This window comes from Coleofasciculus sp. FACHB-542, assembly GCF_014695825.1.
Lineage (GTDB): Bacteria > Cyanobacteriota > Cyanobacteriia > Cyanobacteriales > FACHB-T130 > FACHB-T130.
Map to the genome: position 1 here is coordinate 57,672 of NZ_JACJPB010000050.1, position 115,252 is coordinate 172,923.

A 115,252-nucleotide genomic window follows, 5' to 3' on the forward strand; every position below is an offset into this window, starting at 1 on the left:
GAAGTGGGCACTCACTGGCACCATTAACCAATCTGGCTCGTCAAATTCAGGGATATCCGGCGGCTGACAGGTGGTGGCGAGGGCGCGATCGCCAGGGAAGATCCAGATAAGATTATATTTTTCTTGCACTGGATAACTGCGGGCTTGGGCGCGAGGAAGTTTTTGGGTGTCGGGAAGATAGGGAATGCTGACACAATGACCTTCACCGTCAAATTCCCAGCCATGATAAGCACAAGCCAGGTTACACCCTTGGACGGTGCCCTTGTGCAGTGCGATGCCTTTGTGAGGGCAAGCATCCTCTAAGGCATGGAGATTCCCTTGAGTATCGCGAAAAATTGCGATCGCTTGCTGCCAAATGACGACAGGCATGATATCACCGGGCTTCAGTTGGTCTGCCCAACCCACCGGATACCAGTGATTCCCATTGATGCCCACCTCTCGAACAGCATTCTGAACGGTCTGGCTGGTTAGCGTTGTAGCCAGTTCCATGAATTGTGCCTCTGTTGCCTGTTTCTGTGACAATATTTAGCTTCCTAGTCGCCGATAAGTCAATATCAATTTGTTTTGTCTTTTGGGATTTTTCAAATGATGAATCACCCATCACCCAGAACAGCCCAAAATAAGTTGATTTCCACCTATCTAGGTTATGATGACCAAAAATTGCAGGTTTCTGGCTTATGTTGGGCGATCGCAGACTGTTAGTGCTGCTGGCAGCAGGCTCCCTGACTACCATGACGGGGGGAGTCATTGCGCCAATTTTGCCAGAAATGGTACAACAACTTCACCTCGATCCTGCATTTGCCGGTAATTTGGTGAGCCTTCATTGCCTGACGATTGCCCTATTCAGCCCACTGCTAGGGATTTTGGCAGATCGAGTTGGTCGGTTACAGGTGCTAATTCCTTCCCTAATTCTCTACGCAGTGTTAGGCACGGCAGGAGCTTTCATGCAAACGCTGACGCCGCTGTTAGTGATGCGGGGGTTGCTGGGTATCGCGAGTGGGGGGATTGCCGCGGCGAGTCTGGGCTTGCTGGGGAATCTGTATGAAGGCGAAGCGCGATCGCAAGCTTTAGGTTACGCGACCAGTACCCTAACCCTGACTGGTATTGCTTTTCCACTTTTAGGGGGCTGGGTTGGTGCCACTCACTGGCAATATGCTTTTTATCTGTATGGGCTGGGGTTGCCGTTGGCATTTTTGGTGGCTTTAATTTTGAAAGAAAAGACACCGAAGTTTCGGGTTAAAGAACGCGCCACCGATTCCAACCAAAAGCTGGGTAAAATCCTCGGACAGCCCCATGCCTTGCAGTTGTTACTCACCCTTTGCTTAGCCTCAGTGGCGATGTATGCCGTTGTTATTTACGCACCTCTTTACCTCAAGGCAACGATAGGGGCAGGGGCATCTCTGAATGGGATTGTCTTGGCATCGCGGGCAGTTGGGGCAGCGGCTGTCTCCGCTTTTGCTGCGAAGGGACTCGCCAAGCGACTCGGTTTAAATCGAGCCACCGCAACCGGATTTGCACTGATGGCATTAACCTTAGCAACCATCCCACTGCTATCCCAACTCCTCTGGATTTTGATAACAGCAGTACTCTTCGGCGTGGGATTTGGGATTGCGCTACCCAACCTATATAGCGCTTTAGCCGATCTTGCCCCTTCTCAACTTCGGTCTAGCGTGCTGGCAGCCGGAACGGGTGCCGGTTTTCTCGGACAGTTTCTCTCCCCGATTCTCCTGGGACCCACAATCAATTATGGCGGCTTGCCAGGGGTCTTTTATGGGGCAGCGAGTGTCTCAATGGTGGCAGGATTGCTGCTTTTATTGGGCAGCAAAGACAAATTTAATCGCGATCCTCTGGAAGTCTAACCTCTTGCTCCACTTCCAGCCCAGCCAAAAAATTCCGATCTTCGCTAATATGGGGAAATTTTAGTTGAGAATCCGGAATTCCCCTTTCTACTTGACGTTGGCGAACTTTGGCAAAGCTGCCAGGAGCCAGAATTCGCAGTCGGGGAGGAGGCACCTGATCCTTGCGTTTGGATTGATAGTAAACGTTAGTTTCCTTGAGTTTACGGTCAAAGCTGGCTAAAAAAGCAAGGCGATCGCTCAGGTTATGACCGTCAACGAGTTCAATGTTCACTAGATAATGGGCGGGAAACTCATTTTCGGACAAAGTGATACAAAAATCCTCTAATGGCAAGCTAAATTCTTGTTGCAAGCTTTGCATCACTTGAGTGGCATGAAATTCGGTCGTCTTCTCCGTCGTGGAAGACAAAATCCCGCCTCGACGGTGACGGAATACAATCAGAGGAACCTGCTCGTAAAAGCCCAGGACCTCTACAACATCCCCAATATCGTAACGGTAGAAGCCGCTATAGTTGGTCATCAGAATCCGGTAAAGTTCTCCCGCCTTCACTTCCGTGGCAAGTAAGGTTTTGGGATGCTCTACTTCCCACTGGTCTTGCGGGATAAATTCAAAAAAGCCTGCTTCAATGGCTAAGATGCTGCCATCGTTGTTGAGGTCGTGGTAAATACTAAAGGTGCCTTCAGCGGAGGCGAAAACAGCCCCAAAGCTAGGGATGTCGTCAAAGTAGCTGGGAAATCGCTCAAAGTAAAAATCTGAGGTTCCTCCCCGCGCGGTGGCGGTAAAAGATAGCTCAGGCCATGCTAGTTTCGGGGTAAGCCGTCCCTCTGATTTTAGGATTTCCCGCAATTGAGCAGCGCGACCTGGATTTGCTGACCATTGCCGTTCCAATTTGGCTCGAAGTTCGGGTTCGAGTGTTAACCAACTGGCAATGGTTCCGGTTTCGATGTCTCGGATCAAATCTTCCGCGTAGCGTTCTAAATAGTTGCAGATTCGCAGGATGAGCATGGGAAAATTGGCTCCGATTCCGCGCATCGAGCGATCGCGCAGGGCAAATAAGAAGCAAAGATAATGGCGGGTGATACTATCCGCTGCTTGTAGGGTTTCGTAAGGATGGGCAAAGAGTTGTTCGTAGAGAAATTTGCCCATGCGGAGGACGCCTGTACCTCCCGGCCCATACTCAATCCCGCCACTGGTGCGTCCCGTTATTTGGGCGGTGTTGGTGACTAACAGTTTGCCAAATTTTCGATTTTGGGAACGCAGCGCCTCACCTAAAAAGCCGATGCAAGTCAGATTCGCCCATCCCAACGAGTTCTGAAATCGCTGAGTCACCGGGATTAATTTCTGATTTCCCGTCGAGCCACTGGTCGTATTGAGATAAACGACCGGATCTGGCGTTAAAATATTTTTTTCACCTTGGGCAATGCGTTCAGTATAGGGTTCGTAGCTGCTGTAAGGCAGAATCGGAATCTGTTGTTGAAATTGCTCGATTGTTTTGATATCTCTCAGCCCATATTTGCGACCTAATTCGGTATCTTTATGAGTCTGCAATAGCTCCTTTAATAACTGCTCCTGCACAGCAGAAGTCCGACGAGTTTTTTTCACAAAATTCGCCCTGGCACGTTCAGCAATTGTTGTCAAAACTGGTAGCAATAGATTTGCCATTAGTGCATTAGATCCATTAGCAAGAATAACTAGATGTCGATTAAAGCAGATTTTTTCTTTTTCTCCAAACTAAATGCTAAACTTCGCTAGTAGTTATTATTCATAATGTCTTTATTAATGACTAATGAGCGATGAAAACGAAGCTTTTTTGGGGACAGTTATAGCAGTTCTATAGGAGTTGTAAATTTTATGAACCGCGTTGGCGTTAGCCTCGCGTTAGCGATAGCGCTTAGACGCCAAGAGCGCTAAGGAAGAGAAAAAAGAGATATCTAAGCTTTCATAAATGAATTATGATTATATATCCAACTATTATTGACTCAAAATAGGTGAGGAGATGGGTATGGAAACCAAATCGGAAAATGTCATAAAATTAGACTTAGAAAAGCGGGTCAAGCCAATCGAACGAGTGGATATTTCATCGATAACACCAGAACTATTTTTTGAAAAATATCAAAAAACCGGAACTCCTGTTATCATTACGGGCTTATTGGAAAGTGAAGGTGACTGGAATTTAGACTATTTATGTGAAAAGTTTGGCAGCCAAGAGTTAATCTTCCGAAATCCAGGGCGGGAAAGGGAAAAGCAGGAAAAGCGCAAATGGAAAAGCATCGGCAGTGGCGTAAATCTGCAAAGTATGCCATTCACAGAATATGCAGAGATGTTGCGTAACTATAAGGCTCATGAAAATGACATTAACCTAGGAAAATGTCCCCTCAAAAATACCCCGCTTGCTGATACCCAGTCTTTAAAAATCATTGGCTCTCGGTTAGGTTTAACGGAACCTGCGAGCGAACTGAACATTTATGTAGCTCCGGGAGGTCATCGCTCAGGCTTACATTATGACTCAGTGGACGGCACGTTGATGCAACTGCATGGTGCAAAAAAAATAGTGTTTTTTCCACCCTCAGAGACATACAATCTCTATCCATTTCCGGTGTATATTCATTTGCGCCACGGATTGAAATTGCGTTCTTGGTTTAGTCAGGTGGATCTGGAAAACCCTGACTTTAAAACAATGCCAAAATTCAAGCAGGCACTCCAGCATAAATGCGAAGTAATCCTTGAGCAAGGTGAAACACTTTATATTCCTGCCGGTTGGTGGCATGAAGTCATCGGATTGGGCGATGAAATGGTGTGTGCAGTCAATCGTTTCTGGAGGATATATCCTACATCACGAGCCGTGTTCTCTTGGAGTCGATGGCGTGCAGCTTGTGGAATTATATTTGCCTTACCCTATACTTTTTTGAATTTCGCGATCGCTCTCGGCAGCAGCAATAGAAAACAAAAAATTAGTAAGATTTCCCATAGGATATAACCGTCCTAGCTAATCAAATCGAATAAACAAGGCTTCAGGTGTGTTGATATACAGAAAAAGTGTGAGGAATGGGAGTTTATGACCTTATTAGCAAAACTTTCTGTAGGAATGGCTTTTTTTTGTGTGGCGTTTGTCTTGGCAAGTCTGGTGGAATATTGGCTACATCGCTTGATGCACGTCTCGCCTCGGATTGGCGAACGTCATCGAGATCATCACCGTCGTAACGAAGGACAGGGGGTGTTGTGGGAGTTTCGAGACTATGTTAGAGGCAGTTTGCTAGTAATGTGTTTGATGTTTTTCTACTCGTGGGAGGCTGGAATCGGTTGGTTCCTTGGTGGCTTATTCTATGCTGCATTTTCAGCCTATGCCCATCAGCTACAGCACGAAAACCCAACCAAGTGCTTCTGGATGAAGATGCCAGTTCACTACGTGCATCACAAATATGGAATGTGGCATCACAATTTTGGTTTGGGGGTGGATTGGTGGGATCGGGTTTTTGGCACTTACAAGCCTGTAGAATGGCTGGGCGAAGAGGAACTGAGTCAATCACGGGGTTATTTGCAACTCCGGTGGCGGTAGGCGTGTCCTAGAGGGAATGGGATTGACGCAGGTAGCCGGGAAATAAATTTCCGGCTTAAAGCTAAAGTAAGCTAAAGCTTACTGGGGTAAGCCATTGAACCCGTTTGAGCGGGTTTTAGCTTTAAGCCCAAACTTTAGTTTAGGGCTGACTTAATGACATTCTCCTCGCTGCCATCCCAAGGGTAAAATGTCCAAACTGGGTTAAAGCAACCTAAAAAAATTCTAATTTCTCTCCCTTTCGCAAGAGACTTAGTGATATCGTTCCTACAACGCTTTGAGTTTGACAAATTCGGGTTTCAACCGCAGGAGAATTACTTTGAGCTACTTCCAGGAGGCTAAAGCCCACTTTGTTGCGAGTCATCAGCATCCCATCAACCAGTTTCTGCACCACTTGACTAATGTGCTAGCGATCGCCGCTGTGGGTTTTCTGTTTTATGATTGGCGGTTAACGCTTGTGTGTTTAGTCCTCACCCAAGTATTCGCTTTGGGCGGTCATGCTGTCTTCGAGAAGAATCACCCGGCTTTTGTCAAGTACCCCGGCATTACCATCCTGGTTTCCCTCATGTGGTCTTTTGAGAACTGGTTTGGACTGCGCCAAGTTTGGACATACTTGCATCGCAAGCAGAAAGCGTTGAATTAAATTTCAGCCGCAAGGCGAGTATTCAATTAAAAACATTGTGTCTTCATCGGGGCAGGCTTCTATCCGACGCCCTGAAAACCTGGAATTTATTTGCAGGTAACGATTGAGCAAATTATTAAGGAGTGTTCATGTATCAAGGTCTACTGGTAATTGATGCAGATGCCCATAAAATAGAAAATCCTTTAGTAATGCGGGATTATCTAGAGCCAGAGTATCGCGATCGCATCGGTTTAGCGATTGATAGTCTGGGCGACCAACGGGCGAGAATCGTAGACTTTAATCCGGCAACAGGTAAAAACGACTTTATGCGGATGTTTCCGCAGCCTCAAGGACTGGGGAAAGGTGGCTTTCGCAACCTGCATCCAGATACAACCTTGGGGGCAATGTTCAATCGCGTGCGGATTGAACACATGGATAAAGAAGGCATTGATATCCAGGTAATTTACGGCACGCTCAACTTAGTCTTTTCTAGCTTATTGGATAAAGACTTTGCGATCGCGCTGTGCCGTGCCTACAACAACTACATTGCCGACGACTGCCGGGGTTACGATAACCGGCTCAAACCGATTGGTGTATTGCCTCTACAGGATGTAGATGCAGCGGTTGCTGAAATGCACCGTTGCATCAACGAACTGGGCATGATTAGCGTCGCGGTTGCCCCAAACCTACCGATTCCCCATCCGAAAGCGCCCCAAGCTTTCCCCGATATCCGTACCTGTAAAGCGATTAGCCATCCTGACTTCCGCCCGATCCTGCAAGCAGCAGCCGATTTGAATATTGGTCTGGGCATTCACGGAGGGCCGGGATCGTACATGGTGGGGGGGATTTCCGATCATGTGGAAACCTTTGTCCTGACGCACATTTTTGTGCAGCGGAACCAGCAACAATTGGCTTTAGCCAGAATGGTTTTTGATGGGGCGTTTGAGCAATTCCCCTCCCTGCGGGTTGGCTTTTTAGAAGGCGGTTGTGGTTGGGTGCCGGATCTTGCCCATGCTTTCCACGAGCATTGGGAAAAACGCATCCGTGACTTTGACCCCAAGCATCCCTATCGTCCTTCCCTGATGGAATTCACCAAGCTGATGATTCAGGAAAGAGGCACTCACAACAATATCAATCTGATTAGTCAGGCAAAAAATCTCTTCGATCTCCTGTGGAATGCTCAGCATGACCCATCTCAGATTGAGGATGCAAGTCTTTATGAGCATTACGATCTCCGCCATCGAGATCCGTTGGAATACTTTGAGCGGGGTCAAATCTTTACTTCCTTTGAATCAGACGATCCAGGCCCTGCTTATCTTCACATTGCGATGGGAGAAATTGGCAAACATCTGGCTTGCTTCTCTGGGGATTATGGGCACTGGGATGGGGTACTCCATGACTGTGTCAAGGATGCTGCAACTGTTGCCGATTATGACCGGGAGCATTTAGAACTATTGCTTAGCGGCAATGCACTGGCTCTGTATGGCGATCGCTTACGCCAATCTGCGGCTACAATCGCTGATGCACCCATCAACACTACGGTTAATTAGCCCTTTTGGTTAGAGGCAAATCTGGAAACCTCACCAGATAAGGATTCTGTTTTTTCTGGCAGTTAAGACAGAATCCTTATATTGCCGTTCTCAATTCATTGAGAAATATCGCAATTCTCAGTTGTATAGATAACACTCTCCGGGGCATGGTAATGCCGTGTCCCGGAGAGGATTTGTATTGCACGCTCATCGAGAACCTCCTCAGAGCGCTCAAAAAGGATTAGGGGCAAAACAAAGTTTCGCGGGTTTCGCGCCCAGTAGTGGGATTGGTACCGGACGCTATTTTACACAACTGTTGTTGCACATCCCGACGAAGCAGCACATCTGTAAAATCAGCTCCATCAATAATCGCACCTTCAAACTTAGTGTTAAAGGCAAACGCCCCTTCCAAAACCGCGTTCTTTAAGTTCGCTTTGGTCAAGCGGGCTGTGTCCAGAGTTGCGTTTCTGAGATCGGCTCCTTCTAAATTGACGCTTTCCAGATTAGCCCCAAAAAAACTGACACCCCGCAAATTCGTATGACTCAGGTTACTACTGCGGAGATTGGCTTTAGTAAAGCTGGAGTCGGTCAGCTCTTTGCCGGAGAAATCTACACCAATCAAAAATTCTTTGTTGTAGTCGTTCGCCCAGGCGGGAGATGCGATCGCGCCAAAAGAGGCAATGGCGATCGCCACAAGCAATAAACCGAGTAAAATTGTCGAAATCCGATTATCTAGCCTACACTTCATGCTGGTTCCATTTGATGGAAAACCGTCGTCTATCTCATTATCCCGATATCGGTGTTTTAGGAGAAGACCTAGTTGCTCAATGGTTGATTTCCCAAGCCTGGGAAATTCTTGAGCGCCGGTGGCGTTGCCGCTGGGGAGAAATTGATATAATTGCGCGACAACGCCCAGATGAAGGTAAGGGAGGGGGAGACAGAAAGACAGGAAGACAGCGGGAGGAAGAGTTTCCCACTACCCATTACCCATCACCCGTTCCCCATTGCCCCATTACCCTGTCCTCTTGCTTAATCTTTGTCGAGGTCAAAACTCGCAGCCGGGGAAATTGGGATGCGGATGGAATGCTAGCGATTACACCGCAAAAGCAAGCTAAACTCTGGCGCACAGCAGAGCTTTTTTTGGCAGAGCGCCCAGATTTAGTAAATCTTCCTTGCCGGTTTGATGTCGCTTTGGTCAGATGTCAACGTCCTAAGACCAATACTGTTCTGCTACCAGAACCTGAAAAGCTCCCTTTGATTTCTTTACCAGAACCTAGAAATTTAGCTGTGGGAGAATATCAGTTGAGTCTACAAGACTATATTCAGTCCGCTTTCGATGAGCCGTTAAGTTAATTAAGCTAGAGTTTCCGGGCAATATCCCAGCCCTTTTGTGAACTGCTGGCGAAAGGCTTCAATATCGCTCCGATCGGGACTACCATGAGAAACCACAGCGACTTGGTAGCGACGCATCACATCGATGGGGGACTGTCCAGTTTCCAGACTCCAAAGCGCCATCTGGAGGCGAATAGCCGGTTCGTAGGGAATACCCAGTTCGTTCATGAACGCCCGGAAGTCACCATCTTGCTGCGCGTTTAGATGGTTACTCATTTTGACCTTGATCACCCAGCCATCAATCTGATGAATCACCGTCATTAAACGAACGGGCAACTGGGGCATTGTGTGTAAATACTCAACCACCCGTAGTGTCAGGCTGGCATTGGCCAGAAAGTAGACGTATTCCATGAGAAGTTCTTAGTGTCTAGGTCGTGCTGGTTCTATAACTCTCATTCTCCATGAGTAAGATAGTCTGCGATAGGGGAGAAGCCCCCGTTCTTATCTGGGGGTATTTACCCAATCTGCAAAGTTAAATTGATCGATTCCTTATCAGTAAACTAACGGCATGACAGAATTTAACGAAGACAGTCACATCAGCGATCCCCGGTTGGGAGAGTCAAAAGCCGTTAGTGGGGCAAGAAGATTAAAGATAGACAGCCCCGAATCCTTACGGTTTCAAGCTGAAGCACCCAGCCGGGATGATATAGATATCGATCGGTTAATCGCCAGTTATGACTATGAACTCCCGGCAGAACTGATTGCCCAGAATCCATCTGTGCCAAGGGATAGTGCGCGTTTGCTGGTGGTATCCCCAGATCATCCCAGCCACGCCATTTTTCGGGATTTACCCGACTTCCTCCAGTCCGGAGATTTACTGGTATTAAATAATACTCGTGTCATCCCTGCCCGCCTCCGGGGTCGTAAATCTACGGGTGCCCCCGTGGAGGTGTTGCTGCTGGAGGAACAGCAGAACAACTGCTGGCTAGCTTTGGTGAAACCAGGGCGACGTCTGCAACCGGGGGCACAGATATTCTTTGAACCACAGAAACTAGGGGCTGAGGAAAAATTGAACCCAGCCTCAAGCCCGAATCAATTGAGTGCGACGATTTTGTCTAGGGATGAGGCGACGGGGGGGCGGGTGTTGCAGTTTGATGTTCCAGCCGGGAGTCGGTTTGAAGATTTGTTGGAGAAATACGGTCAAGTGCCGCTACCTCCTTACATTACAGATTCCCAATCCCAGGCGGAACAGTACCAAACTGTGTATGCCCAGGCTCAAGGAGCGATCGCTGCTCCCACGGCTGGGCTACACTTTACCCCAGAGTTACTCCAGCGCTTGCAAGAACGAGGCATTCAGCAGGCTTCGGTGACGCTGCACGTCGGGGTCGGGACGTTTCGCCCAGTGGAAGTAGAGGATATTACCACCCACAAAATGCATGGGGAGTGGGTAGAAGTCCCCCAGTCTACGGTGGAACAAATTCGGGAAACCAAGGCGAGGGGGGGTCGGATTATTGCCGTGGGGACAACGGTGGTGCGATCGCTTGAGTCAGCTGCTATGAATGGGGAATTACACCCCTTTAGGGGCAAGACGGAGTTATTTATCTATCCCGGCTACCAGTGGCGGGTAGTGGAGGGGTTAATTACCAATTTCCACTTACCCCGTTCGAGTTTGCTGATGTTAGTGGGTGCTTTAATCGGGCGTCAGCGGTTGCTGGAATTGTACCAAGTGGCGACAAAGCATCGGTATCGCTTCTATTCTTTTGGGGACGCGATGCTAATCTTGCCGGAAGCGACAATCAGATGACGATGGGACAAGTTAAGGTAATGAGGAATGTCAATCATCGCTGGTCAGTGGTAAATTGCAACTGACAACTAATTACCTTCCCAATTACCTTTTTCCTAAATAGCGAGTGGTGCGGGGTTCTAGATATGCTTAAAAACCACAAACGAATTTATCTCCTTGCGGCTGCTTTGATCGGTCTTGGTTTGACGACTGCCAGTACTGCCTTTGCCGGTGAATCGCGGACTGGGCGACAAAAGACAACCTCTTTTGAGTCGCCCGTACTCACTAAGCAGATGGTCGAAGGTCTATACACTCAAGATTTTGAGGCAGCGACTTACTTCCAACAAGGAGTGACGCGGTATAATCGCGGAGACTATCGGGGGGCAGAGCTAGCTCTTCGCAAAGCGCTTGAATTCGATTCCAGCATTGCGATGGCTTATTATCTGTTGGGGAATTCTCTAGCCGAGCAAGGACAGCTTGAGAAGGCAACGAATGAGTACCTGCAAGCGCTTCGTCTCGACCCCAATTTGGGAGAAGCTTACTACAATTTGGGAGTTGCTTTATATAAGCAAGGGCAACCCGACGCCGCACTGACTGCGTATGAACGAGCGCTAAGTTTAAATCCCAAGTTGGCAGATGCTTACTATAATGTGGGCTTGGCGATGGAGGCAAAAGGTCAAACACAAGAAGCGATCGCTGCCTATCAGCAGGCGATTCAGAATGACCCGAAATATGCAGTCGCTTACTATAATCTGGGACTGCTGTTAGTCAACCAAAATCAAAATGAAGCCGCGATGGCTCAGTTTCAAAAAGCAGTTGAACTTGACCCAACGCTTGCCGATGCTCAATATCAACTGGGGTTACTTTACGCGCAGCAAAATCAGCCGACACAAGCAATTAACGCCCTGAATGCAGCGGCTTCTAAGAATCCGAACTTGGCAGAGGCTCAGTACCAGATGGGTTTAATTTTTGTCCAGCAAGGTAACTCCAAAGCGGCAGCCAATCGATTCAAGCAGGCGGTGCGTCTTAATCCCAATGATGGCGACGCTTATCAACAATTGGGAGCAATGCTGTTAAAGGAGAACCAGGTCAAAGATGCAGCTGCGGCATTGAGGGAAGCCAAGCGCCTCAACCCAAATGATGCCGTGACTCTTTATAATCTGGGCGTGGCTCTGCAACGGCAAGGTCTGCTGGCGGAAGCGATCGCGAATTACCAAGAAGCGATTGTCCTCAATTCCACTCTGGCAGATGCCTTTTTTAACTTGGGAGTAACGCTGCAACAAACTGGACGACGCGAAGAAGCAATTCCCTTTCTTTTCCAAGCTAAAACGCTATTCAATCAGCAGGGGAATGCAGACAAAATTGACCAGATTAACCAGTTTCTACAGCAGTTAGGGGCTTCTTGAATTAAAAATTAAAAATTAAAAATTAAAAATTAAAAATTAAAAAAATATCTTGATTAATTTTTAATTTTTAATTTCTTAAATGGGTAGGCGATTAATGTCTTTGTTGGAACCAATCACAACCATTGCGGCTCCCTTATAGAGTCGATGGTTGGGATTGGGATTAATTTCAAACTTGCCATTGTGACTGACTGCTAGCAGATTTAAACCATAGCGGCTGCGAAGTTGTAGTTCAGAGATGGTTTTGCCGTGAAAATCGTCTGGAATAATAATTTCTACAATACTGTTATCAACGTCCAGATCGAATCGATCTAAAATAGCTGGTTTAGTCAGCGATCGCGCTAACGTACACCCCATTTCATGCTCTGGAAATACCACATGATCTGCCCCGACTTTTGTCAGGAGTTTCATATGGATTTCCGAGGATGCTTTTGCTACCACATGAGTCACCCCGCCTTCCTTCAGATTCAGGGTCGTTACCACGCTAGCTTCGAGATAATTCCCAATTGCCACAATGACCGTATCAAAATCAAAAATTCCTCCCTCTTTAAGCGCAGCGGGTTCAGTCGAGTCCAGCTGCAAGGCATGGGAAGCGATTTGATCGGTCAAAACTTGGGCGACTCTCTTTTCCTCGGCGTCAATACCTAGCACTTCGTAGCCCAGATGGTGTAAGGTCGAGCAGACGCCACGACCAAAACGACCTAACCCAATGACTGCGAATTGATTCTTGGTATTAGTGCTGAGACTGCGAAAAAAGTTTAAAGATGATAAGTTCACAAATAAACTCCGAACTGACTCATTGAGTTAGGGATCATTCGTCGAAAACAATTGTCGGTTTAAACCGACCTTTTAACTTTCAACCTTTTAATCTACAAGCTGCAATTGGGTCACAAACAACTGACAAAAAGCTTAAAGATTACTCAGGTTCTAGCTTATCAAGCATCGGGAATGCGATCGCTATCCGACCAACAAATTCTCCTCCGGATAGCGGATAATGCTGGGACTGGGATTTCCCAGAATCGCTGACATCAGGAGTAAAACTCCCACCCGACCGATGTACATGGTGGCAATCAATACCAGTTTGGCGAAAACTGAAATGCTCGCTGTAATCCCAGTAGAAAGTCCAACAGTAGCGAAGGCTGAAACAACCTCCAATAAAATTTGGATAAACGCCAATTGTGGATCGCTTATCGCAATTAAAGTGGTGGAACCAATGACCACCAGAAGCGAACCAACTGTCACCCCAGTCGCTTTCACAATTAGCGCCTTCGGGATTTGGCGCTGGTAAGAAACTACTTCTTCCTTCCCTTGTAATGCTGAAAAAGTAGAACTCAGTAAAACCCTTGTCGTCGTGGTTTTAATTCCGCCGCCGGTACTGCCAGGATTTGTCCCAATAAACATTAAGGCAACGGTAATAAAAAGAGACGCTTCGGTCAATTTCCCGATATCAATGGTATTAAAACCAGCCGTTCGAGGTGTTACCGATTGAAACCAAGCCGCCATAAGCTTCTCAGGGAAACTAAGTGGGCCAAAGGTTTGTGGATTGTTGAATTCTGTAAACAAAAAGAGAATTGTTCCCAGGATGAGGAGAAAGAGAGTGGTCGTGGTAGCAATCTTAAAGTTGAGAGAAAAGACTACACAAGCTTGACTTTTGGATAAGCGATCGCGCGTCCATAAATACGCTTCCATAATCACTTCATAGCCAATCCCACCCAAAATAATCAAGGCAGTGACAATCAGGTTGAGCAAAGGCGATCGCACATATTGCATCAAATTATCTGAAAACAAGCCAAAGCCTGCATTATTAAAAGCATTCACACTATGAAAAATCGATAGCCAAAGACCGCGATCCAACCCGTAGTCGGGTACAAACACCAGCATCAGTAAAAAGATGCCAGTAATTTCAATAATCAGCGTTGTGGCAATGATTGAGCGTACCAAGTCCACCACACCAGCTAATCCTGGCTTGTCGAGCGATTGTTGAATCGCTATCTTGTCTCGTAGTCCAAACTTGCGTCCTAGCAACAGCAACAGGCACGTCGTTGCCGTCATGTAGCCCAATCCGCCTACCTGAACCAGCAAGACAAGGAACAATTGTCCCCAAAACGAATAAAATTTCCCCACATCGACCACCGATAAACCAGTTACGCAGACCGCAGACGTGGCAGTAAATAGCGCGATTATCGGATTGCTCCAACTGCCGTCACTGGTTGAAAACGGCAGCATCAGTAAAATCGTTCCCAAAGTGACGAGGGCAAGAAATCCCAAGCAAATAGTTCGGGCAACAGTCATGGTCTAGGGGTCTATCAGGAAAAGTCTTTTTAGAGCTTACTGCTTTCCGAGTTCTGGTAGGCTAATTTTCAGCAACACCGCCTGAAAATTTCATGACTTCAACTCTTTATCAGCAAATTCAGCAGTTCTACGACGCTTCATCCGGTCTGTGGGAACGGATTTGGGGCGAACATATGCACCACGGATACTATGGTGCTGATGGTACTCTGAAAAAAGACCGGCGGCAAGCGCAAATTGACTTAATTGAAGAATTGCTCAAGTGGGCTGAAGTGCCGCTAGAGGGGGGTTTAAAACCCTCCCCCGCCAATATCCTCGATGTCGGCTGCGGGATTGGCGGCAGTTCTCTTTACTTGGCGCAAAAATTTAACGCAGCAGCAACGGGAATCACCCTGAGTCCCGTCCAGGCGACTAGAGCCAAAGAACGGGCAGCCATTGCTGGATTAAGCGATCGCACATCGTTCCAGGTGGCAGACGCCCTGAATATGCCCTTCGCTGACGATTCCTTTGACTTTGTATGGTCGCTCGAAAGTGGCGAACATATGCCCAATAAGCAGAAGTTCTTGCAGGAGTGCTACCGGGTGCTAAAGCCGGGGGGAACTTTTCTCATGGCAACGTGGTGTCATCGTCCTGTCGGGGGCGCAGATGGACAGCTGACAGATGATGAGCGGAAACATCTGGCGGAAATCTACCGCGTGTATGCTTTGCCTTACGTGATTTCACTGCCAGAATATGAAACGCTGGCTCGCAAAGTTTCCTTCGAGAATATTCGCACGGCAGATTGGTCAAAAGCTGTCGCCCCATTTTGGGATATCGTGATTGATTCGACGCTCGATCCCAGAGCGGTTCTGGGTTTGCTTTTCTCCGGCTGGACAACGATTCAAGCGGCGCTTTCACTCGGATTAATGAGCCGGGGCTATGAGCAAGGACTGATTCGATTCGGATTGCTCTGTGCGACTAAGAAATAACGTTTGGGAACAAAAATTGCTTAAAATCAAGCCTGAGTATTCATTCAGGCACGCATGAGCCAGATTTCTCCTGAAAAGTCTTCCCTTCCCAAAACCAGTCCTTCTGAGTCCCACCCGGTGCGGCGTACTGGTTCCTGGCTCTACGCCTTATGGAAGTTCTCCCGCCCTCATACGATTATTGGCACCAGCCTGAGCGTGATGGCGTTGTACGCGATCGCGCTTGCAACAGCTTCCGGGGGCGTCACCAGCGTCGAACAGTTTTTGGGTGCATGGATTGCCTGTCTGGGCGGAAATGTCTACATTGTCGGGCTAAATCAGCTCGAAGATGTGGAAATTGACAAAATTAATAAACCCCATTTACCCATCGCTGCTGGTGAATTTTCTAGGGCGCAAGCTCAAATTATTGTCGCCATTAGTGGAAGTGTGGCGCTGCTGTTGGCGCTTCTTCTAGGACGATATTTACTGTTCACCGTGGGGGTTAGCTTAGCCATTGGTACAGCCTATTCTCTGCCACCGATTCGGTTAAAACGATTTCCTTTTTGGGCAGCGCTGTGCATTTTCACCGTGCGCGGAGTCATTGTCAATTTAGGGCTGTTTTTGCACTTCAATTGGGTATTGCAAAAAAGTCAAGCGATTCCGGCATCAGTCTGGGCGCTGACGGTGTTTGTGTTGGTATTTACGTTTGCGATCGCTATCTTTAAAGATATCCCCGACATGGAGGGCGATAAGCAATACAACATCAACACGTTTACGATCCAACTTGGTAAGCCAGCCGTCTTTAATCTCTCTCTTTGGGTGATTACGGTCTGCTACCTGGGCATGATTATGGCTGGAATATTGTCCCTAAGTGCGGTTAATTCCACATTTTTGATAATTACTCATGTATTCGCACTCTTGTTGCTGTGGTGGCGAAGTAGAAGTGTAGATTTGCAGGATAAGAGCGCGATCGCATCTTTTTACCAATTTATTTGGAAACTCTTTTTCTTAGAATATCTAATTTTCCCCGCCGCCTGTCTTTTAGCGTAAGAAAGGTTAAAACAATCGTCAGGGTAAGCTTAAGCAAAATAGAACCGCTAGAAGTGCCGGAGGGCTACCAAGGGTGGAAACGGAAACATCTCAACTAACTTATTTTCTGGCTGTCGCTGTCGTCGGGATTAGTCTAACTCTCCTGGGTTTTTTCTTGGGGAAGACATTCGTCGCTTCAAACTTTTTTAAAAAAGGAGTGAAACTTTATAAAGACAAAGATTATGCGGGTGCAGAGACAGCTTTTCGCCAGGTGATTGAGCGACACCGCACCAATGACATGGCTCGATTGCTGTTGGGAAATGCGCTGATGGCGCAAGATAAGATTGACGAGGCAACACCCATATTCCGGGAATTGATTGAGCGATCGCCCAAAAATGTCGATGCTTATTTGAGGTTGGGAGACACGCTGATTAAACAAGACAAAATCGAGGAAGCGATCGCAATTCTTCAAAAAGCTAGAAACTTATATAAAGCGGGTACAACCGAGCAACAACAACTCGATCAACTCATCCAAGAAATGGACATCCCGAAATAAGCTTCAAATTCATTTGAGCGCAGCCAAATCATGACTGAGCGTACCGGAAAAGTATATCTGGTGGGGGCGGGACCGGGAGATGTTGCTTACCTCACCGTCAAGGCACAACATCTGCTGGTTGAGGCAGAGGTGTTAGTCTACGACGCCCTCGTAGATGCCCAGTTGTTGGAGTTGGTGCCTGAAAGTTGCCTGAAGTTGGATGTGGGCAAACGCGGTGGACAACCCAGCACACCGCAAGCTGAAATTAACCAACTGCTGGTAGAACACTGTCAGCAGGGAAAGCAAGTCGTGCGGCTAAAAAGTGGCGATCCGTTTATTTTCGGGCGTTCTACTTCGGAAATTCAGGCATTAATTGCCGCTGGGTGCCCTTTTGAAGTCGTACCGGGGATTTCTTCAGCACTGGCAGCACCGTTGCTGGCGGGGATTCCGCTAACAGATCCGGTGATGAGCCGAGGTTTCACGGTGATTACTGCCCATGAGCCAGATGTTTTGGACTGGGAAGCGCTGGCGCGGATGGAAACGCTGGTAATCTTGATGGGTGGGCGCAATCTCGGTGAAATTGTCTATCAGTTGCATCGATATGGGCGATCGCTTTCTACTCCCGTCGCCGCGATTCGTTGGGCGGGAACGCCTCAACAACAAGTCTGGACAGCTACGCTGGGCACTATCGTTGAGCAAACTAGGGGTGAATCTCTCTCTCCCAGCGTCATTACCATCGGGGAAGTCGTCGGTTTGAGAGAATACTTGCGATCGCCAGATGCACCAGTCGTCTCAGATCGACGCCTAAATCCGCCCGTACAATCATCAGAATCTTCAACCCAATCCGCAGGGGTGAGTTTATCAGACATACCTATGGGAAGCCACAGTTCTCAGAAAACCTCGTCTCTAACGACTCAAAACTCTTCCCAACCGCTAGCTGGGAAAACTATCCTGGTGACACGCGCCGCAGGACAATCGGGTGAGTTTTGCTTGCGCCTCCAAGAAGAAGGCGCGACGGTGATTGAGATGCCGACGCTGGAAATTACTCCTCCTTCCAGTTGGGAAGAATTGGATCGTGCGATCGCGCACTTATCGGATTTCGACTGGTTAATTCTCACTTCCAGCAACGGGGTTGATTACTTTTTTGAACGGTTGGAAGCGGGAAATCAAGATGCCCGTGCCTTAGCCGGGGTCAAAATTGCCGTTGTCGGGAAGAAAACTGCTCAAAGTCTCAAGCAGCAAGGCTTACAACCCGATTTTATTCCCCCAGATTTTGTTGCAGATTCGCTGGTTGAATACTTTCCAGAACTGTTAGAAGGCAAGAAAATTCTGTTTCCCAGAGTGGAAACGGGTGGAAGAGAAGTCTTGGTGAAGGAATTAACCGCCCAAGGAGCAGAAGTAATCGAAGTGGCGGCTTATCAATCTCAGTGTCCGAAAGCGATCGCACCCGCCGCCTTAGATGCCCTCCAGCGACAAGCAGTGGATGTGATTACTTTTGCAAGTTCTAAAACCGTGCAATTTTTTGGTCAATTAGTCGGTGAAATCGATAAATTGCCTTTACAAGGTGTCTGTATTGCCTCGATTGGCCCTCAAACTTCTAACACCTGTCTTTCTCTGCTGGGGCGAGTGGATGTCGAAGCCCCAGAATACACTCTAGACGGCTTAACCCAAGCGATCGTCCAGTGGGCGACATCTGAGGCGAATGTCCGCGATCGCTTGGCTCACAACTCAAATATAGATTGCTAGATAGCTATTCTCGATTGGATGCCGTACATTTTAACCCCACCCCTGCCCCTCCCCGTAAACGAGGAGGGGTTTAATATTCCCGATTCTCCTCGCTGCCTGCCCCGCCTTGCTGCCGCTAGTGTCGCGCCGTCAACGAAGAGGGGTTTAATATTCTCCCCTCTCCGTTCACGGAGAGGGGCTGGGGGTGAGGTTCCATATTCTCCTCCCCATAAACGAGGAGGGGTTCCCTGTTCTCCCCTCTCCGTGAACGGAGAGGGGTTGGGGGTGAGGTTCAAAGTATTACACGCAACTGAAAACCGCGATCATCTCTCTCGAAAGCTTTTCCACCTTTCGTCGTGCCCTTATGGGATAGACGGTTCTAAGATTCTTCCGGATGACAGAGCCGCTACTAAGTATTTTTAGCTATCATCTATTATTATTAAGATTGTTAACAGTAACTTGCATTTTGGCAGGCTTACCACTCTAACCAAGGTGGTACGTCAGCTAAGTGCCAGATAGCTGACCCGATATAGTGGCGCTCAACTGTACCCAGATCGGGTGTCACTAGAAACCGCGACTTGCACAACCGTTCATCAGATTGCTTGCATAAAGGTCAAATAAAAGGGTGATAAGTCCCATAGCTACCAAGCAAAAATTGACGCTTGCAAGAACTTTATTTTCAATTCATATGAGGACTGGTACTGGTGACAACACTAAGACAACTTGCCCAAACCAATGAAGAATCTTTAATTGCAGCGTTTTTTCAGGAATCAGAGGGCAAATGGCACTCTGAAAGACGCTACTATACGCTGCCGGATGGAGAAACCAAGGAGATGGTGAGTCTGATTACCGTCCGGTTTCTGGAACAGGGAAGCTCGGAATTGCTACATTTGGCAGAGTTACACCAGCTGGAAGATCCAGCAGCGCTGATTTGTGGTTCCTATGTAGAATGGAACAGCACAAATTCAGTCACAAACCGCAAAGAGTCCAAAGGTTCGACACTATTTGGCGCATTAGGAACCACACTCTATCGCGATCGCGGCTTTGCCACTCCGAAACCCGTCACGGCTGAGTATTATTTCCCCAATCCCAAAACTTTGTGCTTGCGGACAGAGTACAGAGACTCTTCATTTGAAGAAGAATTAAAACTGATTGGTCGAAGCTACCGCACCCGGCAAACGATCATCTCCCGTGCCGGAGAACAGCAAATGATCGGTCAATATCTAGAAAAGCGCCTTAGCTAGACTTAACCTGCACACCCAGCCAGAAGTGCCACCGCCGCCACTAAATCATCAGGCTCGACGGGCTTAGACTGATACATTTGAAACCCTGCCTTCAGGGCGCGGTTTTTATCTTCCTCCCTAGCGTAGGCGGTCAGCGCTAGGGCTGGAATTTGTTTTCCGGTTTTTTCTTCCAGATTTCTCATCTTGCCGATGAGGGCGTAGCCATCTTCCTCTGGCATTCCAATATCACTCACCAGCAAATCGGGCTGCCAGTTACGAAGGACTTCTAACGCCTCGGCTACGGATGCGATCGCTTTCACTTTCGCCCCAGACTCTTCAAGCACGAGGGCGATCAATTCGCGTGTATCCGTATCATCATCCACAACTAGAACCTGCAATCCGCTCAGGAGTTGAGGTGCTTGTGCTACCTTCTCCTTAGCTTCCCCGCTCCCCGGCTCCTCTGCCCCCTGGCGCTCCTGCCCCTCGGTTTCTCGACTTTTATCAAAAAGTGGTAGAAGCACTGTAAACGTTGCTCCCTGCCCGATTCCGAGACTGGCAGCACGAACGGTGCCACCGTGCAATTCCACCAAGTGACGCACAATCGCTAATCCGAGTCCTAATCCTCCATGCGATCGCGTGATACTCGCATCAGCTTGACGAAAGCGGTCAAACGCATAGGGCAGAAAGTCGGGGCTAATGCCCATGCCTGTATCGCTAATTTGGATTTGGGCAAAGAAAGTTGAAGGTTGCGGGTTATTAGGTGGAGAGTTCGTGGGTTGCACTTCAACTTTTTCTTGAAGTTTTCCTTCAACCCTCTCCAGCCGCACCTCAATTTGCCCGCCTTCTGATGTGAACTTGATGGCGTTGGAGAGTAGATTCCAAACGACTTGCTGCAAGCGATCTGGATCGGCAGCGACCAAGCCGACTGAGCGGTCTAGTACCGCCTTGACTCGAATCCCCTTGGCATCCGCTGCCGGACGCAAGATATTAATCGCTTCATCAATGATAGGTCTCAGCTCGATCGAGCGAATATTCAGGTGCAGCTTGCCCCGAATAATCCGCGAGACATCTAAAATTTCATCGGTGAGTTTTACCTGCGCCTTGGCGTTGCGCTCAATACTCTCAAGGGCGCGAGAGATAACAGAGGGATCTAGCTTCTGAGTGCGGAGTAGTGTTGCCCATCCGAGGATAGAGTTCAGGGGAGTGCGGAGTTCGTGAGACAGGGTGGCAAGGAACTCGTCCTTGAGGCGATTTACCTCCTGTGCTTCCCGGTAGAGTCGGGCATTGTCAATTGCCAAAGCAGCCCGCTCCGCGAGGTCTTGCAGAAAGAATTGGTCATCACGAGTATAGGAATATCCGGGGCGATCGCGCGAAACGAATAAAGTCCCAATCCGCCGACCTCGTACCTCTAAGGGTGCGATCAAAATGCTGTATATCCCAAAGCGCTGCAAGTAGGGCAAATACTTGGACTCGCTCAAAGGTTGTATCTCCTCTGGCGACACGACTGGAATCAGTAGCGTCTCGCCCGTTTTAAAGACCCGACCCGTCAAACCCTCATCAACGCGGTGTGGCTCCGTGGCGAGGGTTTCTTGCAAACAGGCGAGGGCTTCTGGGTTTGGATGATAAATTGCTACCGGGTTGAGGTACTTTCCATCATCTGATAGGATGCGAACTACGCACAGATTTCCCAGTCGCTGAGCTATTTGCTGACTGACCAGTTCTAGAACTGCTTGAAATTCCGGAATTTTCTCAGCAAAAGCCCGCGATACCTCGCTCAAAGCTTGCCGATGCGCTTCCAGACGAGCGGCTCTTCGCTGAGTTTCGGCTCGTTCTAGGGCTAACTGCACCGCAGCGGGCAAACGGTTGTAATATTTGGGCAACTTCAGAACGTAGTCGGACAGCCCCGCCTTCATCGCTTCTACAGCAATCTCTTCGCTGCCTGTATTAGTAAACATCACCACGGGGCAGTCGGGATACCGATCTTTAACGGCACGCAACACCTGTAGACCATCACTCCAGCGCAGTTGATAGTCAGTGACAACGGCATCGAAGCCATCTGCCGCCAGCGCCTGGTTTAAGCCATTGATTTCTGCAATCTCCTGGATTTGGAGATCGGAAAAGGCTCGGTTGAGCTGACGAGCTGCTAGAAGGCGGTCATCAGGGTTGTCATCGATCAGTAGAATACGTAAAGTTTGGCTCATATCCGCTATTCAGTTGGAAGGTTGAAAGGGTTGAAGGTTGAGGATTCTACGAGAGTTGCCGGTTGAAGGTTGAAGGCTGAAGAACGTAATTGATCTGTTTGCCTTGCATCTGTCAACTTTTCCACTTTCACCTTTTCCACTTTCAACTTTATCTACTTTCAACCTGTAACTTTTCCCCTTTCAACCTTCCTCTAATTTTGGCTTCTGGTTGAAAATGAGCCAATATGAATTCAGTGTTTTCACCATATCCAGCAACGCTTCAAAAGCAACTGGTTTAACCAAGTAAGAGTTGGCTCCCAGGTCATAGGCTTGGTTGATGTCACGATTTTCCTCGGAGGAAGTTAGAACAACAACCGGCAGGCGCTTCAGGTCTGGCTGCTGCCGTAACCATTCCAGCACCTCAAGACCCGACTTGCGAGGGAGTTTCAGGTCTAGCAGGATCAAAACGGGTAGGGGGTAGCGATCGCGATCGGTGTAAGGCGGTTCGCCCGCAAGGTAAAACACGGCTGCCTCCCCATTTTCCACCACTTGCAATGGGTTAAGCAGGTTAGCTTTCCGAAAAGCTCGCTGGATCAGGAAAATGTCATTGGAGTCGTCTTCCACCAGCAAAATAGTATAGTTAGACGCGTTCAACATTCGTCTCTAGCCTTGGGCAGGTCTATCCAAAATCTGCTTCCCTCACCAGCTTGCGACTCGACTCCGGCATGACCTCCCATGCGTTCTAACCCTTTCCGCACAATTGCCAACCCAATGCCAGTGCCGGGGTAACTTTCAATTCCGTGTAGGCGCTCGAAGACGCGAAAAATGCGTTGTTGATGTTCTGGAGCAATGCCGATGCCGTTGTCTTCTATCCACAAGCGTACCCAAAATTGGGAAGTTGCTGAAGGTTGATTACTCTCTGGCTCTTCGGCTGTAGACGCGATCGCTCTTGTCTCTACAATACCCTGTTTCTCGGCTTCCCCTCTCTCCCTAACTTCTGCCCATACTCGCACCTGCGGTTGGACTCCAGGAGCGATGAATTTTATCGCATTATTTAGCAAATTTGTCAAGACTTGAATCAAGGTGGTGCGATGCCCGACGATTTGAGGCAGCAGTGGTTCTACTGTCACTTGGACTTGTTTTTGCCGCAGTTCTGGCTCTAGTTGAGCGAGGACTTCCACCACCAACGTTTCTAGGGAAATCGGCTGGAGACGGATCTCCGTGCGGCTGAGGCGACTATAGTCGAGCAGATCCTGGATTAAGGTATCCATGCGCTGAGAAGCCGTAATAATGCGCTGGGCATAATCTTGCCCGATGGCATCTAAGGAGTCGCTATAGTCTTCTAACAAAGCGTGACTGAAACCCTGCATAGCACGCAATGGCGCACGGAGGTCGTGAGAAACGGAATAGGCAAACGCTTCTAATTCAGCATTTGCTTCCTGCAATTGGACAGTGCGATCGCTGACGCGCTGCTCCAGTTGTGCATTGTACTGTTCGAGTTGTTCTCGTAACTCAGCTTGCTGCATCGCGATCGCAAGTTGGTTGGCAACCTCAATGGCAATCTCTTGGTGTTCCGGATTAAACGTTGCCGGTTCCGTGGCACTTAGAATCAGTTCGCCGAGCAGATTTTCTTCGACCCGCAGGGGTACAGTCATGCAGCTGCTTTGCCCTTCCCCCATTCGCTTCATGGCAGGCGGACAACGATTGAGTGCCGCGTTCTCTAGAGAATAGGTTCTCTGTTGCTCTAAGACAAATCCAGGCACAAACTCGTCAATGGGAAGCGTAGCGCCTTCTTTGAACCACAAATCTCCGTTGACACTTCCGGCTATCACTTGGGCAACGCCAGTTTCAAAGTTAAACAACACCACAAAAGCCTGCTGGCAAGGCACTAAGCGCCGCATCCGGGACAATGCCGCGCGGACAAGTTCTGCCCGTGAATGTGCTGCCAGAATCGCCTGGTCGATCTCATGCAATGCTTCCAACCGCTGGGCAGATCGACGCAGCGCGTTTGTTTGCTCTTGGGCGATCGCGAGGGCGTGTTTGTAGGTTTTTGCTACTGCCATCAACTGACGGTTGGTGAACAATGCCAGCAGGCTTCCCAACCCAATGGTTAAGCCGAGAGTGCTGCCGATTGTCAGTTGGGTTGTTTTTTGAGCGGTGTCGGTGCGAACATCCCGCAGAACCTCCTCGGTTTCGATGAACGAGGCAAGCTGACTCCGCATCGCGTCCATTAGCTGTCTACGAGTGTTAAGCACAGAGAATTGATAATCGCTACTGCGCTGCTTGCGAGCGATCTGGGAGGGGGCATATCGATTCCACTGTTCATAAATTGCCCGCAACTCTTTGAGACGCTGAGTTTGTCGCGGGTTGTCCGAAATTAAAGAACGCAAGTCATTAAAAGCCGGATTGATTAACAAACTTGACTGTCGGTAAGGCGCTAAAAAAGCCGGATTGCCGGTGATCAGATACCCGCGAATCCCGGTTTCCATATCTAATAGCAATCTCTGAGTATAGTTCGCTTGGGCAATAACTCGATTGGTGTGGTCAACCCACCGCGTTACCGAAAGTAGGTGGTTGAGCTGCAAAAATAAGATGCCGGAGAGCGCTAGCATCAAAATCAACGGCAACGCGATCGCACGAGTTAGCCTGTGTCGAAAGTTGTTTTGAGCAGTCTCAAATAGCGCCATTTCAACCCTTCAAGCCTTTCGGCTCTAGCAGTAAGCTTTAGCGATCGCACTTGGCGGAAGCCGTCAGCGCCCGCTATGTTGTCTCCTTTACTTTGAAAAAATACTGAGCCAGCAGATCCAAAGATAGCGATCGCTATCTTCCAAGCTAACAACTTACAGCACAATAGCAATCCCCAATTAATTATTAGTTAAAACGGTGTGCAACTTTCGGGATGTCTTCCCCACTCATTCGAGTGAGATTTCCCTCTCCAAACTCCTGATAAATCGGTTGCTCACTCAGAAAAAGTTGCACTGGGCGTTATGCACTGGGCGTTATTTAATAATGGCTACCCGATTTTCGGTGATGAACGGCGGTGACGCCTTCCTGCTGTAACACCTTGCCATTTTCCACCACAGCGTAGACCAACCAGTGATCGCCACATTCCATCCGGTTGCGGGCAGTACATTCCAGATAAGCAAGGGCATCGGTGAGAATCGGACAACCATTTTGGGCGTCTTGCGTAGCGACACCCGCAAATCGGTCTTCACCAGGACCAAAAGGTTTGAGAAAATGCTTCATCAAGCCGATGTGCTTGCCTTCTCCCAAAATATTTAAAACAAATTTTCCGCCAGAATGCATCAGCGATTCAATCGCTCGATCCTTGGCGACAGCAATGGTTAAACCGGGGGGATTAAAAGTTGCCTGAGACACCCAAGAAGCCAACATCGCCCCGCTGAGTTCGCCTTGTTTCGTTGTTACAACGGAAAGAGAGCCAACCAGATGCCCCACCGCTTGTTCGATCCTGGCAGATTGCGAAGGTGAAATCGGTTGCACGCTTAACTGTTGTCGAGCCATTTTGGCTTTTTTAGCTTTTTTCAACGCTTGGGCGAAGTCTGTCCCGGCTTCTTCGCAATATTTCAGCGTCACCTCGGTGGGTTTAAATTTGACTCGAATCGGGTCGAAGCCAAAGCGATATCCAGCATCTTTTAACTTGCCTTCTAGTAGATCGATCGCTTCCCCACTCCAGCCATAAGAACCAAAAACACCCGCCAGCTTGCCTTTGCTCGCGTTGGATAGGACAATGCCCAAGGCAGTTTGAATCGGCGTGGGAGCATGACCGCCGAGGGTAGGAGAACCCATGATAAACCCATCTGATTTTTCTACAGCTTCTTGAATTTCCGAGGGTTCGGCAAATTCGCAGTTAATTGATTCGACAGCAACGCCTGCTTTGGTAATACCACTAGCGATCGCTTGCGCCAAGGTCGCCGTATTTCCATAAGCTGAAGCATAGAGCAGCGCCACGCTCGTTTCAGTTGCCCTTTGCTGCTGGTTCCATTGACGGTAAGCTTGCGTCAGCGGAATTAGACTGTAGCGCACCAAGGGGCCATGACCCGTCCCATAGAGTCTGGCTGGCAAATCCTGTGTGAGTTTGTCTAGCGCTGTTTCGACTTGCCGAGCGTGGGGAGCCATCAGACAATCGTAATAGTAGCGCCGATCTTCGCTAAACACCGTCCATCCTTCATCAAACACCTGATCGCCGCAAACGTGCGCCCCGAAAAGCTTATCCGTATACAAAATTTCGGTTAGGGAGTCGTGGGTGCAAAGGGCGTCAGGCCAACGGGGACTAGGCGTGGGGATAAATTGTAAGTGATGACCTTTGCCTAAATCGAGGGTTTCTTCCCCTCGCATTATGGCAATTTGTAGATTGTGTTCTTGTAAAGTCTCTGGGAAAGTGTTTTCAAAAAGATTTCGCAGCAGAATTGACCCTGGATTCGAGCAAACAAAAGTAATTTGAGGAGCCAGTTTTAGTAAAGCATTCAGCGTAAAAACTCGGTTGGGGTTGACGTGTCCTAAAATCACGTAATCCAGCTTGTTTAAGTCAAATCGCTGCTGTAAAGCGGAAAGAAAAATGCCTGTAAATGATTCTCCCGGCGGATCGATGAGCGCTGTTTTATCCGCTTGAATCACATAAGAATTCGCCGTTGTGCCCCGTTGTAGAGCATATTCGATTTCAAACTTAAGTCTGTCCCAAGTGCGCGATCGCAACACAGTTGTATCTGCACCAATCGGGAGAACCTGAACATCGCGGGGTTTTGTGGCTGTCATCATAAGTTAAAACGGTAATTTTTTTAAACGCAAAGGTACACTCTCATACGCAAAGTTAAAGCTGCTTCTTTGCGTACCGAGAGCGCTAACCTTGGCGCATCAAGAGCGTTAATAATAATTTCCGATCTTGCGATGGTGAACCGCTGTGAGGGCGTCGGGTTTGGAGACGCGACCGGATTGAACGGTGCTGTAAACTATCCAATGATCGCTGCATTCCATGCGGCTAGAGACTTCACACTCCATGTATGCGAGGGCTTCCGTCAGAATTGGGGAACCATTCTCCGCAGGCTGAGATTTGATCCCGGCAAATCGATCTGCGCCAGGGGGGAATCGTTTTAAAAAGTGCCGCATCAAATTTTGATAATTTCCTTCTTCTAAGACGTTGAGGACAAAGCAATCGCCTACTTGCATCATCGACTCAATAGCCCGGTCTTTTGCGACAGCGATGGTGAATCCTAGGGGTTGGAAGCTGGCTTGTGCCACCCAGGAAGCTAACATGGCACCTTTGACTTCGCCTTTTTTGGCAGTGATGATGTACAATCCACCGCTGATGCGTCCCAGGGCTTTTTCTAATTCGGCATCAAGAGATTTAATCTGTTTGATGTTGCGATCGCGGGTGAGCAATTGTCCTAAGTCTGTACCTGCTTCTTCACACAACTGATAGGTGGCTTCTCCGGGTGTATCTTTAATCCGAATTGCTGGAAATGCGACTGTCAGCCCTAACTCTCTAAATTTACTCACCAGCGGATCGACGGGTTCGTCATCTCCTCCGTAGGACTCCAGAATCCCGACTACTTGTTTTTCCTTAGCAGCGGCTAAAACGGTGCCAATCGCAGCTTGGGCGGCGGCAGAGGCGGCTGGGGGTGTGGCAATGACTAAGCCGGATGAACGCCCTACCAGTTCTTGCACCTCCTGAGGATCGGCGGATTTCAGGTCGAGTGTCTCGACGGCGACGCCTGTTTTGGTGATGCCTTTGGCGAGAGATTGGGAAAGGCGATCGCTATACCCGTAATCGGAGACGTAAAATACCGCTACTGTCGTCTCGCCCTTGGTTTGAGCTTGACTCCACTGGCGATAACGTCCTGTCAGTTCCACGACGTTGTGGCGTAGCAGCGGGCCGTGTCCAGTGGCGATGGTGTGTACTTCTGGTAGTTCTCCCATCCGTTTCAGTGCAGATAGCACTGAACGAGCATTCGGAGCCATCAGACATTCGTAGTAAAAGCGATAATCGGCTTCGATGGCGGCTAAATCTTCATCGAAGGTGCTATCTGAGCAATAGTGCAAGCCAAAGGCGTCGCAGGTATACAGGATTTGGGTTTTGTGGTCGAAGGTGAAAATCGTGTCGGGCCAGTGCAAGTTGGGAGCAATCACGAATTCCAATTCGTGTCCGTTGCCTAAATCCAACTTGTCGCCATTTTTGACGATTCGCCGCTCAAACGGCTGATGCACAAAATCTTCGATAAACTGGATTGCGACTTTTGACCCAACCACCGTTACCTGAGGAGCCAGTTTCAAGATGTCTTTGACTAATCCGCTGTGGTCTGGCTCGGTGTGGCTGATAATCAGGTAATCAATTTCTTTTGGGTCGATGAGTCCATGTAATGCATCCAGATATAGCTGGCGGAACTTTTCATGGGAGGTATCCACTAAAGCCGTCTGCTCACCCCGAATGATGAAGGAATTATAGGTGGTGCCGTTTTGCAGCCCAAATTCAATGTCGAAGCGATCGCGATCCCAGTCAAGCGAGCGAATCGTTGTCGTGTCAGGGGCGATTTCGCCGGTCTGCATGGTGAGGCGTTTTTGGGTTCGGTCGGTGAGCGCTACCATCTCTGGTCTCCTTCTGTTGCAACCCATTAGGTATTTTTTCTTCTTTCATTCTGCCACGAGTCTCTTGTAAAGATTTATTAAAAAACCTATGAGTGAGTTAAGAGTTTTAAAAGTGCCGAACGGCTCCAGGCTCAGAGAACGATGAATTGGCTAGCTTTGACGATCGGGAATTCGCGGCTGCACTGGGCGTACTTTGTGGGAGAAATTCTTCAGGATGCCTGGGATAGCTACTATCTGCCAGCGGCAACTGTGAATCGTCTGGCGCAGCGCTTAGCAGCGGGTAAATTTCCACTGGAAATTTTGCCACCCAGTCCGACCAATTCACTATCCAAAATCCACAATCAGCAATCAAAGTTGCCGATTTATCTGGCTTCGGTGGTTCCAGAGCAAACAGCACTTTGGCAAAGTTACCCAGATATCCGTGTCATGACTTTAGACCAATTGCCCCTTGAAGGACTTTATCCCACTCTTGGTATTGACCGGGCTTTAGCGGTGTTGGGTGCTGGCGAAGTTTGGGGCTTGCCTTCTTTAGTGATTGACGCTGGAACTGCTTTGACATTTACGAGTGCAGATGTCAACCATCGGCTAGTGGGTGGGGCGATTTTGCCTGGGTTAAGGTTACAGCTACAGTCTCTAACCCAAAGAACTGCTGCGTTACCACCGATAGAATTGCCCCAGGAAATGCCGCCGCGTTTTGCTGTAAACACACCGGAGGCGATTCAGAGTGGCGTTATCTACACTGTCTTGGCTGGAATCAAAGACTTTATCCAGGCTTGGTGGCAGAAATTTCCAGGTAGTCGGGTGATTTTGACGGGAGGCGATCGCGCTACTTTATTTGCTTATCTCCAAATCCAGTTTCCTGAAATAGCCAGTCAGATAATTAGCGACCCGAATCTGATATTTATGGGAATGCGGTCAGTCGTCCTTAGTTCTTAGTCCTTAATAAAGCGATTCACATCAAATCCGCTTGATTCTCCACAATTGAGAAAAACCTTACCCCGCCTCCACCTGCGGCTCCGGCTCCTCTCCGCAAGCGGAGAGGGGTTGGGGGGTGAGGTTCTTTTATTAACTCCACTACAAGCGCACAGCCTATGCGCCCCTAATGCTTACTAACGAAATCTCGAATATACTGAGCCACGACATCTGGCAACGCTTCGGGTAGATCGTTTCCCGCAAAGCTAATAATTTCCAACTGAGCTGATGGAGTTAAGTCCGCGTAGGCTTGACTTTCGGCAATTCTAGAACGACTGTCGCGATCGCCTTGCAAAATCATAACGGGGACTTTCAGCCACTCCAGTCTTTCTTTCAATAATTCTGCTTGAATTTCGGCGCGGCGGCGTTGAAATAATAGCTTGTCGGTAGTGGGAAACTGCACCGGCTGTTCTTGTCGCCGCTTCTTTTGCCCAGTCTGCTTGCGGGGAAACAGGCGATTGTTGGAGACACGAGCGATCGCATCTATGAGCGATCGCCACCCGGAGGATACCACCTTAGACAGCCGCTTAAATAGAGATGTAAATAGAGAGGGGCGCGATCGCTCGGTTCTTAATCCCTCCGCTTCCACCCCAATTGGAGCTAACAGCACTAATCCGCGCACCTGTTCCAAATATTTCAGCGCGAAGCTCGCCGCAATCCACCCTCCCAGCGAGTGACCAATTAAAAAAACTTCCCGCTGGTTTAATGCTTCCAACAACTCAGCGAGACATTCCATCTCTAACTCAATCGAGTAGTGAACATTCGGGCGTTCAGAGTCACCAAAGCCGAGTAAATCTGGGGCAAAGCAGTGGTAATCTCGACTCAAACAATCGATGACAGGTAGCCATTGACTACTATCGTGAGCCGATCCGTGTAAAAAAACCAAAACTGGCCCTTGACCGACTTCGCGCCAGAAGATTTGTCCTTGGGACAGCTTTATTCGAGAATTGCGTAGCGGTAGAGTCATCCTAGATTTTAGATTTTAGATTTTAGATTCTAGATTGACGATGGATTGACTCATCCAAAATCGAAAATCCTGCTTATGCGAGGGTTGTCAAGCCGTTCAAGTAGTCCTGCAACTGCTGGTCGTGGTCATGGCAGAGTTTCCCTTGAGGCAAGGATGTCACAGAGAAAGCTTTGACTTCCATAATTTCCAGCGTATCCCGAACCTGCATTTCTCCCTGCACTTCTGCTTCTAGCGCTACACAAATCGAATGAATTCTGGGATCGCGGTCTGGCGAAGAATAAACTCCCACTAACCGGCGAATTTTTACTAACTCCAGTCCAGTTTCTTCCGCCAACTCCCGCCGCGCTGATGTCGGAATGTCCTCACCCCAATCAACAATACCGCCAGGAAAACCCCATTCACCTGTGTCTCCGCGTCGAATGAACACAATTCGACCATCTGGCAAAATCGGGATGATAGTTGTGCCGATAATGGGATGGCGGAAAATAATCCCTAGCACTGTTTGTATAAATCGCCATGACCGACGCATAGGCAAAAGAAGCTTTACTTCAACGCAGAAAGGAACTTTTACTTTTAGAGTCAATTTATGAGCAGGAAGTTCTCCGATTCCAGATAAAATTTAAAACTTTGCAAAAGGAGGGTTTCCCCAAGGGCTGAATCCGCATAGTTCTGGGGATGCCAGAATTGCTTATTCATCCACCTCTACAAATTAAAATTTTAAATCAGCGAGAATTTCTGCTTTTTGAGATTCAGTCACCTGAAGATAAATCTTCTCAATGTTACCATCCGAGCCGATCGCATTCATGTGCAGCGCTGAAGGCGTATCAACTGCTTGGTGCGGAATTTTTTAGCTTTTTGCTGCGGTTACGGCTGACAATTTTACCCAGCCAAGAAGCAGTATCGCTGAGTTTTAGGGACATGGGGATGTTTTCAACCGCAGCAAGTCAGCGCTTTTTAGTAGGCTGCTGACAGGCTGTTATGATATACGTTACAGATGCAAGTTCGGTCACGTCAGTCTGCGACCCGCCGTTTTTAGGCTAGCCTGTTTCGGTGTTTCTTCCACAGGTTTGAAGGCAGAGGCTTCCAGAGCCAAAAAAATGCTCTGGAAGAGCAACACACTCTCTGTCTAGATTCGCTTGGACAAGAGTAGGTTCTGAGAAGTTGCTAGAGACGCTTTAATTTTGCGCTTCTAGGTCGCTCTTCTCTCTCTCGGCTTTCATCTGAATCAACTGTTCGGATGGATATTGTTGGATGACTATTTACATCGAAAGTCTGTCTTCGCAGGTTACTCCAAAAGACTTTAAACAAGTCTCTGCATCTGGTTCAGCCAAAAGTGTGGCGATACCAAGCGACCGGAAGACAGGCAAAGTGTGGGGCTTTGCTTTCGTAGAGAGGGTGGAAGCTCCGCAAAAAAAGACAGCTATTTCGGTGCTGGATGGTGCAAAATGGATGGGGCGTCAGATGCAGATCAACCAAGCCAGACCGAAGGAGAACCCTCGAAAAGAGGGCGATCGCGGTAGATTGCCAGATTGGCAGATTCTAGCACCTGCTTTTCCAAGCCTTGGGCGTGACTGGCAACACCAACAAGCATCAGGTGCGGGGGAAAACCCAAAGGCACCATTTTTTAGTCGTATATCAAAGAGGTGAACATGGCGAAGCGCCGTAACCCTAAGAAAGAAAAGGCGCAGCGTAATCAAGCATACGCCCGCAAGTTTCGTAAACGTCAAACTACGGGTCGGTTCTCTAAATTCCGGCGTCAAAGATCGCCCGGAGAGAGAACCAATGAGGAGGATGAAGACAAGATGGGAGGAGGAATGGGAGCAATGGGCGGCGCGATGGGTTAGCCATTGCTCGGTGCTGAGGGCTGAGGGCTGAGGGCTGAGGGCTGAGGACTGAGGACTGAGGAAAAAAAATATTTTTCTTCAGCTACTAACTCTCTTGCGAAATTGAGAAATCCCCTATTCAGCCCTCAGTCTTGATTACTCAGTCCTAATTACTCAGTCCTCAGTCCTGATTACTTAGTCCTAACTACTCAGCCGAGACTGGGCAGCTTGAATCGCTTGTCTCACTTGCTCAAATCCGGTACCGCCGTAGCTGTTACGAGCGGCAACTACTTGTCTTGGAGAGATGGCTTCATAGATGTCTGGCTCAAAAGCTGGGTGCAATTCCTTCCATTCTTCCAAGCTCAAATCCTTGAGAAGTTTACCGGCAGCGAGGGAAGTTTTTACAACCTTGCCCACGAGATTGTAAGCTTCCCGGAAGGGGACACCCCGCGCTGCTAGGTAATCAGCAACATCGGTCGCGTTGGAGAAATCTTCCGCGACGGCTTCTGCAAGGCGAGCGGTACGAAATTCTAGCCCCTCGCGAAACAAAATGGTCATTGCTTCTAGGCAGCCTTTAACGGTCTTTACACTGTCAAATAGGCTTTCTTTGTCGTCTTGTAAGTCTTTGTTGTAAGCCAAAGGTAGCCCTTTCATCAGCACTAGCATTCCTTGCAGATGCCCAAAAACACGACCTGTTTTACCCCGCACGAGTTCAGGCACGTCGGGGTTTTTCTTTTGGGGCATGATGCTGGAGCCGGTGGCGCAGCTATCTTTGAGGGTGACAAAGCCGAATTCGTGAGATGACCAAAGGATGACTTCCTCCGATAAACGGCTGAGGTGAACCATGATCAGGCTGGCGCTAGAGAGAAATTCAATCGCAAAATCGCGATCGCTCACACCATCCATACTGTTGGCATAGACCCCATCAAAGTTGAGCAGTTTGGCGGTGTAGTGTCGATCGATGGGGAAAGTGGTTCCGGCAAGTGCGCCACTCCCCAAAGGCGAGATATTGACGCGCCCATAGACTTCTCCTAGCCGCTCCCAGTCCCGTTCTAGCATTTGAAAGTAGGCGAGGAGGTGGTGAGCTAAAGAGACTGGTTGGGCGCGTTGTAGGTGCGTATAGCCGGGAATTAGGGTTTCGACGTGATTTTGGGCAAGGTCGAGGAGAACTCCCTGAAATTCGCGCAACTGGCTGCGAATTTGGGAAATTTGATCTCGCAAGTAGAGGCGGGTGTCAGTGCCTACTTGATCGTTGCGCGATCGCGCCGTGTGCAGTTTTTTGCCGACATCTCCGGTAATTTCTGTCAGCCTACGCTCCACCGCAAAATGAACGTCTTCTGCATCTATCCCTGGATTGAAGTTTCCTTCTCGGTATTCTTGGCGGATTTGTTCTAAGCCTGCGACTAGCTGTTGTGCCTCCGACCCTGAAATAATGCCGGTGTGAGCGAGCATTTTGGCATGGGCAGTCGAGCCGGTGAGGTCGTATTCAATGAGTTCGATGTCGAAGCCGATACTAGCGTTGAAGCGAGCGATCGCAGGATGCAACGCCGATTCAAACCGTTGGCTCCAAGTTTTTTGTTGAGTCACGAGCTTCTTGGTAACGTTGGATTAACAGATTCAAAGGCGAGCAGCTTGAAAGGCGAGCAGGTTGAAAGTTGGCTCGTCGAGAAGGTTGTAGCTTGCAAAGGCAAGCATCTTACTCTTTAGCAAATTTCACGACGAGCAAGCTGTATCCAAACATTCAACTTTCAACCTTCGACCTTTAACTTTTTAAACCTTCAAACGCTATCCACTAAGCTGTAATCCCTCGAATCAGGTAGCCAAAAAACAGCCCGATTAACAGTGCCCAGACTTGCCCTGATTTAATGAAGTAGTTAAAGGCATTCTGCATCTGGTCTAGCACTTTTGGGTCTCTGATTTGCTGCGCCAACACGGGCCAATTGATTGGCGAGTGCGAAAACCACAGCGATACACTATCGTAACTGTGGGTCAAGTTGGGCAACCAACCGATGATTTCGTGCATTTCATTAAGCACCATGACTCTGATCTCCTCACAACAAATAGAGATGTTGGCAAAGGTTGCTCGCGCATCCGTTCAGATTGTTATTAACACAAAGCTGATGTCTTTGCTAGTGGGGGAGTCTGTGATTGGTAATGAGTAATGGGTATCGGAAATGACCCATGACTCATTACCGATTAACTTTTGACCTGCATCACCACTAGCGTCATATCATCTCCGTTCCGACTGGATGGACCGATAAACTGCTGTACCTGCTCAAATAGGTAATCTAAAATCGCTTGGGTGCCGTTGCAATGCTGGCAAGCCCACTGGAAGGTGCGGCTCAGCTTTTCTTCGTCAAAGCGATCGCCATTTTGATTTGCCGCATCGGTAAAACCATCGGTGTAATAAATAATCGTGTCCCCAGGATACAGCTGGACTTGGGCATCTTCATACTGGGAATCGGCATCCAGACCAATCAGCATTCCCCAGGTATCCAAGCGCTTGATGGAACGGGTTGATGCCTGCCATAACAAGGGAGGATGGTGGGCGGCATTACTGTAAGACAGAATCCGGGTTTGCGGATCGTATTCGGAATAAAACAGGGTGACAAACCGATGGGAGTTTTCCAAATCGGCATACATTACCCGGTTTAAATGTTGCAGGATCTTCGCCGGTGAGTGCCTGTTTAGCACTTCGGCTCGCAGCATCCCCCGCGTCATCGTCATGATTAGACCCGCTGGGACGCCTTTGCCCATGACATCCCCGATTACCAGGCTCCACGGAACCGATCCTCTTCGGGCAGTTTCCACTTCCGAATCACTGTCTGTTTGGGGGCGCAGCTGGTCATAATTGGCGGGAATAAAATCATAGTAATCTCCGCCGACGCGACTAGCCGTTTGGCACTTTGCCGCTAGTTCGACTCCATAAATATTCGGACATTGTCGCGGTAGTAGGCGCAGCTGGATATCGGCACCAATTTCTAATTCTTTATCTAGGCGTTCTTTTTGGCGTAGTTCGACGGTAAGTTCATCGTTTGCGATCGCAACTGCTGTTTGATCGGCAACTAAGCGCACCAACTTCTGTCGGGTATCTGTCCAAATATATTTGGGATCGCGGCTGAACACATAAAGACGCCCTCGCTCTGCATTTTTTACCAGAATCGGAGTGCCAAATACCTGAATGTCTGGCCCTAAAAACCGAGTCAGTTGAGCATCCAATGATGGCGGTGTGGCGACCCCCTCTGCCGTTGTCGAGAGATTACTCGCCTGACGGGTTGCGGCGTTAAGCGCCTTGCGAATATCCTGACAAGATTGACCTTCCTGACAGTGCAGGCGTTCTAGCCGCACCTGACCATTCGGCAAAAACCGGATGAGAATGCCGCCATCGGCATCTGTGACCCGCGTTGCCATCAGCGGAATCAACTCCAAAAACTGATTCAAGTTATTGAAGCTACGCAGGGCAAACCCTAACGACGAGAGCAAGTCTTGAATCTTGCGCTGTTCTCGATGCAAACGCGCCACCAGTTCTTTGAGCGCGAAAACAGGCGTCGTTTCGGCGGTGGTACCGCCGTCAGGTAAGGGAGATGGCTGGCGAGGAAGGGGCACAGCAGTCATAGCATCAGGAGTTAGAGTTCCGCACAAAAGTTTGTTTTAGCTGTCAGGATATCTTTACAGATTCTGGCTTAAGAATTGCCAGTTTTGGCAACGGTTTGGGGAAAACGCCTTTGATTTAAAAAAAATTAAGAAGGCGTTAGAGCAAAATTGTTCCCGATTACTATCGCAACAGTTGCCAGTTGCAGCTAGCCGTCCGGACGCGATCGCTAAGCAAAAGGAGCCGGCTGTTCTTGAGGTGTAAATATACCCTTAATTGCAGGTTATGCCAATCACCCGGAGGGGCTTTTTGAAAACTTCTGCATAAGTCTATAGACGGAAATCACCATAACTGTCGCTATAGTAAACCCGATCTATACCAAAGCGCCCCTTATTATGTTTGATTGGTTCATCGGCGGCATCGCCTAAGAGTAGCAGACAGCAAACATATACGTGTGGAGTGATTTTACAAGCCAAGACTGTAAATTTTAACCGGATGGCGCGTGTATCCCTAAAGTAAAGATTTCTTCCAAACGAAAGTCTGGAATGGGATCGGGTTGGAAAGCTTTAGCAGCAAGGTGTTTCTCAATGGCATCTTTTAAACCCATCGAAGGTTTCATCTAAATCGTCATCTTTGCTCCGATTGCTTCTTGCCGATGTTTCAACAGGGAATTGCCAATTTTAGAAGGGGTTTCTGAGTGAAAAACTTGAATCTCTGATGAAGACCCTAGAGCATCTGGATCGTCCAAAAGTTCAGCCTGAACCGAAGGGTGCAGGTGGGTAATCCCACCTGAATCGGCACTTTAGACTGCCAAATGGGATGAGCTAGACTGTCTGAGCGTCGAAATCCGATCGTTGAAATCTAAGATCCAAAATTGTTAACCTAAACCGAGTTCGCGCTTGAGCAAGTTAATTGACTTGGTGCCAATATAGTTTTCGCTACATAATAGCTCCGGAGGACGAATAATGTCTTCACGGGCGGCGGCGACTGCGGCTTTGACGGTGGCAAAACTGGCGCGATCGCTAACAATCGTTTGGGCACTGCGAACGATCGCGTTGAGTTTGTAGGCGTCTTTTACCTGGGCTGTCATCACCAGCAAATCATCCCCGCGCAGGCTGTGGATCAGAATTTCTGCAACTCCAAGAATGCCTGAGCTGAGACTCACCAGACCCATACAGCTGTCTTTAGGCAGGCGTTGAACCAGCTGGAGTTCTTGAGCGTAGTCGTAAATATCGACGGGGATGACGCGCACCGCTCGTGGGGCTGCGATCGCTTCCGCATCCCCAATAAAATAGCGGCTAGTCACCACGGTGCCGGAGTGGGTTTGATCGAGTATTTTACTGAGTTCCTCCATCGGCACCAACTGTACGGGTATCCCTAAAGATTTTTCCAGTTCCTGAACCATCAATTCCCCAGCACCGATGTCTCGTGACGGAACCGTGACCAGCACTCGCGCACTACAGCGTAAGCGCCAGTCAACTTCTGCTAGAAATAGTTCTCTGGCTTGGTTGAGGGTGCAACCTTGGTTGAGCAGTTCATCCAGGCTGTGCTGCACCAGCTTGTAGGCATGGGGATATTGTTCGTGTATGGGGCCGCTATGTCCAGTGCCGCCCTCGTTTCCTTGGGCTTTGACATAAATTCCCGATCCAGCTTGGGATTCTACTAATCCAGTGTCTTCTAGCTGCCGGTACACCTTGCTAATGGTATTCCGGTGCAGACCTGTCTGCATTGCTAGCTGCCGAGTGCTGGGCAATCGATGACCTGGGGGAAACTGTCGCGAGGCGATCGCAAACTGCATTTGGTCAAATAGCTGTTTTGACGCTGGAATTTCACTGTCTGGTTGAATATGAAACTGAACCATTTACGAGCCTCCAAGGACTCTGATTCTCATGAAGCCGTGAGAAGGGCAATTCTTTAATAGCATAATGCGCTACAGAAGCTGAGTTATCGCCCTGGTTTTTCAAGATTCTGCCTCCTTCTCACTTGATCTATCTAGTAGAGACGCGATCGCATCAGCACATACGCTCTTAGCGCTACTTGCTGCAAGTCTTCTACAAGCCAGCATCTAAACTCCAAAAAAAGTCTAAAACGCTCTCACCCAGGGAAATACTGTTCGGGTTGTTCTCCGGGGGAGTGCGGAAATTCCTCTAATCGAGGGGGAATCTGTGTTTCTGCTTCCCCGCTAGAAACGGAATCAGTAGCGTCTGTTGTCTCTTGCCTCTTTAGTAGTTCCGGCAAGGTGACAAACTGATATCCCTGCTTTTTGAGTTTTTCAACGATCTGGGGTAAAGCTTGAACCGTTGTCGAATGGTTGCCGCCACCATCATGCATCAGCACAATAGAACCGGGGAAGGCACTCTTGAGAATGTTTGTGACCAATTTGGGCGCGGTGAGGCGGTGGCGGCGACTGTCCGCTGAGTTAATCGACCACATCATCACGGCGTAGTTGTTCTTTTGGGCGTAAGCCGCTAACCCATTTTGCAAGTTGCCGCCGGGAGGGCGGAAGTAAGCGGTTGTGACTCCGGTTATCTTGTAGATGAGTGCGGCTGTATCATCTATTTCCTTTGCCGCCGTAGCCTCGTCCATCTGACGATAGGAGTGATGCCAGGTGTGGTTGCCAATGGCGTGACCTTCAGCAACCACTCGTCGCGCTACGGCTGGATAACTTTGCAGTTGCTCTCCTACCCAAAAAAATGTGGCTTTGATGTCGTTTTTCTTGAGGATGTCCAGCACTTGCAATGTCGTTTTCCCCCAAGGGCCATCATCAAAAGTGAGGGCGATGACTTTTTTCAGATTCTTCGGCTTTATCTGATAAATGGTTTTTCCCTGATACTCGGTAGGCACTGGGAAGGTTTTTTCGGCTGCGGGTGAGAGAGCGATCGCCCAAGGCGTTGTTTCACTGGGCGAATTTTCGGGTGTGGCAATGGGGAGTTGCTGATGAACTGGGTTTGATGGTGCGATCGCCCATACACTTGGCGATTGAGAAGCCTCTGCCGTGTCAGCGGCGCTACTTCCTGGCGGTATTATTTCCCTCGGCGGCGAATTTTCGGGTTTGACACTGGGGAGTTGTTGAGCTTCCGGCTTGTCCTGACGAACCTCTATCGCAAACTGATGCTGAGGGGAAGTTTGAGGTGACGGCTCGATGATTTTATTGACGATGAGCGCCGTTAAGGTAACGATAGCGATGAAGGTAAGTTGCGGAGTGAATAATCCGGCCGGTTTTTCTTTTTCTCTCCAGTCTGCCAAGGTCGAACTCCTTCTCTTACCCCTTGATACTTTTTGATTTTTAAGGATTACAAAAGCTAGTTATCGTTCTCGATCGCTCTCTCCAAAAACCACTTTTTCGACAGCCAGCAACTCTTCAATAACCGCACAAAACTACACAATAAAATAAGCTAAAATTACAAAATATTTAAAAAAATGATTTTTTTTAAATAAAAAAGTTATGGTTTATTTTAAATAATATTTTCTTCATAAAAAAATTCGAGAAGTAGGGCAGCAATTTTATGAATTTCTAAATACTTTATTACAGTAAAAAGTAGGGCAATTTGCTGGTAGACAAAATAGTAGCACTATCTGCTAAAAAAACAGCAGAGGACAGAGAAGAATTATCATGACAGATAGCAAGATTCGGGCAAAAAACCTCAAAATTGCCAATGGCGATCTAGAAATTGCGGCTTACCTGGCAATGCCAGAAGGGGAGGGGCCTTTTCCAGGCATGATGGTGTTGCAGGAAATTTTTGGAGTGAATGCCCACATCCGGGAGGTAACAGAACGAATTGCCAAAGAAGGCTATGTAGCGATCGCGCCTGCAATCTTTCAACGCCAAGCACCGGGTTTTGAAACCGGCTACACTCCGGAAGACATTCAAATTGGCAGACAGTACAAGGATCAAACTCAAGCCTCAGAACTACTCGGCGATATCCAGGCGGCAATTAATTACCTCAAAAGCCTGCCCGAAGTCAAACCTGTCTTTGGCTGCATCGGCTTCTGCTTTGGGGGTCACGTTGCTTACCTCGCCGCGACTTTACCCGATATCAAAGCCACAGCGTCATTCTACGGTGCTGGCGTTGCTACTAACACTCCTGGCGGCGGCGAACCAACGATCGCACGCACAAAAGACATCAAAGGCACGCTTTACGCCTTTTTCGGCATGGAGGACGCCAGTATACCCGCCGAACAGATAGATCAAATTGAAGCGGAGCTAGAGAAACACCACATTCCCCATCGTGTCTTCCGCTACGATGGAGCTGACCACGGGTTTTTCTGTGACCATCGCGCCAGTTACAATGACACCACAGCCGCCGATGCCTGGAAGCAGGTAAAACAGCTGTTTGAACAAGAACTTCAAGCGGCATAATTTTTTCCCACACTAGCAATCAGCGAGTTGGGAATTACTTTTTTTCAATCAACTAAGTTGTCATGAATTCCAAATCGACCTCTTCTCAAGATGCAAAATCGTCATTTTCTATGGACGATTTTGCCAAAGCTCTCGAACAACACGACTACCAATTTCACAAGGGGCAAGTCGTGCGCGGTAAAGTGGAAACCCACGAAAGTGATGGTGCCTATGTAGACATTGGCGGCAAGTCTTTGGCTTTTTTACCTGTTGATGAGGCGTCGTTGAGACGGGTAACAGATTTATCCATTGTGCTGCCGTTGCAGGAAGAACGGGATTTCCTGATTATCCGAGAGCAAGATGCAGATGGTCAGGTGACGCTTTCAGTGCGGCAGATGGAGATCAAGCAGGCGTGGGATAACCTGGCTGATATGCAGGAAGCGAATCAAACAGTCCAAGCCCGTGTCACTGGCATCAATAAGGGGGGCGTTACGGTAGAAGTGCAAGGGTTGCGGGGGTTTATTCCGCGATCGCACTTGGTGGAACGCGACAACCTGGAATCCCTGGTTGGTGAGAAGCTAACTGCTAGCTTTTTGGAGGTTTCTGCTGACACGAACAAACTGGTGCTTTCTCAACGGCAAGCGACTCGTTCTGTTGCCATCACTCAGATAGAAGTTGGGCAGTTAGTTGAAGGGAAAATTACTGGTGTGAAGCCCTTCGGTGTGTTTGTTGATTTGGACGGGATCACTGGTTTACTGCATATTAAGCAAGTAAGCCAAACTTACATCGAATCTTTAGCATCATTGTTTCAGGTGGGTCAAATAATCAAAGCGTTGATTGTTGATATCGATGAAAGTAAAGGTCGGGTTTCTTTGTCTACCAGAGTCTTAGAAAATCATCCAGGAGAAGTGCTGGAGAATATGGCTGATGTAATGGAATCAGCTGAAGCGCGTTCTGAACGGGCCAGGAAAAATCTCACCCGATAGGTGTTAGGAAGAGAGTTTGCGATCGCACTTGGTAATAAAGAGTGCGATCGCTTTTGATTTGAAGGGTGCGATCGCCGCCCTGCGCCTAGACGCATCTCCGCGTACCCGATTTATTCGCTAAGTGTTTCCTCACCTTAATCTTGATTTGATGAAGACGAAAATCTTCAGCAACCGTCTTTCTTGCCTTGATTTTATCGAAAAATAGCTTCGACTCCCTCAACAGTCAGCAACTGAACCCTTAGTTATCGATTTATTTGCTGGGTGTGGAGGGCTGGCTCTCGGTTTTACTGATAAAAGCGATATGTGCTAGCTTATGCTTCGGGCAAGCTTCGCCTGTGACAATACTTATTGCTAACGCTCGCGCACTTGCGATCGCGTCCTGAAATCTACTATTGAAGTAGTTTAGGTATAAATATGCTCAAATTGTATCAATTTTTCTCTTCTGGTAATTGTTACAAAATTCGTCTTTTACTGACACAACTGCAAATTCCCTTTGAGAGCATAGAACTGAATATTCTCAAAGGCGAAACTCGGACTCCAGAATTTTTAAGCAAAAATCCCAATGGTCGGATTCCTGTCTTGGAAACAGAATCAGGTCAATTCCTGGCAGAATCCAACGCAATTCTTTTTTATCTGAGCGAAGAAACTGATTTTTTGCCAACGGATAATTTTGAAAGGGCAAAAGTGTTGCAATGGTTGTTTTTCGAGCAGTATAGCCATGAGCCTTATATTGCTACTTCCCGATTTTGGATTTCTATCCTTGGCAAGGCGGAAGAATATAAGGAGGCACTTAATCAAAAGCGCGAACCTGGTTATGCAGCGCTAACGGTTATGGAAAAATATTTAACAAATTGTAATTTTTTTGTGGGAGAACGCTATACGATTGCTGACATTGGGTTGTTTGCTTACACCCATGTAGCGGATGAAGGTGGATTTGATTTAACAAGATTTCCAGCAATCCAAGCTTGGCTGGAACGAGTTAAAGCTCAGCCTCGGCACATTAGTATCGCGCAATTATAATAGAGTTTGGTATGGGGATGTATGATAAGCGATCGCTTCATTCGCATCCCGTAATTTAGGTAACTGTACCTAAACAAACCTATCTGTAAAACCATTGGTTAGTACCGCCTACCCTACAACATCTAGTAATAAATTTGGAACCTGCGTAGGCGGGTTTTGTCTGTGTAGGCGCGGTTTCTAAACGCTAGCATATTTTTGTAAAAATGGGATAGTTTCTACCCTGATTTAAGTAGCTGATAAGCTATACTGGCTGAAGATAAATTGAAATAATCAAACAATGATAAAGTTTAAAAAAATTAACCGATTTTTGGCTAATATAAGTCTTAGTGTTTTAGTTATTCTTGCCTTATCATTTTTCCTCCTACCCGTCAGTTCAAAACTTCAAGAATCACCGACTTTAGGCGTATTTGAAGAAGTTTGGCAAACCGTCAACGACAACTTTTTTGACCCAAAATTTAATGGGGTTGACTGGAAAGCCATGCGAGAGAAGTATAAACCTTCAGTCAAGCAGGCAAAATCTATTGATGAAGCATCCGTTGTCATCAATCAAATGCTAGCTGAGTTGCATACTTCTCATATAGGCTTTTATCCGAAGTCACAACCCGCTTACTACCAACTTTTGGGTATATTTAATCAAGGTCATTTCTTAGAAAAAATACAAAAGTTATTTCCCAAAGGCTTAGAGTACACCGGAATTGGAGCTTTCACTAAAGAGATCGATGGGAAGACCTTTATCACTGGTATTCTTGATAACAGTTCTGCTGCTCAAGCGGGACTCAAAGTAGGCGACCAAATATTAGCAGTTGATGGCAATCCGTATCAGCCAATCGAATCTTTTGTTAACAAAGCAGGGAAACAAGTTAGTATATCGATTCAACGAACTCCCGATTCAAGCAGCAAGAAGAATGTAACTGTAGTTCCAAAAATAATAAAACCTAATACAGTTTTCTTGGACGCGATGCGGTCGAGTATTGAAATAATCGAAAGCAATGGTAGAAAACTAGGCTATGTACATATTTGGTCGTATGCGGGCGATAAATATCAGGACTTACTGGAAGAAGAAATTGCTTATGGACGGCTTAAAGATGCGGATGGGTTAATTTTAGACCTAAGAGACGGCTGGGGTGGAGCTACTCCGAATTATCTAAGTATTTTTTCCGAAAAAGTTCCAGTATTAACCCAAATTCCCAGAGATGGAATAAAAACTACCTTGGATTACCAGTGGAGAAAACCCGTTGTGATGCTGGTGAATAAGGGAACCAGAAGCGGAAAAGAAATTTTAGCTTATGGTTTTGAGCAGTATGGAATTGGAAAAGTCGTTGGTAGTCAAACAGCAGGAGCAGTTGTTGCGGCTCGTCCTTTCTTGCTCAAAGATGGTAATCTTCTTTATCTGGCGGTCGTTGATATTTATGTGAATGGAGAACGCTTAGAAGGAAAGGGCGTGAAACCAGATATTGAAGTGCCGTTCCAGTTAGAATATGCTCAGGGAAGCGACCCTCAAAAAGCGAAAGCTTTAGAGGTTCTAGCTGAAGCTGTTAAGAATCAGAATCGAGGGGCATAATTGCATTGATAACCTCTTTTAGAGACGCGATTAATCGCGTTTCTACTATAGCAATCCTATTTGATTTGCGAACATATTTTTTTAAACGAACCGCAAAGACGCCCTAGCGGAGCCATGCGCGTTAGCGCTATAGAGCGCGAAGAAAAGATAGAAAGAGAGAGTTTACAACTTATTTAGGATTGCTATATCTCTTTCTACTATCTCAAAATCCGCTCAATCATCCCGTTGGCTTGCGAACTATAGCCGCCGCCAAACAAATTAAAGTGGTTGAGGATGTGATAGAGATTGTAGAGGGTTTTCCGGCGCTCGTAGCCTGGATCTAGAGGAAATACTTCGTTATAGCCGCGATAAAAGGCTGCGGGGAAGCCACCGAAAAGTTCTGTCATGGCGATATCAACCTCGCGATCGCTATAATACGCCGCCGGATCGAAAATGACGGGTTCTCCCGATGCCGTAAAGCCTGCATTTCCTCCCCACAAATCGCCGTGAACTAAGGATGGTTGAGGGTGATAATCCGCTAGCAGTTCGGGAATTGCCGCCAACAATTGCTGCTGTTGGGGAAAATGACCGCCGCGACGCTTTGCTAACTGAAATTGATAGCCAAGACGATGTTTGGCATAGAATTCCGCCCAATCTGCTGTCCAAGTGTTAACTTGTGGGGTGGAACCAATAGTGTTATTTCTGTCCCAGCCGAAGGCGTCTTTTCCAGCGCATTTGTGCATCGCCGCTAACTTCCGTCCCATTTCTTCCCAAGAATGGGAGTCGCCGCGCCCCATTTCCAGCCACTCCAGTACGATATAGGCAGAATTCCCGCTGGTGCCCCAGCCAATCGGTTTTGGAACCCGAATCGTGTGAGTTTCCTGCATTTGCTGGAGTCCCAGCGCCTCCGCCTCAAACATATCAACCAAAGACGCTTGGTTGATTTTGATGAAGTAGGTGCGTTGCCCATCGCTGACAGCATAGCCTTGATTGATGCAACCACCACTCACCGACTGCCGCTGCTGACTTTGAAACTTTTCACCCGTTAGGCGAGTGATTTGAGCGTCTATTTCTGTCCACATGGGAGAAATTTTAACCCAGAGTCACGCTAAAGAAAGCACAAAGGTACGCCAAACCAGATTGATTCCTTGGCGTACCTTTGCGTTAACCTTTGCGTACCTTTGCGTTAAAAAAAACTAGCTAGCTGGCTTGATCGCAACCACACCATAAGCATCACAAGAGAGATACTGTTGAGCTGCTGACTGGAGATCCGCCGCTTCCAAGGCTTGAATCCGAGCCGGGTAATTCAATGCTGGAGCCAAATCACCCATCATGGTTTGATAGTAGCCGTATAAGTTAGCGCGATCGCTTGGCGTTTCATTCCCGAAGACAAACCGATTCGCTACTTGCGTCCGGAAGCGGGAAATCTCTGCCTCACTCACGGGTTCTGTCTGGAGGGTGCGAATATGAGCAAGAATCGCCGCTTCTACCTCTGCCAAATTCTCTACCGGCAACTGCGCCCCAATATAGAAGACGCCTTGATGCCGATGGCTCATATTGCTCACCCCAATATTCGTCACCAGGTGCCTGTCTTCCCGCAAATCTCGGAACAGCCGCGACATTCGACCTTGTCCCAGAATCACGCTCAACACATCCAGCGCGTAAGTATCGGATAAGTGCGTCATTCCAGGCACTCGCCACATCATCACTAACCGCGCTTGCTGCAAGCTTTCATCAACATACTCGCGGCGGACAATTTCCCTAAAAGCAGGTTCGGGAGTGAGGGTTGAGGTGATAACTTCCTGACTTTTGGCTTCTGGCGGCTGAGTGCTGACTCCTATCTCCGTCAATCCCGCTGCCACAATTTCAATTAATTCCTCGACAGGCAAATTGCCCACAACTGCCGCTGTTATCGATTGGGGTTGATACTGACTGGCGTGGAAATCGCGCATCTGCTGCGCCGTCAGCTGCTCAATCACCGCTGCTGGCCCAAGTACCTGACGCCGGTAGGGCAGGGTGTCAAATGCCACCTCCATCGCCCGCTGGTAAGTCCGGCGGCGAGGATTGTCTTCCGAGCGGCGAATTTCTTCTAAAACGACCAATCGCTCTCTTTGAAAGGCATCCTCTGGAATGCTGGGATTTAGCACCACATCTAGTTGCAATGGTGCCAAATGGGCAAAATCTTTAGGAGCTGTTGTGATGTAGTAGTGGGTATAGTCCTGACTGGTGGCTGCGTTTGTTACGGCACCCCGCTCTTCAATCAGTCGCTCGAATTCTCCACTGTTGAGCCTTGGCGTCCCCTTAAACACCATGTGTTCTAGAAAGTGAGCCATGCCGTTGATGGGGTCTGGCTCATCGGATGAGCCGACATTAATCCACACGTTTAGGTTAACGGCTTCGACGGGCATCTGCTCCGCCACAATCGTTAAACCGTTAGGTAGGCGGTGGAGAGTCGGGGCGTTGAGTGGCGTAGATTTGAGCAGAGTTGAGGTCATGTGTTCTTCGGCGCTGGACTATTTCTCCTTTTATCTTACTCAGTCTGCACCTGTCTCCTCAGCCAGCTCCCCAGCATTGCGCGATCGCTCTCTAGATGTTTTTAAAAAGTTGCCCGCTCCTTTCGCCTTTAACACATATTTCCTTTCCGTGCCATTTTTTCAAGTTAATTAAGAAAGTCAATCATTCTTTAAAATTTGCCTTATTGATTAAAATTTGTTTATTTATGTATTGGGAAATACCTTGATTATGAAAGATTTATTTTAAATTTTTAAAAGCTTGAAAGAAACTCTGTATTTTTAGATAAATTTAAGAATTTCAGAGGCTTTATCAGTCTAGAGACAGATACTATGGCTTAGTCTGATAGACCAGACTAAAGCTTCATTTAACTGGAGTCAGTTGTACTCATGCTGAGTGGATTTTCAGGAAGTACAAACACCATCATTGCAGCTGGTTATTATACAACTGCGTTTTTGATTTATCGCGGTTTTCTTCGAGGGCAGCATCTACTCAGCAATCCATTAGTACTCGTAACTGTAGCAATCTTCTTGAGCTGTGCTATAGAACATTCAGTGCAGCTTTTAACATTAGTCTTTGGTGGGCAAAACAGCTCCCCAATGATACTGACAATTCAGGGAGGAGTTGTTCCAATCATGGCTTTAGTCGTGGGAGCTTTCATGGCTGTGAGGCGTTACTACTCGCTCCTAGTTGAAAACTTCCGAATCCAAAAAAACACGAAAAATCAACTGGCTCAGGCTAAGGCTGAGTTGGAAAGAGCGAACGCCAATTTGGAAGTTTTGGCAGCTCGTGCTAAAAACTTATTGCAGACAAATCAACAATTAGAAAGGGAAATAATTGAACGCAAACAGGCACAAAAAGCAACGGCAAATACTCATAATTTATTGAATTCCATCGTAGAAAATCTGCCACTTGGAATTTTTATTAAAGAAGTGAATGAATTGCGATTTGTATTCTGGAACAAAGCCAACGAGGAACTCACTGGTTATTCTCAGGAAGAAGTGTTAGGCAAGAACGACTATGGCATTTTCCCGCCAGAGCAAGCTGATTTCTTCACAAGTCGCGATCGCGAAGTGTTGGCATCTGGGAAACTTCTGGAGATTCTGGAAGAGCCAATCCAGACAAAACATCAAGGTTTGAGGATTCTGCACACTAAAAAAATCCCGATTTTCGACGAAGCGGGAACTCCCCAATATTTGTTGGGCATTTCCGAAGATATCACCGAGCGCAAGCAAGCGCTGGAGGCTTTAGGAGAATCGGAAGCTGCACAAAGCAGCGCGATCGCGTCTCTGCAACAACAAGCAGTCCAGATGAAAAAAGCGATGCAGACGTTGCAAAGCAGTCAATCCCAACTGGTTCAGAACGAAAAAATGTCCAGTCTGGGGCAGTTAGTTGCGGGTGTTGCTCACGAAATTAATAATCCAGTCAGCTTTATTTACGGCAATCTCGCTTACGCAGATCAATACACCCAAAATTTGCTGCATCTTCTACAACTTTACCAGCGTTATTATCCCGATCCAGTCCCAGAAATTGAAGCGTATAAGGAAAATATCGATCTAACTTTTGTCATAGAAGACCTATCGAAGATACTCTCTTCTATGAAGCTAGGGGCAGACCGCATTCGCCAGATTGTTCTGAGTTTGCGGAATTTTTCTCGGCTCGATCAAGCAGAAATGAAGGCGGTCGATATTCATGAGGGGTTAGATAGTACGCTGCTGATTTTACAGCATCGAATGAAAGCAAAGGGGGGAAATCAGGGAATTGAGCTGATCAAAGAGTACGGCAATCTCCCGCTTGTGGAGTGTCACGCTGGACAGATGAACCAGGTGTTTATGAATATCCTCAACAATGCGATTGATATTTTAGAGGAGTACAGCTATCAGCACTTAGCGATCGCAACCATCGAGAATTTGCATACGCACTCTCTTCAGTTAGGTCAAACTCCCCCCATTTCCAATACTCAAGTGCCAGTTGCTTCGATTAGAATTCGCACTGAGGTTGTCGAAATTGATGACTGTCCTCAGGTGGTGATTCGGATTCGAGATAATGGCTCTGGCATCCCCCCAGAGGCGATAACACGACTATTTGACCCTTTCTTCACCACGAAACCTGTTGGCAAGGGGACAGGCTTGGGTTTATCCATTAGCCATCAAATTGTGGTCGAGAAGCACGGCGGGGTTCTAACGTGTTCCTCAGAACCCGGACAAGGAACAGAGTTTTACATTGAAATCCCGATTGTTCATCGTCGAGCGCGAACCTGTCAGGAAGCCGAAACTTAATGTAACGTAATATTAAGTCTCGGAAGAGGGAATCCTCGTTCTCAATTCATGCCAAGCTGTCATGTTGTCGTTATCGGTGCTGGAATTGGTGGTCTCACGGCTGGGGCATTACTGGCTCGTCGAGGCTACTCAGTCTTAGTTTTGGATCAAGCTCTGGTGCCTGGGGGATGTGCTTCCACGTTCAAACGCAAAGGATTTACCTTTGATGTGGGAGCGACTCAGGTGGCTGGACTGGAACCGGGGGGGATTCATCACCGGATTTTTCAGGAACTAGAAATTGAAATCCCAGCAGCGACGCCTTGCGATCCAGCTTGTGCCGTGTATCTACCGGGAGAAACCGAACCGATTAACGTCTGGTGCGACCCCCAAAAGTGGAAGGCGGAGCGAATTCGGCAGTTTCCCGGAAGCGAACCATTTTGGGAGTTGTTGGCGACTTTATTCCGAGCCAGCTTTGCATTTCAATCGCGCGATCCGGTGCTACCGCCGCGAAATTTGTGGGACTTATGGCAACTGGTATCGGCGGTTCGTCCCGATACTTTGATTACTTTGCCCTACACTTTTTTGACGGTGGGGGACGCTTTGCGGGGATATGGATTGGGGGATAATCAGCGTCTGAGGACGTTTCTCGATTTGCAGCTCAAGCTTTATTCTCAGGTGGATGCTGAAGAAACGGCTCTGCTCTATGCAGCAACAGCTTTGAGTGTTTCCCAGGAGCCGCAGGGACTATTTCATCTCCAAGGCAGTATGCAGGTGTTGAGCGATCGCCTAGTCTCCTCTTTAGAGAGAGATGGTGGCAAGCTGTTGATGCGCCACACCGTTGAACGTATCCACACCACAAATGGCAAAGCCACTGGTGTCGTCATTCGCAATCAAAAAACCGGCGCTGTCTGGACGGAACCCGCCGACCATGTCGTTGCCAATGTCACCGCCCAAAATTTGGTGCAACTTTTGGAAGCAGAGACACCAGAGGGAATTCCTAGTTCGCAACCCAAAACCCAAAATCGCTATCGTCGTCGAGTCGATAAACTTCCCCCATCGTCGGGAGCATTTGTGGTGTATCTCGGTGTCGATCGAAGTGCGGTTCCCTCAGGATGTCCGCCGCATTTGCAGTTTCTCTACGATTATGACGGCCCGATTGGAGAAAATAACTCCCTATTTGTCTCAGTGAGCCACCCTAAAGATGGTCGCGCCCCAGAAGGTAAAGCAACTATCATTGCGTCTTCCTTCGTTGACACTCGGAATTGGTGGCAATCTGAAGATTATAAACAGCGAAAGCAACAATATACCGAGGAAGCGATCGCTCGTCTGAGCCAATTTTTTCACTTGACACCAGAAACCATCGTCCATCAAGAAGCCGCTACACCCCGCACCTTTGCCCGCTTCACAGCACGCGATCGCGGTATTGTTGGCGGAATTGGTCAGCGAGTTTCCACCTTTGGCCCCTTTGGCTTTGCCAATCGCACACCTGTTAATCATTTGTGGCTAGTAGGAGATTCCACCCATCCCGGCGAAGGAACCGCAGGCGTCAGCTACTCCGCCCTCACCGTGGTGCGCCAAATCGAAAATACCAAGAATTGATTCAGATGCAAGTGTTACAAATATAGCAATCCTATTTGAGTTGTGAGCCAGCCTTTCAGATCCCCGACTTCTTTCTCGAAGTCGGGGAGCTCGCGTTTACGAATCATTTAGGACTGGATCTAAGTGTTATTAATATGCGCTTATTAATATGCGCGGTAATTCCGTTTAAAGCTTACAGAAAACCAGAATACCTCGGCTAAGGTAAAGGCATACTGATTTTCTGTAAGGCAATCAGCGACGTAAAACTCAATCGGATTCGACAATCGACCCGCTATTAAACGCTACCCTTTTTTAGCCCTCGTTACGAGTACCGCCCTGTTGTGGCGTGCTTAGTTCCAACAAATCCGGTGTAGCAAAAAAGCCAAAGTACACTGCGATCGCGGCGGTGACTGCATGAAGCCAGACATCGTTGCCAAAGATTGGGATCAAGCCCAAGGTTGACTGGGTAGCCGGAAAAAGCCCCATTAGCGTTAGCACCCCATAGAAAATTCCCAAAACTCCACTATAGAGACGAGAACTGTCTAAGGCGATGGATGCAAAAATTCCCAGAAGTCCTACGACAAGGTGAACAACATTATGTAAGACATTGATGGGGAATAACCCTAGTAAGTAACCGTATCCACTTGTGTATCCAAGACCCGCCATATCAGGCGTAACCGTAGGCGCTTTCACAAAGGCGGGAATAAATCCCATTACACCACAAAGGAAAAAGAAAATGCCGATAATTAACGCAAATTTTTGCGCTGGGTTCATGCCTTTCATCATTAACTTCCCGTACAAATTTGTATTTAATCTAAGCAGGATTATCAGCTCATTCGCCTTTCCTAAGGAAGAGGTCTTGAATCTACCCAGAGAAAGGGTTTATGTTAAAGGCGAATGTAGTCGATCGTACAACTGTAGCCAACTTAGACTACTAACCTACACTGATCGCTTGTCCCGTCTTAATTTCAGTAGTTGTTTATAAATTAGATTTGTAAATTCGATGGGTACAAAGAGGAGCTGTTAGCAATTAATTCACGCGAATTAGATAGCAGTGTAACTTCAGAATAATTAGGTAATGCTCGCTATCGAGGCGGTTGAGGTAAGGCAAAAAATCACTATTGCAAACGATTAAACTTACTCCGAAGGTCAAAAAAATATGCGTAGATTGGGAAGGCAAGTGCGCTCTGTGCAGGCTGTGCTAAAACCACAATTAATCCGGAAACTCAAAGCAGAAAAAGCTAAACTACTGCGCCAATATCATAATTGGCTGGCTAACCCATTGATCGCAGACATTGTTGTTAATTCCCGCGATATCACCAAACGCAAAGCTGCTGAAGCTGTACTGAATCAGGCGAACGAAGCCTTAGAAATTCGAGTTGAGGGTACTACTGCATTAACAGAAACCAACCATCAATTGCGGCAAGAAATTATCGAAGGCAAAAAAGCTCTGGATGAGTTGCGAGAAAGTGAAGAACGGTTCCGTTGTTTGAGTAGCTACTCGCCAGTGGGGATTTTTTTGGCAAATATGGAGGGGTGTTGCATCTACACAAATCTCCGCTGTCAAGCCATCTGTGGCTTTACCTTGGAGGAGAGTTTGCAAGAAGGGTGGTTGCAGGTGGTTCACCCAAGCGATCGCGATCGCGTCTTTACAGATTGGTTGGCACATACTCGTGAACGGAGAGAATACTCTGACGAGTTTCGCTTTCAAACTAAGGAAGGAATTGTGCGTTGGGTTCGCGTTCGGTCTTCACCGATGTTCTCCGATCGAGGAGAATTTATCGGTCATGTTGGAATTTTAGAAGACATTAGTGAAAGCCTGCGGCACGCTACGCTACGCCAGCAAGCAGAGGAACAGCTAACACAGCAGCGCAGCCAGCAGAAAGCCATCCTCGATAACATTCCCCATTTAGCTTGGTTAAAAGACAAAGAAAGCAGATTCATTGCCGTCAACGAGGCATTTGGTAACGCCTGCGGACTCGAACCAGAAGACTTAATTGGGAAGACAGATTTAGATATTTGGCATCCAGATTTAGCCGAAAGATATCGAGAGGACGATCGAGAGGTGATGAAAATCGGCAAGCACAAGCGTGTCGAAGAACCCGCAGTCTACCAAGAAGGAAAAATGCTATGGACAGAAACAATTAAAACCCCAATTTTTAATAACACCGGGGAGGTAATCGGAACAACCGGGATTGCAGTCGATATCACCGAGCGCAAGCAGTCAGAGGAAGCACTCCACCGCCGGGAACAAGAGTTTAAAGCACTGGCTGACAATTCTCCTGATATCATTTCCAGATTTGGCAAACAATTGCAACATTTATATGTCAATTCCGCTGTAGAACGAGCAATCGGAATATCCCCACAAATCTTTATCGGCAAAACTCATCCAGAGTTAGGAATCCAACCAGAAATTTATATTCCTTTTCAACAAATTCTTCAAGATGTGTTTACAACAGGTCAGCCACACGTTTTTGAAAGCAAGTCCTCAGTCAGCGGAAAATGCTATCAAGCTCGTATCGTCCCGGAATTTGCTTTAGATGGGTCAGTGGAGTCTGTGTTAAGTGTCGCTCGTGACATTACTGAGCAAAAGCAGACAGAGGAAGCGCTCCGGGATGCACTTCAGAGACTAAACTTTCATTTTGAAAACTCACCCCTAGCGGTCATAGAGTGGGATTGTAATTTTCGGGTGTCGCGTTGGTCGTCGGAAGCAGAAAAAATCTTCGGGTGGAAAGCAGAGGAAGTCATTGGCAAACATCCCGTTGAGTGGCAGTTTGTCTTTTCTGAAGACGTGCCAACTGTCGATAGTGTTACTCAGCGGCTAATCGATAGCAGCGAACAGCGTAATGTTTCCCGCAACCGCAATTACACTAAGAATGGTTCGGTTGTTTATTGCGAATGGTACAACTCGGCATTATTAGATAAATCGGGCAATTTAGTATCAGTGCTGTCTCTAACTCTGGATGTAACCAAGCGCAAACAGATGGAGGAAGCGTTGCGGGAAAGCGAAACCCGCTTCCGGATTATGGCTGACAACGTGCCTGCCTTGATTTGGATGTCAGACGTTAATTACAAGGGAACATTTTTCAACAAAGCTTGGTTAGATTTTACAGGACGCAATCTTGAACAAGAACTAGGCAACGGTTGGTTAGAAAGTGTACATCCTGATGATTTACGATGTTGCTTGGACACCTATAAATCAGCCTTCAATACTCGCCAACCAGTGCGAGTGGAATACCGCCTCAAGCGTGCTGATGGGAATTATCGCTGGGTTTTAGATACGGGGATTCCGCGCTTCACACCTGATGGCAGCTTTGCGGGTTACATCGGCTCGTGCATAGATATTACGGAGCGCAAACAGGCAGAAGAAGAGATTTTGAATGCTTTGGCAAAAGAGAAAGAACTGAGCGAACTGAAATCTCGCTTTGTCTCTATGACTTCTCACGAGTTCCGCACGCCTTTAAGCATTATTCTGTCTTCTTCCGAATTACTAGAATATTATGGCGATCGCTGGACTCAAGAGGAAAGATTAGAACAACTTCATCTCATTCAATCCTCTGTTAACCACATGACCCATCTGTTAAATGATGTGCTGACATTAGGGAGAGCCGACGCAGCAAGATTAAACTTTAATCCGGTATCCCTTGACCTAATTGAATTTTGTCGGACAATTATTGCCGAAATCCAACTTACCGCGAGCCGTGGGCATAAGATTGTCTTTACCAGCCGATACCAATTTCTGAGTGCTGGTATGGATAGAACGTTGCTGCGACAAATTTTAAATAATTTGCTCTCAAACGCTATTAATTATTCACCAAATAACAGCAATATTTATTTTGAAGTTAGTTCCCAAGACGGAGAGGCTATTTTAGAAATACAAGATGAAGGAATCGGGATTCCTCTGGCAGATCGATCCCGATTGTTTGAACCGTTTCACCGGGGAACAAATGTCGGCAACATCAATGGTACGGGATTAGGACTGGCAATTGTTAAAAGGTGTGTAGACTTACATCAGGGTAGGATCATATTAGCCAGTAAAATTGGGATTGGCACGACATTTAAAGTCGTTCTTCCTTTAAATAACAGATTGACCAGTCAGACCTGTGAAAAAGATTCTGGTGATTGAAGATGAGCCAGCAGTTAGAAGCAACCTTCTCAAACTCCTCAAGGCTGAGGAGTTTGATGCCATTGGTGCGGAAAACGGTTTGGTGGGAGTGCAGTTAGCGAGGGAACACGAACCCGATTTAATTATTTGTGATATCATGATGCCCAATTTTGATGGTTACAGCGTGCTAACTCAATTGCGCCAAGACCAGATAACGGCAATGATTCCGTTCATTTTTCTCACCGCTAAAACGGAGAGAGAAGACTTGCGCCAAGGGATGCAACTGGGAGCCGATGATTATCTGACGAAGCCGTTTACCAGAGCAGAATTGCTAGGCGCGATCGCTACTCGGCTAAAAAAACAAGAAGCTGTGACACTCCTGCAAGGGAAAATCCAAGAACTCCAGCAGCTCAATATTCAAAAAGATGATTTGCTTGCTAGAGCTTCTCACGATTTGCGAACCCCTCTAGCCAACATGAAGCTGATTATTCAAATGTTGGAAATCATTTCTAATGAAGAACAACAGCAACAATATAGAGCGCTATTAGAAGCTGAATGTATTCGGGAAATAGAACTAGTTAACAATATCTTAGATTTGCATCGTTTAGAATCGGAAAAAAAATTAATATCTCCAGAAACTTTAATTCTAAAATACTGGCTTCCGACTTTAATTGAGCCATTTAAACCTGGAATAGCTCAGCGCCAGCAAATTTTAAATATTGATTGTTCTCCCGATCTTCCTCCACTGATTTCAGACCGGATTTGTCTGGAGCAAATATTAATAGAGTTGATTGGAAATGCTTGTAAATATACCCCCTCTTTTGGTGAAATATCCATTAGTGTCTATGTGGATTATTCAATAAATATTAATTCAAGCTCAAATTCAAGAGTAAACTTTAAAATTACCAATCAAGCAGAAATTTTAAATACAGAATTACCTCGAATTTTTGAAAAATTTTACCGCATTCCTAATGGTGATATCTGGAAAGAGGGAGGAAGTGGATTAGGGCTATATTTAGTGCAAAATTTGGTCGAAAAAATAGGAGGAACCATTCAGGCTCAAAGCACACAAGGATGGACTACATTTACTGTGCAACTACCCATTCAGACAAGTGCTTAAATAGAAAAATGTAATTAAATACCAATTGACATAGGTACTAGGATATCGGTGATTTCTCCTTTCCTGGCTCACCCTGGAAGGTTTGTCATTACCTTAAGCATAAGGACATATTGCACCATTCGCAGGAAGCTGAGAGTCTGCTTTGAAATTCAGTCCAAGGCTCATAGCTTAAGTCCCTTGAAATGGGCTTAAATTTCTACTTAGTCTTCTAAGCGAAGACTTGATTCTGTTAGCAAGGGGTTGAAACTACAGACAGGTAATGCGACTGGTGCAAAATGTGAGTTGAAACAGACTAATGTTAGAAAAATTCAGTTTTTAAACCATTCTCTGAGCAATTAGAAGGGAAATTTTATTCTCTGGCGGGATTGAAACAAAGCTCAAGTTTCAACACAAGTGGATAATGACACGACCTGGAAGGATAGGCAAATTAGAACTATTTGAGGTAAAAACTGCGATTCTGTGTAAGATGTAACAAAAATTCTACACAGCAATTTCTCTACTGCATAACAATAAGTAATAGTGGCTTCAGCCTGTTTTTTTCAGAAACAGCTACAGACAAGTTTATGTACGTCTATCGCACCTCCCAATTTAACCGAAAGACTCTGTGCTATGGTGTTCAGGCTCAAGTAGATAAATTATGCAACGAACTTGAGCCTTTGAGTATTGATGAGTCACAGGCACGTTTTGAGAGGGTTTATCCCTACTTAAAGCGGAGAGGGGAAAACAATTTACGCCTCATTGCCAGAATTCGATCCGTACAGGACGACCTGGTGCTATGTCTACTAGACATTTTTCTCCGTGGCTCTAAAGAATACAAAAAGTTTCTGCGAACCCCTGAAGAGTACGGCAAAAAGAATCTCGACTGCCAATTAGATGAGGAAGCGCTAACTGGTTGGCTTCAACAGCAGCAACCGTCAGCCAGCAACGTGTCTTCAAGACGCGAACCGCTTCCGGACGATTTGCTTCCCTGGCTAGAACCTCCAGGCTGGGAGATCGAAAAGGATAAAGACTCTTGGGTAATCCTCTACGAAAGTGATGAGTGGATTGCCAAGTTCAAGAGTCCAGAAATCGGAGAAGACTGGGAAATTTACTATCAAATTATCTCTGGAATAGAAGAAAAATCGAGGAACGCTGAGAAAATTGCTGCTTGGCCCGGTGTGTATTTGTGTGGTGAAAATAATTGCTATGTGCTATTTAGCCAACTTGAAACCGCCGATACACTACCTCGAAAAGTATTATTTCTCCTAGCGTCTTTTGCTCATCGACCTTCTACAGAAGAAATAGCCAAAATAGGGGAGGCAACTAATTTATTTGATGGTTCTAAAAATGTTTTATCTAAGCCTTTAACTCTGGATGAACTCACGCCCTTTGCGCGACGGTCTTATCCGAGTTACTTAGTAACAGATAAACAAAGTTGGCTTGCCATTCAAAGAGGAGCAGAAGTAAATCTAGCCCTTTCAGCAGAAGAAGAGGCAATTCTTAACTCGGTATCAACAACATCAGCGCGGGGAAATAATTGTCTGCCGCTTTTCTTAAATGGACGAGCGGGTAGCGGTAAATCTACCATGCTGCTGTATTTGTTTGCAGATTATTGTTATCGAAAATATTACTACGAACCGGGAAAAGAACTTCCAGGTAAACCGCTTTTCCTTACTTATAATAAGCGTCTATTAGAGGTGGCGAAGGAGTTCGTGCGCTGTCTGCATACATTCCATCACCGCTTTGTGGCAGATCGAACAGAAGGTTCGGAAATCCCTGATGTCAGTGCCTTCTTCCAGCCGTTTGGGACATTTCTTTTAAACTTACTCCCTTTAGAAGCAGACGATGCATCCCTGGCTAACCGGATGATCCAGCAACCTTACTCTGCGGGAAACCCTACCGGCTACCCGCATACACTCCAGGAACGTTTCGATTCTCAGAAATACATTTCTTTCCATCGCTTCCGACAGCTTTACCGAGACTCGAAGCTGCCACAAGCACAGGTGTATTCCCCGGAACTTTCCTGGCACGTTATCAGAACTTTCATCAAGGGGTACAGTCTTCGGTACATGACTCCAGAAGACTACCAGGATGAAGTGCCGACTCAGGAACGCACTGTTCCAGTCGCTCAGTTCCAAGAGATTTACAAAACCATCTGGGGACGTTGGTATAAGCGGCTAACAACCGAGCTAGGGTACTGGGACGATCAAGATTTGATTAGATTGGTACTGGAACTCAAGTGTTACCGTGCTGAGTACACCGCTATTTTCTGCGACGAGGCGCAAGATTTCACCCGACTGGAGCTTCAGTTAATTATGCGGCTGTCTGCATTCTCTCAGTGCGATCTGGGATACCAGCCTATGCGTAATTTGCCTTTTGCTTTTGCTGGAGATCCTTTCCAAACCTTGAACCCGACGGGATTTCGTTGGGAGAGCGTACAGGCAGCATTTTACAATGAAGCGATCGCAGCACTCGATCCCACACAGCGATTAAATCTGCGGATGAATTTCCCGGAGCTGAAGTCTAACTATCGCTCTTGTACTGCGGTGGTGCAAGTGATTAACCTGATCCAATTGTGTCGTCAGGTTCTGTTCAAAATTCCGGCACTTCAGCCGCAAACTGCCTGGAAACAAGGTCACTTTCCCACTCCGCAAAAATTTATTATTGGTCGGAATATTCAAATTGAGCAACTCAAACACTACCTGAGAGACACGATTATTATTGTGCCTTGTGAAGAAGGGGGAGAGCTTACTTATGCTCAAAACGATGCGGTTCTTTCTCAAATTTTGGTAGAAATTCCAGAGTCAGAACCGCTCAAAAATGTATTGAGTGCTAGTGCAGTTAAAGGATTGGAATTTAAACGAGTCGTTCTCTACAAATTTGGCGAAGAATGTAACAAAGCTGTCTGGAATCTAGCCAATCGACGGGAAGACTCAAAAGACCTTTTAGCGGATCGTTTATACGAATTTGAATTTTTCTTTAATAAACTCTACGTAGCTGCTTCCAGAGCCAAAGAACGTCTATTTGTTGTTGATTCTCAAATCGGAGACCAGCGGCTTTGGGGGGTCACAGAAACTTATTTAGAAGTGCTTTTACAGCATTCACAAAATCCTGCTTGGCGAGAAAACGTTCAACCCATCCGTTTGGGAAAACCTGAAAGCGCACGGGATCTGCAAGAAGATGACTGGCACTCGATCGCGCAGGAGTTCGAGAGTCGGGGAATGAACTCGGAAGATCCAGATTTCATGAGACGTGCCAGACAGTGTTACAGCGATCGCGCCTACGCTAAAAAAGCAGAAATTTGTGAAGCTTGGGCACTCAAATTTGAGCAGAAATTTAGCGAAGCTGGTCAACGTTTTCTTGTGCTTGGCAAAACAGAAGACGCTTGGGATTGTTTTTGGCAGGGGATGTGTTGGTCAGCATTGTTGAAGCAGTTTGACAAGGCTCCGCCAGGTCGGGAATCAGAGCGGCAAATTGCCCAATTTATGGACAAAAAATTGAGCCAACCTTCTTTAAAGGAGTTCACTCACTTCCTCCAATACTGCATCAAAAGCAACCAGTTGGAGATTCACCGCAACAGCCGACAGTGGAAACTAGCCTTGGAGGAATATGCGACGGGAATTGGGACTTTAATTGCCGGGACAAACCTCCACCCGAATGAGTGGCAGCGATTTGGAGAGGTTCTCGAAGCTTTAGGAGAAGGCTGGAATGGGATGCTCTACCGTGCGGGAACTTGTTTCTACCGCGCCAAGAACTATGAACGTGCCGCGCAATGTTGGGAACGGTGCGATTCTACTCAACAGCGTAAATATTATCTGGCAAAAGCTTCTGTTCTTGGTGTGCCAAATGGTTTGGAGTATTTAGAAAAAGCCGGGGAATCCGAGCAGATTGTTAAGGAGTGGAATCAGGCTGGCAGACCTCATACTCAATTGTGGTTAAAGTATGTTGCGCCAATACTAGAAAAAGGAAAAAGAAAGAGCGGTACGGCAACAAAGGCGAAACAGAAAAAGCGGTAATGAGCGATTAGTTTTTAGATTTTGGCAAAACACCGAATAATCAACTAATGACTAAAAAGAAGGTGAGTTCTCCAGGGACTGAGGTTCTAGACTTTGTTTCCAACCTTGGATTGCCCGTTGAGCGTCGGTGTAGGCAGATGAACCATCGGGGATGTTTTGGGCGATCGCGATCGCTCTTGGGACATCATTCCGCGCCTGATCTTGTGCCATCGCCAACAGTTGATAGCTCCAGCGATTAATCACCTCTCTGGCTTCAGCACCGACTCGCGTCGAGTTACGCACCTGACGAGCCGTTTGAACTGCTTGCGCGATCGCTTCCGGTGTTCCTGGATTCGCTAACTGATAAGCGGACTGCAAAATCTCTTGCGATCGCAGTTCTGTCCGCCAACTTTTAATTTTTTCCTGAGCTTCACCGTAGAGCGCTCGTCCCGATCGAATCTGTCCTGCTGCGGTAATTGCACCGGGAAGATTGCCCGAACTTGCCAAAGCTTGCGCTTGATCCAAATAAGGCTGGTCTTGTACCCGCTCAATTCTGTCTTGCCACCGTCGGATTTTGCCTTGAGCTTCACCGTAGAGCGCTCGTCCCGCTTGAATCTGTCCCGCTGCGGCGATCGCGCCGGAAAGATCCCCTGCATTCGCTAAACCAGTCGCTTGATCCAAATAAGGCTGGTCTTGCATTCGCTCGATTTTGTCAGTCCACTGTCGGATTTTGCGCCTCGCTTCTGTATAAAGAGCGCGTCCTTGACCCACTTGACTCGCTTCGTTAATGGCTTCTTGCAGGGAACTCATATCCCCCAAACTTGCCAGTTGATCGGCGCGAGCGAGATAGGGACGATCTTCTACCGTCTCTATTTGACTCGTCCAGTTATTGACGAGAGATTTTGCTTCTGCGGAGCGGGGATTGGTGCTGGGAACCAGTTGTGCTTCCGCGATCGCTGCGCTTAAGTCACCGACCGTTCCGCCTTTTGCCAGTTCCCGCGCCCGATCTAAATGGGCGACATCTTCAATTTCTCGCTGCCAGCGAACAATCAAATCCTGGGCTTTATCGTATAGAGGGCGTCCTGGATTTAGTTTTTGGGCAAGGGCGATCGCATCTTCCAAATCTGAAACCGTTCCCTTCTGAGCGCGAGACTGGGCACTTGCCAGGTCGTTCAAATCTTGCGCTTCGCTTTGTAAATTCAGGCTTTCGGGAATTTTACTGGTAATGAGGATGACCGTTTGCCAGTCTTTTCGATCGAGCGCCTCTTGAGCCATATCGATTAATTTGCGCCCAAATTCTGTCACCGCGCCTTGAGCTTCCTTGTATGCCAAACTGCTGGGCGGAATTGCTTGTGCCAGTTTGATCGCCTCCAACAGATTATCTAATCCTCCGCTCTTAGAAAGTTGGAACGCTTTATCCAACTTGGCGCTTTCTTCCCGCGCCGACTGAATTAGATTCACCAGTTGGTCGTACTTGGTTGTTGCCCAGTAGTTATTGCCGATATAGACCAGTTGCACCGCATCGCGAAAAGCCTGAGTCCAGTTAGACTCGCGCACCTCGTCCTCGGCTTTTTTGTAAAGGCCTTCTGCCTTCGACCAGATGGATTGCCAGCGATTTACACGCTCATCCACCAACTTGTACGCTGGTACGCCCGTGGGGATTTTGCGAGCCATTGCGATCGCTTCGGACAATTGACCCGCTTGGAAGGATTCCTCTCCCAATTTCAAAATCTCCCGCGACCACTCTTCCAGATGCTTGTCAATTTCTGGGCGTAGCGGGTGATCTTCTGGCAAACCATTCACCAGCGCGATCGCTTCTAGCAAATCTTTTGCCGTCTGCTTAGAAGCCGCTATCTGAGCGCAGCTGAGGCGCAGCGATGCCGAAGCCGTAGGCCAAAAAATGGCTGGGCAGTTGGGAAGCGCTGGCAGGTTAAACAACAGCGCTACCGCTGTAAAACCCAGCCCCCCAGAGAGCAGCACCACCAAGATGCCCCAGAATGCCCAGCTAGTCGGCAAGCGTAAAAAACGTTTAGGTCGAGGTGGCTTGGGTGCTTCTGACGGAGAGTTCGGCAGTGTAGCCGGAATTTGCTGACCCCCCTCTGCTGGTGCAGTACTACCCGCCGGACGCTGAGGACGATCCGTTGGTGGAGGAAGTGGCTGTTTCCCCGGACGCGGTGCTTTTCTGGGGACGGGCTGAGAAGAGTTCTCGCTCGTGTGTGGTTTGCGATCGCTCGGACGCCCAGACGCAGGTACTCGTTTTTGGGATGTCCACCCAGCCGAATTTGAAGACTTGCCGCTCCGCCCGCCATCTGGAATTTCGGGATTTCTAGTCATAGCTTATTCACACCACAACGCGCTTCGCCTGGGACGAATGCTTTTTAGCACAGGCAGTAGTTGCAATCCTACTCCCCTCAGCCGCAAAAAGCTATATTCTCATCCAGAAGTCAAAATCTATAATTCATCATTCACAAGGAAATTTTCAATTCAGCTACAGAATCTAGAATTTTTTCTTACCTTGTGACTTCTAACTTCTGATTCCTAAACAGACTCGGCACGTAAATCCTCAATCAGCGCCGCCAATTCGTCACTGCTGGCGTTGTAAACCTCTCCACAAAAATGGCAAGTCGCTTCGGCTCCATCATCTTTTTCAATCATGTCTTGCAGTTCGGCTTCGCCTAGCATCTTCAAAGCACCCAAGACACGGCTCATCGAGCAACCACAGTGAAATTGCAGCATCTGGACTTCTGGTAGGATGACCAGACCCAGATCTCCTAGTAGTTGCTCCAAAATTTCTGGCAACGTCTTGCCTGCCTGTAACAAGGGTGTAAATCCCGCCAGTGCTTCCATTCGAGATTCCAAAAGTTGCACTAGGCTCTCGTCGCTCGCCGCCTTGGGCAGAACTTGCACCAGCAACCCACCAGAAGCCCGGACTGTACCCGCTTCTATAAATACACCCACCGCTAGTGCTGAGGGCGTTTGTTCCGAAGTCACCAGATAGTGGGCAACGTCATCCCCAATTTCACCCGACACCAGCTCAACGGTACTCGAATACGGGTAGCCGTATCCCACATCGCGCACGACATAGAGGTATCCCTCCCGACCGATTGCTCCCCCGACATCTAGTTTTCCTTTGGCATTTGGGGGCAGTTCCACACTTGGGTTATCTACATACCCTCGTGCAGTTCCGTCCAATCCGGCGTCAACGAGAAGCCCGCCGAGTGGCCCATTTCCTTTTATGCGAATGTTGACCCTTGACCCCTCTCGCTTCATGCTAGAGGCAAGTAATAGCCCAGATGACAGGGTGCGTCCCAGTGCAGCGGTTGCCACGTATGAAAGATTATGACGCTGTCTGGCTTCTTGTGTGAGGCGTGTGGTAATGACCCCAACGGCGCGAATTCCACCCTCTGCCGCCGTGGCACGGATTAACTGATCAGCCATGAAAAGACCTTACATTTCTTAACACACTATACTTTTATTGTAGGCATGGCAGTTAATAGTGAGGTGGTATTTGCGGTGCTAATTATCGGAACCGCCAAAAACAGCTAGTTTTTCAAATAAGAGATAAGAACCTGAATCTTCTATCAGGCACAGATGGATAAACAGGCTAAAAATAAGGATTGAAATATAATTAACATTTTTAAAAAACATTTTTTATGTTGTTTTAGTTAATTTAAAAACAGATATTATATTAAAATTAATTTTTTGTTGTTGATGCAAATCTGAATTTAGAGTATGCATGATAATTCTTAGCTGCCAGGACTATTTAGCCACTACTCTCAAGAAAAACGATTACATTAAGATTAGGAACAGTAAATAGAAACTTCTGTACCAGTAACAACTAATAACAAAGAAACCGCAACTGTTTATGCTAGGAAACTTTCAACAAAGCCATCTTAGAATAGAAGTAAATTCCCCCGCAGCAGCCATCGGCGACAGTCTGCTTCGCCCCAGCCAGCAAAGCCAGTGGTTGTGGCCCCTGCGCCTTTCCGCAGGGCTACCGGAACAACTGTCTGAGGGGTTAATTTACACCAGTTGGGTGGGGCCAGTGGCGATACAACACCAAGTGGAAGTGGCTCAACCCAACTGTCTGCGCCTGCTCTTGAGTCAAGGAATTGACGGTTATCACGAGTGGTACTGGGGAGAACATTGGGTACAGTCACGTCTAGAAGGAGTATCTCTACTGTCGCTGAGTTTGGGGCAAACACTCAGTTTGCTGCGCTTGCGAGAATTTCTAGCATCCCGATCTTAGAACTGAGGGCTGAGGGATGAGGACTGAGGACTGAGGACTGAGGGCTGAAGGGTGGCTAGAAGAACGATTTTCATGTTTGGGAATCGCGCGATCGCTATTAAAGACTAACACGAACACAAACTGAGTAAGAGAGACAGAGAAGGTAGATTCTTCAGTGGCTTATTTACAAACACTTTTGCCTTCACTCTGTGGAATAAAAGAAACCCGTTTTCTACCAGAAAACGGGTTTTTATTCAGGCAAAGACAATTTTAAATTTATGTTGGTGACCTAGCTACTGCCTTACCAACCGTTGTTGTTCTTGCTCTTTCACCTCTGTCAGTCCAATTTGCTCTAAGAGCGATAGAAACTCCTGGCGGATCAACCGATCCTTGGGGGAAGTAGCATGGGCAGCTAAAATTACGCCTAGAGTGTCATACCAGTATGCCGATCGAGCATAGATTGCTGCCTTGCCAATCTGCGATCGCGCAGCTGCCAGTTGTTTCTCTAGAGCAGGTGTTGCGGGTACGTGCTTAATCCAGCCTTGAGCAATCTGATCTTCAGAACGTCGTTTCGGATTGCACTTCAGAGTGACTGTCCATAGATATTCCCGTCCTAGAACCAGTTCTGGCAACTCTTTGGACATCTGGAGTTGATTAATCCCCGCCTTGGGTGTTTGAATTGTTTGCTCAATAATTGGCTTAGATACTCCTGGCTCAACCAGTGTAAAAGCAAGCGGTACCGATTGGTTGCCCGACAAGTACCAGTAAAAGATGGGATGACCTGATGCAGTCAATCCGGTATGAGTCGTAGGAGCCAACAAAGTCACAGATGTAGGCTGAGACTCAGAGCATTCTATTGGCGATTCGTCAACGCCTCTGGTACCGCCTCTGGGAATCATTCCATCATCGGGTGGCTGATAACGAACTCGCGTTCCCGTTCCAATGGTGCCTCCGGGAGCACCCACATCACCCGGCTCGTAACCAGAACCTGTTGGCGTTTTCGGCACAACATCTGCATAAGCGGTTGAGCTAAACCCTAAATCAATTGATAGGCGGCTCAATAGAGAATTGAGGGGAAATTCTATTAAACCGAGAAACTGTATCAAAATCAGTGATGCACTTCCTGCTACCTTCGTCCCTAATTTACGGGAAATCACCATAAATCTACAAATGATGTAATGCCAATAAATTTTTAGACGACCATTTGGCGATCGCAGTTTCCAGATCCCGTACTGCAATCCGGGTATTTGTTGTAATTTTTATTACTCTATCAAAACTTGATAAACTTCGGTCTGCTGTTCGCACTCTTTGAGCATGACGCTACCGAGCCTATTTGTCGGAAATTTGCCCTGAATAGGCTGGGTGAGTTTATTCATTCATTAAAAAGCCAGTACAGAATGCTACAGTCTTAACGCATCGCTCAGTTTGAACTCAGTTTTGCAAGGTTCTCAGCTTCTTGATTACGAAATTAGCCTATTATTTAGCCAATCTCAACTAGAATAATTATTCTACTTTACTAGAAGTTATTAGGGACTAGGAATTAGAAAAAGTTCCTCTAAGCATGAAATTAATGCTGAATCCAGCACTCCAAACTAGGTTGAAGAGACACGTTTATAGACGGCTTTCAGTATGTAATTCCTGGCTTAGAACACTTCTTTCAATCAGAACCGAAACCAGTTACTTTCAAATTCATCTAAAGAAAAAGTAAAGGGTAAGGCTGACCTCAGGGATAATTCAGGCTCTCAAAATCGAGAATCTGAGCCTGAATTATTCTCTTAATTAGCATTTCCTACATCCAAGGAATGGAATTTGCGGCTAAATAAAAAAAGTCCGCCTGCGCGGACTAAGAATAATCAATTATTCTAAAACCTGGGTAGGCAGGTTTTGTCTGTATAGCCGCGAATTCTATTCGCCAGGGCTTCTTTTTTAATTTTTATGCCTGCTTCACCACCAGCACGGAACAAGGGGCATCAGCAACAACTTGGCTGCTGACAGAACCCTCTATAATTCGCTTCAAACCCGTTAAACCCCGACTGCCAATCACAATCAAGTCAGCTTGATAAATATTCGCAAGTCGGATTATTTCTTCAGCGGGGTCGCCAGAAACGATTTCTAATTCGCTGTGGCAAGGTAAAGCTGCCTGATAAGATTCCATCTGCTTTTCAATCTGCCGATAGGGCAGATCCTCCGAAGAGGTATGGGGCTTATCAACAGCAATTTCCACCTCAGACCCCGACGAAGGAATCACATGGCAAAGGATGATTTTGGTCGTTGGCTGTAGTTGGAGTTCTTCCAGGGACTGAATCACTCCCTCCGAAAGCTCTGAACTGTCGAGAGCCACCAGAATAATTTTTAGCACCCCAAAATCTCCTTTTTCGTTATTCGTCAGACCTCTTCTCGATTCGCAGCCGCACGGAGTCAGCGTGGGAAGTCAAACCCTCGGCTTGGGCAAGAATCTGGATAGCGTTGCCAAGCTTCTGGAGCGCTGTCGGCGAGTACTGAATCAAACTGGAGTGTTTCAGAAACGTTTCAACTCCCAGTGCTGAAGCGTAACGGGCAGCGCCAGAGGTAGGTAGCGTGTGATTCGGCCCTGCTAAGTAGTCTCCCACAGCTTCGGGCGTTGAGGAACCCAAGAATATAGCACCCGCGTGGCGAATTTTTTCCAGCAGATCCCAGGGTTCTTGGACTTCCAGTTCCAAGTGTTCGGGGGCAAACTCGTTGGAGAGTTCGGCAGCAACCAACAGAGAGTCAACCACCACAATTAAACCGTAATGAGCGATCGCTTTCTCTGTCAGTAGCCGTCGCGGATGATCTTCCAATTGACGTTCTACTTCTAGCTGTACTTTCTTCGCCAACCCAGCTTCTGTTGTCAGGAGAATTGCTGCTGCCATCGGATCGTGTTCCGCTTGCGCCAACATATCTGCCGCCACATAGACGGGATTGGCGTTTTCATCGGCAATAATCAGTACCTCAGAAGGCCCTGCCAGCGAGTCAATCCCCACGGTGCCATATACGAGCTTTTTCGCCAGGGTGACGTAGATATTACCGGGACCAGTGATGACATCTACTTTAGGAATGGTTTCGGTGCCATAAGCCAAAGCCGCGATCGCTTGAGCGCCGCCAATCCGATAAATTTCTTGCACCCCAGCTTCCTGGGCTGCCACTAGCACCGCGGCATTAATCGTTTTTTCTTGCCCTGGTGGCGTCACCATGACAATTCTCGGCACACCCGCTACCTTCGCAGGGATGGCGTTCATTAATACCGTACTTGGATAGGACGCTCGACCGCCAGGAACGTAAAGCCCTGCTCGATCTACCGGCGTGTAACGCTTCCCCAAAACAATCTCATCGTCCCCAAATTGAACCCAAGATTTCGGGACGCGCTGCCGGTGGAATGCTTCTATTTGTTGACGTGCCAGTTGAATCGCGTTGAGTAACTCCTGGGACACCTGTTGATAGGCAGCATCCAGTTCTGAGCCACTAACGCGCAGCTGTTCGGAATTCAAAGTTTGTCGATCGAATTCAGCCGTGTAGTGCAGCAGAGCTTTGTCGCCCTGGCGCTTCACAGCCTGTAAGACTTCCCGAACAGTTGCCTCTTTATGAACAATCTGGTCGTCATGGGTGCGATCGCAGATACGCCGCAGTTCAGTTCTTGCCTCAGATACCTGAGTAATGATTCGCAGCATGGAGTCGGAATCACCATCTAGGAATTACCCGCCTGAGTTCAGGTATATCACTATCCTCATCTCAAGGGATGAGGCAGCCTATTCCCTGTACTCGTTTCTATAGCTTAACCTGGATTTTTCAAGGGATCGCTATAATTTATGGAGAGATGGTATATTAATCTATCTAGTTCTGTTTGTTAACTGTACAGAGTTTTCTTCAAGACTGTGGCCAATACTAAGTCAGCCCTAAAGCGAGTCCAAGTAGCCGAACGCAACCGGCTGCGTAACAAGACCTATAAATCAGCCGTAAAAACGCTGATGAAGAGTTATCTTGCAGCCGTCCAAACCCACGCAGCCAACCCCACTGCGGAATCGCTGCAAGAAGTACAGCGGCGGATGTCAGAGGTCTACAGCAAGATTGACAAAGCGGTAAAGCGGGGGGTCTTGCATACCAACAACGGTGCCCGGAAAAAATCCAATCTCGCTAAGGCTCTCAAACGCGCGCAGCCCCAGCCAGAAACTTCAACCCCGGCTTCGTCGGATGCTTCTGCTTCCTAGTTGCTAGCCGCTCGTCAGTAGTCAGCAGTCAGTTGTTTATCGAAGGCGGTGGTAGGTAGAATTCCCACTACCCGTTACCCACTACCCAATGCTTGATGACCAATGACTGAACAGATACAGTTGTTCGATACCCATGTCCATATAAACTTCGATCTCTTCCAGTCCGATCTGGAAGAGATTAAAGCTCGGTGGCGCGAAGCGGGGATCGTTCGGCTAGTGCATTCGTGCGTGGAACCTACGGAGTTTTCAAGCATTCAATCACTGGCAAACCGATTTCCAGAACTTTACTTCGCCGTGGGGTTACATCCCCTCGATACCGAGAAGTGGGCATCAGAAACTGCCGAACAAATTCGTTCGCTGGCGAGTTCTGACCAGCGAGTGGTAGCAATTGGCGAAATGGGTCTGGATTTTTATAAAGCGGAAGATAGGGAGCGGCAAATAGAAGTATTTGAAGCACAGCTAGCGATCGCGCAGCAACTTGATTTGCCTGTAATTATTCATTGCCGAGATGCTGCTGCGACCATGCACGAACTGTTGCAAGATTTCTGGAAGCGCACGGGTCCTGTGCGGGGCGTCATGCACTGCTGGGGGGGTACTCCGGAAGAAATGCAATGGTTCTTGGATTTGGGTTTCTATATTAGTATCAGCGGCATCGTAACGTTTAAAAACGCCACTCAAGTTCAGGAATCGGCGAGGAGAATCCCCAGCGATCGCCTCCTAATTGAAACCGACTGCCCCTTCCTCGCACCCGTTCCCAAGCGTGGCAAACGTAACGAACCTTCCTACGTCCGATATGTCGCAGAGTGTGTTGCCCATCTGAGGGGGGTCTCTTTAGGGACTCTAGCCACGCAAACCACCCAGAATGCCTGTAATCTGTTTCGACTTTCCGTACCTCAGCCTTGTGCTGCGATTTAGTGCCCAATTGTAAGGGCTTTTATCCATGCCGCGTGCCGCGTACCGTACCCGTTCTGAGTGCTGTAGACACTGGAAAGGCAGGGAGAACCACGACAGAGACATCCATCCCCCGAAGACAATAACTTTTGGTGGAAAATCTCTTTTCTCCCTTCTGGGTTTCATTACCCCAATTTAGAGGTAGGTGTCAACAAAGAAAGTCAATTTGCGACATAATATTTAAAAGACCCTCTATGAACAGAATTCTTGCGAGCAAACTGGGATGGCTGCCTGCTCCACCTAAACAGACTTCATACCCCTGCAATCACTGTCCTTATACCTGGTAAAGAAGCACTAAATATTATCTTTGAGCAAACAAGCCAAAGCGAACTGCTGGTTCGCGTATAAAACCAACGAAAAACAACCCTGAGACGTTTCCTTCCCTGCTAGTGGGGACTAAACGGCTCATTTTGTTCTTGCCAATCGCTTGTCCTTGGGGACGAGTGAGGCATACTTCGCCGCTACTGCTTACTTTGGCACGAATTCCATCCCGCTAGATGGGAAGGATCTAAAGATGAAGGACGAATTCAAAACCATCAACGATGGAGGACGAATCAATTCAGGATTCATCCTTACTAACGGATGACTTTTGAGTTCTAGACGATCGGGTTGATTGGGAAGTCGGGTCTCCCCACTGGCATTCTTCTTAAACCCCCCCCTTACGACAGGTAATTACCTGAATTCTTTTGCAAGAGGAAAAGCATGACTAATCAGACCTCCACTCCAGTTGCTTACATGTTGCCAGACCTGGTAGAAATTCAGCGAGCCAGCTTCCGCTGGTTCCTGGAAGAAGGTCTGATTGAAGAACTTAACAGCTTTTCGCCGATTACCGATTACACCGGCAAGCTGGAGTTGCACTTCTTGGGCAAAGACTACAAACTCAAGCGACCCAAGTACGATGTAGATGAAGCCAAGCGTCGGGATGCAAGCTATGCCGTACAAATGTACGTTCCGACGCGGCTCATTAATAAAGAAGACGGCACGATTAAAGAGCAAGAAGTCTTCATCGGCGATTTGCCCCTAATGACCGACCGAGGCACATTTATTATTAATGGTGCCGAGCGGGTGATCGTTAACCAAATCGTGCGAAGCCCCGGAGTTTATTACAAATCGGAAACCGACAAAAACGGACGCCGTACCTACTCAGCTTCTCTTATTCCCAACCGGGGTGCGTGGCTGAAGTTTGAAACCGATAAAAACGACTTAGTGTGGGTACGAATCGATAAGACGCGCAAACTGTCGGCACAGGTATTACTCAAGAGCTTGGGGCTTTCCGACTCTGAGATTTTTGATGCGTTGCGTCACCCAGAATATTTCCAGAAGACCATTGAGAAAGAAGGGCAGTTTTCCGAAGAAGAAGCGCTCATGGAGCTATATCGGAAACTACGACCCGGTGAACCACCAACGGTTTCTGGCGGACAGCAGTTGTTGGAATCGCGCTTCTTCGATCCGAAGCGTTACGACCTGGGTCGCGTTGGTCGCTATAAGCTGAACAAGAAGCTGCGGCTCTCCGTGCCGGATACAGTGCGCGTGCTGACCCCAACCGATATTCTGGCAGCGGTAGACTACTTGATCAACTTGGAATATGACATCGGGATTACCGATGATATCGACCACTTGGGGAACCGAAGAGTGCGCTCAGTAGGCGAACTATTGCAAAACCAAGTGCGCGTCGGCTTGAACCGCTTAGAGCGGATTATCCGGGAGCGGATGACCGTTTCGGATGCCGAAACCCTAACACCCGCTTCTTTGGTAAACCCGAAGCCTTTGGTAGCGGCGATTAAGGAGTTTTTCGGCTCCTCCCAGTTGTCCCAGTTTATGGATCAGACAAATCCCTTAGCGGAATTGACTCACAAGCGGCGACTCTCAGCGTTGGGTCCGGGAGGACTAACGCGGGAACGCGCAGGGTTCGCCGTGCGGGATATTCATCCGAGCCACTACGGGCGGATTTGCCCGATTGAGACGCCAGAAGGACCGAACGCTGGATTGATCGGCTCTTTGGCAACTCATGCGCGGGTGAATGCCTATGGATTTGTAGAGACGCCGTTCTGGAAGGTAGAAAACGGACGGGTACTCAAGGAACAAGCGCCGGTATATATGACGGCAGATGAGGAAGACGATCTGCAAGTCGCGCCAGGGGACATCCCGATGGATGTGGATGGATGGATCTTGGGAGAATCGGTAGCGGTGAGATATCGCCAAGATTTCACCACCACGACACCCGACATGGTGGATTATGTAGCGGTGTCGCCGGTGCAGATTATTTCGGTTGCCACATCGTTGATTCCCTTTTTGGAACACGACGATGCCAACCGAGCGTTGATGGGATCGAACATGCAGCGGCAGGCAGTGCCGTTATTGAAACCAGAGCGACCCCTAGTCGGGACTGGCTTGGAAGCCCAGGCGGCGCGGGACTCCGGGATGGTCGTGGTTGCCAAATACGACGGGGAAGTCACCTTTGTGGATGCGACGCGGATCGCAGTGCGGAGTTTCGACGAAACCGGGGAACCCAACGGACAGCAGATCGAGTATGAGTTGCAGAAGTATCAGCGCTCAAACCAGGATACCTGCTTGAATCAGCGACCCTTAGTGTATGAGGGCGATCGCATCGTTGCCGGACAGGTACTTGCCGACGGTTCTGCTACCGAAGGGGGCGAACTGGCTTTGGGGCAGAATATCCTGGTAGCGTATATGCCTTGGGAAGGCTACAACTACGAGGACGCGATCTTAATCAGCGAACGGCTGGTTTACGACGATGTCTACACCAGCATCCACATTGAGAAGTACGAAATCGAGGCACGGCAAACCAAGCTAGGACCCGAAGAAATTACGCGGGAAATTCCTAACGTCGGGGAAGATAGCTTGCGAAGCCTGGATGAAACCGGGATTATCCGAATTGGAGCCTGGGTAGAAGCTGGGGACATTCTGGTAGGAAAGGTGACGCCCAAAGGGGAATCCGACCAGCCACCGGAAGAGAAACTGCTGCGGGCAATTTTCGGTGAAAAGGCGCGGGATGTACGGGACAACTCCCTGCGAGTGCCCAACGGAGAGAAAGGGCGCGTGGTAGACGTGCGCGTCTTCACCCGCGAACAGGGCGACGAACTGCCCCCCGGAGCGAACATGGTGGTGCGTGTCTACGTCGCGCAGAAGCGCAAAATCCAAGTGGGCGACAAGATGGCGGGACGGCACGGTAATAAGGGAATTATTTCCCGGATATTGCCCGCCGAAGATATGCCCTATCTGCCAGATGGAACCCCCGTGGACATCGTGCTCAATCCACTCGGAGTGCCCTCACGGATGAATGTGGGGCAGGTGTTTGAGTGCTTGCTGGGATGGGCTGGTGAGAACTTAAATGTCCGCTTCAAAGTGATTCCCTTTGATGAAATGCACGGAGCGGAAAAGAGCCGCGAATCGGTGCATGGCAAGTTGGAGGAGGCGAGGAAGAAGACCGGGAAGAACTGGCTGTTTAACCCTGATGAAGCCGGAAAGCTCCGAGTTTTTGATGGGCGTACTGGGGAAGCCTTTGACCGACCGATTACCGTGGGCAAGGCGTATATGCTGAAGCTAGTACACCTGGTAGACGACAAGATCCACGCCCGTTCTACGGGACCCTACTCTTTGGTGACGCAGCAACCCTTGGGAGGCAAAGCGCAGCAGGGCGGACAGCGATTTGGCGAAATGGAAGTGTGGGCGCTGGAAGCTTTTGGCGCTGCCTACATTTTGCAGGAGTTGCTGACGGTGAAATCCGACGATATGCAGGGGCGGAACGAAGCGCTGAATGCGATTGTGAAAGGCAAGGCGATTCCGCGACCGGGAACACCAGAATCGTTCAAGGTGTTGATGCGAGAACTGCAATCTCTATGTTTAGATATTGCCGTCCATAAGGTGGAGACGACCGAGGACGGAACCACGGGACACGTAGAGGTTGACTTGATGGCGGATGTGTCAAATCGCCGGACGCCGACGCGACCCACCTATGAATCTCTCAGCCGCGAGGAACTGGAAGAAGACGAAGTTTAATCAATAAAAAATGAAAAATTAAAAATTAAAAATTAGGAATTCTTTAATTTTTAATTTTTCATTTTTAATTTTTAATTGGAGCGCAGCGACAGATGAGACATCAGCTAGAACAGCGGTTTGACTACGTCAAAATTGCTCTGGCATCGCCAAAGCGAATTCAGGACTGGGGGCAAAGAAACCTGCCCAATGGTCAAGTGGTGGGTGAGGTCACGAAACCCGAAACGATCAATTACCGGACGCTCAAACCAGAAATGGATGGCCTTTTCTGCGAGCGCATTTTTGGCCCCGCAAAAGATTGGGAATGCCACTGCGGCAAGTACAAGCGGGTGCGCCACAGAGGTATTGTCTGCGAACGCTGCGGCGTAGAAGTGACAGAATCGCGGGTGCGTCGTCACCGTATGGGCTACATTAAGCTAGCGGCACCTGTGGCTCACGTTTGGTATCTCAAGGGCATTCCCAGCTATATGTCGATTCTGCTGGATATGCCCCTGCGGGATGTGGAGCAGATTGTCTATTTCAATGCCTATGTGGTACTCAGTCCTGGCAACGCGGAGAATCTCAGTTACAAGCAGTTGCTGACGGAAGATCAGTGGCTGGAAATTGAGGAGCAGCTCTATAGCGAAGATTCTACCCTGCAAGGTGTCGAGGTGGGAATCGGTGCTGAGGCGCTGCAACGTCTCTTGCAGGACATTAACTTGGAAGCAGAGGCTGAGTCGCAACGAGAGGAAATTGCCAATGCGAAGGGTCAGAAGCGGGCGAAACTGATTAAGCGCCTGAGAGTGATTGACAACTTCATCGCGACTGGTTCTAAGCCAGAGTGGATGGTGCTGTCGGTGATTCCGGTAATTCCGCCAGATTTGCGTCCAATGGTGCAGCTGGATGGCGGCAGATTTGCTACTTCTGACTTGAATGACTTGTATCGTCGGGTAATTAACCGCAACAACCGCTTAGCACGGCTCCAAGAAATCTTGGCACCGGAAATCATTGTTCGCAACGAGAAGCGGATGTTGCAAGAAGCTGTGGATGCGCTTATCGATAATGGTCGTCGGGGACGGACGGTAGTAGGAGCCAATAATCGACCCCTGAAATCTCTGTCAGACATTATTGAAGGTAAGCAGGGACGCTTCCGGCAAAACCTGTTGGGTAAGCGAGTAGACTACTCCGGACGTTCTGTAATTGTGGTGGGACCAAAGCTAAAGATCCACCAATGCGGCTTGCCACGAGAAATGGCAATTGAGTTATTCCAACCGTTTGTAATTCACCGGCTGATTCGCGGCGGACTAGTCAATAATATCAAGGCAGCCAAGAAGCTGATTCAGCGCGGGGATGCCTCTGTGTGGGACGTGCTAGAGGAAGTAATTGCCGGACACCCGGTGATGCTAAACCGGGCACCAACGCTGCACCGTCTAGGGATTCAAGCGTTTGAGCCAATTCTGGTAGAAGGTCGAGCAATTCAGCTGCACCCGCTGGTATGTCCGGCGTTCAACGCGGACTTCGACGGCGACCAGATGGCGGTTCACGTACCGCTTTCTTTGGAGGCTCAGGCAGAAGCGCGGTTACTGATGCTGGCTTCTAATAACATCCTCTCTCCAGCGACGGGACGACCCATTGTAACGCCTAGCCAAGACATGGTATTAGGCTGCTATTACCTAACGGCAGAAAACCCAGCAGCGACCAAGGGCGCTGGAGGTTATTTCGCCAGCTTGGATGATGCGCTCTTAGCCTATGAGCAGTCTGCGGTAGATTTACACGCCTACATCTGGGTGCGCTTTGACGGGATAGTAGAGAATGATAAACCGGATGCGGAGCCGGAAAAGGTGGAAACCTTAGCTGATGGCACCGTCTGGACAACCTACAACTTCCGTCGAGTGCGGCAAGACAAGGAAGGAAATGTCTTGACCCAATACATTCGGACGACGCCCGGTCGAATTATCTACAATAAGACGATTCAAGAGGCATTGGCAATATAAATCAGTGTTGAGGACGGAGTGATTGAGGATCGGGCAAAGAGTTTTGACTTTCCTCCTCACTCACGTCCTCGCTCCGGTGTTTTGTGTTCGCTTGTTCTGTGTTCGCTCAGTCCGCGAGTTGAATGGCCCTACGCGAATACGCCTCATCGCTCAGTCTTCTTTAAATACTCGTTTTGCGAGTAGAGCGCCGCTACGCTAACAGTCCTTATACCTCAGTCCTAACTTATGGCAGAGCAACCAGAAATCAAAAATATTTTTCATAATCGGATGGTGGACAAAGGGCAACTGAAGAAACTGGTTGCCTGGGCATTTACGCATTTCGGTAGTGCCCGCACCTCCCAAATGGCAGATCGCCTGAAAGATTTGGGCTTCCACTACGCGACTAAAGCGGGTGTCTCGATTAGTGTGGATGACTTGCAGGTGCCGGATTCTAAGCGGCAGTTGCTGGACGCTGCCGAAACTGAAATTCGCTCTACAGAAGCACGCTACACGCGGGGCGAAATCACCGAGGTGGAGCGCTTCCAAAAGGTTATCGATACCTGGAATAGTACCAGCGAAGCCCTAAAGGATGAGGTGGTTCGCAACTTTAGACAAAAAAATCCCCTGAATTCGGTCTATATGATGGCGTTTTCTGGGGCGCGGGGAAATATTTCTCAGGTGCGTCAGCTGGTGGGAATGCGTGGATTGATGGCAAACCCCCAGGGAGAGATTATTGGTCTGCCAATTAAGACGAATTTTCGGGAAGGTTTGACCGTCACGGAATATATTATCTCGTCTTATGGGGCACGGAAGGGATTGGTAGATACCGCTCTACGTACAGCGGATTCCGGCTATCTTACCCGCCGCCTGGTGGATGTGTCTCAGGATGTAATTGTTCGGGAAGTGGACTGCGGCACCCAGCGAGGGATTCGCTTACGCAGCATGACTTCGGACGATCGGGTGCTGATTCCTTTGTCCGATCGCCTGCTGGGTCGCGTTTTAGTAGAAGATGCGGTTCATCCCACCACGGGGGAAGTGGTCATGCCCCGCAATCAGCCCATGTCAGAAGAAATGGGGCTGAACATTGTTAAGGCTGGGATAGAAGAAGTTTTCGTGCGATCGCCCTTGACCTGCGAAGCCGCCCGTTCCGTGTGTCAACATTGTTACGGCTGGAGCCTCGCCCACGGGCATCTCGTGGATCTGGGGGAAGCGGTGGGAATTATTGCCGCTCAGTCGATTGGCGAACCGGGCACCCAGCTCACCATGCGGACGTTCCACACTGGCGGCGTCTTCACTGGCGAAGTCGCGCGACAAGTCCGTGCGCCGATGACCGCCAAAGTGCGCTTCAGCCGAGGGATGCGGACGCGGGGACTGCGGACGCGGCACGGGGAAGATGCCTTGCTAGTGGAATCGACCAATGCGGAATTGATTCTCGATCCGGTAGACAGCACTCAGGAGCAAATCTCGATTCCGCTCACTCAAAATTCCACCCTGTACTGTGTCAATGGCAGCACGGTAACGGCAGAACAGCTATTGGGTGAAGTTGCGATCGCTTCTTCCACTCGCGCCCATACAGAAAAAGCCGCCAAAGACGTTACCACTGACCTGGCAGGCGAAGTGAAGTTTGAAGGTCTGCTTCCAGAAGAAAAAACCGACCGCCAGGGGAACACCACCCGGATTGCGGCGCGGGGTGGTTTGTTGTGGATTTTGTCTGGAGAAGTTTACAACCTACCTCCAGGTGCCGAAGCCGTCGTGCAGAACGGTAAAGTGGTGGATCGCAACGACGTACTCGCAGAAACCAAGTTGGTGAGCGAGCATGGTGGTGTCGTCCGGCTAAAAGCTGATGACGCTGGTTCGCGGGGACGAGAAATTGAAATTATCACCGCTAGCGTGCTGTTAGACCAAGCACGGGTGCGAATGGAAGCGACTCAAGGCCGCGACCATTATGTAATTTATACCGCCGACAATCAGCGCTTTTCCCTGAAGGCCACCCCAGGGACAAAAGTTCAAAACCACCAGGTAGTAGCCGATTTAATTGACGATCGCTATAACACCCAGACCGGGGGAATTATCAAATACGCCGGTGTGGAAGTTGCCAAAAAAGCCAAGGCAAAACAAGGATACGAAGTCATCAAAGGCGGCACCTTGCTGTGGATTCCAGAAGAATCCCATGAAGTGAACAAGGATATCTCCCTCCTGCAAGTGGAAGACGGTCAATACGTAGAAGCCATGACAGAGGTCGTCAAAGATATCTTCTGTCAAACAGCTGGGATAGTGGAAGTAACCCAGAAAAACGATATCCTACGGGAAATCGTGATTAAGCCCGGTGAACTACATTTGGTCGATGACCCAGAAGCAGTGATGGGAACAGATGGATCGCTGTTCTATCCCGGACAGGAAGTTATGCCAGGGCTGACGGTTAGCGAGTTGCGTTATACCGAATTTGTGGAAACCCCTGAAGGCCCTGCATTGTTGCTGCGTCCGGTGACTGAGTTTCACGTTCCCGATGAGCCGAGCGTACCGTCTCAAGCTTCTATTTCTGGAAGGGGACGTTACAAGATTGAGCTGCGGGCAGTTCAGCGGCTTCCTTACAAAGATGGGGAACGGGTGAAGTCCATCGGAGGGCTGGAACTGCTGCGGACGCAATTGGTTCTGGAAATTGGCTATGGAACTGAAAGTGAGAGCAGTTCCGAGAGCCTTGGCGCTTTAGAACTACTGGCGGCGGATATTGAGTTGCTGCCAATTGAAGGAAAGGGAGTTGAAGCAAAAGGCAAGGACGACGAAGAAAGCTCCGCGCTTTCAACCGTAAGTTCTGAACTTTCGCCTCGGACTTCAGAAATGCGTTTACAGCTCTTGGTTTCGGAATCTCTGGTGATTCGTCGGGATACAGCGGCAGATCCACTTTCTGGCAGTACCCATACACGGATTATGGTGACTGACGGTCAGCAGATCGAGCCAGGAGCCGTTGTGGCTCGCACGGAAATTCAGTGCAAGGATGCCGGAGAAGTCCGGGGGATTCGCGCTGGAGAAGCCTCGATTCGCCGGGTGCTGCTGGTTCGGGATACCGACCGGATAAGTGTTGACACGAAAGGCGCTAAACCCACCGTAAAAGTGGGAGCGCTGTTAGTAGCAGGGACTGAGATCGCCTCTGGCGTACTTGCCCCAGAGTCGGGTCAAATTTCCGCCATCTTGGAGGATTCGATCCAGATGCGTCTGGCTCGTCCTTATCGCGTGTCTTCCGGAGCCGTCTTGCATATCGATGATGGAGACTTGGTGCAGCGGGGTGACAACCTAGTGCTGCTAGTCTTTGAGCGGGCGAAAACTGGGGATATCATCCAAGGTTTGCCACGTATTGAAGAACTGCTGGAGGCACGGAAGCCAAAAGAAGCGTGTATTTTGGCACGGCGTTCGGGAACGGCTCAGGTCGTTTACGGACCTCAGCAGGACGCAGAGGAGATTAAAGTCATTGAATCGGACGGCGTCGTGGCTGACTATCCCCTCGGCCCCGGACAGAACGTCATTGTGGGAGATGACATGGTTGTAGAGACTGCGGAGGCGCTAACCGATGGTCCTGCCAACCCCCATGAAATTCTAGAGATTTTCTTTGAGCATTACCGGGAAACGATGGGAGTCTACGAAGCGGCGCTGATGGCGTTGCAGAAGGTTCAGACTTTCCTGGTGAATGAAGTGCAGTCGGTTTATCAATCTCAGGGGATTGATATTTCTGATAAGCATATTGAGGTGATTGTGCGCCAGATGACCTCGAAAGTCCGGGTGGATGATGGCGGCGATACCACGATGCTGCCGGGAGAGTTGGTGGAACTGCGGCAGATTGAGCAAGTGAATGAAGCGATGGCAATTACTGGCGGGGCACCGGCGCAATATACGCCGATGTTGCTGGGGATTACCAAGGCATCGCTGAATACAGATAGCTTTATTTCTGCGGCATCTTTCCAGGAAACGACGCGGGTTCTCACCGAAGCAGCAATTGAAGGCAAATCTGACTGGCTGCGCGGTCTGAAGGAGAATGTGATCATTGGGCGACTGATTCCGGCAGGAACCGGGTTCAATGCCTATGAGGACAGCATCAGCTCAGATGTTGATATGTCAGCATCTGGCTTCGGTTCCGGACTGGATGTTGAGGAGGACGCGCTGGACGTGGTGCTGGATGACCGAACAGCTCGTGCTTACAGCCCAGGTCTTGGATTTGAAGAACGGCCTACTTATGGAATGGGCGGCGCTATCTCTCCAGTTCTTGATGATGACGACGACCTCATTGACGATGTTGAGGATGACGACGACTTTGAGGACGACGACTAGAGAGTAATGAGTACCGAGAACTGAAGAGAGAGTAGAAAGAGGAGATAAAAAGTAGTAAACGCGGTGTGCAACTTTCTGTATTTCTCCCCCTTAAAAAGGGGGTTAAGAAAGTTAAGAAAAAGTTGCAGACGTTAGAAAAGGAATAGAGAATATTCTCTTCTCTATTCCTTTTTACTTTTAATTCACTCAATCCTCAGGTCTCAAGCACTCAGTCCTCACCTCTCAGCCCTCAGCACTAATTAAGACTGTTCTTGCAATTCACCAGCGCGGACGCTAATGGATGTCGCTTGGCTGGCGCGCTGCACCTTCATCTGTATAACCTGACCGACACGGCTATTCTCGACAATTCTCTGCAACTCGGCGGCAGTCTTCACGGGTTGCCCATCAATCTCCAAAATCACATCCCCCCGGCGCATTCCACTTTTGGCAGCTGGGGTATTTGGCAACACTCGCACGACTAGGACGCCGTTGATTTCTGGCACCTGTAGGGGAGCATTGGGGTCGCTGTTGTTTTCAGCCGCTACTTGGGGCGTTAGGGTTGCCATTTGAACGCCGAGATAGGGATGAGCAACTCTTTCTCCACGCGCCAGCTGAACAGAAATTGTTTTGGCTTGATTAATCGGAATTGCAAAGCCTATCCCCATTGCGTCAGCACGAATCGCCGTGTTGATGCCAATTACTTCACCCTGTTGATTTAAGAGTGGCCCACCGGAGTTACCTGGATTAATGGCTGCATCGGTTTGAATGAAATCCAATCGCTTGTCAGGAATCCCCACAGCGGCACTGGAGCGTTTAAGGGTACTGATGATTCCCAAGGTGACGGTGTTATCCAATCCTAGTGGATTGCCGACTGCGATCGCCCAGTCACCCACTTGCACTTCGTTAGAATCTCCAAGAGGTGCCACGGGTAAGTCGCTACCTCCATCGATTTTGACCACCGCCAAATCCGTTACCGGATCGGCACCTTGTACCTTCCCCTCTATTGTGCGTCCATCCTTAAGGGTGACAGTCACCTTATCCGCCTGATTGACCACATGGGAATTTGTCAAAATAATCCCACTCTTGTCAATAATGAAACCAGAGCCTTGACCGCGTAGGCGCTCTTGCATCGGCCCTCTGGGCAACTCTTCACCAAAAAAACGCCGGAAGAAGGGGTCGTCAAACAACGGATCGATGTTACGGTTGACTGTGCGCTCGGTATCAATTCTGACGACTGCCGCTCCTACCCGATTCACCGCTGCGGTGACAAAACTGCCAGTTGCAGCAGTATTGGGAATTCTAGAAATACTGCTTTGCGCTACCAGCTCTGATGCCCCTGGAGTAAGTGCAACTTCTTTGGGAGCAGGGCCAGCCTGAGACGGCAAGACACGATAAGCGCCAAACGCCAAAATGCCTCCTAGAAAGGTGGCAATTACATAGGTACTGACTTGACGCAGAAACCGAAAAAACTTTGGAAATGGCATAGCATCAATTTTCTAGCTTTGTGATGATCTATCTGGTAACAAAAATATCCCTATAGTTATTTTTACAGGTGAAACGACTGAACTTAGGCTCAAGCACTGATGCGGTTTTCCCTACATCTCAAATTTCTATAAACATAAAGACGCATTCTTTGAGACGACACATTAGCGTAAGGGCACGAAGTGGAGTGTAGTACAATTTTTCATCTCTAGAAGAGCAGATACTTAAATAGGCTACGATGTGGAATACAAATGCTGCCTTATTGACTCTCCATGATTGGATCGAATCCGCTAACTGACGAAACCTTGCCCGTCCACGGTCGTTCACATACCCACGAGCATGGGGATGAAGAGTCTCCCCATCATCATGTCCACAGCGAAGAATCACTGCGGCGGGTTGTTAATCGCTTGTCTCGGATTGAAGGACACGTCCGAGGCATCAAAAATATGGTGCAGGAAAGCGAATCCTGCCCCAAAGTTCTCGTGCAGATTGCTGCTGTGCGGGGTGCCCTAGATCGGGTGGCGCGGATAATTTTGGATGAACATTTAACTGAGTGTATTGCCCGCGCAGCTGAAGAAGGCAATATTGAAGTTGAAATTGAAAAGCTAAAAGAAGCTTTGGATCGATTTTTGCCTTAGTTTAGTTAGATTACAAAACTGGCTTCCCTTTGCGTGGAAGCCAGAAAAAAACATTGGTATCGAAGACAACGATATAGCTAGGGATTTACTTATGCTTGTACAGCAACTTATCAACAAGCACCTCTTGGTCGTCTTCACTCAAGCTGTCCCAATCCAGCCCCCGTTCAGCACTCAAGACGCGCATCTGCTGCTCTTTCTCTGTTAACCTATCTGTGCCATTCATCTTTCTTTCCGAGGCGAGGGTGTCCAAGAGTATGGATTTATCCTCCTGTGGCAGTTGTTTAACTAAGTCAATTACCTGCCTAATTGTCAATTCTATCTTTGGCATGATTATTCCCTCGGTAGTTTATGAAATTGATATCTGAAACCACAGCGACAATCATGACGGGGTGGCAGTTGTGGCTGAAATGAAGAAGCGAACATCTACGACACGTCGGGAAGAGCTGATTTGAGATTTTTGATCAAGAGACGCGAAGACACAAAGGCAACTACTATGAAAAGTTCGCAAATTCTTTCAGCTCAACTATTTGTGAGAGTACCACAAGTAAGAAGCTAGCTGCTGTCTCATCCCTTTGGAAAAGGACTAGCGATTCTTCAATTTTTCTTCTCTCAAGGGCTTGTAAATGCTGATGTCTCAAATTTTCAGAATTCAATGTTTTTGGAGGTATTTTTTAGCATAGATAGAATTACGATTTTGACATTTTTACAACTTTTAATTTTGTTAAAGCTATTTTAATGAAGAGCCTTTAGATAATATATTCTTATTGTTTATTTTACTAAATGTAAAAAAGCGAGTTTGAATTTTTTTGACAATAAAAGCCATACAATTACAAACATTGTCTATGTTTTGATTCACCTCCTAAGTTGCTTACACATGGAGAATGTTTAGCTATGCGATAGATTGGCAATTGGCTTTAAACGTAAACCTTTATTTATCACAATATTGTATAAAAACAATATTGTATAAAACTGTTCTTAAATCAGCTTTTACAGGTTGTCGAGTCTACGAGGATCGATTTAAAATGAATTATACATGATTATAAACTATCGGCATTCGTTAACATAGACTGCTTTTTTAATTTGTTTATATTAATAGAACCAACAATTGATATTAGGAACGACTAAAAATAAAATATTTTTTTATATTAATTTATTTTGATAAAGTTAACAAATAAAATAATTACTTTGTTTTTTTTGCTTAAAAAATTTAGCAAAAGAGCAACCTTAAAAATAATAATAATCAGTGAATAAAACAATAACATTTAAATATATACCAAAATATCTTGATTATGTGAAGTCACTGAGATAGGAATAGTTAGTATTTTTTGTCATAGTATTGACTTTTATTAGCCTAATATTGACTTTAGAAACGTAGCATAATTCCCAATAAAACCAATAAGACAATTTAAAGTTTAAGTAAAAAGTAATAAAATATATTAATGTTTTTAGTGATGGCACTATGTTGGGGAAGTTGGAGGAAGCGATCGCACGGTTAACCTGGTGCGATTGCCTCTGTACACAGGGATAGCAAAACCTTCCTAATTCCGGAGTCGGAATTGCCAACGAATAGAGCAGCATAAATTCTACTGCATTGCTTGTAGCTCCAGTCAGGATAGCGATCGCAACTGATAGTGTTGGTGACAGAGGATGCGATCGCTATCCTGACGTGCATTACGATTAAGCAAATCAGATTTGAGCAAACAGTTGTAGAGGATGACGTTTGATTATCAATTTCACTATTCTTTGAGCGGTAGCGCAGATAAACCGATAATCCTGTTTTTACATGGCTTTATGGGTGACTGCAACGAATTTAATCAAGTTATCTCATTTTTGTCTGACCAATTTTGTTGTCTTGCTGTTGACCTTCCAGGTCATGGACAAACTAAGGTTATGGGTGGAGACGAGTGCTATGAAATGGCAAATACTGCCCAGGCTTTGCTCAACCTGCTAGAACAGTTAAGCATTGAAAAATGTTTTTTGGTTGGCTATTCGATGGGTGGACGATTGGCTTTATATTTGACCCTTCATTTCCCCGAACGTTTTCCTAAAGTTGTCTTGGAATCGGCATCTCCTGGGTTGAAGACCGAAGAGGAACGATGGAAGCGACTCCAGCGGGATCTAGAATTATCGCAGGAATTAGTAACGATTGATTTTTCAGAATTTTTAACAAATTGGTATCATCAGCCGCTTTTTGTTTCTCTCAAAAAACATCCGAAATTTGAGCAGATAATAGAGTCTCGGCTACAAAATAATCCCTTTGAATTGGCTAAGTCCCTAAGTAATTTGAGTACTGGATGCCAACCTTCTTTATGGGAAGCGCTCAAACAAAACCAAAATCCTATGCTTTTGCTAGTAGGTGAATATGATAACAAGTTTAGAATCATTAACTCAGAAATGGCGAAACTGTGTAAAGCAGCTAAGGTTAATTTAATTAGTAATTGTGGGCATAATATTCATGTAGAAAATCCAAGAGTATTTTTTGACAAAGTTAGCCAGTTTTTAGCTAAACCTGTATCAATTCAATAATATTTGTTAAGGTAATGCTTACCCTAAATACCATTTGGGTTTTGAGGCGCTGCCTTAACGCTCCCTCAATCGGGCTTAAAAAGGAAAGCTAAGAAATTTATATGTTACAAACAAAATGATAAATACCCCGCCTCCGCTTTTAGGTAGGAGGCTGGGGCGAGATTCTAAATGATAGCTATTTAAACCAATTTTATATTATAAAAAATACGGTAATTTGCAGCTTTAATTAGTTTAAATTATTAATTTGCCTTTTCCGAAGTAAAGTATTATCAGAAATGTAGTTTATTGGTTGCCGTTGTGCGGAATTTCATTTTATGGAAACAATAGGAATTCATCATGCCGCGATTATTTGCTCTAACTATGAAAAATCTAAAAAGTTTTATGTAGAGGTTTTAGGATTCTCAATTATCCAAGAAACCTTTAGAGAAGAAAGAAATTCTTACAAATTAGATTTGAGAGTTGGTCGCGGCGATCAAATTGAGCTTTTTTCATTTCCTAATCCTCCTCAAAGATTAAGTCACCCTGAAGCTTGCGGATTGAGGCATTTAGCGTTTGCTGTCAAAAATATAGATGAAGCTGTTTACTATTTAAAAAACCAAGGAGTGCAGGTAGAAGATATTAGACTTGATGAGATGACTGGCAAGCAGTTTACATTCTTTAGCGATCCAGACGGATTACCTTTAGAAATCTATGAAAAATAGCTTTATAGGCGCTTAAACTTATGTTGGCTAATCAATACTTGGTTTTTCTCTGACATCAAGCTCTCAAGGAGCTTTTAAGCTTAAGAAAATTATCACTGCTTTGGCAAACGTTGTTAAGTTTTTTTCTTAAAAACTTAACAACGTCCGGAAAAAAAGGAGCAAAAGCAAGGGTTTCTACGGAGAAAGGCGATCGCATTCATCAAAAGTCCCTTAAAAAAACGGTGGGAACAGTCTATTAATTCAACTATCTATAGTAATAGATTGTTCGACCTCACCTCCTTTGGAGTCCGCCATGAATCTCCACCGCCCAGCTTTGTGCTTACTACCCGGTTTCAAAAAAAGTACAAGCAAAGGTTTCACAACCTTTGACTTAATCGCTCATATTTTTCTAATTGGGCTGGTGGTAATGGCTATGCCGATTTTTTTCAACACGTCAGCTCCAGAAGGAGGTGTTGCCTCTTCTAACCGCAAAACGTTGCTGATTCGGATGAATTTCTAGGAAGTCTACGTTACAAACAATGAGGGAAAGATATCTTAGGGCAAGCTGAAGAGTGTGATGGATACTAAAGTTCACTGAACTAGATTAAATTTGGAAACCCGCACTCGCGTCGGTTTTTTATCCATAAGTTTGTAGCTCTTCTTTTAGCATTTGCTCATAAATTTCTGGCAACTTCCCACTCATAGAGTTGGTTTCTATCCCATAGCCCAGACTTGTCCAAGTGCCAGATAGCAGCCGCAACACCTTTTTTAGTTTCCCTTGACGCAGCAACTTGGAAATGTCTACTTTCCAGGCTTTCCGGTCACTCAGCCACGCATAAACTACAGCGTCCTGAAATTGTGGCTCAAAGCTATAAGAGTGCCAAAACATAAATTCTGAAGGCTGCGGGTGATAGCGCTGAGCCTTCTCAAGCCACGTCGTGTTGAGCATCTGATAGCGACCAGCAGCAGTAGAACATTTTCCCGTATTAGGGCCAACACCAATCGGGATGCACATCTGGGGATGCTGGCTGAGGTCTTGGACATACTGACCGCCATAGATGACCCGATAAGGCTGGGCAACATTTGCTTCACTAGCAGAAATTGTCCGCATCAAGGCACGGATATAAGGATCGCCCCCTTGCATTGCCAAGGGAGCGGTACCGTTTCCGTTCAGTGGAGCCACCGACGAGTTTCCGTAGGAGAAGCCGCGATCGCGCAGCTGCTCCCAGTCTTTAAGATAAAGCAACAAGCACAGCACCGCCGTCATGCTCAGCATCCCGATGAGAAAACTCCCGATCGCTGAAAACATCCCGGCGAGAAAACGCCCGATGGCTGAGAACATAATTAGGCCACACTGGCAAACATCTGCTCCCAGCTTTTTTCAGGAGCCTCTGCCTTGGTAATGATTTCAACAATTTTATTGCGAGCCGATGGTTGAAATAGCGCTTCGACACACACTTTCGCGACCTTAGTACGGGAAATGCTGCCACTTAAAGACAGAGTGTCAGCCTTGTACATAGCGATTGGCTCTGAGTTCTCTTCGTTTTTAAGACCTCCCGGTCGCACAATTGTGTACGTCAACCCGCTTTTCTGAATATATTCCTCTGCTTGCTTCTTCCACACCAGAATCAGCCAGAACAGATTCAGCGGATGCAAAAATTGAGAAGCACCAATTGAAGAAACCAGCACAAAATGCTCGATTCCCTTTGCCTTGGCGGCATCCACTAGATTTTTCGTGCCTTCGTAGTCCACCTTGTAGGGTCCAGTCGGATCAAAGCCGGGGCTAGCACCTGTGGCGCACAGTAGAACCGTACTATCACCTAGGGCACAAGAGAGGCTTTCTGGCTGTAAAACATCGCCAACTACCAATTCAGCGGCATCTGGTAGAATCTGCCTAGCTTTTTCGATGTCTCGAACTAACGCTCGAACAGGTATATTCCGCTGCACCAGCTCTTGTACAATCCGACGACCTGTCTCCCCCGTTGCCCCTGCTACAAATGCTTTCATTCATTTCTCCGTAAATTACCCGTGTCCAGTCTTTAGAATCGCAAGCTATGCTGAGTGGACAGAGAATTTTTTTTGGTTGGCAGTAAACTCTAACTTTTTAATTGTAGAAACTCAAAGGCGTTGTCGTCTTTTGTTGAAGAATTAGAATTTATGGAAACAATTCAGCCCATTGTGGGAATCCTGTATATAGAAAAACGGCAACCAGCGCAGGAGAGCAGGTGATGCAGTCGCAATTCTACGATCGTCAACCGTTTGAGGTACCGTTTGAGGTTAACTCAGGAATGTTGAATCCAGTATCCAGTCTCATGGATGCCGACAACGCAGCCATAGAAGCCGCGAGTACAAATGAAACGACTCGATTTCATACTCACTTTGAGAGCTGCATGGAGATGTATGCCGATGCCGAAACGGTTGCTAAGTATCTAGATACTCACCACGGTTGGTTCTGCCGCTGCGCTCACCCCATGCAAGTAGAACCCCTAGGAGAGAATGGTTACGCTTTGGTAATCGGGCGTTTTGGTGCGTTTGGTTATGAGGTGGAGCCAAAAATTGGCTTAGAACTGTTGCCACGGGATCAAGGTGTTTATCGAGTTCGGACAGTACCCGTTCCGAATTACGTGACTCCAGGCTATGACGTTGACTATGAGTCGGCGATGACATTAGTGGAAGTACCGGCAGATAGATTCGCCCCACATCAGGTATCTGCGATTACCTATGTTGAGTGGCATCTGGACTTGTCCGTTTACATTCAGTTTCCCAAGTTTATTCACAAGTTGCCTAAGTCTGTGATTCAAAATACAGGCGATCGCCTCTTGGCTCAAATTGTGCGACAAGTTTCTAAGTCCCTCACCCCCAAAGTGCAGGAAGACTTTCACGCCAGTCTGGGTTTGCCCGTGCCTAAAAAAGCCAAGAAAAGGGCTAATGGCTAAATCCCTAATGGCTAATGGCTAATTGCTATTAGCCATTAGCATCCTCCCAAAGGCTACATCTTGCTGATGATCCTTTGCAAAATTTCCACACCGCTGACAGCTTGCCAGCCAAACAGTCCCAAAAGCACAACATTTAAAAAAATGTGACTGTAACGCGCCCAATTGTGACCTTTTTGCATATAGGGAGAGAGTGCAGCAGAAACTGCTATCATCCCCGTCATGCCTAAGCCTGCTAGCAGGTGAGGTCCGACAAAGAGTTTTCCATTATTGATATAGGTAACGCCCATGCCGATCAGCGTGCCTATCACCATCAACGCCAACAGCAATGAACCAACTTGGTAATGCCGGACGTTAAACCTGCCTTTGATTAGCTCTTTTTTGGCGTCCCCTTCAGCACTGCGAGTGCGTCGAACTAGAATCCCCAGATATAGGGCATAGAGGGATGTGCCCAGTAGCACCCACATCAAGGCGGGGTGAATAAAATTAAGCCAGGGTTTAATCGATACGGGGATTTCCAAGCTCATAAGATTCGGCTCATTAAGGAACTTTATAAAACTTATCATAATGGCTGTCTACCTTTGGGTAGTCGTCATGACTGCACCATAACCTCTGATGATTGAGTAGTAGAAAGTCTGCTGAACATTGCAGGGCTGGGATTTGCTAGGGAGGGCGTCTGATGTTGCCAGTCTGGTTACAGGCAGGTTTCTGGGGTTTGGTGGGGGGATCGGCGCTGCTATTGGGAGCCGGGTTGGGATATTTTGTGCAAATTTCCCCACGAGCGATCGCAGCCGTGATGGCTTTCGGTGCCGGGGTGCTAATTTCGACGCTATCTTTTGAGCTAATGGATGAGGCTTATCAGCGGGGTGGCTTCGATTCAACAGCAATTGGTTTCGTAAGCGGTGCTGCTGTCTACACAGGAGCAAACTGGTATCTGAATTATCAGGGTGCCAAGCATCGCAAGCGCTCTGGCAACCAACAAAAATCTCTTATAGGAGGCGAGTGGGAGCGGTTTAGCGATCGCTATCGGTGCCCTGCTTGATGGCATTCCGGAATCAATTGCGATTGGCGTCAGCATGATTCAAGGAGGAGTTGTTAGCTGGGTGACGGTAGCAGCCGTTTTTCTCTCGAATCTTCCCGAAGGACTCTCCAGCGCCGCTAGCATGAAGAAAGCAGGTCGTTCAGCTTGCTATATCTTTGGCGTGTGGGCAGCGATCGCGATTCTTTCTGGTATCGCAGCGCTTTTGGGCGATGTCATCTTCAGTCACTTCTCTGAAGAAATTATCGCCGCAACTACCGCCGTGGCAGCAGGCGCAATTCTGGCAATGATATCAGACACCATGATTCCAGAAGCTTTCGAGCAAGCCCATGATTTTGCTGGACTAATCACCGTTGTTGGCTTCCTCGTTGCCTTTGTCCTCTCCAAGCTTGGGGGTTAAGCGACACCCTCCTCTCAAAAGTATAATTTGAGGTGAAGTTGGCAATGCTGCGGAGGGGATCGGGCAACAGCGGTGAGTGCAAATCAAGACTTAATTAGGGCGGCGAAGCGGGGAGAAATTCAGCGGGTAAAAGCGCTAATCACCGCTGGCGCTAATGTCAGTGCGACAGACCGGGAGGGCACTACTGCTTTGATGTTTGCCGCCCAGAACGGCTACACCGAGATTGTCAGACTTTTACTGGACGCTGGTGCAAACGTCAATCAACTTAGACAACGATATCGCCTGACGGCTTTGATGATAGCGGCGGCAGCGAATCAGATTGACGTGGTTAAAATGTTAGCTTCCATTGGAGCTGATGTGAATGCCGCCAACGAGGATGGCAGCACAGCGCTGATGGTGGCGGCGCTGAAAGGTCATGCTGACGTGGTGCAAATCTTGCTGGATGCGGGTGCCCAAGTCAATGTCAAAGACAACGTTGAGGATACGGCTTTGATGTTGGCGGCGCAGGAGGGCAAAACTAGGGTGGTGCAAGCCTTGTTAGATGCCGGTGCTGAGGTGAATGGGAGGAGAGAGAATGATGGCGTCTCTCCCTTATTTCTTGCTGCTGGACTCGGACACGCTGACACAGTGCAGGTTTTGTTAGACGCAGGGGCAGATGCGAATGCCGAAACCAAGGATGGTAGAAGCCCGCTGAGACAAGCTGCGGAGTTTGGTCGTTTAGAAGTGACTCAGCAGTTGTTAGCGAAAGGCGCTGATGTGAATGCGAAAGACAAAGAAGGTGAAACGGCTTTAACTCTAGCAATCGATCGAGTTCATCCGGAGGTAGTGAGAGCATTGCTGGAGGGCGGTGCCGATGTGAATGCTCAAAACTCGGATGGCGGAAGCCCGTTGATGGCTGCGGCAGCGATCGCTAACACGGATATTGTGACGGCGCTACTCGATCGCGGCGCGGATATCAATGCCAAAGATAAAGATGATGAGACCGCTTTAAACTTTGCCGTTGTCGAAGGTCATGCTGATGTTGTAGAAATTCTCCTCAACCGAGGGGCGGATGTCCAGTCGCGAAATAAGCTGGGCGATACCGCTTTGATGGTGGCAGCATTGCATGGTCAGACGGCGATTGTGGAAGCTCTGTTAAGAAAGGGCGCGAATTCTAACGCGGGGAATCTGGGTGAGACAGCGTTAACTGTGGCAGCATTGCAGGGGCACGCTGACACGGTGAAAGTGCTGCTGGAGGGTGGGTCTAAGCCCAATACACGAACCAACGACGGGAAATGTGCGCTAATCAAGGCAGCTGAGCAGGGGCACGCGGGGGTGATGCAAGGGCTACTCTCGTTGGGAGCGGATATCAATCTTCAGGATGATGCTGGTGCGACTGCTTTAATGTGGGCGGTCCAGCGGGGTCATGCGAATGCCGTGCAGGTATTGCTGAAAGCTGGTGCGGATGTGAATTTGAAAAACCGGGGTGGCTACACGGCTTTGGCGATCGCCCAAATGAATCGAAACCGGGAGATCGCGCGATCGCTCAAAGCATCTGGGGCTGTAGATTAACGCTTAAAAGCCTGTAGATGGTGCCAAGGAGTAAGGAAGTAGAGTGCAAGGCGGCGACACGCGATCGCGTGCCCAGCACTCTTACAGCATTTGTTGTAGAAATCTCTGCGAATCAATATTAAGCGGTAAATCGCTAATCAATTAGTGTGGAATGCTACTTTTCCATAACGGCTTCCCCTGCAATGCCGCTGAATCAAGACGACACTCCCTGTAGCAAGCTGAGGGATCGTTTTAGCACCCGGATCGGTGTGAGCGATCGCGCGATCTTCGTGTAGTTGTAGTTTGGGTTGAGGAACGAAACCCAACACACAGAAGCATTTGTTAAGCTTCGCTCCTTAATTCAACCTACCTTTGCTTTGAATTTTTAGCTTCTTCGTGAACCGTATTAGAAACTGCCTCGGCAACCGATTGTAAGTAGCCAGAACTGGCTGCACAAGAATCATCTGGGCTTAAATACACAACATGAGTGGGAACTCAAACGAGTCTGCGGTGTTCTATCTGTTTGAGGATGGCGTAAGCGATGAAAACGCTTTAAATCTCGCACTGAAAAACAGCGATCGCCTTCTTAAAAAGCATCAATCATTTACGTGGAATCCTCATAGATTGTAAAGTAACGATAAAGAAAAATGCCTATTTATTTAAAGCTACCAATAATTTACGTATAAACCCTGATATTTAATTTTAAGAAACTATAAACATAATCCATTTTTATATAAATTTATTATGAAGCCTCAGTATAAACACTTTGCTTTAAATTAGAAGCTAACAAACTGCTTCGTTTTAACTAGGTAAATAAACTAAGTAAAATCTTCATCAGTAGAATCATGAAGTAGCGATAAAGAGCGTTGCCTTTTTATTTAAAGATATCGAGAAACTACTGAGAATCTATTGTGGCTTAGAGGAGCCACTGATATATTGCGTACATTAGCTGAGCGTGAAATATGCAGGGCTAAAGAAAAAGCATTATCTACAAACGCCAATTTAATCTTGTGTCTTAACCAAGGAGATTTCATCGATGAAAGTAACTTCATTTTTACCTTCCGTTTTAGCAGCAGCTGGCATTGCTATTACATCCTCTTTTCTAGTACCAAGCTCGGCACAAGCCTTCGGCATATCTTTTGGTTCCACCAGTCAATCTTCTAATAACCCTGCCACTGGCGCATCAGCTTTTGTAGACTTCAGTTTTATTCAGGAAGGAAACAACGTTCGGCTTGGGCTGGATATCACCAACACTACTGGTCAAAGTATTTTCGGCGCTGGAGCCACTCAGTCTAAACTGACAGGTGTTGCGTTCGATCTCCTGGAAGGTTTGTCCGTAGTTAGCAACTCCTACATAGGCAGCAGTTTCTTCCCTACACTGTTACAAAACGTTAATTTTACCCCTTTTAGTAATCAAGTCGGTGACTTTAGCGTTGGTGTTGCTGATAACGGTAACTTTGAAGGTGGCAATGCTAATGGTGCCCTTCCTCAGGGCGGCAATACGTTTGTCAGCTTTTTATTAAGTGGTACAAACCTCGTTGCTGCCACACTTGAAAGCCAATTCCTGGCTGGATTTCAAAATAACACCCTTCAGGCGGCAGTTCGCTTCCAGCAGGTAAATGCTGGCGCTGGGAGTGACAAATTGCTAGGTGGTACTATTGTCGGCGGCACCACCGGCGGCGATACCACTGGCGGCGATACCACTGGCGGCGATACCACTGGCGGCGATACCACTGGCGGCGGCACCACTGGCGGCGATACCACTGGCGGCGATACCACTGGCGGCGATACCACTGGCGGCGATACCACTGGCGGCGATACCACTGGCGGCGATACCACTGGCGGCGATACCACTGGCGGCGATACCACTGGCGGCGATACCACTGGCGGCGATACCACTGGCGGCGATACCACTGGCGGAGACACCACTGGCGGCGACACCACTGGCGGCGACACCACTGGCGGCGACACCACCGGCGGCGATAATGGTGGTTCAACAAAGGTACCAGAACCAGGCACTGTGGCAGCTCTAGCCTTAATGGTTGGAGGACTGAGAGTAGTGCGCCGTCGGAAATCTAACTAAACCATTCATTGATTGAATAGTCATTGTTTCGGTAAGCGATGGGGGTTGGAAGTTTGGTTGAACTTCCAACCCTAATTTTTGCTAACAAGGTGCCTTTGCATCGGTGGCACTGTAATTCGGATAATGGATGGCGATTTTGGCGACTTTTATAGAGATTTTAGTTATAACCGAATTGTCAATTAAGGGGCTAACGTTCTATGTTCTCCAAGGAGAAAAAATTTAAAAGTGGCTTTGAGAGGAAACTAGAGGAACTGTTTGGGTTAGACTTGCGATCGCTCGCTTTATTTCGCATCGGGCTAGCGTTGCTCGTCGTTACCGATCTGATTAATCGTTCTAAGGATCTCAAAGCTCACTACACTGATTTTGGCATCCTTCCCCGCGCCCCACTGGTTGAACAATTCTTAAATCCTTGGTTCTGGTCAGTACATTTATTCAGCGGACAAGCTTTATTTCAAAGTTTTCTATTCTTATTTGCTGGATTTATTGCCTTTGCACTGTTAATCGGTTATCGGACAAGATTTGTCACTATCGTATCCTGGGCACTCTTGGTTTCCCTTCATAGTCGAAACCCGATGGTACTCAGTGCTGGAGACATCGAATTTCGCTTGTTGCTATTTTGGGCAATGTTTTTGCCGTTAGGGGCGTGTTATTCGGTGGATAGCGCCCTTAATTCATCCTCAAAAGCTTTGCCGGAGCGCATTTTGTCCGGTGCAACGGTCGCCTTGACACTACAAATCTGCTTTGTCTACTGGTTTACATGGGCGCTGAAGTCCGATCCGATCTGGTGGAAAGAAGGCAGCGCCGTTTATTATGCCTTGAGCATCGATCAGTTTGCGACCCCCATCGGTCAATTTTTCTTAGGATTTCCGCCGCCACTGCTCGTCTTTTTAACCTACACCACGCTGGGGATTGAGTTATTAGGGCCATTTTTACTGTTCATCCCCATCCGTACCAGCTTTTTCCGCTTGTGTGCGGTGGCGACATTTATCCTGTTACATCTCGGTTTTGGACTAGGACTAACCCTCGGTCTTTTTCCCTTTATCAGCGCGATCGCTTGGCTAATTTTCATCCCTAGCGAGTTTTGGAATGGGATCTCTCAGCGCCTGCAAACTCCGCAACGTCAGGGACTCAAAATCTACTATGACGGAGAGTGTGGTTTCTGTAAAAAGACGGTATACCTGATCCGCACCTTCTTAGTATTGCCAGGAACGCCACTGCTTTTAGCTCAGGATGACCCGGAAATTTTCGCGGACATGAAAACTCACAATTCCTGGGTAGTGGTCGATTGGGAAGGATACAAACATTTCAAATTTAAAGCGATCGCCTACGTCTGTCACTTATCACCCTTACTTAGACCTCTGAGTCCCTTGTTGGAATGGCGTCCTGTCTTGTCTGTGGGTACGAAAGCCTACGAAATCATTGCCAACAATCGCCGCGCCGCCTCTAAAGTCACGACTCCTTTAAAGTTTCGTCCTCTGGAAGTGCGTTCTTCGTTGTTAACAGATATTATCGCCTTCCTCTTATTGCTTTGCGTCTCTTTGTGGAATCTCAGGACGATTGCTCCCTCTATCTTTAAGCTGCCAAGCGTGGTTAATTGGGTGACGCTTGTGTTGAGATTAGACCAAAAATGGAGTATGTTTGCTCCCTATCCACTTAAAGATGATGGCTGGTATGTCATTCCAGGTCAGCTTAAAAATGGCACCGAAATAGATGTTTTTAAAGATGGCACACCTGTAAGCTGGGAAAAACCACGTCTTGTGTCTGCGACTTATCCAAACGAGCGTTGGCGCAAATACATGATGAATCTTTGGAGCAAGGACAATTCCAAATATCGTCTTTACTATGGGCGATATCTTTGCCGCAATTGGAATTCTCAGCACCAAGGGTCACAGCAGCTTGATACCTTTTCTATTTATTTTATGCGCGAAAATACCCTGCCAAATTATCAAACCCCAACGGTAAAAAAGGTTCGCATTTGGAAGCATTCCTGCTTTAATCCATCCCCAGAAGATAACTAAGCTGATGTGCATTTGGAAATGCACATCAGCCTTATAGTATGCGTTTTTTCGTCGCGTATACACTGGGAGTATTCTACGTTTACCAGAATTTATCTAGACCCTGGAGGATGCAGCTACAAAAACGTAGCCTGACGGAGACAGGCTAATTCTTTAAATGGTCAATTAACCGGACTTGATATTAGACCGCGAAGGCGGTCTTTGTTCGTGTAGCTGCGACTTTAGTCGTTACGCATTATTTACTTGACGACGCACCCAGCCATTAATGGTGAATCGACTGTCTGCGAAAGCTTTAGAAGGACAAACCACAGGCAAAACTTCGTGTAAATAGCGGCTCAGGAAAAACACAATGCTGTTGTTTTTCGGTTCAACTGTTTTAAACGAGTCTGATTGTACGTAAAAATTGTTTTCCACCTTACTGTCGTAAATCAGTAACTCTCCACCAGAAAAGGGTTTTGGCTCGCGATAAAAGTAATAAACATAAGTTAATTCTCTAGTGATAGTTTCAGTGCTGCCATTATCGTTATGAATTTTGAAATAATTCCCGTCATTATGGGAAGTTAACTGACTTTCAATATCGGAAACTTTAAAAGAAGGTATCCCTAGCTTTCTGAAGACATTTGGGAGAATCGCTTTAATTCGATTGACTACCAATTCAGAAAATTCAGGGAAGTAATAGAGAACCATTGATCGACGATAGTCAGCCTCGTTTGTTGAAGTGCTAGTAGAAACAAAGTTTGACTCTTGTTCCCAAACGTAATTAAGTAAGCGGTTCTTTTCCTCCAAGGTTAAGAAATTATCAATTTGCACATATTCAGAAGGTAAAATATTTGGTAAAAAATCTACAGATTGAAGTGGTGGCTCTTCTATTGGCGGCAAGTTTTGTTGCACGTACAGGGGCGGTTCCGTAACGATGCCAACCAAGCGATCGCTCGGAAAAGACAGAGCCGCATGACCCTCATTGATGGGAATCTGAAATAAACAAGAAAATACCGCTTCCTGTTTTTGGGATTGAGCCACAATTGTTTTCAGCAGACTGTGGAGTACGGGTGAATCTGACTTGAGATAAATGGTGTACTCATGTCCTCCCGTTAGGAGAAGCTGAACTTTTACATCCTGGACGTTAGGCTGCTGTGGAGCCGATTGCATAAACGTTTCCTCTTCGATGTTGAAAAATTGAAGAAACTATCTTTGGGCTTTCTCCCTAGCTTCAGAGCAATTTTAACCAGTCGGTGCGATGTATTGACTGGTACCGATACCCAACGGGGTGCAAAAAGCCGAATCATCGCGATAGATAAATCGCGTAGATAAAAAGAGCGATCGCTTCAACGCTTGCTCACCACCCAGAGTAGTTTATTACTAGAGGGTGCGAAGATAGCAGCATGAAATTTATGAAAATTTTTGTTCCAGGTCGCCTGTGTCTGTTTGGCGAACACAGCGATTGGGCGGGAGACTATCGCCGCATCAATCCGAATTTAGAAAAAGGCTATACGCTGATCGTCGGGACTAATCAGGGGCTTTATGCCGAGGTTAAGCCTCATCCCACTCATCTGATTTTTCACGCTTCCCTGAGTGACGGCACCCGGAAAACGCTGACTCTGCCGATGGACGCCGAGGTTTTGCTTGCCGAAGCTGAAAAAGGTGATTTCTTTAGTTATGCCGCTGGCGTTGCCTACCAATTTGTGGCTCGTTACCGAGTGGACGGACTGGAAATCGACAATTATCTGACAGATTTGCCAGTTAAGAAAGGTCTTTCCTCCAGTGCTGCGCTGTGCGTCCTCGTAGCTCGTGCTTTCAATCGCGTGTATGACTTAAAAATGACCCTCCGAGACGAAATGGAGTTGGCTTATCAGGGAGAGATTACAACGCCTTCTCGCTGCGGACGGATGGATCAAGCGTGTGCTTATGGCGATCGCCCGATCCTGATGGTTTTTGATGGCAATCGCTCGGATGTCGTCGAACTAAAAGTACCCAAAAACCTGTTCTTTGTAATTGTCGATCTCGGTGCTGGGAAAAATACCCAAGAAATACTCAGTAACTTGAATCAGTGTTATCCTTTCGCCAGTAACGAATCCCAAGAGAATGTCCAAAAATATCTTGGCTCCATCAGTTCTCAAATTACTCAAGAAGCAGTAGACGCCTTGCAAAAAGGAGATGCTGAACAAATTGGTATCTTGATGAAAAAGTCACAAATCGAATTTGACAAGCATCTGATTCCCGTCTGTCCTGAGCAATTAACAGCTCCCATCCTGCATAAAATCCTTCATTATAAACCCATTCAGCCCTACATTTGGGGAGGGAAAGGTGTTGGTTCGCAAGGGGATGGTACAGCACAATTTATCGTTAAAGACGAAGAAAGCCAGCAAAAAGTCATTGAAATTATTGAACGGGATTTTCCTCAAATGCAAGGTTTAAAGCTAACACTTCATGCACGCAAAGTTCGCAAAGCTATCATTCCAGCCGGAGGTTTCGGAACTCGTTTATTTCCAGCTACCAAGGCGGTGAAAAAGGAATTTTTCCCGATTATCGATCGAGAGGGTCGTGCCAAGCCGGTAATTCTAGCAATTGTGGAAGAAGCCATCAGCGCTGGTATAGAAGAAATCGGGATTGTAGTGCAACCAGGCGATCGCGCACTTTTTGAGGAGTTCTTTAAGGCTCCACCTCCAGGCGAACTTTTCAAGAAATTATCGCCGCAAAATCAGGAATATAGCCAGTATCTACAAGATTTAGGCAGCAAAATTACATTTTTGAATCAAGACAAACCAGAAGGCTATGGTTATGCTGTATTCTGTGCCAAAGAATGGGTGAAAGATGAGCCATTTCTGCTGATGCTGGGCGATCATGTTTACTCATCGGACACTGAAACATCATGTGCAGGTCAACTTTTAGATGCTTACAAACAAGTTAATCAAAGTGTTGTTAGTTTAACGACACTTCCAGCAGAAAGCCTTCATAAATCTGGCTGTGTTACCGGAATTTGGCAGGAATCAAACTCAATCCTTTCAGTAACTCAACTTGCAGAAAAGCCCACAATTGAGTATGCACGCCAGCATCTTCGTGTAGAGGGAATGGCAGAAGATCAATTCTTATGTATATTCGGTTTATATGTACTCACACCGAAAATATTTGAATTTCTCGAAAATAATATTCAAAACAACTTCCGGGACGAAAAAGGCGAATTTCAGTTAACATCCTGTCTCGATCAATTGCAACAGGAAGAGGGAATGACCGGATATATTGTCAACGGTAAGTGTTATGACACCGGATTGCCAGATCCCTATCGTCAGACAATGATTGATTTTAGAAATGCAGGGAAGTAGTTAAAAGGGTGAGCGATCGCCATAAAGTATTTGAACCTAGCGATCGCTACCTCCCTCTGATTCTTTCTGTGACTGCTTAATGCAAGAAGTGACGGATGCCTGTTAACACCATCACTAAACCAAGCTCATTGGCAGCCTTAATTGAATCTTGATCGCGCAGACTGCCTCCCGGCTGAACAATCGCTACAATTCCCGCCGCCGCTGCTGTCCGCACCGAGTCATCGAAGGGGAAGAAACCATCGCTGGCAAGCGTGGCACCTGAGGATTTTTCTCCAGCTTGTTCTAAGGCAATTTTGACCGAACCGACGCGATTCATTTGTCCGGCACCGACACCTAAAGTAGTGCGATCGCGTGTTACAACAATCGCGTTAGACTTGACGTGCTTACACACCTTCCAGGCAAATAATAATTCTTCAAGTTGTTCTGGCGTCGGTTGTTTGTCCGTGACGACTTGCCACTGGCTGGCGTTTTCCACCACGTCATCAGAAGCTTGGACGAGGAAACCACCGGCAATAACTTTAACTGTATTTTCTGGTCCAGCCGCCAAGTCTGGCAAAGTCAAAACCCGCACCTTAGACTTAGCCGCCAGAATTTCCTGTGCCTCTGGTTCGCATCCCGGTGCCACGACGCATTCTAAAAATGTTTTGGTGAGTGCTGTCGCTGTGGAGGCGTCAATCGGCTGATTTAGCGCCACAATCCCCCCGAAAGCCGAAACCGAATCAGCATTAAAAGCTTTTTCATAAGCCTCAGACAAGCTATTTCCCAAACCTACGCCGCAGGGATTATTGTGTTTGATAATCGTCGCTGCTGGGGTATCGGGAAACTCAGCAATAATCCGCCGCGCTGCTTCCAAATCCACTAAGTTGTTATAACTCAGTTCTTTTCCCTGAAGTTTAGTCGCCGCCGCCCATCCAGACGCAACTGCCCCAGTTTGATACCATGCGGCAGGTTGATGGGGATTTTCCCCATATCGTAGAGATTGCAACTGTTGTCCAGAAAGCTCAAATTGTGTAGGTAGGGGCGATGTATGCGCCTCTGCCTCTACAGGGGATTGATGAGTAAGATAGGTTGCGATCGCCCTGTCATACCCCGCCGTATGCTCAAAAGCCTCTCGTGCCCTAGCCAGACGGAACTCAAAGGACACCTCCCCGCCCTGTTGCTGCAATTCCTGCAAGTAGGCATCGTACTGGGCTGGGTTAGACAAAACTGTTAGATGTTGGAAGTTTTTTGCAGAAGCCCTTATCATCGCCGGGCCACCAATGTCAATCTGCTCAATCGCTTCCGGCAACGTTACTCCCTCTTTCGCAATCGTCTGCTCAAAAGGATAAAGATTCACTACCACTAAATCAATCGGGCGAATTTGGTTCGCCTCCAAATCTGCCAAATCTTGGGGCACATCCCGACGCGCCAAAATGCCGCCATGAATCCGGGGATGCAGGGTTTTGACTCTCCCCCCCAAAATCTCCGGAGAACCCGTGTAATCCGAAACTTTTGTCACGGGTAGCCCAGCATCTTTAAGGGCGTTAGCCGTTCCACCACTGCTGATTAAATCAAACTCAAATTTTTCAACCAACTGACGGGCAAAGTCGATTAGCCCAGTTTTATCAGATACACTCAGCAGTGCTAGACGCGCCATAACTTCTAAAGTCCCTCTTTTTCCATTACTTAGGATAAATGCGATCGCCCTCATGCACAAACAGAGAACCCTGCCCTCACGGCATGGGCAGGGTTCTTGATTCAAAACAAAGTGAGGAGTTTAAGATAACCGCTTGCCTGGTGGCAAGAAAACGGTTGGTCAGTGGTTTGCCTCAGCCACGACGCCACGCATTTCTGGTTAAACAGATGGGTGGACGCGCAGTGGTAAGCCACTCGTACCGAACGCTAGAAGACTTGTATAACAGATGTTTCCAAGCTAGCGATCGCTACTGCTACTACCCAATTTTGAACAGACCTTGAAGCAGTTCCAAATTGGAAATCAGCAGGTAGGCGATTCCCGCACCACCAACTCCACCAATCAGAAAATTACTCGCAAACTCGTTCCAGCCTTCCTGACTATTGAGGGCGTCTGGAGGACGGGGCGTGGTAATCGTTTTAGTGGGGTTGGGGGGATTGCTAGAAGCGTAGAGGGATAGCCCAATCGTCAAAATGATAATCAAGCCAACCGTTGACAGCAAACCTGCCAGGTTCGCGACATCTGTATCGCGCAGAGGACCCAGTTTGGCGAAGGGACCAATCAACCAATAACCATGAGCCATACCAATTTCTAATGCTCGGCGTCCGGGTGACAGCCCTTTGCGATAGGCTGGCAAGTTATTGATGTAAGCCTCTGTGAAACCGGAAGAATTAATCGGCGTTGCTAAATTGCCAATTTGCGGATCGCCAGCTTCATGGACAACTTCCCGATTTCTGGGGTCGTTACGACGATCTTTCGAGTCGCTTATTGCTTGCACTTGCATAATTTCTTCACCTTTTGATGAGCTAGTGCCACTAATTATCGTTGGGTTAAAACTGGAGATGCTTCTATCGTTTGATACAGCATTTTTTAACCAGTCTTGAAAATCCTGCGATCTTTACGGCATTGGATGGAAAAGCAGGTCGGGGAAAATGTAGATAAAGACAGCCAAGAGACTAGCCTGAAGGGATAGCCACACAATAGCCAGAACCGGAGCTAGGGAAAGATACTTGAGGAAATACTGCATGAATCATTCTCCAAAACAGTCAATAATTCAACGTAACTAGCGAATTGAGACAGGAATCTCATCTTCTTTTGCAGTCAATTCACCCGTGAGCAATTCTTTGACTGCTGCCAAAGGCCAAGTGAAGCCACTTAGCATAAAACCAACAGCCCGGGGAACATCCAGTTGGATTTCTTTATACTCTGGGTTTGCCTCTTTTTTCACCGATTGAATATAGGCACGACCAACCCAACCAATCCAACCCGCAATATACAGGAACAGAATGCTGGGAATGATAAAGTCACCGGCACGATCCAGGCGACCATCTACAACCAAGTGGGGTAAACCCTCTGGGCCACACATTGCCTGAGAATAACGTTCAAAACGCTTGCGTCCTGAATCGGGGTCGAAGTTGGTATTGCGGGCGGTTGCAGCACGTTGCTGAAAAGCCTTGGACTGGCTGCATGGCACCAGACCTGATACGTTATCAGCCGATGCCGTTGGGGCAACGCTAAACCAAATACAAAGGGCAAAAATCAAAGCCAACAATCGTTTCATGGGATTGTTTCCTTTTGTTACAAAACGAAAACTTTTATGTACAAAACAAGGTCATTGTTTGTACGGAAGCAATCATGTATCGATATATTAAAGTACCAGTGAATGTCAACAGTATTAGCGATTGAAACAAGTTGTGACGAAACGGCGGTAGCGATCGTAAAGAATCGTCAAATTTGCAGTAGCATCGTCGCCTCACAAATCCCTGTTCATCGGCAGTATGGCGGGGTTGTGCCAGAAATTGCTTCCCGTCAACACGTCGAAATAATTAACAATTGTTTAGACAAAGCACTCGAAGAAGCGCAGATGGAGTGGGCGTCAATTGATGGTATTGCGGCAACCTGCGCCCCTGGTTTGGTGGGGGCATTGTTGGTGGGGCTGACGGCTGCCAAAACTCTTGCGATTGTCCATCGGAAACCGTTTGTCGGAGTCCATCATCTGGAAGGCCACATATACGCTACTTATTTGAGCGAACCTTCTTTACAGCCGCCTTTTTTATGTCTGCTGGTTTCGGGCGGACACACCAGCTTGATTTATGTAAAAGATTGTGGTGTGTACGAGACACTAGGAGAAACCCGCGATGATGCCGCTGGTGAAGCCTTCGATAAGGTGGCGCGGTTGTTAAATCTGGGTTATCCGGGTGGGCCGGTGATTGACCAACTCGCCCAAGCGGGGAATCCGCAAGCCTATCCTTTGCCGGAAGGGAATGTCGGGGTGCCAGGGGGCGGCTATCATCCCTATGACTCTAGTTTTAGTGGCTTAAAAACAGCTGTGCTGAGACTGGTGCAAAAGTTGCAGCAGGAAGCGTCTCCGTCGCTGCCGGTGAATGACATTGCGGCAAGTTTCCAAGAAAGCGTAGCGCGAAGTCTGACGCGAAGGGCGATCGCCTGCGCCCTCGACTACGGTCTTGATACCATTGCCATCGGTGGCGGTGTCGCCGCCAACAGTGGGCTGAGAAAACACCTGCAAGTCGCTACTGCACAGCGAAACCTGCGGGTGCTGTTCCCCCCGCTAAAATTCTGCACTGACAACGCCGCCATGATTGCCTGTGCTGCCGCCGATCATTTGAATCGGGGTCATACTTCCCGATTGACTTTGGGCGTTCAGTCCCGGCTGCCAATTACTGATGTTATGCAGCTTTACCAAACTTCACAGTAGAAGTTTGCATCCAGTTTTGAGGCGCGAGGATGCAATATTTTTCAGACAAAGCGATCGCGCAATTTCTAAACAGACCTTAAATCAGTCGATTCTCTCGATCATTTTGATGAGTAAGGATGCAATACTTTGGATAGCGCGATCGCCCGGTTTCTGTCTGAAAGCTGCTGCAAATTCAGCTGATTATTCTCATCTAAAAGATTTTCTTTCTGCAAAAGCTCATAAATTGTTAAAGACAGCAGCATTTCTACCTGATTCGCCCGACTGCTGAGCCAATGATGAGTCTCTGCATCCGAGGGAAAGCGCTCAATACACTCATTTGTGTAACGGCGAAACTCTCTGACATCATTTAAAAGCCGAACCAAATAACTAGGACACTCGCAAGCAATTACATCGGCTGCCTCGCAGATAGCCAGCAGATGTTCGTCAGTCAACTCCGAAGAAATTTGAATAGTCTGTTTTGGATCGATCATAATTTCAGCACAAGTATCAGGAAAGCCTTAGATTCATCAGTTGATTGTTCCCTTGCCACTCAGACTAATTACTACTCTTCTGGGATCGCTCATCGCGATCGCAGTCAAAATCTAAGAAGCGAAAATCAATATCGTTTTTTAGCAGGCACCCCTTTAATCTTAATAAAATTTAAAGATTTATGGTGCAAACAAAACATCTACCTTAAGCGAAGTTGCTAGAATCCGGACAATTAGCTATAATTTTGCGAATTTCGGTAGCAACTGCCTCTGGCTGCTCCACCATCGATAGATGTCCGCAGTCCGGAATTTCCATCACGTTCTCACCACAACCCTGAAATAACGGGTGAAAGCTTGCTAAGTGGCGCACATACTTCGGTTCCATCACCCTATCTTTAGCACCGGCAATAAAATAAACCGGCTGCTTCAGCCGTGACACCACCTGCGGTAAGCGGTTGACCTCCGCTTCCGTCGTCGAATCCAGTAAAGTTCCCAGCGCTGCTTCTGGATGAGCCGTAATAAAATCAATCAGCCGCTGACGTCCCCAGCACCGAGCAATTGGACGCGCCACTTGCGCCCGCGTAAAAGGCAAATCAATTCCCGGCACATAACACAGCCAATGGGGACGCCGTTTCAGAAGCTGCTGACCCGCAGCCCGAAATCGCTCGAAGGCCTCCTTCAGATAAATGCCACCTCCAGCATTAATGCAGACGACCCCCTTAACAGAATCAGGTTGCTGGTCTGCCGCCCAAAGGGCAATGCTGCCACCCAACGAATGACCAATCAGCCAAGCACTAGAAATATTCAGCTTCTGCAACAAAATACCGACTTCTTTGGCATAAGCAGCTGGAGTGTAATTCGAGAGGCTCAATGTAAGAGGCTCTGAAGAGCGAAGAAAGTTCTCCTCTTGCTGACTCTCGCCGACGATTTGCCGACTCTGCACCGACATTTCTTGACGGGTGAACCCATAATTATCCAGAGGCTGAGAATCACCAAACCCCCGCAAGTCGTAAGACAAACACTGATAATCTGGTGCTATCTGCTCAATCAGGGGTTGCCAGTACCGACGGCTGAGGAGCCAGCCGTGGATAAAGACTAAAACAGGGGTAGATGATGCAATGGGAGGCGTCAAATCGTAGGTGTGCCGAACTCCCAGGATTTCGATAGTTGCCATATTTTGATCCTATCCCGAAGTTCTACCAGATTGGTGAACAAGTCATTGTTATTGGTCATGGGCTACCCCTGCCTTACGAAACGTCTGCTTGTCGGCGCGATCGCTTCGAGAAGCGTAAAGTAGGACTATTGGACAAAAGACGAATGGCTAAACATTAAAATCTGCGCCCTAGCAATCGCTGACGCACGCTTTCAGCAATTTTTTGACCTAAATATTCCGGAATCACACTTTCGTTCGGTCCCAACAAGTAAAGAATCAAGCGGGTGCGTCCTCGCCAGACTAGCAAATTGGCATTGACCACCAGCAAATCCTCTTGCCAGATAGCGTACATCACCTTATAAAACAGACCCGGTTGGTTATCCGCCTCAATTAACAGCGCCGGAAGATGGAAAACAGGGTCTACATAAAATTCCGTTTCTACCTGCTCCAAACCGGCATCCAGATTAAATTCCACTGCCAGCATCTCTTCTACTTCAAAGCGCCCAGCCAAAGCTTCCCGAATGGCGCGACAGACATTTTCCGAGGTTTTGTCTGTCAGTGCTTTGCTGCCACGAGACACCACCAGTTTGATGAAAACTAGCATCGGAGGAGCGATTTGACCATATAGACTGAGACTGTGAATGGTCAGCCCGTATGCAGCCAGAACCCCAAAAATATCACTTAGCAGAAAAGATTGGTTGCGGTAAGCAAAATGTAGGGCGCTTTTATTGCCTTCGGGTTTCAGCTCAATAACCGCTCTGGTGGTTTTATAGAGCCGATAGGCAAGCCTCAAGTTTTGTAGCTGAATCTCACTGCTGACAAACTGCTCGTAGAACTGAGGAAACGCCCGATTAAAGCGCTTCAGAAGTTCTAGTGTGGATGATTTCAAACCCGTGGCCATATATAGGGCTAAGACTCGCTTGCCAGGTTAAAAGCATTTTGGGAGATAGAGCCAAGTGCCCTTCGCCAAAGAACCTTCTCTTATGGTTAATCTCTCACAAATTTTCCTAAAAAAATTATCCACTCGATACCAACTCCCGGTGGAGTTGAGTAGATTGGTGCAAATAAAGATAACTGGTGCAAGTTCTCCCTTGCCCCTTAGTAAAATAACTCAACATTCGTCGTATCATGACTAGCTGCCCGTACATGATTTTCTTTGTTTTTGCTCACCTGTGCCAACGCGATGTGGCATCCAGGAAGTAACCAGTCAAACGCTGCCTCTGTTTCTCAGTTCTTGTGTTGCTCTTGTCTCCAGTCATAAGCCAAAAACTTGTGCCGAGCTGCACGATGGCTTGGCGAGACGGTAGCTTCTCCCGACCGACAATTCAAGGAAATCGGGATTGCTGTGGAGCTGCGGAGTATTAACCCGTAGAATTCAGTCTAACTAATGTATTGCCAGTATTGCCGAATGCGCCCTAAACCACACAATGCCGCACCCGCTCCAGATCGGGGAGTGCGTGTAATGGTTTAAAAGGTAGCGCAATTGTGTTATCATTTTTTTCGTGATGTTTGGGCTAGATTCGTTGAAATAAGAGGGATGGAGATACTGAGACTGTATCACTCTCCAAGAGTGTACGTGACTCCCCCGCGTCAATTGATTGCACGAGATTGATTCGTTCCTCAGATTGCTTCGTTTCTCGCAACCGAACACCGGAAGTAAATCCTGTAGAGATTAGATATTTGGTACTTGCAGGGAAACCTGAAAGTGTTGGAATTGGTCTCTTCGATCAGGAAGTCTCAGATCGCGTGTTAGCACGCGGTGCGAAGCACGGTTGGGAATTCCCCAGACTGCTGGGAACTGGAGAATGTAAATACCTTAACCACACCTGCATGGGTTTTTGGAAAAGCTTGTTTAGCGGTTCTGATGGTAGCACTGCGTCGAAGCCGACGCTGGGGGAGGGGGATGTTGTAGAAGGTACAGGCGATCGCACGGGCAGTGGCTCTCGGATATTTTTCAGCACCGAACGCGACATTGACCTTTATGAACTCGAAGAACTCTGCGATGCGGTCGGGTGGTCCCGGCGTCCGCTACGCAAGGTCAAGAAAGCAATCGAACATAGTTTTTTGGTAGTTTCGATGTGGGAAGTGCGAGGAACCCAGCGACGGCTGGTAGGCTTTTCCCGCGCAACTTCCGATCATGCTTTCAATGCCACCATTTGGGATGTGGTAGTTCACCCGGATTTTCAAGGGAAAGGACTGGGGAAGGCGTTGATGAAGTACGCGATCAAGAAGCTACGCAGTGAAGACATTAGCAACATTACTCTGTTCGCTGACCCCCAGGTGGTGGATTTTTACCGGGGACTAAATTTTATTGCCGACCCGGAAGGAATTAAAGGGATGTTTTGGTATCCAGATTAGTTTGTAAATTCTTTACTCCAAATATCGGCTAAATAAGCTATAATAACCAGAGGTCACTGGCAGGCGTGTCAGGGGAATTAAACACCCAAGACCCGATTGGCTATCAGCCGATCGCTGAATTTCACCGGGATGTAGCGCAGCTTGGTAGCGCGCCTGCTTTGGGAGCAGGATGCCGCAGGTTCAAATCCTGTCATCCCGATTTTTAGTAGTAAAAAGAGTTAGCCCCAAACCTGCCAAGGTTAGAGGGAATCTCAATAATTTTCGGGTGTGATGTCTGACACCCTGCTGAAATTCCCTTGAGGACTTCGGGAGGTGATTCATACAGATTTTTCCCTAGTAAATTGGGAGATAAGTTGGCTGACGATTGCCTGGAACTCATCCTAATCTTACATAGTCATAGAGGGTTACAATTCGCGATTCATTCCCTCAGTAATTTGGGAATTCCATTTCCGAGTATGCAGCATTGAGAATGAATAAATAGCGAGTTCAGGCATCAAATTGACCTTTGGTGCCAGGAATTAGGACATGGGGAGTTAAACAGTTCAAAAATGACAGTCGCAACAAAACAGTAGAATCGATAAAGTTTAGTTGGAAATAAACTTAGACCCATTCATTCGGGTACTGCTAGAGCGAAGAAACATTATCGCCTTGTCTCGACTCTATTATTGGTAAGGCGGGGTATTCAACGAAAAATTTTGAGGGAATTGTAATGAGATCATTAGTTCGATTGAGCGCAACACTGGGTTTAGTGGGAAGTGTTGTACTGGGAGCGCTGCCCGGTTTGGAAACGCTGCGGGCACTGGCATTGCCAGAACAACAGGTTCTAGAAAAGTTGCAAGCTGTGCCCGTGTTTACGATCACCGATCCTCAAGGTTCTCCATTAGTTGCTTCAGTGAATGAGGGGCAAAAGAAGACCGCAGTGGCAGGTGTTTTTATCAGCCAGCAAGATGCCCAAACATTTATCGAACGGTTGAAGAAACAAAATGCTCAACTAGCAAGTACAGTGAAGGTGGTACCCGTATCGCTGGGAGACGTTTACAAATTGGATCAAGCGAATGCAGCCAAGCCAGATGGTCTGGATTTTGCTTTCGTACCCACCCAGCAGCAGGTAGATTCAGCAAAAGCCATCCTGAGCCAAAGCGGCAAACCCGTGCAAAATTTTGATGGGGTTCCGTTGTTTGTGGCAAGAGGTGGAAAGGATAAGGGGTATTTGACCCTACAACGAGACAATAAACCCATCATTCCTTTCTTCTTTAGCAAAGAAGAATTACAGAGTATGCTGGATCGATTCAAACAGCAACAGCCAGCTCTGGCATCTACGGTGGAAATTCAGGTGGTGAATCTGGAGGGTGTAATTGAAACTTTACGCACCAGCAATAATCAGCAGCTGAACAACATTGTACTGGTTCCACCCAAAGCGTCAGTGGACTTTGTGCGATCGCGTGGTCCTGCCCCTGCGAATTCTCAGCAACAACGTCGCTAAAGCAGTAAATAGACAAAAGAATCAAAGATAAAAGATAAAGTATGAAGGATAAACTTCATACTTTATCTTTTATCTTTTTTCCTTGATTCTGGCGTTTTCCTTGGGTATGGTTTCAGGTATAGAACTTTGGAAGTGGCGCAACTGGGCGCGGGATGCTGCCAAATCCGCGGACGTTGACCCAACAGAAGTAGACTGGTTGCTGCGAGAAGTCGCCGCTCTAGATCGGTTGGCGCTGCGGTTGGAGTCTTTCAAAGACAAAACCCAGATAAAATTACCGATGCCGTTGCCGGAGTTAACCCAGATGTGGCAACGGCGTCTGGATGAGCGGTTGCCAGTTCAGTACCTGGCTGGTATTGCTCCCTGGCGTCATTTTTCTCTGTTTGTTTCACCAGCAGTATTGATTCCGCGACCGGAAACAGAATATTTGATTGATTTGGCGGTTGCCGCTGCGGCTCCGGGCGGAGCCTCGCCGCCTTTACAGCAAGGACATTGGGCAGATTTAGGAACTGGCAGTGGCGCGATCGCTCTCGGACTCGCAGATACCTTTCCATCTGCCACTCTCCACGCGGTTGATTATAGTCCGGCTGCTCTAGCGATCGCCCAACAGAATGCCCAGCGACTGGGTTTAGCGGCTCGCATTCAGTTTTACCAAGGTTCTTGGTGGCAGCCATTGTCCGCCCTAAAAGGTCAGCTCAGCGGCATGGTATCAAACCCACCTTATATTCCCAGTCATTTGCTGCCTTCCCTGCAACCGGAAGTAGCGAAACACGAACCACACCTCGCCCTCGACGGCGGCACCGATGGCTTAGATTGCATCCGCCACTTGGTAGAAACAGCGCCAGACTATCTGCGACCGGGCGGTATTTGGTTGATTGAGATGATGGCGGGACAAGCCGATACAGTTGCTCAACTGTTGCAAGATCGAGGCAGTTTCTGCAAAATTCAAATTCACGCCGATTTAGCTGGGATTGAACGCTTTGCCTTAGCCTATCGGAAACCCGATGAGTGATGAATTTGAGGGGATTTATTCAAAACTCAAAACTCTAAAAAAATGACACAAGTTTCAATGGCAGCCTTGATAGAAGGCGCTCGTTCTGGGAGTTTGGTTAGCTTTCCCACCGATACTGTACCAGCACTGGCAGTGCAGCCGGATCGGTCGGAGTTAATTTTTGCAGCAAAGCAGCGGCGGCAAGATAAACCGCTGATTTTAATGGGCGCAAACGCTTTAGATTTGTGGGATTTTGTCAAGGGAAGTCCAGCTGAATGGCAGATTTGGCAACAAGTTGCTGACCAATACTGGCCTGGTGCTTTGACTTTAGTGTTGCCAGCCTCAGCGTGCGTTCCTAAAGCGATGAATCCATCTGACCCGACCACGATTGGGTTGCGAGTGCCGAATTCTGGCGTCGCGCTCTCAATTTTGTCGCAAACTGGCCCTTTAGCAACCACCAGCGCTAACCGTTCGGGGGAGCCACCTTTGGAAACGATGGCAGAAATCGCAGCGCAGTTTCCCGATGTCCTGACGCTATTCCCTTCGGAATCAGAAACAACGCTGACGGCTGGTGTTCCTTCCACCGTCGCAAAATGGACGGGCAGCGGCTGGGAAATCTTGCGGCAAGGAGCGGTTAAATTGGTAGTTTAATCGACTTAGCTAATCAGCAAAACTGGTAATTATATTTATGCCCCAAGACGCGAATCCGGACGTGACAACCATCCTGGAGGAACTTAAGCAAACCCAGATGGCGTACCACATGGCAACAGAAATGAGCCAGTTTAAAGCTGGATTTTTGGCGCGAACTTCTCATGAATTGCGATCGCCCCTCAACAGTTTGATTGGCTTGCATCAGTTGATTTTGTCTGATTTGTGTGACAACCCAGAAGAAGAACGAGAGTTTATTGCTCAGGCTCACGCCTCCGCGCTGAAGCTGATGCAGCTCATAGACGAAATTATCGCCGTTGCCAAAACTCAACACGGCACCAGTCGGATAGAGATTCAACCGATTGAGCTTGCCAAGGTTCTAGAGGAAGTCTACAACTTGACTCACCTGCAAGCAGCGAATCGGAGTATCCGCCTTGAGGTATCGCCACCCGATCGAGAGATTTACGTTCTGGCAGATCCGCGACGATTGCAGCAGGTGCTGCTAAATCTGGTCGATACCGCGATCGCTCGCATGGACGAAGGCAACATTCGGGTTTGGGTGCCCCCCTCACCAGCGCCTGGGCACATCCACATCTGGATTGATGCCGAGTGCCCCGTTAGCGTCTGGACCGAGCCAGTCGATTTGCTCAAAGAGCAAAAGACACAGGAGCTGGTAGGGGCACCCAGCAAAGGAGCACCCCGACAAATGCCACAGCTATCCGAGGGGATGAACTTACTGATTGCTCAAACCCTCATCGAAGTGATGCAGGGACGCCTGGAAGTAGTGGCAGCGCAACCAGCAGACGCCGCTGATCCTTCAGGCGGAGAGAATCTTACCCGGCTTCAGTTTTCTCTTCCCCTAGTGCCTATTGAGACGACATAACCTGGGTAGGCAGAGGCTCGGTTAGGGGCTGGTTGTTATACAGCACCATCGTCGTACTGGGGTTGCTACATTCAAAACCGATGCGCGTGTAAAAGCCCTGTTGATAAGTCGTCATCAGGTAGACCCGCTCTACCCGACTGACACGAGGATGGCTCAAGACTGTTTCCACCAACTTGCGTCCGAGTCCTGCGCCTTGGTATGCCGGATGTACGACCACATCCCAGATAGTGGCACGGTAAACGCCATCGGAAGTCGCTCTGGCAAATCCAATCAGCTTGTTTTCGTCCCAGACGCTAATCACGGGTTCGCTATTGGCGATCGCAATTTTTAAATCTTCAATTTGCCGGTTCTGTGCCCAGAAGGCAGCTAAGTGAAACAGCTCTTGCAGTTGTTGAAAGTCGATTTGTGATTTACGGTCACAAAATTGAATATGACTGCAATCCATCGTCATCAATAATTTAGAGTCTCGTACTGGCTCATTCTACTCATCAACACACTGGGGATTGGTGTTCAATTGCACCGAATTTCTGTAATTTGCCGCTTTTTTAGCGAAATCTACCGTTTAGCTTACTCATATCCAACCCTAAATCTGTACCGCCAGATGGATTCCTTTTGAACATAAGTAGCTAACTAAGAATGCTGGATGAAATGCGAAGGATGAAAATGCCTAGTTCTAGGCGAATCTGTTGTTTTTTTCATCCTTCACCCTGACTTCCTACAACCAACGGGCGGCATCTTTGGCGTGGTAGGTAAGAATCAAATCGGCTCCAGCTCGCTTGAAGCTGGTTAAAGTTTCCATCACGACTCGCTGTTCGTCAATCCAGCCATTGAGGGCGGCGGCTTTCACCATCGCATATTCGCCGGAGACATTGTAAGCGGCTACCGGCAAGTTGCTGGCTTCTTTCACCCGCCAAATGATGTCCATATAGGCAAGTGCCGGTTTCACCATCAGCATATCCGCCCCTTCTGCAATATCGAGTTCGATTTCTTTGAGGGCTTCGCGGGCATTACCGGGGTCCATCTGGTAAGTTCTGCGATCGCCAAACTGCGGTGTTGAATCAGCCGCATCGCGGAAAGGGCCATAATAAGCCGAAGCATATTTGGCAGCGTAAGAAAGAATCGGTGTATCGTGGAATCCCGCTGCATCCAATCCTTCCCGAATCGCCTGCACAAAACCGTCCATCATCCCAGATGGAGCGATAATATCAGCGCCAGCCTTAGCTTGAGAGACTGCTGTTTTCTTGAGCAATTCCAGCGTTGGGTCATTCAATACCCGTCCCGTCAAGTCGCCCACTTCCAAATAACCACAGTGACCGTGACTGGTATATTCGCACAAGCAAGTATCGGCAATGACCACTAAATCCGGCACCGCTTCTTTCACTGCGGTGGCAGCTTTTTGGACAATTCCGCAATCGTGCCACGCACCTGTAGCATCTACATCCTTATCTGCGGGAATGCCAAAAAGAATGATCGCGGGAATGCCGAGGTCATAGACTTCTTTTGCCTCTTCCACAATTTTGTCTACCGACAGTTGGTAGACCCCTGGCATCGATTTCACTTCCTTAGCAATGCCCTCTCCCGGTACAGCAAACAGAGGGTAGATTAGGTCACTCGTGGCAAGAACCGTTTCACGCACCATCCGGCGCAGCTGGGTTGAGGTACGAAGGCGGCGAGGGCGATGAATGGGAAACATGGCGTTAGTGTAGTGAATAGTTGTTAGTAACTAAAGCGGTCTAAAAAAGTAACAATTTGTCACATTGAGCCAAGCAAAATATTGAGATGAAATTTTTCGCTGGCACTCAGAATCACATATTACGTTTATTTTGACCAACCAGCGCGATCGCTGATAAAAAAATGCCGAATAAAAAGAGGGGCAATTTATAAATTGCCCCTCCTTTCTTAATCTATCCAACTACTAGGTCTGGATACTTATACCTGAGCCGGAACGGGTGCATTCTCAGGGGATGCTTCTGCCACCGCTGGCACAGCGTAAACGCTTACCTTCTTGCGGGTTCTGTCCTTCCGTTCAAAGGTCACGATGCCATCAATGAGGGCAAACAAGGTATAGTCTTTGCCCACACCGACATTATTGCCAGGGTGAAACGAAGTTCCCCGCTGACGCACCAAAATACTGCCTGCTCTCACGGTCTGACCGCCGAAACGCTTGACGCCTAAGCGTTGAGCATTAGAATCACGACCGTTGCGAGTACTACCTGTACCTTTCTTATGAGCCATAATTTCCTCACTTGTCCTTACTACTTACTATTCTGCTGTAGTCTCAGCGATTTACTCGGTCGCAGCGCTCTCGGTATCTGTCTCATCAACAACCACCGTTGCCACAGCTTCTTGAGCTTCTTCTGATTCGTCAGCGGCGGCGGTTTGGGAAGCCTGTTGTTCGGAAGCCACCACTGAGCCATTGATGCTGATGGAGTTAATCATCAGCTGGGTGATTTCCTGGCGATGTCCTTTCTTGCGGCGGGTTTTCTTTTTGGGCTTCATCTTGTAGACGATGACCTTCTTCCCACGCCGGTGTCTCATCACCGTGCATTCTACCGTCGCCCCTTCGATGAAAGGTTGACCGATGGTCACATCGCCGTCGTTCTGAACGAACAAAACCTTATCAATGGTAACTTGGGTGTCTGGTTCTGAGGGAAGCAGTTCGATGTCGTAAAAGCGACCTGGTTCGACTCTCAGCTGTTTGCCGCCAGTTTCAATAATTGCGTAACTCATGGGATAGTCCTAGGGGTTGCCGTACAGGTAGCTGAATAGGTGATTGTCAGTTGTCTTTTGTCTTTAGATTCAGTCTTTAGATTCGCTTCTATAGACCCATGACTAATGACTTCTTGACCAATGACCAATCAGCTTTTGGAATGTCTCAACCTGATCCGAGCAGGAATAGACAGACAATCTTTCATCATCCATGATTACCTGGAACTGTGTCAAGTAAGCGATCGCTCTTTCTCCAAAAAATATGAGAAATACCCGACTGAGGGCAGATGCTTAATCGTTGAGTTATCTTCGACTCATCAGCACGGAGAGTAGCGATCGCATGACGAACCTCAAAGAGATTTGGCAGTTTTTTAACACTGATATTCGGGAACTAGGGAAACCCGGAGATGTCGCTGAGACAGGGACAGAGATTACTAAATTCGCGCTGGAATTCGGACTAGCTTTAGGTTTGTTCTCTGCAATTGCGGGTTCTGCGGGAATTCCTATTGCTATAGCAGGGCTATCAGGGACGAAACTAGCGATACAAGGCGTGAGGCTGTACCGCAAAAAGACGAATCAAGAGCCATCCCTAGAGGAATGGGTAGCGATCGCATCTCCCCTGGCTTATCTAGAAAGCTTTAATGAATTAGTGCAAAGTAATGACTTATTACAGCAAGTCAATTTACAGCCAGCTAATTTACAGCTAGCAAGTGCAACGCCTACCACAAATATCGCTCAACAGCAAAACGCAAAACTGGGAGAATTTCAACTAGATGAACATCTCGCTAGGAATGTTCTCACCTGCTTCCACGAATCGGAATTAGCCCAAGTTTTAAATCAAGTATTGTCGAACCAACTGCAACAAGCAGGAATAAATAAGCAGGAAGCTGAGATTTTAACAGCTTGGGTTGCTTGGAAGACTCATCAACATCTGAAAAAAGCTTTAGAAGATGCTGAGGATTCTGTCAGACAACGGGCGGAATTATATTTAGCTGGCAGGCGACAAGAATCGGACAAATACTATAGTATCAATACTTATTTAGATGAGCAGATTTCTTCAAAGCCGCTAGAGACAGTATTTGCTGAAAGCTTCACTTTCAAAGATATTTACGTGCCGCTGAAAGCAAGTCCAGTAAATGCAAATGGTGAGGTTAATAAAAATGCGACCCCATTTGAGGTCGAAAGCTGGGCAAAGGAGATACTAGCAGATGCCCAGAAACAAGACAAGGTGATGTTTATCCAAGGGGGGCCGGGAAGAGGTAAAAGTGTTTTTTGTCGGATGTTTGCTGACTGGGTGCGGCAGCATTTGCATCCAGTTTGGACACCAATCTTGATTCGGTTGCGAGATATCAGGACATTTGAAAAGAGTTTTGAAAAAACTTTGCAAGCAGCAATCGGTTGTGATTTTTCCACAAACGATGATGGCTGGTTAACCGATAGAAATACCCGATTTTTGTTTTTGCTAGATGGATTTGACGAATTAGTGATGGAGAGAGGAACTAGCCAGGAATTAAAGGATTTTCTCTGGCAAGTAGAGGATTTTCAAGGTAGCTGCAAGCGAAATTCTGAAAAAGGGCATCGGGTTATTATTACAGGCAGACCTTTAGCACTACAAGGTATCGAAGGGAGAATGCCTCCCAACTTGAAACGAGTGGAACTGCTGCTGATGGATGACGAACTCCAGCAGCAGTGGTTTACTAAATGGGAAACTCAAGTTGGAGGGCATAAAACTTCCGCATTTCAGCAATTTTTGCAAGATAAACGCTGTCCAGATCGGGTGCGGGAATTAGCAAAAGAACCGCTATTGCTATATCTATTGGCGGCGATGCACCGAGATGGCAAATTGACGGTGGAAATGTTTGAGGGTGCTAGCGGTGTCGGGGCAAAAATTCTGATTTACGAGCAATCTTTAGAGTGGGTACTGACGGAACAACGTCCAGAATGGCTAAACAGAAAACTAACCGGACAGGAAACCGAAGGACTGCGACGGATATTGGCAGAGGCAGGGCTGTGCGTCGTCCAGTCGGGCGGTGAATGTGCCTCGGTGAAAACAATCGAGGCACGCTTGAAGGGCGATGATAGTGCAATCGAGTTGATTCAGCAAGCTAGGGAACGACACGGCGAGGATGCGCTGAAAAATGCTTTGGCGGCTTTTTATCTCCAGCCTGCGACGGACGATAAGGGCGGTTCGGTGGAGTTTGCCCACAAGAGTTTTGGGGAATTTTTGTGTGCGGAACGGCTCAAAGAAAGTATAGAAGATTGGACTCGACCGGGAATTAAGCGGCAGGAGTTTTAAGTGCTTAAGCAAAATTAATTACATATTCGGTCCCGACTTTTTTTAGCACATTTTTGACATCCTTTACTAAACTTTTCCAGTCCCGATAAGCCTCTATCTCTATCCATTCATATTTCATAAACTTCCATAAGATTTCAATTAAGTTGAGTTCGGGTGAATAAGGGGGGAGCCAAA

At 47.7% G+C, this 115,252-nt stretch carries 95 protein-coding genes, 1 tRNA gene and 1 pseudogene (1 of these 97 running past the window's edge); 51 read left to right on the plus strand and 46 right to left on the minus strand.

Features of this window, described 5'->3' with window-relative positions:
- Positions 1–489, minus strand: the 5' end (the start) of a protein-coding gene (locus H6F52_RS20120) for an aromatic ring-hydroxylating dioxygenase subunit alpha (RefSeq protein ID WP_190536609.1). 612 nt of this gene lie to the left of the window's left edge; the window shows 489 of its 1,101 coding nt (coding positions 1–489); it begins with the start codon at positions 487–489; its stop codon lies beyond the left edge, outside the window.
- 188 nt (positions 490–677) lie between these two features.
- On the opposite strand from H6F52_RS20120, the gene H6F52_RS20125 reads away from it, so the two are divergent.
- The gene (locus H6F52_RS20125; protein ID WP_190536547.1) at positions 678–1,859 is read left to right on the plus strand and encodes an MFS transporter; all 1,182 of its coding nucleotides are present in this window, start codon (positions 678–680) and stop codon (positions 1,857–1,859) included.
- Here the strand turns inward: H6F52_RS20125 and H6F52_RS20130 are convergent.
- Positions 1,834–3,519 (minus strand): GH3 auxin-responsive promoter family protein, encoded by a 1,686-nt coding sequence (locus tag H6F52_RS20130; RefSeq protein ID WP_190536548.1) that lies wholly within the window; start codon positions 3,517–3,519, stop codon positions 1,834–1,836. The two genes, H6F52_RS20125 and H6F52_RS20130, sit on opposite strands and share 26 nt — an antisense overlap.
- 334 nt (positions 3,520–3,853) lie before the next feature.
- Between H6F52_RS20130 and H6F52_RS20135 the strand changes: the two genes are divergently transcribed.
- The 4 genes from H6F52_RS20135 (at position 3,854) to H6F52_RS20150 (ending at position 7,582) form a co-directional block, all read left to right on the plus strand.
- Positions 3,854–4,834 (plus strand): cupin-like domain-containing protein, encoded by a 981-nt coding sequence (locus H6F52_RS20135; RefSeq protein ID WP_199300649.1) that lies wholly within the window; start codon positions 3,854–3,856, stop codon positions 4,832–4,834.
- Positions 4,835–4,912: 78 nt separating this feature from the next.
- Entirely contained in the window at positions 4,913–5,413 is a 501-nt protein-coding gene (locus tag H6F52_RS20140) for a sterol desaturase family protein (RefSeq protein WP_190414655.1), read from the plus strand.
- Positions 5,414–5,729: 316 nt separating this feature from the next.
- Positions 5,730–6,053 carry an Mpo1-like protein gene (locus tag H6F52_RS20145; RefSeq protein ID WP_190536549.1) on the plus strand — a complete coding sequence of 108 codons (324 nt, stop codon included), beginning with the start codon at positions 5,730–5,732 and terminating at the stop codon, positions 6,051–6,053.
- A 128-nt stretch (positions 6,054–6,181) separates the two neighbouring features.
- On the plus strand, positions 6,182–7,582 hold the full coding sequence (locus tag H6F52_RS20150) for an amidohydrolase family protein (protein ID WP_190536550.1): 1,401 nt from the start codon (positions 6,182–6,184) through the stop codon (positions 7,580–7,582).
- Between the two features lie 220 nt (positions 7,583–7,802).
- Here the strand turns inward: H6F52_RS20150 and H6F52_RS20155 are convergent, their stop codons facing one another.
- Positions 7,803–8,309 carry a pentapeptide repeat-containing protein gene (locus tag H6F52_RS20155; protein ID WP_190414652.1) on the minus strand — a complete coding sequence of 169 codons (507 nt, stop codon included), beginning with the start codon at positions 8,307–8,309 and terminating at the stop codon, positions 7,803–7,805.
- Positions 8,310–8,323: 14 nt separating this feature from the next.
- On the opposite strand from H6F52_RS20155, the gene H6F52_RS20160 reads away from it, so the two are divergent.
- Complete coding sequence (locus H6F52_RS20160; RefSeq protein WP_190536551.1) at positions 8,324–8,914, plus strand: YraN family protein; 591 nt, start codon at positions 8,324–8,326, stop codon at positions 8,912–8,914.
- On the opposite strand, the gene H6F52_RS20165 is transcribed toward H6F52_RS20160, so the two are convergent.
- Positions 8,915–9,304 (minus strand): hypothetical protein, encoded by a 390-nt coding sequence (locus H6F52_RS20165; protein WP_190414650.1) that lies wholly within the window; start codon positions 9,302–9,304, stop codon positions 8,915–8,917.
- A 157-nt stretch (positions 9,305–9,461) separates the two neighbouring features.
- On the opposite strand from H6F52_RS20165, the gene queA reads away from it, so the two are divergent.
- Together queA and H6F52_RS20175 are read left to right on the plus strand one after the other, a co-directional pair.
- Entirely contained in the window at positions 9,462–10,697 is a 1,236-nt protein-coding gene (gene queA / locus H6F52_RS20170; protein WP_190536552.1) for a tRNA preQ1(34) S-adenosylmethionine ribosyltransferase-isomerase QueA, read from the plus strand.
- A gap of 125 nt (positions 10,698–10,822) precedes the next feature.
- On the plus strand, positions 10,823–12,082 hold the full coding sequence (locus H6F52_RS20175; protein ID WP_190536553.1) for a tetratricopeptide repeat protein: 1,260 nt from the start codon (positions 10,823–10,825) through the stop codon (positions 12,080–12,082).
- Positions 12,083–12,157: 75 nt separating this feature from the next.
- Here H6F52_RS20175 and H6F52_RS20180 read toward each other — a convergent pair whose 3' ends face one another.
- Positions 12,158–12,856, minus strand: a complete 699-nt coding sequence (locus H6F52_RS20180) for an NAD-binding protein (protein WP_190414647.1) — start codon at positions 12,854–12,856, stop codon at positions 12,158–12,160.
- Between the two features lie 180 nt (positions 12,857–13,036).
- On the minus strand, positions 13,037–14,371 hold the full coding sequence (locus H6F52_RS20185) for a TrkH family potassium uptake protein (RefSeq protein ID WP_190414646.1): 1,335 nt from the start codon (positions 14,369–14,371) through the stop codon (positions 13,037–13,039).
- Positions 14,372–14,463: 92 nt separating this feature from the next.
- On the opposite strand from H6F52_RS20185, the gene H6F52_RS20190 reads away from it, so the two are divergent.
- The 5 genes from H6F52_RS20190 to H6F52_RS20210 all read left to right on the plus strand — a co-directional run bounded on the left by H6F52_RS20190 (position 14,464) and on the right by H6F52_RS20210 (position 19,845).
- The gene (locus H6F52_RS20190; RefSeq protein ID WP_190536554.1) at positions 14,464–15,336 is read left to right on the plus strand and encodes a methyltransferase domain-containing protein; all 873 of its coding nucleotides are present in this window, start codon (positions 14,464–14,466) and stop codon (positions 15,334–15,336) included.
- A 54-nt stretch (positions 15,337–15,390) separates the two neighbouring features.
- The gene (locus tag H6F52_RS20195) at positions 15,391–16,362 is read left to right on the plus strand and encodes a homogentisate phytyltransferase (RefSeq protein ID WP_190536555.1); all 972 of its coding nucleotides are present in this window, start codon (positions 15,391–15,393) and stop codon (positions 16,360–16,362) included.
- 73 nt (positions 16,363–16,435) lie between these two features.
- On the plus strand, positions 16,436–16,897 hold the full coding sequence (locus H6F52_RS20200) for a tetratricopeptide repeat protein (protein WP_190536556.1): 462 nt from the start codon (positions 16,436–16,438) through the stop codon (positions 16,895–16,897).
- A 30-nt stretch (positions 16,898–16,927) separates the two neighbouring features.
- Positions 16,928–18,622 (plus strand): uroporphyrinogen-III C-methyltransferase, encoded by a 1,695-nt coding sequence (cobA, locus tag H6F52_RS20205; protein WP_190536557.1) that lies wholly within the window; start codon positions 16,928–16,930, stop codon positions 18,620–18,622.
- A gap of 683 nt (positions 18,623–19,305) precedes the next feature.
- Positions 19,306–19,845, plus strand: coding sequence for a phycobiliprotein lyase (locus H6F52_RS20210; RefSeq protein ID WP_190427680.1), 540 nt, complete (start codon positions 19,306–19,308; stop codon positions 19,843–19,845).
- 2 nt (positions 19,846–19,847) lie between these two features.
- Here H6F52_RS20210 and H6F52_RS20215 read toward each other — a convergent pair whose 3' ends face one another.
- The 5 genes from H6F52_RS20215 to H6F52_RS20235 form a co-directional block, all read right to left on the minus strand.
- Positions 19,848–22,025, minus strand: a complete 2,178-nt coding sequence (locus tag H6F52_RS20215; RefSeq protein WP_190536558.1) for a response regulator — start codon at positions 22,023–22,025, stop codon at positions 19,848–19,850.
- Positions 22,026–22,205: 180 nt separating this feature from the next.
- A complete protein-coding gene (locus tag H6F52_RS20220; RefSeq protein ID WP_190536559.1) occupies positions 22,206–22,661 on the minus strand; it encodes a response regulator in 456 nt (151 codons plus the stop codon).
- Positions 22,655–24,691 carry a CHASE3 domain-containing protein gene (locus H6F52_RS20225; RefSeq protein ID WP_190536560.1) on the minus strand — a complete coding sequence of 679 codons (2,037 nt, stop codon included), beginning with the start codon at positions 24,689–24,691 and terminating at the stop codon, positions 22,655–22,657. Before H6F52_RS20225 ends, H6F52_RS20220 begins: the two co-directional genes overlap by 7 nt.
- Positions 24,692–25,007: 316 nt before the next feature.
- On the minus strand, positions 25,008–26,777 hold the full coding sequence (locus H6F52_RS20230; RefSeq protein WP_190536611.1) for a diflavin flavoprotein: 1,770 nt from the start codon (positions 26,775–26,777) through the stop codon (positions 25,008–25,010).
- A gap of 108 nt (positions 26,778–26,885) precedes the next feature.
- Positions 26,886–28,604 carry a diflavin flavoprotein gene (locus H6F52_RS20235; protein WP_190528113.1) on the minus strand — a complete coding sequence of 573 codons (1,719 nt, stop codon included), beginning with the start codon at positions 28,602–28,604 and terminating at the stop codon, positions 26,886–26,888.
- A 141-nt stretch (positions 28,605–28,745) separates the two neighbouring features.
- On the opposite strand from H6F52_RS20235, the gene H6F52_RS20240 reads away from it, so the two are divergent.
- Entirely contained in the window at positions 28,746–29,540 is a 795-nt protein-coding gene (locus tag H6F52_RS20240) for a pantothenate kinase (RefSeq protein ID WP_190528111.1), read from the plus strand.
- Positions 29,541–29,703: 163 nt separating this feature from the next.
- Here the strand turns inward: H6F52_RS20240 and H6F52_RS20245 are convergent, their stop codons facing one another.
- A complete protein-coding gene (locus H6F52_RS20245; protein WP_190536561.1) occupies positions 29,704–30,543 on the minus strand; it encodes an alpha/beta hydrolase in 840 nt (279 codons plus the stop codon).
- 73 nt (positions 30,544–30,616) lie between these two features.
- Positions 30,617–31,072 (minus strand): NUDIX hydrolase, encoded by a 456-nt coding sequence (locus H6F52_RS20250; protein ID WP_190426228.1) that lies wholly within the window; start codon positions 31,070–31,072, stop codon positions 30,617–30,619.
- Positions 31,073–31,218: 146 nt separating this feature from the next.
- On the opposite strand from H6F52_RS20250, the gene H6F52_RS20255 reads away from it, so the two are divergent.
- The 3 genes from H6F52_RS20255 to H6F52_RS20265 all read left to right on the plus strand — a co-directional run bounded on the left by H6F52_RS20255 (position 31,219) and on the right by H6F52_RS20265 (position 32,387).
- Positions 31,219–31,512: a hypothetical protein gene (locus H6F52_RS20255; protein WP_190536562.1), complete on the plus strand. Its 294-nt coding sequence runs from the start codon at positions 31,219–31,221 to the stop codon at positions 31,510–31,512.
- A 282-nt stretch (positions 31,513–31,794) separates the two neighbouring features.
- The gene (locus H6F52_RS26525; protein WP_190536563.1) at positions 31,795–32,190 is read left to right on the plus strand and encodes a hypothetical protein; all 396 of its coding nucleotides are present in this window, start codon (positions 31,795–31,797) and stop codon (positions 32,188–32,190) included.
- Positions 32,191–32,192: 2 nt separating this feature from the next.
- Positions 32,193–32,387 carry a hypothetical protein gene (locus H6F52_RS20265; RefSeq protein WP_190414631.1) on the plus strand — a complete coding sequence of 65 codons (195 nt, stop codon included), beginning with the start codon at positions 32,193–32,195 and terminating at the stop codon, positions 32,385–32,387.
- Positions 32,388–32,567: 180 nt separating this feature from the next.
- On the opposite strand, the gene argH is transcribed toward H6F52_RS20265, so the two are convergent.
- From argH to H6F52_RS25870, 6 genes are all read right to left on the minus strand, one after another.
- Positions 32,568–33,953 (minus strand): argininosuccinate lyase, encoded by a 1,386-nt coding sequence (gene argH / locus H6F52_RS20270; protein ID WP_190536564.1) that lies wholly within the window; start codon positions 33,951–33,953, stop codon positions 32,568–32,570.
- 205 nt (positions 33,954–34,158) lie between these two features.
- The gene (locus H6F52_RS20275) at positions 34,159–34,404 is read right to left on the minus strand and encodes a hypothetical protein (RefSeq protein ID WP_199300650.1); all 246 of its coding nucleotides are present in this window, start codon (positions 34,402–34,404) and stop codon (positions 34,159–34,161) included.
- 158 nt (positions 34,405–34,562) lie between these two features.
- On the minus strand, positions 34,563–35,981 hold the full coding sequence (locus tag H6F52_RS20280; protein ID WP_190536565.1) for a PP2C family protein-serine/threonine phosphatase: 1,419 nt from the start codon (positions 35,979–35,981) through the stop codon (positions 34,563–34,565).
- 464 nt (positions 35,982–36,445) lie between these two features.
- Positions 36,446–36,577 carry a hypothetical protein gene (locus H6F52_RS26205; RefSeq protein WP_277881982.1) on the minus strand — a complete coding sequence of 44 codons (132 nt, stop codon included), beginning with the start codon at positions 36,575–36,577 and terminating at the stop codon, positions 36,446–36,448.
- A gap of 258 nt (positions 36,578–36,835) precedes the next feature.
- Positions 36,836–37,819 (minus strand): GntR family transcriptional regulator, encoded by a 984-nt coding sequence (locus tag H6F52_RS20290; protein WP_190536566.1) that lies wholly within the window; start codon positions 37,817–37,819, stop codon positions 36,836–36,838.
- A gap of 233 nt (positions 37,820–38,052) precedes the next feature.
- Complete coding sequence (locus tag H6F52_RS25870; RefSeq protein WP_242034009.1) at positions 38,053–39,204, minus strand: polysaccharide deacetylase family protein; 1,152 nt, start codon at positions 39,202–39,204, stop codon at positions 38,053–38,055.
- A 367-nt stretch (positions 39,205–39,571) separates the two neighbouring features.
- Between H6F52_RS25870 and H6F52_RS20300 the strand changes: the two genes are divergently transcribed.
- The 4 genes from H6F52_RS20300 to H6F52_RS20315 all read left to right on the plus strand — a co-directional run bounded on the left by H6F52_RS20300 (position 39,572) and on the right by H6F52_RS20315 (position 43,864).
- The gene (locus tag H6F52_RS20300) at positions 39,572–40,318 is read left to right on the plus strand and encodes a dienelactone hydrolase family protein (RefSeq protein WP_190536567.1); all 747 of its coding nucleotides are present in this window, start codon (positions 39,572–39,574) and stop codon (positions 40,316–40,318) included.
- Between the two features lie 62 nt (positions 40,319–40,380).
- Positions 40,381–41,283 (plus strand): S1 RNA-binding domain-containing protein, encoded by a 903-nt coding sequence (locus tag H6F52_RS20305; RefSeq protein ID WP_190536568.1) that lies wholly within the window; start codon positions 40,381–40,383, stop codon positions 41,281–41,283.
- A 414-nt stretch (positions 41,284–41,697) separates the two neighbouring features.
- A complete protein-coding gene (locus H6F52_RS20310) occupies positions 41,698–42,303 on the plus strand; it encodes a glutathione S-transferase family protein (RefSeq protein WP_190536569.1) in 606 nt (201 codons plus the stop codon).
- A 277-nt stretch (positions 42,304–42,580) separates the two neighbouring features.
- Positions 42,581–43,864 (plus strand): S41 family peptidase, encoded by a 1,284-nt coding sequence (locus H6F52_RS20315; protein ID WP_190536570.1) that lies wholly within the window; start codon positions 42,581–42,583, stop codon positions 43,862–43,864.
- Positions 43,865–44,061: 197 nt separating this feature from the next.
- On the opposite strand, the gene H6F52_RS20320 is transcribed toward H6F52_RS20315, so the two are convergent.
- Both H6F52_RS20320 and H6F52_RS20325 read right to left on the minus strand, forming a co-directional pair.
- Positions 44,062–44,925: a fructosamine kinase family protein gene (locus tag H6F52_RS20320; RefSeq protein ID WP_190536571.1), complete on the minus strand. Its 864-nt coding sequence runs from the start codon at positions 44,923–44,925 to the stop codon at positions 44,062–44,064.
- A 114-nt stretch (positions 44,926–45,039) separates the two neighbouring features.
- Complete coding sequence (locus tag H6F52_RS20325; protein ID WP_190536572.1) at positions 45,040–46,338, minus strand: pitrilysin family protein; 1,299 nt, start codon at positions 46,336–46,338, stop codon at positions 45,040–45,042.
- Positions 46,339–46,953: 615 nt separating this feature from the next.
- Here H6F52_RS20325 and H6F52_RS20330 point away from each other — a divergent pair.
- Together H6F52_RS20330 and crtD are read left to right on the plus strand one after the other, a co-directional pair.
- A complete protein-coding gene (locus tag H6F52_RS20330; RefSeq protein ID WP_190536573.1) occupies positions 46,954–48,633 on the plus strand; it encodes an ATP-binding protein in 1,680 nt (559 codons plus the stop codon).
- Positions 48,634–48,681: 48 nt separating this feature from the next.
- Positions 48,682–50,211, plus strand: coding sequence for a C-3',4' desaturase CrtD (crtD, locus tag H6F52_RS20335; RefSeq protein WP_190536574.1), 1,530 nt, complete (start codon positions 48,682–48,684; stop codon positions 50,209–50,211).
- A 291-nt stretch (positions 50,212–50,502) separates the two neighbouring features.
- Here crtD and H6F52_RS20340 read toward each other — a convergent pair whose 3' ends face one another.
- Positions 50,503–50,976, minus strand: coding sequence for a DUF4383 domain-containing protein (locus H6F52_RS20340; RefSeq protein ID WP_190414619.1), 474 nt, complete (start codon positions 50,974–50,976; stop codon positions 50,503–50,505).
- A 373-nt stretch (positions 50,977–51,349) separates the two neighbouring features.
- On the opposite strand from H6F52_RS20340, the gene H6F52_RS20345 reads away from it, so the two are divergent.
- The 3 genes from H6F52_RS20345 (at position 51,350) to H6F52_RS20355 (ending at position 59,410) form a co-directional block, all read left to right on the plus strand.
- On the plus strand, positions 51,350–54,316 hold the full coding sequence (locus tag H6F52_RS20345) for a PAS domain S-box protein (protein WP_190536575.1): 2,967 nt from the start codon (positions 51,350–51,352) through the stop codon (positions 54,314–54,316).
- The gene (locus tag H6F52_RS20350) at positions 54,294–55,415 is read left to right on the plus strand and encodes a response regulator (RefSeq protein ID WP_190536576.1); all 1,122 of its coding nucleotides are present in this window, start codon (positions 54,294–54,296) and stop codon (positions 55,413–55,415) included. The genes H6F52_RS20345 and H6F52_RS20350 overlap by 23 nt, the downstream gene beginning before the upstream one ends.
- A gap of 563 nt (positions 55,416–55,978) precedes the next feature.
- A complete protein-coding gene (locus tag H6F52_RS20355) occupies positions 55,979–59,410 on the plus strand; it encodes a hypothetical protein (protein ID WP_190536577.1) in 3,432 nt (1,143 codons plus the stop codon).
- Between the two features lie 51 nt (positions 59,411–59,461).
- On the opposite strand, the gene H6F52_RS20360 is transcribed toward H6F52_RS20355, so the two are convergent.
- Together H6F52_RS20360 and hslO are read right to left on the minus strand one after the other, a co-directional pair.
- Positions 59,462–61,723, minus strand: coding sequence for a chromosome segregation ATPase (locus H6F52_RS20360; protein ID WP_190536578.1), 2,262 nt, complete (start codon positions 61,721–61,723; stop codon positions 59,462–59,464).
- Positions 61,724–61,927: 204 nt separating this feature from the next.
- Complete coding sequence (gene hslO, locus H6F52_RS20365) at positions 61,928–62,827, minus strand: Hsp33 family molecular chaperone HslO (RefSeq protein WP_190434191.1); 900 nt, start codon at positions 62,825–62,827, stop codon at positions 61,928–61,930.
- Positions 62,828–63,254: 427 nt separating this feature from the next.
- On the opposite strand from hslO, the gene H6F52_RS20370 reads away from it, so the two are divergent.
- Positions 63,255–63,638: a hypothetical protein gene (locus H6F52_RS20370; protein WP_190414613.1), complete on the plus strand. Its 384-nt coding sequence runs from the start codon at positions 63,255–63,257 to the stop codon at positions 63,636–63,638.
- 272 nt (positions 63,639–63,910) lie between these two features.
- Here H6F52_RS20370 and H6F52_RS20375 read toward each other — a convergent pair whose 3' ends face one another.
- The 3 genes from H6F52_RS20375 to hisD form a co-directional block, all read right to left on the minus strand.
- Positions 63,911–64,855 carry a DUF928 domain-containing protein gene (locus H6F52_RS20375; RefSeq protein ID WP_190536579.1) on the minus strand — a complete coding sequence of 315 codons (945 nt, stop codon included), beginning with the start codon at positions 64,853–64,855 and terminating at the stop codon, positions 63,911–63,913.
- Positions 64,856–65,550: 695 nt separating this feature from the next.
- The gene (locus H6F52_RS20380) at positions 65,551–65,976 is read right to left on the minus strand and encodes a universal stress protein (protein WP_190536580.1); all 426 of its coding nucleotides are present in this window, start codon (positions 65,974–65,976) and stop codon (positions 65,551–65,553) included.
- A gap of 19 nt (positions 65,977–65,995) precedes the next feature.
- Complete coding sequence (gene hisD / locus H6F52_RS20385) at positions 65,996–67,303, minus strand: histidinol dehydrogenase (RefSeq protein WP_190438126.1); 1,308 nt, start codon at positions 67,301–67,303, stop codon at positions 65,996–65,998.
- Between the two features lie 204 nt (positions 67,304–67,507).
- On the opposite strand from hisD, the gene rpsT reads away from it, so the two are divergent.
- From rpsT to H6F52_RS20410, 5 genes are all read left to right on the plus strand, one after another.
- On the plus strand, positions 67,508–67,840 hold the full coding sequence (gene rpsT, locus H6F52_RS20390; protein WP_190425173.1) for a 30S ribosomal protein S20: 333 nt from the start codon (positions 67,508–67,510) through the stop codon (positions 67,838–67,840).
- A 114-nt stretch (positions 67,841–67,954) separates the two neighbouring features.
- A complete protein-coding gene (locus H6F52_RS20395; RefSeq protein ID WP_190536613.1) occupies positions 67,955–68,755 on the plus strand; it encodes a YchF/TatD family DNA exonuclease in 801 nt (266 codons plus the stop codon).
- A 738-nt stretch (positions 68,756–69,493) separates the two neighbouring features.
- Positions 69,494–72,811 carry a DNA-directed RNA polymerase subunit beta gene (gene rpoB, locus H6F52_RS20400; RefSeq protein WP_190536581.1) on the plus strand — a complete coding sequence of 1,106 codons (3,318 nt, stop codon included), beginning with the start codon at positions 69,494–69,496 and terminating at the stop codon, positions 72,809–72,811.
- Between the two features lie 92 nt (positions 72,812–72,903).
- Complete coding sequence (locus tag H6F52_RS20405) at positions 72,904–74,781, plus strand: DNA-directed RNA polymerase subunit gamma (RefSeq protein ID WP_190425180.1); 1,878 nt, start codon at positions 72,904–72,906, stop codon at positions 74,779–74,781.
- 225 nt (positions 74,782–75,006) lie between these two features.
- On the plus strand, positions 75,007–79,080 hold the full coding sequence (locus H6F52_RS20410) for a DNA-directed RNA polymerase subunit beta' (protein ID WP_190425182.1): 4,074 nt from the start codon (positions 75,007–75,009) through the stop codon (positions 79,078–79,080).
- A gap of 239 nt (positions 79,081–79,319) precedes the next feature.
- Here the strand turns inward: H6F52_RS20410 and H6F52_RS20415 are convergent, their stop codons facing one another.
- The gene (locus H6F52_RS20415; protein WP_190536582.1) at positions 79,320–80,543 is read right to left on the minus strand and encodes an HhoA/HhoB/HtrA family serine endopeptidase; all 1,224 of its coding nucleotides are present in this window, start codon (positions 80,541–80,543) and stop codon (positions 79,320–79,322) included.
- 270 nt (positions 80,544–80,813) lie between these two features.
- Between H6F52_RS20415 and H6F52_RS20420 the strand changes: the two genes are divergently transcribed.
- Entirely contained in the window at positions 80,814–81,179 is a 366-nt protein-coding gene (locus H6F52_RS20420; RefSeq protein WP_190413957.1) for a metal-sensitive transcriptional regulator, read from the plus strand.
- Positions 81,180–81,264: 85 nt separating this feature from the next.
- Here the strand turns inward: H6F52_RS20420 and H6F52_RS20425 are convergent, their stop codons facing one another.
- Positions 81,265–81,507, minus strand: coding sequence for a hypothetical protein (locus tag H6F52_RS20425; RefSeq protein ID WP_190536583.1), 243 nt, complete (start codon positions 81,505–81,507; stop codon positions 81,265–81,267).
- Positions 81,508–82,892: 1,385 nt separating this feature from the next.
- On the opposite strand from H6F52_RS20425, the gene menH reads away from it, so the two are divergent.
- The 3 genes from menH to H6F52_RS20445 all read left to right on the plus strand — a co-directional run bounded on the left by menH (position 82,893) and on the right by H6F52_RS20445 (position 84,905).
- A complete protein-coding gene (gene menH, locus H6F52_RS20435; protein WP_190430316.1) occupies positions 82,893–83,705 on the plus strand; it encodes a 2-succinyl-6-hydroxy-2,4-cyclohexadiene-1-carboxylate synthase in 813 nt (270 codons plus the stop codon).
- Positions 83,706–84,019: 314 nt separating this feature from the next.
- Entirely contained in the window at positions 84,020–84,406 is a 387-nt protein-coding gene (locus tag H6F52_RS20440) for a VOC family protein (protein ID WP_190536585.1), read from the plus strand.
- 292 nt (positions 84,407–84,698) lie between these two features.
- Positions 84,699–84,905, plus strand: coding sequence for a hypothetical protein (locus tag H6F52_RS20445; RefSeq protein WP_190413967.1), 207 nt, complete (start codon positions 84,699–84,701; stop codon positions 84,903–84,905).
- Between the two features lie 117 nt (positions 84,906–85,022).
- On the opposite strand, the gene H6F52_RS20450 is transcribed toward H6F52_RS20445, so the two are convergent.
- Complete coding sequence (locus H6F52_RS20450; RefSeq protein WP_242029157.1) at positions 85,023–85,727, minus strand: glycoside hydrolase family protein; 705 nt, start codon at positions 85,725–85,727, stop codon at positions 85,023–85,025.
- A 2-nt stretch (positions 85,728–85,729) separates the two neighbouring features.
- On the minus strand, positions 85,730–86,392 hold the full coding sequence (locus tag H6F52_RS20455) for an NAD(P)H-binding protein (protein WP_190536586.1): 663 nt from the start codon (positions 86,390–86,392) through the stop codon (positions 85,730–85,732).
- A 305-nt stretch (positions 86,393–86,697) separates the two neighbouring features.
- Here H6F52_RS20455 and H6F52_RS20460 point away from each other — a divergent pair, with 305 nt between their 5' ends.
- The gene (locus H6F52_RS20460; RefSeq protein WP_347276236.1) at positions 86,698–87,321 is read left to right on the plus strand and encodes a DUF1997 domain-containing protein; all 624 of its coding nucleotides are present in this window, start codon (positions 86,698–86,700) and stop codon (positions 87,319–87,321) included.
- Positions 87,322–87,374: 53 nt separating this feature from the next.
- Here the strand turns inward: H6F52_RS20460 and H6F52_RS20465 are convergent, their stop codons facing one another.
- On the minus strand, positions 87,375–87,845 hold the full coding sequence (locus tag H6F52_RS20465; protein ID WP_190536588.1) for a DUF4079 domain-containing protein: 471 nt from the start codon (positions 87,843–87,845) through the stop codon (positions 87,375–87,377).
- Positions 87,846–87,997: 152 nt separating this feature from the next.
- Here H6F52_RS20465 and H6F52_RS26530 point away from each other — a divergent pair.
- Together H6F52_RS26530 and H6F52_RS20475 are read left to right on the plus strand one after the other, a co-directional pair.
- Positions 87,998–88,757: pseudogene (locus H6F52_RS26530) on the plus strand (ZIP family zinc transporter).
- A 72-nt stretch (positions 88,758–88,829) separates the two neighbouring features.
- Positions 88,830–90,308 (plus strand): ankyrin repeat domain-containing protein, encoded by a 1,479-nt coding sequence (locus H6F52_RS20475; RefSeq protein WP_190536589.1) that lies wholly within the window; start codon positions 88,830–88,832, stop codon positions 90,306–90,308.
- Between the two features lie 137 nt (positions 90,309–90,445).
- On the opposite strand, the gene H6F52_RS20480 is transcribed toward H6F52_RS20475, so the two are convergent.
- Positions 90,446–90,616, minus strand: coding sequence for a hypothetical protein (locus H6F52_RS20480; RefSeq protein WP_190430322.1), 171 nt, complete (start codon positions 90,614–90,616; stop codon positions 90,446–90,448).
- Between the two features lie 707 nt (positions 90,617–91,323).
- On the opposite strand from H6F52_RS20480, the gene H6F52_RS20485 reads away from it, so the two are divergent.
- Both H6F52_RS20485 and H6F52_RS20490 read left to right on the plus strand, forming a co-directional pair.
- Positions 91,324–92,370, plus strand: a complete 1,047-nt coding sequence (locus tag H6F52_RS20485; protein WP_190536590.1) for a PEP-CTERM sorting domain-containing protein — start codon at positions 91,324–91,326, stop codon at positions 92,368–92,370.
- 197 nt (positions 92,371–92,567) lie between these two features.
- Positions 92,568–94,388, plus strand: coding sequence for an HTTM domain-containing protein (locus H6F52_RS20490; RefSeq protein WP_190536591.1), 1,821 nt, complete (start codon positions 92,568–92,570; stop codon positions 94,386–94,388).
- Positions 94,389–94,613: 225 nt separating this feature from the next.
- Here the strand turns inward: H6F52_RS20490 and H6F52_RS20495 are convergent, their stop codons facing one another.
- Positions 94,614–95,534: a 2OG-Fe(II) oxygenase gene (locus H6F52_RS20495; protein WP_190536592.1), complete on the minus strand. Its 921-nt coding sequence runs from the start codon at positions 95,532–95,534 to the stop codon at positions 94,614–94,616.
- A gap of 242 nt (positions 95,535–95,776) precedes the next feature.
- Here H6F52_RS20495 and H6F52_RS26535 point away from each other — a divergent pair, with 242 nt between their 5' ends.
- The gene (locus H6F52_RS26535; RefSeq protein ID WP_190536593.1) at positions 95,777–97,705 is read left to right on the plus strand and encodes a sugar phosphate nucleotidyltransferase; all 1,929 of its coding nucleotides are present in this window, start codon (positions 95,777–95,779) and stop codon (positions 97,703–97,705) included.
- Positions 97,706–97,781: 76 nt separating this feature from the next.
- Here H6F52_RS26535 and purH read toward each other — a convergent pair whose 3' ends face one another.
- The 4 genes from purH to H6F52_RS20520 all read right to left on the minus strand — a co-directional run bounded on the left by purH (position 97,782) and on the right by H6F52_RS20520 (position 100,938).
- The gene (gene purH / locus H6F52_RS20505; protein ID WP_190536594.1) at positions 97,782–99,341 is read right to left on the minus strand and encodes a bifunctional phosphoribosylaminoimidazolecarboxamide formyltransferase/IMP cyclohydrolase; all 1,560 of its coding nucleotides are present in this window, start codon (positions 99,339–99,341) and stop codon (positions 97,782–97,784) included.
- 295 nt (positions 99,342–99,636) lie between these two features.
- The gene (locus H6F52_RS20510; protein WP_190413986.1) at positions 99,637–100,161 is read right to left on the minus strand and encodes a photosystem I reaction center subunit XI; all 525 of its coding nucleotides are present in this window, start codon (positions 100,159–100,161) and stop codon (positions 99,637–99,639) included.
- A 114-nt stretch (positions 100,162–100,275) separates the two neighbouring features.
- Complete coding sequence (locus H6F52_RS20515; RefSeq protein WP_190413988.1) at positions 100,276–100,404, minus strand: photosystem I reaction center subunit IX; 129 nt, start codon at positions 100,402–100,404, stop codon at positions 100,276–100,278.
- Positions 100,405–100,440: 36 nt separating this feature from the next.
- Positions 100,441–100,938, minus strand: a complete 498-nt coding sequence (locus H6F52_RS20520; RefSeq protein WP_190413990.1) for a Photosystem I reaction center subunit III — start codon at positions 100,936–100,938, stop codon at positions 100,441–100,443.
- 102 nt (positions 100,939–101,040) lie between these two features.
- Here H6F52_RS20520 and tsaD point away from each other — a divergent pair, with 102 nt between their 5' ends.
- Positions 101,041–102,093, plus strand: a complete 1,053-nt coding sequence (gene tsaD / locus H6F52_RS20525; protein WP_190536595.1) for a tRNA (adenosine(37)-N6)-threonylcarbamoyltransferase complex transferase subunit TsaD — start codon at positions 101,041–101,043, stop codon at positions 102,091–102,093.
- A 98-nt stretch (positions 102,094–102,191) separates the two neighbouring features.
- On the opposite strand, the gene H6F52_RS20530 is transcribed toward tsaD, so the two are convergent.
- A complete protein-coding gene (locus tag H6F52_RS20530) occupies positions 102,192–102,563 on the minus strand; it encodes a hypothetical protein (protein WP_190413995.1) in 372 nt (123 codons plus the stop codon).
- 202 nt (positions 102,564–102,765) lie between these two features.
- Positions 102,766–103,734: an alpha/beta hydrolase gene (locus H6F52_RS20535; protein ID WP_190536596.1), complete on the minus strand. Its 969-nt coding sequence runs from the start codon at positions 103,732–103,734 to the stop codon at positions 102,766–102,768.
- On the opposite strand from H6F52_RS20535, the gene H6F52_RS20540 reads away from it, so the two are divergent.
- The gene (locus H6F52_RS20540) at positions 103,728–103,892 is read left to right on the plus strand and encodes a hypothetical protein (protein ID WP_190536597.1); all 165 of its coding nucleotides are present in this window, start codon (positions 103,728–103,730) and stop codon (positions 103,890–103,892) included. The two genes, H6F52_RS20535 and H6F52_RS20540, sit on opposite strands and share 7 nt — an antisense overlap.
- Here H6F52_RS20540 and H6F52_RS20545 read toward each other — a convergent pair.
- On the minus strand, positions 103,889–104,614 hold the full coding sequence (locus tag H6F52_RS20545; protein WP_190414000.1) for a hypothetical protein: 726 nt from the start codon (positions 104,612–104,614) through the stop codon (positions 103,889–103,891). The two genes, H6F52_RS20540 and H6F52_RS20545, sit on opposite strands and share 4 nt — an antisense overlap.
- A gap of 929 nt (positions 104,615–105,543) precedes the next feature.
- Between H6F52_RS20545 and H6F52_RS20550 the strand changes: the two genes are divergently transcribed.
- From H6F52_RS20550 to H6F52_RS20575, 6 genes are all read left to right on the plus strand, one after another.
- On the plus strand, positions 105,544–106,071 hold the full coding sequence (locus H6F52_RS20550) for a GNAT family N-acetyltransferase (RefSeq protein WP_190414148.1): 528 nt from the start codon (positions 105,544–105,546) through the stop codon (positions 106,069–106,071).
- A 125-nt stretch (positions 106,072–106,196) separates the two neighbouring features.
- Positions 106,197–106,270, plus strand: a tRNA-Pro gene (locus tag H6F52_RS20555).
- A gap of 510 nt (positions 106,271–106,780) precedes the next feature.
- Entirely contained in the window at positions 106,781–107,554 is a 774-nt protein-coding gene (locus tag H6F52_RS20560) for a Tic22 family protein (protein ID WP_190414006.1), read from the plus strand.
- Positions 107,555–107,660: 106 nt separating this feature from the next.
- The gene (prmC, locus tag H6F52_RS20565) at positions 107,661–108,563 is read left to right on the plus strand and encodes a peptide chain release factor N(5)-glutamine methyltransferase (RefSeq protein ID WP_190536598.1); all 903 of its coding nucleotides are present in this window, start codon (positions 107,661–107,663) and stop codon (positions 108,561–108,563) included.
- 42 nt (positions 108,564–108,605) lie between these two features.
- Positions 108,606–109,193, plus strand: a complete 588-nt coding sequence (locus H6F52_RS20570; RefSeq protein ID WP_190536599.1) for an L-threonylcarbamoyladenylate synthase — start codon at positions 108,606–108,608, stop codon at positions 109,191–109,193.
- Positions 109,194–109,230: 37 nt separating this feature from the next.
- On the plus strand, positions 109,231–110,073 hold the full coding sequence (locus tag H6F52_RS20575) for a sensor histidine kinase (RefSeq protein ID WP_190536600.1): 843 nt from the start codon (positions 109,231–109,233) through the stop codon (positions 110,071–110,073).
- Here H6F52_RS20575 and H6F52_RS20580 read toward each other — a convergent pair.
- The 4 genes from H6F52_RS20580 to rplU form a co-directional block, all read right to left on the minus strand.
- On the minus strand, positions 110,057–110,518 hold the full coding sequence (locus H6F52_RS20580) for a GNAT family N-acetyltransferase (RefSeq protein ID WP_190426452.1): 462 nt from the start codon (positions 110,516–110,518) through the stop codon (positions 110,057–110,059). The two genes, H6F52_RS20575 and H6F52_RS20580, sit on opposite strands and share 17 nt — an antisense overlap.
- A gap of 270 nt (positions 110,519–110,788) precedes the next feature.
- On the minus strand, positions 110,789–111,766 hold the full coding sequence (hemB, locus tag H6F52_RS20585; protein WP_190426450.1) for a porphobilinogen synthase: 978 nt from the start codon (positions 111,764–111,766) through the stop codon (positions 110,789–110,791).
- 236 nt (positions 111,767–112,002) lie between these two features.
- Positions 112,003–112,308 carry a 50S ribosomal protein L27 gene (gene rpmA / locus H6F52_RS20590; protein WP_190536601.1) on the minus strand — a complete coding sequence of 102 codons (306 nt, stop codon included), beginning with the start codon at positions 112,306–112,308 and terminating at the stop codon, positions 112,003–112,005.
- Between the two features lie 51 nt (positions 112,309–112,359).
- The gene (rplU, locus tag H6F52_RS20595) at positions 112,360–112,803 is read right to left on the minus strand and encodes a 50S ribosomal protein L21 (RefSeq protein ID WP_190536602.1); all 444 of its coding nucleotides are present in this window, start codon (positions 112,801–112,803) and stop codon (positions 112,360–112,362) included.
- Positions 112,804–113,080: 277 nt separating this feature from the next.
- On the opposite strand from rplU, the gene H6F52_RS20600 reads away from it, so the two are divergent.
- Positions 113,081–115,078, plus strand: a complete 1,998-nt coding sequence (locus H6F52_RS20600; protein ID WP_190536603.1) for an NACHT domain-containing protein — start codon at positions 113,081–113,083, stop codon at positions 115,076–115,078.
- A gap of 4 nt (positions 115,079–115,082) precedes the next feature.
- On the opposite strand, the gene H6F52_RS20605 is transcribed toward H6F52_RS20600, so the two are convergent.
- A partial coding sequence (locus H6F52_RS20605) for a transposase (RefSeq protein WP_190531622.1) occupies positions 115,083–115,252 on the minus strand: 170 nt, incomplete at its 5' end.

Bases quoted from the DNA above. Each gene is read 5' to 3' on its own strand.
- H6F52_RS20125 (WP_190536547.1), top strand. From the start codon at position 678: ATGTTGGGCGATCGCAGACTGTTAGTGCTGCTGGCAGCAGGCTCCCTG.
- H6F52_RS20130 (WP_190536548.1), bottom strand. From the start codon at position 3,519: ATGGCAAATCTATTGCTACCAGTTTTGACAACAATTGCTGAACGTGCC.
- H6F52_RS20135 (WP_199300649.1), top strand. From the start codon at position 3,854: ATGGGTATGGAAACCAAATCGGAAAATGTCATAAAATTAGACTTAGAA.
- H6F52_RS20140 (WP_190414655.1), top strand. From the start codon at position 4,913: ATGACCTTATTAGCAAAACTTTCTGTAGGAATGGCTTTTTTTTGTGTG.
- H6F52_RS20150 (WP_190536550.1), top strand. From the start codon at position 6,182: ATGTATCAAGGTCTACTGGTAATTGATGCAGATGCCCATAAAATAGAA.
- H6F52_RS20155 (WP_190414652.1), bottom strand. From the start codon at position 8,309: ATGAAGTGTAGGCTAGATAATCGGATTTCGACAATTTTACTCGGTTTA.
- H6F52_RS20160 (WP_190536551.1), top strand. From the start codon at position 8,324: ATGGAAAACCGTCGTCTATCTCATTATCCCGATATCGGTGTTTTAGGA.
- H6F52_RS20165 (WP_190414650.1), bottom strand. From the start codon at position 9,304: ATGGAATACGTCTACTTTCTGGCCAATGCCAGCCTGACACTACGGGTG.
- queA (WP_190536552.1), top strand. From the start codon at position 9,462: ATGACAGAATTTAACGAAGACAGTCACATCAGCGATCCCCGGTTGGGA.
- H6F52_RS20175 (WP_190536553.1), top strand. From the start codon at position 10,823: ATGCTTAAAAACCACAAACGAATTTATCTCCTTGCGGCTGCTTTGATC.
- H6F52_RS20185 (WP_190414646.1), bottom strand. From the start codon at position 14,371: ATGACTGTTGCCCGAACTATTTGCTTGGGATTTCTTGCCCTCGTCACT.
- H6F52_RS20190 (WP_190536554.1), top strand. From the start codon at position 14,464: ATGACTTCAACTCTTTATCAGCAAATTCAGCAGTTCTACGACGCTTCA.
- H6F52_RS20195 (WP_190536555.1), top strand. From the start codon at position 15,391: ATGAGCCAGATTTCTCCTGAAAAGTCTTCCCTTCCCAAAACCAGTCCT.
- cobA (WP_190536557.1), top strand. From the start codon at position 16,928: ATGACTGAGCGTACCGGAAAAGTATATCTGGTGGGGGCGGGACCGGGA.
- H6F52_RS20215 (WP_190536558.1), bottom strand. From the start codon at position 22,025: ATGAGCCAAACTTTACGTATTCTACTGATCGATGACAACCCTGATGAC.
- H6F52_RS20220 (WP_190536559.1), bottom strand. From the start codon at position 22,661: ATGTTGAACGCGTCTAACTATACTATTTTGCTGGTGGAAGACGACTCC.
- H6F52_RS20225 (WP_190536560.1), bottom strand. From the start codon at position 24,691: ATGGCGCTATTTGAGACTGCTCAAAACAACTTTCGACACAGGCTAACT.
- H6F52_RS20230 (WP_190536611.1), bottom strand. From the start codon at position 26,777: ATGACAGCCACAAAACCCCGCGATGTTCAGGTTCTCCCGATTGGTGCA.
- H6F52_RS20235 (WP_190528113.1), bottom strand. From the start codon at position 28,604: ATGGTAGCGCTCACCGACCGAACCCAAAAACGCCTCACCATGCAGACC.
- H6F52_RS20240 (WP_190528111.1), top strand. From the start codon at position 28,746: ATGAATTGGCTAGCTTTGACGATCGGGAATTCGCGGCTGCACTGGGCG.
- H6F52_RS20245 (WP_190536561.1), bottom strand. From the start codon at position 30,543: ATGACTCTACCGCTACGCAATTCTCGAATAAAGCTGTCCCAAGGACAA.
- H6F52_RS20250 (WP_190426228.1), bottom strand. From the start codon at position 31,072: ATGCGTCGGTCATGGCGATTTATACAAACAGTGCTAGGGATTATTTTC.
- H6F52_RS20255 (WP_190536562.1), top strand. From the start codon at position 31,219: ATGCCAGAATTGCTTATTCATCCACCTCTACAAATTAAAATTTTAAAT.
- H6F52_RS26525 (WP_190536563.1), top strand. From the start codon at position 31,795: ATGACTATTTACATCGAAAGTCTGTCTTCGCAGGTTACTCCAAAAGAC.
- H6F52_RS20265 (WP_190414631.1), top strand. From the start codon at position 32,193: ATGGCGAAGCGCCGTAACCCTAAGAAAGAAAAGGCGCAGCGTAATCAA.
- H6F52_RS20275 (WP_199300650.1), bottom strand. From the start codon at position 34,404: ATGGTGCTTAATGAAATGCACGAAATCATCGGTTGGTTGCCCAACTTG.
- H6F52_RS20280 (WP_190536565.1), bottom strand. From the start codon at position 35,981: ATGACTGCTGTGCCCCTTCCTCGCCAGCCATCTCCCTTACCTGACGGC.
- H6F52_RS26205 (WP_277881982.1), bottom strand. From the start codon at position 36,577: ATGAAACCTTCGATGGGTTTAAAAGATGCCATTGAGAAACACCTTGCT.
- H6F52_RS20290 (WP_190536566.1), bottom strand. From the start codon at position 37,819: ATGGTTCAGTTTCATATTCAACCAGACAGTGAAATTCCAGCGTCAAAA.
- H6F52_RS20300 (WP_190536567.1), top strand. From the start codon at position 39,572: ATGACAGATAGCAAGATTCGGGCAAAAAACCTCAAAATTGCCAATGGC.
- H6F52_RS20305 (WP_190536568.1), top strand. From the start codon at position 40,381: ATGAATTCCAAATCGACCTCTTCTCAAGATGCAAAATCGTCATTTTCT.
- H6F52_RS20310 (WP_190536569.1), top strand. From the start codon at position 41,698: ATGCTCAAATTGTATCAATTTTTCTCTTCTGGTAATTGTTACAAAATT.
- H6F52_RS20315 (WP_190536570.1), top strand. From the start codon at position 42,581: ATGATAAAGTTTAAAAAAATTAACCGATTTTTGGCTAATATAAGTCTT.
- H6F52_RS20320 (WP_190536571.1), bottom strand. From the start codon at position 44,925: ATGTGGACAGAAATAGACGCTCAAATCACTCGCCTAACGGGTGAAAAG.
- H6F52_RS20325 (WP_190536572.1), bottom strand. From the start codon at position 46,338: ATGACCTCAACTCTGCTCAAATCTACGCCACTCAACGCCCCGACTCTC.
- H6F52_RS20330 (WP_190536573.1), top strand. From the start codon at position 46,954: ATGATACTGACAATTCAGGGAGGAGTTGTTCCAATCATGGCTTTAGTC.
- crtD (WP_190536574.1), top strand. From the start codon at position 48,682: ATGCCAAGCTGTCATGTTGTCGTTATCGGTGCTGGAATTGGTGGTCTC.
- H6F52_RS20340 (WP_190414619.1), bottom strand. From the start codon at position 50,976: ATGATGAAAGGCATGAACCCAGCGCAAAAATTTGCGTTAATTATCGGC.
- H6F52_RS20345 (WP_190536575.1), top strand. From the start codon at position 51,350: ATGCGTAGATTGGGAAGGCAAGTGCGCTCTGTGCAGGCTGTGCTAAAA.
- H6F52_RS20355 (WP_190536577.1), top strand. From the start codon at position 55,979: ATGTACGTCTATCGCACCTCCCAATTTAACCGAAAGACTCTGTGCTAT.
- H6F52_RS20360 (WP_190536578.1), bottom strand. From the start codon at position 61,723: ATGACTAGAAATCCCGAAATTCCAGATGGCGGGCGGAGCGGCAAGTCT.
- hslO (WP_190434191.1), bottom strand. From the start codon at position 62,827: ATGGCTGATCAGTTAATCCGTGCCACGGCGGCAGAGGGTGGAATTCGC.
- H6F52_RS20370 (WP_190414613.1), top strand. From the start codon at position 63,255: ATGCTAGGAAACTTTCAACAAAGCCATCTTAGAATAGAAGTAAATTCC.
- hisD (WP_190438126.1), bottom strand. From the start codon at position 67,303: ATGCTGCGAATCATTACTCAGGTATCTGAGGCAAGAACTGAACTGCGG.
- rpoB (WP_190536581.1), top strand. From the start codon at position 69,494: ATGACTAATCAGACCTCCACTCCAGTTGCTTACATGTTGCCAGACCTG.
- H6F52_RS20405 (WP_190425180.1), top strand. From the start codon at position 72,904: ATGAGACATCAGCTAGAACAGCGGTTTGACTACGTCAAAATTGCTCTG.
- H6F52_RS20410 (WP_190425182.1), top strand. From the start codon at position 75,007: ATGGCAGAGCAACCAGAAATCAAAAATATTTTTCATAATCGGATGGTG.
- H6F52_RS20415 (WP_190536582.1), bottom strand. From the start codon at position 80,543: ATGCCATTTCCAAAGTTTTTTCGGTTTCTGCGTCAAGTCAGTACCTAT.
- H6F52_RS20420 (WP_190413957.1), top strand. From the start codon at position 80,814: ATGATTGGATCGAATCCGCTAACTGACGAAACCTTGCCCGTCCACGGT.
- H6F52_RS20425 (WP_190536583.1), bottom strand. From the start codon at position 81,507: ATGCCAAAGATAGAATTGACAATTAGGCAGGTAATTGACTTAGTTAAA.
- menH (WP_190430316.1), top strand. From the start codon at position 82,893: ATGACGTTTGATTATCAATTTCACTATTCTTTGAGCGGTAGCGCAGAT.
- H6F52_RS20440 (WP_190536585.1), top strand. From the start codon at position 84,020: ATGGAAACAATAGGAATTCATCATGCCGCGATTATTTGCTCTAACTAT.
- H6F52_RS20445 (WP_190413967.1), top strand. From the start codon at position 84,699: ATGAATCTCCACCGCCCAGCTTTGTGCTTACTACCCGGTTTCAAAAAA.
- H6F52_RS20450 (WP_242029157.1), bottom strand. From the start codon at position 85,727: ATGTTCTCAGCCATCGGGCGTTTTCTCGCCGGGATGTTTTCAGCGATC.
- H6F52_RS20455 (WP_190536586.1), bottom strand. From the start codon at position 86,392: ATGAAAGCATTTGTAGCAGGGGCAACGGGGGAGACAGGTCGTCGGATT.
- H6F52_RS20460 (WP_347276236.1), top strand. From the start codon at position 86,698: ATGGATGCCGACAACGCAGCCATAGAAGCCGCGAGTACAAATGAAACG.
- H6F52_RS20465 (WP_190536588.1), bottom strand. From the start codon at position 87,845: ATGAGCTTGGAAATCCCCGTATCGATTAAACCCTGGCTTAATTTTATT.
- H6F52_RS20485 (WP_190536590.1), top strand. From the start codon at position 91,324: ATGAAAGTAACTTCATTTTTACCTTCCGTTTTAGCAGCAGCTGGCATT.
- H6F52_RS20490 (WP_190536591.1), top strand. From the start codon at position 92,568: ATGTTCTCCAAGGAGAAAAAATTTAAAAGTGGCTTTGAGAGGAAACTA.
- H6F52_RS20495 (WP_190536592.1), bottom strand. From the start codon at position 95,534: ATGCAATCGGCTCCACAGCAGCCTAACGTCCAGGATGTAAAAGTTCAG.
- H6F52_RS26535 (WP_190536593.1), top strand. From the start codon at position 95,777: ATGAAAATTTTTGTTCCAGGTCGCCTGTGTCTGTTTGGCGAACACAGC.
- purH (WP_190536594.1), bottom strand. From the start codon at position 99,341: ATGGCGCGTCTAGCACTGCTGAGTGTATCTGATAAAACTGGGCTAATC.
- H6F52_RS20510 (WP_190413986.1), bottom strand. From the start codon at position 100,161: ATGCAAGTGCAAGCAATAAGCGACTCGAAAGATCGTCGTAACGACCCC.
- H6F52_RS20515 (WP_190413988.1), bottom strand. From the start codon at position 100,404: ATGCAGTATTTCCTCAAGTATCTTTCCCTAGCTCCGGTTCTGGCTATT.
- H6F52_RS20520 (WP_190413990.1), bottom strand. From the start codon at position 100,938: ATGAAACGATTGTTGGCTTTGATTTTTGCCCTTTGTATTTGGTTTAGC.
- tsaD (WP_190536595.1), top strand. From the start codon at position 101,041: ATGTCAACAGTATTAGCGATTGAAACAAGTTGTGACGAAACGGCGGTA.
- H6F52_RS20530 (WP_190413995.1), bottom strand. From the start codon at position 102,563: ATGATCGATCCAAAACAGACTATTCAAATTTCTTCGGAGTTGACTGAC.
- H6F52_RS20535 (WP_190536596.1), bottom strand. From the start codon at position 103,734: ATGGCAACTATCGAAATCCTGGGAGTTCGGCACACCTACGATTTGACG.
- H6F52_RS20545 (WP_190414000.1), bottom strand. From the start codon at position 104,614: ATGGCCACGGGTTTGAAATCATCCACACTAGAACTTCTGAAGCGCTTT.
- H6F52_RS20550 (WP_190414148.1), top strand. From the start codon at position 105,544: ATGGGTTTTTGGAAAAGCTTGTTTAGCGGTTCTGATGGTAGCACTGCG.
- H6F52_RS20560 (WP_190414006.1), top strand. From the start codon at position 106,781: ATGAGATCATTAGTTCGATTGAGCGCAACACTGGGTTTAGTGGGAAGT.
- prmC (WP_190536598.1), top strand. From the start codon at position 107,661: ATGGTTTCAGGTATAGAACTTTGGAAGTGGCGCAACTGGGCGCGGGAT.
- H6F52_RS20570 (WP_190536599.1), top strand. From the start codon at position 108,606: ATGACACAAGTTTCAATGGCAGCCTTGATAGAAGGCGCTCGTTCTGGG.
- H6F52_RS20575 (WP_190536600.1), top strand. From the start codon at position 109,231: ATGCCCCAAGACGCGAATCCGGACGTGACAACCATCCTGGAGGAACTT.
- H6F52_RS20580 (WP_190426452.1), bottom strand. From the start codon at position 110,518: ATGGATTGCAGTCATATTCAATTTTGTGACCGTAAATCACAAATCGAC.
- hemB (WP_190426450.1), bottom strand. From the start codon at position 111,766: ATGTTTCCCATTCATCGCCCTCGCCGCCTTCGTACCTCAACCCAGCTG.
- rpmA (WP_190536601.1), bottom strand. From the start codon at position 112,308: ATGGCTCATAAGAAAGGTACAGGTAGTACTCGCAACGGTCGTGATTCT.
- rplU (WP_190536602.1), bottom strand. From the start codon at position 112,803: ATGAGTTACGCAATTATTGAAACTGGCGGCAAACAGCTGAGAGTCGAA.